Origin of the sequence: Pseudomonas rhizoryzae, from assembly GCF_005250615.1 — a bacterium.
Lineage (GTDB): Bacteria > Pseudomonadota > Gammaproteobacteria > Pseudomonadales > Pseudomonadaceae > Chryseomonas > Chryseomonas rhizoryzae.
Window position 1 is genome coordinate 164,526 of the sequence record NZ_SULM01000004.1, and the last position, 111,849, is coordinate 276,374.

The 111,849-nt window shown below is 64.9% G+C and carries 98 protein-coding genes, 3 tRNA genes and 10 pseudogenes (2 of these 111 running past the window's edge); 62 read left to right on the forward strand and 49 right to left on the reverse strand.

Annotated elements, in window-relative coordinates:
* Positions 1-757, reverse strand: partial view of a sigma-54 interaction domain-containing protein gene (locus tag FAZ11_RS07385; protein WP_137279492.1) — the 5' portion only. The gene continues 329 nt to the left of window position 1, outside the view; the window shows 757 of its 1,086 coding nt (coding positions 1-757); it begins with the start codon at positions 755-757; its stop codon lies beyond the left edge, outside the window.
* A 12-nt stretch (positions 758-769) separates the two neighbouring features.
* Positions 770-1,936 carry an acyl-CoA dehydrogenase family protein gene (locus FAZ11_RS07390; protein WP_058787236.1) on the reverse strand — a complete coding sequence of 389 codons (1,167 nt, stop codon included), beginning with the start codon at positions 1,934-1,936 and terminating at the stop codon, positions 770-772.
* Between the two features lie 200 nt (positions 1,937-2,136).
* Between FAZ11_RS07390 and FAZ11_RS25360 the strand changes: the two are divergent.
* Positions 2,137-2,913, forward strand: a pseudogene (locus FAZ11_RS25360) (PAS domain-containing protein); the annotation flags it as partial.
* Between the two features lie 129 nt (positions 2,914-3,042).
* Positions 3,043-3,453: a methyl-accepting chemotaxis protein gene (locus FAZ11_RS25365; RefSeq protein ID WP_421958169.1), complete on the forward strand. Its 411-nt coding sequence runs from the start codon at positions 3,043-3,045 to the stop codon at positions 3,451-3,453.
* 83 nt (positions 3,454-3,536) lie between these two features.
* On the opposite strand, the gene FAZ11_RS07400 is transcribed toward FAZ11_RS25365, so the two are convergent.
* Positions 3,537-4,781 (reverse strand): acyl-CoA dehydrogenase family protein, encoded by a 1,245-nt coding sequence (locus FAZ11_RS07400; protein ID WP_058778383.1) that lies wholly within the window; start codon positions 4,779-4,781, stop codon positions 3,537-3,539.
* A 186-nt stretch (positions 4,782-4,967) separates the two neighbouring features.
* Between FAZ11_RS07400 and FAZ11_RS07405 the strand changes: the two genes are divergently transcribed.
* From FAZ11_RS07405 to FAZ11_RS07415, 3 genes are all read left to right on the forward strand, one after another.
* Positions 4,968-5,927, forward strand: coding sequence for a ribonuclease Z (locus tag FAZ11_RS07405; RefSeq protein ID WP_058778384.1), 960 nt, complete (start codon positions 4,968-4,970; stop codon positions 5,925-5,927).
* Between the two features lie 146 nt (positions 5,928-6,073).
* Positions 6,074-7,195, forward strand: coding sequence for a YncE family protein (locus FAZ11_RS07410; RefSeq protein ID WP_058785181.1), 1,122 nt, complete (start codon positions 6,074-6,076; stop codon positions 7,193-7,195).
* A 122-nt stretch (positions 7,196-7,317) separates the two neighbouring features.
* Entirely contained in the window at positions 7,318-7,788 is a 471-nt protein-coding gene (locus tag FAZ11_RS07415) for an MEKHLA domain-containing protein (RefSeq protein WP_058785180.1), read from the forward strand.
* Positions 7,789-8,072: 284 nt separating this feature from the next.
* On the opposite strand, the gene FAZ11_RS07420 is transcribed toward FAZ11_RS07415, so the two are convergent.
* The 4 genes from FAZ11_RS07420 to FAZ11_RS07435 form a co-directional block, all read right to left on the reverse strand.
* The gene (locus FAZ11_RS07420) at positions 8,073-8,741 is read right to left on the reverse strand and encodes a LutC/YkgG family protein (protein WP_058785179.1); all 669 of its coding nucleotides are present in this window, start codon (positions 8,739-8,741) and stop codon (positions 8,073-8,075) included.
* Complete coding sequence (locus tag FAZ11_RS07425; protein ID WP_058785178.1) at positions 8,738-10,192, reverse strand: LutB/LldF family L-lactate oxidation iron-sulfur protein; 1,455 nt, start codon at positions 10,190-10,192, stop codon at positions 8,738-8,740. The genes FAZ11_RS07420 and FAZ11_RS07425 overlap by 4 nt, the downstream gene beginning before the upstream one ends.
* Complete coding sequence (locus tag FAZ11_RS07430) at positions 10,189-11,013, reverse strand: (Fe-S)-binding protein (RefSeq protein WP_058785177.1); 825 nt, start codon at positions 11,011-11,013, stop codon at positions 10,189-10,191. The genes FAZ11_RS07425 and FAZ11_RS07430 overlap by 4 nt, the downstream gene beginning before the upstream one ends.
* 73 nt (positions 11,014-11,086) lie before the next feature.
* Positions 11,087-12,784 (reverse strand): lactate permease LctP family transporter, encoded by a 1,698-nt coding sequence (locus tag FAZ11_RS07435; RefSeq protein ID WP_058785176.1) that lies wholly within the window; start codon positions 12,782-12,784, stop codon positions 11,087-11,089.
* A 218-nt stretch (positions 12,785-13,002) separates the two neighbouring features.
* Here FAZ11_RS07435 and FAZ11_RS07440 point away from each other — a divergent pair, with 218 nt between their 5' ends.
* The 18 genes and pseudogenes from FAZ11_RS07440 to FAZ11_RS07515 all read left to right on the forward strand — a co-directional run bounded on the left by FAZ11_RS07440 (position 13,003) and on the right by FAZ11_RS07515 (position 31,295).
* Complete coding sequence (locus FAZ11_RS07440) at positions 13,003-13,770, forward strand: FCD domain-containing protein (RefSeq protein ID WP_058769161.1); 768 nt, start codon at positions 13,003-13,005, stop codon at positions 13,768-13,770.
* Between the two features lie 166 nt (positions 13,771-13,936).
* A complete protein-coding gene (locus FAZ11_RS07445; RefSeq protein ID WP_240043624.1) occupies positions 13,937-15,109 on the forward strand; it encodes a methyl-accepting chemotaxis protein in 1,173 nt (390 codons plus the stop codon).
* Between the two features lie 13 nt (positions 15,110-15,122).
* Positions 15,123-15,494, forward strand: coding sequence for a response regulator (locus tag FAZ11_RS07450; RefSeq protein WP_058760926.1), 372 nt, complete (start codon positions 15,123-15,125; stop codon positions 15,492-15,494).
* Positions 15,495-15,513: 19 nt separating this feature from the next.
* Positions 15,514-15,822 carry an STAS domain-containing protein gene (locus FAZ11_RS07455; protein WP_058760925.1) on the forward strand — a complete coding sequence of 103 codons (309 nt, stop codon included), beginning with the start codon at positions 15,514-15,516 and terminating at the stop codon, positions 15,820-15,822.
* A complete protein-coding gene (locus tag FAZ11_RS07460) occupies positions 15,819-17,990 on the forward strand; it encodes a chemotaxis protein CheA (RefSeq protein WP_137279491.1) in 2,172 nt (723 codons plus the stop codon). Before FAZ11_RS07455 ends, FAZ11_RS07460 begins: the two co-directional genes overlap by 4 nt.
* 23 nt (positions 17,991-18,013) lie before the next feature.
* A pseudogene (locus FAZ11_RS25370) lies at positions 18,014-19,537 on the forward strand (MCP four helix bundle domain-containing protein); the annotation flags it as partial.
* A gap of 54 nt (positions 19,538-19,591) precedes the next feature.
* Positions 19,592-20,452: pseudogene (locus tag FAZ11_RS25375) on the forward strand (methyl-accepting chemotaxis protein); the annotation flags it as partial.
* 46 nt (positions 20,453-20,498) lie between these two features.
* Positions 20,499-22,670 carry a HAMP domain-containing methyl-accepting chemotaxis protein gene (locus tag FAZ11_RS07470; protein WP_137279490.1) on the forward strand — a complete coding sequence of 724 codons (2,172 nt, stop codon included), beginning with the start codon at positions 20,499-20,501 and terminating at the stop codon, positions 22,668-22,670.
* 57 nt (positions 22,671-22,727) lie between these two features.
* Positions 22,728-22,874 carry a chemotaxis protein CheW gene (locus FAZ11_RS07475; protein ID WP_137279489.1) on the forward strand — a complete coding sequence of 49 codons (147 nt, stop codon included), beginning with the start codon at positions 22,728-22,730 and terminating at the stop codon, positions 22,872-22,874.
* A gap of 546 nt (positions 22,875-23,420) precedes the next feature.
* A pseudogene (locus tag FAZ11_RS25380) lies at positions 23,421-23,924 on the forward strand (methyl-accepting chemotaxis protein); the annotation flags it as partial.
* Between the two features lie 105 nt (positions 23,925-24,029).
* Positions 24,030-25,523 (forward strand): annotated as a pseudogene (locus tag FAZ11_RS25385) (methyl-accepting chemotaxis protein); the annotation flags it as partial.
* A 7-nt stretch (positions 25,524-25,530) separates the two neighbouring features.
* Positions 25,531-26,034: a chemotaxis protein CheW gene (locus FAZ11_RS07485; RefSeq protein ID WP_058769167.1), complete on the forward strand. Its 504-nt coding sequence runs from the start codon at positions 25,531-25,533 to the stop codon at positions 26,032-26,034.
* Between the two features lie 87 nt (positions 26,035-26,121).
* Positions 26,122-27,786, forward strand: coding sequence for a methyl-accepting chemotaxis protein (locus tag FAZ11_RS07490; RefSeq protein WP_137279487.1), 1,665 nt, complete (start codon positions 26,122-26,124; stop codon positions 27,784-27,786).
* A complete protein-coding gene (locus tag FAZ11_RS07495; RefSeq protein ID WP_058769169.1) occupies positions 27,786-28,268 on the forward strand; it encodes a chemotaxis protein CheW in 483 nt (160 codons plus the stop codon). Before FAZ11_RS07490 ends, FAZ11_RS07495 begins: the two co-directional genes overlap by 1 nt.
* Positions 28,269-28,279: 11 nt before the next feature.
* On the forward strand, positions 28,280-29,083 hold the full coding sequence (locus FAZ11_RS07500; RefSeq protein WP_058760918.1) for a CheR family methyltransferase: 804 nt from the start codon (positions 28,280-28,282) through the stop codon (positions 29,081-29,083).
* 2 nt (positions 29,084-29,085) lie between these two features.
* Positions 29,086-29,598: a chemotaxis protein CheD gene (locus FAZ11_RS07505; protein ID WP_240043623.1), complete on the forward strand. Its 513-nt coding sequence runs from the start codon at positions 29,086-29,088 to the stop codon at positions 29,596-29,598.
* Positions 29,595-30,665, forward strand: coding sequence for a protein-glutamate methylesterase/protein-glutamine glutaminase (locus tag FAZ11_RS07510; RefSeq protein ID WP_058760917.1), 1,071 nt, complete (start codon positions 29,595-29,597; stop codon positions 30,663-30,665). Before FAZ11_RS07505 ends, FAZ11_RS07510 begins: the two co-directional genes overlap by 4 nt.
* A 54-nt stretch (positions 30,666-30,719) precedes the next feature.
* Entirely contained in the window at positions 30,720-31,295 is a 576-nt protein-coding gene (locus FAZ11_RS07515) for a DUF1349 domain-containing protein (RefSeq protein WP_058778395.1), read from the forward strand.
* Between the two features lie 16 nt (positions 31,296-31,311).
* Here the strand turns inward: FAZ11_RS07515 and FAZ11_RS07520 are convergent, their stop codons facing one another.
* Complete coding sequence (locus FAZ11_RS07520) at positions 31,312-31,782, reverse strand: MaoC family dehydratase (RefSeq protein WP_058761087.1); 471 nt, start codon at positions 31,780-31,782, stop codon at positions 31,312-31,314.
* Positions 31,783-32,039: 257 nt separating this feature from the next.
* Here FAZ11_RS07520 and FAZ11_RS07525 point away from each other — a divergent pair, with 257 nt between their 5' ends.
* The 5 genes and pseudogenes from FAZ11_RS07525 to FAZ11_RS25390 form a co-directional block, all read left to right on the forward strand.
* Positions 32,040-33,719, forward strand: a complete 1,680-nt coding sequence (locus FAZ11_RS07525; RefSeq protein WP_058769171.1) for a long-chain fatty acid--CoA ligase — start codon at positions 32,040-32,042, stop codon at positions 33,717-33,719.
* A gap of 152 nt (positions 33,720-33,871) precedes the next feature.
* Positions 33,872-34,651 carry an SGNH/GDSL hydrolase family protein gene (locus FAZ11_RS07530; protein ID WP_058760914.1) on the forward strand — a complete coding sequence of 260 codons (780 nt, stop codon included), beginning with the start codon at positions 33,872-33,874 and terminating at the stop codon, positions 34,649-34,651.
* A 141-nt stretch (positions 34,652-34,792) separates the two neighbouring features.
* Positions 34,793-38,812, forward strand: a complete 4,020-nt coding sequence (gene hrpA / locus FAZ11_RS07535) for an ATP-dependent RNA helicase HrpA (protein ID WP_137279486.1) — start codon at positions 34,793-34,795, stop codon at positions 38,810-38,812.
* 406 nt (positions 38,813-39,218) lie between these two features.
* Positions 39,219-40,691: a TIR domain-containing anti-phage reverse transcriptase gene (locus tag FAZ11_RS07540; RefSeq protein WP_081321824.1), complete on the forward strand. Its 1,473-nt coding sequence runs from the start codon at positions 39,219-39,221 to the stop codon at positions 40,689-40,691.
* Between the two features lie 280 nt (positions 40,692-40,971).
* Positions 40,972-41,052: pseudogene (locus FAZ11_RS25390) on the forward strand (Mut7-C RNAse domain-containing protein); the annotation flags it as partial.
* On the opposite strand, the gene FAZ11_RS07550 reads toward FAZ11_RS25390, so the two are convergent.
* Positions 41,049-41,882 carry a DUF1206 domain-containing protein gene (locus FAZ11_RS07550; RefSeq protein WP_137279485.1) on the reverse strand — a complete coding sequence of 278 codons (834 nt, stop codon included), beginning with the start codon at positions 41,880-41,882 and terminating at the stop codon, positions 41,049-41,051. The pseudogene FAZ11_RS25390 and the gene FAZ11_RS07550 sit on opposite strands and share 4 nt — an antisense overlap.
* A 141-nt stretch (positions 41,883-42,023) precedes the next feature.
* Between FAZ11_RS07550 and FAZ11_RS07555 the strand changes: the two genes are divergently transcribed.
* Positions 42,024-42,497 (forward strand): GreA/GreB family elongation factor, encoded by a 474-nt coding sequence (locus tag FAZ11_RS07555; RefSeq protein WP_137279484.1) that lies wholly within the window; start codon positions 42,024-42,026, stop codon positions 42,495-42,497.
* A 326-nt stretch (positions 42,498-42,823) separates the two neighbouring features.
* On the opposite strand, the gene FAZ11_RS07560 is transcribed toward FAZ11_RS07555, so the two are convergent.
* The 5 genes from FAZ11_RS07560 to FAZ11_RS07580 form a co-directional block, all read right to left on the reverse strand.
* Positions 42,824-43,108, reverse strand: a complete 285-nt coding sequence (locus tag FAZ11_RS07560) for a hypothetical protein (RefSeq protein ID WP_137279483.1) — start codon at positions 43,106-43,108, stop codon at positions 42,824-42,826.
* Between the two features lie 16 nt (positions 43,109-43,124).
* The gene (locus FAZ11_RS07565; RefSeq protein ID WP_058776871.1) at positions 43,125-44,150 is read right to left on the reverse strand and encodes a TerC family protein; all 1,026 of its coding nucleotides are present in this window, start codon (positions 44,148-44,150) and stop codon (positions 43,125-43,127) included.
* Between the two features lie 143 nt (positions 44,151-44,293).
* Positions 44,294-44,725, reverse strand: a complete 432-nt coding sequence (locus FAZ11_RS07570; protein ID WP_137279482.1) for a DUF4440 domain-containing protein — start codon at positions 44,723-44,725, stop codon at positions 44,294-44,296.
* Between the two features lie 140 nt (positions 44,726-44,865).
* The gene (locus FAZ11_RS07575; RefSeq protein ID WP_058765613.1) at positions 44,866-45,177 is read right to left on the reverse strand and encodes a DUF6482 family protein; all 312 of its coding nucleotides are present in this window, start codon (positions 45,175-45,177) and stop codon (positions 44,866-44,868) included.
* A gap of 91 nt (positions 45,178-45,268) precedes the next feature.
* Positions 45,269-46,171: a LysR substrate-binding domain-containing protein gene (locus tag FAZ11_RS07580; RefSeq protein WP_058785441.1), complete on the reverse strand. Its 903-nt coding sequence runs from the start codon at positions 46,169-46,171 to the stop codon at positions 45,269-45,271.
* A 197-nt stretch (positions 46,172-46,368) separates the two neighbouring features.
* Between FAZ11_RS07580 and FAZ11_RS07585 the strand changes: the two genes are divergently transcribed.
* The 5 genes from FAZ11_RS07585 to FAZ11_RS07605 are packed head-to-tail and all read left to right on the forward strand — an operon-like array spanning position 46,369 to position 50,799.
* Positions 46,369-47,196 carry a transporter substrate-binding domain-containing protein gene (locus FAZ11_RS07585; protein ID WP_240043622.1) on the forward strand — a complete coding sequence of 276 codons (828 nt, stop codon included), beginning with the start codon at positions 46,369-46,371 and terminating at the stop codon, positions 47,194-47,196.
* Positions 47,197-47,206: 10 nt separating this feature from the next.
* Positions 47,207-47,869 carry an amino acid ABC transporter permease gene (locus FAZ11_RS07590; protein WP_137279481.1) on the forward strand — a complete coding sequence of 221 codons (663 nt, stop codon included), beginning with the start codon at positions 47,207-47,209 and terminating at the stop codon, positions 47,867-47,869.
* A 7-nt stretch (positions 47,870-47,876) separates the two neighbouring features.
* Positions 47,877-48,554, forward strand: coding sequence for an amino acid ABC transporter permease (locus FAZ11_RS07595; RefSeq protein WP_137279480.1), 678 nt, complete (start codon positions 47,877-47,879; stop codon positions 48,552-48,554).
* 11 nt (positions 48,555-48,565) lie between these two features.
* Positions 48,566-50,065, forward strand: coding sequence for an argininosuccinate lyase (gene argH / locus FAZ11_RS07600; protein ID WP_137279479.1), 1,500 nt, complete (start codon positions 48,566-48,568; stop codon positions 50,063-50,065).
* Positions 50,062-50,799 (forward strand): amino acid ABC transporter ATP-binding protein, encoded by a 738-nt coding sequence (locus FAZ11_RS07605; protein WP_137279478.1) that lies wholly within the window; start codon positions 50,062-50,064, stop codon positions 50,797-50,799. The genes argH and FAZ11_RS07605 overlap by 4 nt, the downstream gene beginning before the upstream one ends.
* A gap of 153 nt (positions 50,800-50,952) precedes the next feature.
* Here the strand turns inward: FAZ11_RS07605 and FAZ11_RS07610 are convergent, their stop codons facing one another.
* From FAZ11_RS07610 to FAZ11_RS07625, 4 genes are all read right to left on the reverse strand, one after another.
* Positions 50,953-52,005: a lipocalin-like domain-containing protein gene (locus tag FAZ11_RS07610; protein WP_137279477.1), complete on the reverse strand. Its 1,053-nt coding sequence runs from the start codon at positions 52,003-52,005 to the stop codon at positions 50,953-50,955.
* A complete protein-coding gene (locus tag FAZ11_RS07615) occupies positions 51,995-54,454 on the reverse strand; it encodes an FtsX-like permease family protein (RefSeq protein WP_137279476.1) in 2,460 nt (819 codons plus the stop codon). The genes FAZ11_RS07610 and FAZ11_RS07615 overlap by 11 nt, the downstream gene beginning before the upstream one ends.
* A complete protein-coding gene (locus tag FAZ11_RS07620; protein WP_137279475.1) occupies positions 54,451-55,125 on the reverse strand; it encodes an ABC transporter ATP-binding protein in 675 nt (224 codons plus the stop codon). Before FAZ11_RS07620 ends, FAZ11_RS07615 begins: the two co-directional genes overlap by 4 nt.
* Positions 55,126-55,188: 63 nt before the next feature.
* Positions 55,189-55,479 carry a hypothetical protein gene (locus FAZ11_RS07625; protein WP_058765024.1) on the reverse strand — a complete coding sequence of 97 codons (291 nt, stop codon included), beginning with the start codon at positions 55,477-55,479 and terminating at the stop codon, positions 55,189-55,191.
* A 256-nt stretch (positions 55,480-55,735) separates the two neighbouring features.
* On the opposite strand from FAZ11_RS07625, the gene FAZ11_RS07630 reads away from it, so the two are divergent.
* The 3 genes from FAZ11_RS07630 to FAZ11_RS07640 all read left to right on the forward strand — a co-directional run bounded on the left by FAZ11_RS07630 (position 55,736) and on the right by FAZ11_RS07640 (position 57,504).
* Complete coding sequence (locus tag FAZ11_RS07630; RefSeq protein ID WP_058789804.1) at positions 55,736-56,512, forward strand: BamJ family beta-barrel-assembly machinery protein; 777 nt, start codon at positions 55,736-55,738, stop codon at positions 56,510-56,512.
* 149 nt (positions 56,513-56,661) lie between these two features.
* Positions 56,662-57,126 carry a YkvA family protein gene (locus FAZ11_RS07635; protein ID WP_058765028.1) on the forward strand — a complete coding sequence of 155 codons (465 nt, stop codon included), beginning with the start codon at positions 56,662-56,664 and terminating at the stop codon, positions 57,124-57,126.
* A gap of 6 nt (positions 57,127-57,132) precedes the next feature.
* Positions 57,133-57,504, forward strand: coding sequence for a hypothetical protein (locus tag FAZ11_RS07640; protein WP_058765030.1), 372 nt, complete (start codon positions 57,133-57,135; stop codon positions 57,502-57,504).
* A gap of 3 nt (positions 57,505-57,507) precedes the next feature.
* Here the strand turns inward: FAZ11_RS07640 and FAZ11_RS07645 are convergent, their stop codons facing one another.
* Complete coding sequence (locus FAZ11_RS07645; protein ID WP_058765032.1) at positions 57,508-59,253, reverse strand: bifunctional diguanylate cyclase/phosphodiesterase; 1,746 nt, start codon at positions 59,251-59,253, stop codon at positions 57,508-57,510.
* Positions 59,254-59,346: 93 nt separating this feature from the next.
* A complete protein-coding gene (locus FAZ11_RS07650; protein ID WP_058765033.1) occupies positions 59,347-61,428 on the reverse strand; it encodes a carboxy terminal-processing peptidase in 2,082 nt (693 codons plus the stop codon).
* Between the two features lie 236 nt (positions 61,429-61,664).
* Between FAZ11_RS07650 and FAZ11_RS07655 the strand changes: the two genes are divergently transcribed.
* The gene (locus FAZ11_RS07655) at positions 61,665-62,627 is read left to right on the forward strand and encodes an NAD(P)H-quinone oxidoreductase (protein WP_058765035.1); all 963 of its coding nucleotides are present in this window, start codon (positions 61,665-61,667) and stop codon (positions 62,625-62,627) included.
* Positions 62,628-62,811: 184 nt separating this feature from the next.
* On the opposite strand, the gene FAZ11_RS07660 is transcribed toward FAZ11_RS07655, so the two are convergent.
* The 6 genes from FAZ11_RS07660 to FAZ11_RS07685 are packed head-to-tail and all read right to left on the reverse strand — an operon-like array spanning position 62,812 to position 67,913.
* On the reverse strand, positions 62,812-63,465 hold the full coding sequence (locus FAZ11_RS07660; protein ID WP_058765037.1) for an HAD family hydrolase: 654 nt from the start codon (positions 63,463-63,465) through the stop codon (positions 62,812-62,814).
* Complete coding sequence (locus FAZ11_RS07665; protein WP_137279474.1) at positions 63,462-64,451, reverse strand: ABC transporter ATP-binding protein; 990 nt, start codon at positions 64,449-64,451, stop codon at positions 63,462-63,464. The genes FAZ11_RS07660 and FAZ11_RS07665 overlap by 4 nt, the downstream gene beginning before the upstream one ends.
* Entirely contained in the window at positions 64,448-65,233 is a 786-nt protein-coding gene (locus FAZ11_RS07670) for an ABC transporter permease (protein WP_058767234.1), read from the reverse strand. The genes FAZ11_RS07665 and FAZ11_RS07670 overlap by 4 nt, the downstream gene beginning before the upstream one ends.
* Entirely contained in the window at positions 65,220-66,053 is an 834-nt protein-coding gene (locus FAZ11_RS07675) for an ABC transporter permease (protein WP_137279473.1), read from the reverse strand. The genes FAZ11_RS07670 and FAZ11_RS07675 overlap by 14 nt, the downstream gene beginning before the upstream one ends.
* A complete protein-coding gene (locus FAZ11_RS07680; RefSeq protein WP_058772019.1) occupies positions 66,050-66,847 on the reverse strand; it encodes an alkaline phosphatase family protein in 798 nt (265 codons plus the stop codon). Before FAZ11_RS07680 ends, FAZ11_RS07675 begins: the two co-directional genes overlap by 4 nt.
* Positions 66,848-66,851: 4 nt before the next feature.
* The gene (locus tag FAZ11_RS07685) at positions 66,852-67,913 is read right to left on the reverse strand and encodes an ABC transporter substrate-binding protein (protein ID WP_058789809.1); all 1,062 of its coding nucleotides are present in this window, start codon (positions 67,911-67,913) and stop codon (positions 66,852-66,854) included.
* Between the two features lie 182 nt (positions 67,914-68,095).
* Between FAZ11_RS07685 and FAZ11_RS07690 the strand changes: the two genes are divergently transcribed.
* Positions 68,096-68,833 (forward strand): UTRA domain-containing protein, encoded by a 738-nt coding sequence (locus FAZ11_RS07690; protein ID WP_058789810.1) that lies wholly within the window; start codon positions 68,096-68,098, stop codon positions 68,831-68,833.
* Between the two features lie 7 nt (positions 68,834-68,840).
* Here the strand turns inward: FAZ11_RS07690 and FAZ11_RS07695 are convergent, their stop codons facing one another.
* From FAZ11_RS07695 to minC, 6 genes are all read right to left on the reverse strand, one after another.
* Positions 68,841-70,130: a M18 family aminopeptidase gene (locus FAZ11_RS07695; protein ID WP_137279472.1), complete on the reverse strand. Its 1,290-nt coding sequence runs from the start codon at positions 70,128-70,130 to the stop codon at positions 68,841-68,843.
* Between the two features lie 74 nt (positions 70,131-70,204).
* On the reverse strand, positions 70,205-70,783 hold the full coding sequence (locus FAZ11_RS07700; protein ID WP_058772018.1) for a class I SAM-dependent methyltransferase: 579 nt from the start codon (positions 70,781-70,783) through the stop codon (positions 70,205-70,207).
* A 49-nt stretch (positions 70,784-70,832) separates the two neighbouring features.
* Complete coding sequence (locus FAZ11_RS07705; RefSeq protein WP_058765056.1) at positions 70,833-71,468, reverse strand: RluA family pseudouridine synthase; 636 nt, start codon at positions 71,466-71,468, stop codon at positions 70,833-70,835.
* 57 nt (positions 71,469-71,525) lie between these two features.
* Entirely contained in the window at positions 71,526-71,780 is a 255-nt protein-coding gene (minE, locus tag FAZ11_RS07710) for a cell division topological specificity factor MinE (protein ID WP_058765058.1), read from the reverse strand.
* Complete coding sequence (gene minD, locus FAZ11_RS07715; protein ID WP_027597673.1) at positions 71,777-72,595, reverse strand: septum site-determining protein MinD; 819 nt, start codon at positions 72,593-72,595, stop codon at positions 71,777-71,779. The genes minE and minD overlap by 4 nt, the downstream gene beginning before the upstream one ends.
* Before the next feature lie 134 nt (positions 72,596-72,729).
* Positions 72,730-73,476, reverse strand: coding sequence for a septum site-determining protein MinC (minC, locus tag FAZ11_RS07720; RefSeq protein ID WP_058765060.1), 747 nt, complete (start codon positions 73,474-73,476; stop codon positions 72,730-72,732).
* A gap of 151 nt (positions 73,477-73,627) precedes the next feature.
* Between minC and FAZ11_RS07725 the strand changes: the two genes are divergently transcribed.
* Both FAZ11_RS07725 and FAZ11_RS07730 read left to right on the forward strand, forming a co-directional pair.
* Entirely contained in the window at positions 73,628-74,563 is a 936-nt protein-coding gene (locus tag FAZ11_RS07725; RefSeq protein WP_058765062.1) for a lipid A biosynthesis lauroyl acyltransferase, read from the forward strand.
* Positions 74,564-75,700, forward strand: a complete 1,137-nt coding sequence (locus FAZ11_RS07730; protein ID WP_058772017.1) for a patatin-like phospholipase family protein — start codon at positions 74,564-74,566, stop codon at positions 75,698-75,700.
* A 3-nt stretch (positions 75,701-75,703) separates the two neighbouring features.
* On the opposite strand, the gene FAZ11_RS07735 is transcribed toward FAZ11_RS07730, so the two are convergent.
* Both FAZ11_RS07735 and FAZ11_RS07740 read right to left on the reverse strand, forming a co-directional pair.
* Positions 75,704-76,420 (reverse strand): MlaA family lipoprotein, encoded by a 717-nt coding sequence (locus tag FAZ11_RS07735; RefSeq protein ID WP_240043627.1) that lies wholly within the window; start codon positions 76,418-76,420, stop codon positions 75,704-75,706.
* Positions 76,421-76,514: 94 nt separating this feature from the next.
* The gene (locus FAZ11_RS07740) at positions 76,515-77,822 is read right to left on the reverse strand and encodes an alpha/beta fold hydrolase family protein (RefSeq protein WP_058765068.1); all 1,308 of its coding nucleotides are present in this window, start codon (positions 77,820-77,822) and stop codon (positions 76,515-76,517) included.
* A 262-nt stretch (positions 77,823-78,084) separates the two neighbouring features.
* On the opposite strand from FAZ11_RS07740, the gene FAZ11_RS07745 reads away from it, so the two are divergent.
* On the forward strand, positions 78,085-78,939 hold the full coding sequence (locus FAZ11_RS07745; RefSeq protein ID WP_058772016.1) for a glycine betaine ABC transporter substrate-binding protein: 855 nt from the start codon (positions 78,085-78,087) through the stop codon (positions 78,937-78,939).
* 43 nt (positions 78,940-78,982) lie between these two features.
* Here the strand turns inward: FAZ11_RS07745 and folD are convergent, their stop codons facing one another.
* A complete protein-coding gene (gene folD, locus FAZ11_RS07750; RefSeq protein WP_058762801.1) occupies positions 78,983-79,837 on the reverse strand; it encodes a bifunctional methylenetetrahydrofolate dehydrogenase/methenyltetrahydrofolate cyclohydrolase FolD in 855 nt (284 codons plus the stop codon).
* Between the two features lie 248 nt (positions 79,838-80,085).
* Here folD and FAZ11_RS07755 point away from each other — a divergent pair.
* The 3 genes from FAZ11_RS07755 to FAZ11_RS07765 all read left to right on the forward strand — a co-directional run bounded on the left by FAZ11_RS07755 (position 80,086) and on the right by FAZ11_RS07765 (position 80,409).
* A tRNA-Arg gene (locus tag FAZ11_RS07755) sits at positions 80,086-80,162 on the forward strand.
* Between the two features lie 35 nt (positions 80,163-80,197).
* A tRNA-His gene (locus tag FAZ11_RS07760) sits at positions 80,198-80,273 on the forward strand.
* A gap of 51 nt (positions 80,274-80,324) precedes the next feature.
* Positions 80,325-80,409: transfer RNA gene (locus tag FAZ11_RS07765), tRNA-Leu, on the forward strand.
* Positions 80,410-80,529: 120 nt separating this feature from the next.
* Here FAZ11_RS07765 and FAZ11_RS07770 read toward each other — a convergent pair.
* Entirely contained in the window at positions 80,530-80,733 is a 204-nt protein-coding gene (locus FAZ11_RS07770; protein WP_137279471.1) for a hypothetical protein, read from the reverse strand.
* Between the two features lie 578 nt (positions 80,734-81,311).
* Between FAZ11_RS07770 and FAZ11_RS07775 the strand changes: the two genes are divergently transcribed.
* The 7 genes and pseudogenes from FAZ11_RS07775 to FAZ11_RS25405 all read left to right on the forward strand — a co-directional run.
* Positions 81,312-81,674 carry a hypothetical protein gene (locus FAZ11_RS07775; protein WP_058762802.1) on the forward strand — a complete coding sequence of 121 codons (363 nt, stop codon included), beginning with the start codon at positions 81,312-81,314 and terminating at the stop codon, positions 81,672-81,674.
* A 177-nt stretch (positions 81,675-81,851) separates the two neighbouring features.
* Positions 81,852-82,637: a sulfite exporter TauE/SafE family protein gene (locus FAZ11_RS07780; protein WP_058762803.1), complete on the forward strand. Its 786-nt coding sequence runs from the start codon at positions 81,852-81,854 to the stop codon at positions 82,635-82,637.
* Between the two features lie 127 nt (positions 82,638-82,764).
* Positions 82,765-84,630, forward strand: a pseudogene (locus FAZ11_RS07785) (PAS domain-containing protein); the annotation flags it as partial.
* Between the two features lie 165 nt (positions 84,631-84,795).
* Positions 84,796-85,242 (forward strand): annotated as a pseudogene (locus tag FAZ11_RS25395) (methyl-accepting chemotaxis protein); the annotation flags it as partial.
* Positions 85,239-86,708 (forward strand): chemotaxis protein CheW, encoded by a 1,470-nt coding sequence (locus tag FAZ11_RS07790; RefSeq protein WP_058787341.1) that lies wholly within the window; start codon positions 85,239-85,241, stop codon positions 86,706-86,708. The pseudogene FAZ11_RS25395 and the gene FAZ11_RS07790, both read left to right, overlap by 4 nt.
* Positions 86,709-86,958: 250 nt before the next feature.
* Positions 86,959-87,729 (forward strand): annotated as a pseudogene (locus tag FAZ11_RS25400) (PAS domain-containing protein); the annotation flags it as partial.
* 105 nt (positions 87,730-87,834) lie between these two features.
* Positions 87,835-88,272: pseudogene (locus tag FAZ11_RS25405) on the forward strand (methyl-accepting chemotaxis protein); the annotation flags it as partial.
* Here the strand turns inward: FAZ11_RS25405 and FAZ11_RS07800 are convergent.
* On the reverse strand, positions 88,265-88,900 hold the full coding sequence (locus FAZ11_RS07800; protein WP_058771762.1) for a histidine phosphatase family protein: 636 nt from the start codon (positions 88,898-88,900) through the stop codon (positions 88,265-88,267). The pseudogene FAZ11_RS25405 and the gene FAZ11_RS07800 overlap by 8 nt on opposite strands.
* Before the next feature lie 5 nt (positions 88,901-88,905).
* Positions 88,906-90,084 carry a sensor histidine kinase gene (locus FAZ11_RS07805; protein ID WP_137279470.1) on the reverse strand — a complete coding sequence of 393 codons (1,179 nt, stop codon included), beginning with the start codon at positions 90,082-90,084 and terminating at the stop codon, positions 88,906-88,908.
* 616 nt (positions 90,085-90,700) lie between these two features.
* On the opposite strand from FAZ11_RS07805, the gene tyrS reads away from it, so the two are divergent.
* The 8 genes from tyrS to FAZ11_RS07845 all read left to right on the forward strand — a co-directional run bounded on the left by tyrS (position 90,701) and on the right by FAZ11_RS07845 (position 99,062).
* The gene (gene tyrS / locus FAZ11_RS07810) at positions 90,701-91,942 is read left to right on the forward strand and encodes a tyrosine--tRNA ligase (RefSeq protein WP_058771764.1); all 1,242 of its coding nucleotides are present in this window, start codon (positions 90,701-90,703) and stop codon (positions 91,940-91,942) included.
* Positions 91,943-92,144: 202 nt separating this feature from the next.
* A complete protein-coding gene (locus FAZ11_RS07815; protein ID WP_058771765.1) occupies positions 92,145-92,912 on the forward strand; it encodes an SDR family NAD(P)-dependent oxidoreductase in 768 nt (255 codons plus the stop codon).
* A 10-nt stretch (positions 92,913-92,922) separates the two neighbouring features.
* Positions 92,923-94,107, forward strand: coding sequence for an acetyl-CoA C-acyltransferase (locus FAZ11_RS07820; protein ID WP_058771766.1), 1,185 nt, complete (start codon positions 92,923-92,925; stop codon positions 94,105-94,107).
* Between the two features lie 12 nt (positions 94,108-94,119).
* Complete coding sequence (locus tag FAZ11_RS07825) at positions 94,120-94,905, forward strand: enoyl-CoA hydratase (RefSeq protein ID WP_058771767.1); 786 nt, start codon at positions 94,120-94,122, stop codon at positions 94,903-94,905.
* Between the two features lie 63 nt (positions 94,906-94,968).
* Entirely contained in the window at positions 94,969-95,871 is a 903-nt protein-coding gene (locus tag FAZ11_RS07830) for a LysR substrate-binding domain-containing protein (RefSeq protein WP_058771768.1), read from the forward strand.
* Positions 95,872-96,049: 178 nt separating this feature from the next.
* Entirely contained in the window at positions 96,050-97,360 is a 1,311-nt protein-coding gene (locus tag FAZ11_RS07835) for an MFS transporter (RefSeq protein ID WP_137279469.1), read from the forward strand.
* A complete protein-coding gene (locus FAZ11_RS07840) occupies positions 97,357-98,610 on the forward strand; it encodes a metal-dependent hydrolase family protein (protein ID WP_058771770.1) in 1,254 nt (417 codons plus the stop codon). Before FAZ11_RS07835 ends, FAZ11_RS07840 begins: the two co-directional genes overlap by 4 nt.
* Positions 98,611-98,669: 59 nt before the next feature.
* On the forward strand, positions 98,670-99,062 hold the full coding sequence (locus FAZ11_RS07845) for an ester cyclase (protein WP_058771771.1): 393 nt from the start codon (positions 98,670-98,672) through the stop codon (positions 99,060-99,062).
* Positions 99,063-99,135: 73 nt separating this feature from the next.
* Here the strand turns inward: FAZ11_RS07845 and lpdA are convergent, their stop codons facing one another.
* Genes lpdA through FAZ11_RS07865 form a run of 4 tightly spaced genes read right to left on the reverse strand, consistent with a single transcriptional unit; the run spans position 99,136 to position 104,104 of the window.
* Positions 99,136-100,518 (reverse strand): dihydrolipoyl dehydrogenase, encoded by a 1,383-nt coding sequence (gene lpdA, locus FAZ11_RS07850; protein WP_137279468.1) that lies wholly within the window; start codon positions 100,516-100,518, stop codon positions 99,136-99,138.
* 2 nt (positions 100,519-100,520) lie between these two features.
* Positions 100,521-101,807: a dihydrolipoamide acetyltransferase family protein gene (locus tag FAZ11_RS07855; protein ID WP_058771773.1), complete on the reverse strand. Its 1,287-nt coding sequence runs from the start codon at positions 101,805-101,807 to the stop codon at positions 100,521-100,523.
* Position 101,808: 1 nt separating this feature from the next.
* The gene (locus FAZ11_RS07860; RefSeq protein WP_058771774.1) at positions 101,809-102,867 is read right to left on the reverse strand and encodes an alpha-ketoacid dehydrogenase subunit beta; all 1,059 of its coding nucleotides are present in this window, start codon (positions 102,865-102,867) and stop codon (positions 101,809-101,811) included.
* A 4-nt stretch (positions 102,868-102,871) separates the two neighbouring features.
* Entirely contained in the window at positions 102,872-104,104 is a 1,233-nt protein-coding gene (locus FAZ11_RS07865) for a thiamine pyrophosphate-dependent enzyme (protein ID WP_058771775.1), read from the reverse strand.
* A gap of 223 nt (positions 104,105-104,327) precedes the next feature.
* Here FAZ11_RS07865 and FAZ11_RS07870 point away from each other — a divergent pair, with 223 nt between their 5' ends.
* The gene (locus FAZ11_RS07870) at positions 104,328-104,789 is read left to right on the forward strand and encodes an Lrp/AsnC family transcriptional regulator (protein ID WP_058762821.1); all 462 of its coding nucleotides are present in this window, start codon (positions 104,328-104,330) and stop codon (positions 104,787-104,789) included.
* Between the two features lie 12 nt (positions 104,790-104,801).
* Here the strand turns inward: FAZ11_RS07870 and FAZ11_RS07875 are convergent, their stop codons facing one another.
* Positions 104,802-105,011 (reverse strand): hypothetical protein, encoded by a 210-nt coding sequence (locus tag FAZ11_RS07875; protein ID WP_058762822.1) that lies wholly within the window; start codon positions 105,009-105,011, stop codon positions 104,802-104,804.
* 65 nt (positions 105,012-105,076) lie between these two features.
* On the reverse strand, positions 105,077-105,484 hold the full coding sequence (locus FAZ11_RS07880) for a response regulator (RefSeq protein ID WP_058762823.1): 408 nt from the start codon (positions 105,482-105,484) through the stop codon (positions 105,077-105,079).
* 395 nt (positions 105,485-105,879) lie between these two features.
* Between FAZ11_RS07880 and FAZ11_RS07885 the strand changes: the two genes are divergently transcribed.
* Positions 105,880-107,652: a glycoside hydrolase family 5 protein gene (locus tag FAZ11_RS07885; protein WP_058771776.1), complete on the forward strand. Its 1,773-nt coding sequence runs from the start codon at positions 105,880-105,882 to the stop codon at positions 107,650-107,652.
* Positions 107,653-107,710: 58 nt separating this feature from the next.
* Here FAZ11_RS07885 and FAZ11_RS07890 read toward each other — a convergent pair whose 3' ends face one another.
* From FAZ11_RS07890 to FAZ11_RS07910, 5 genes are all read right to left on the reverse strand, one after another.
* Positions 107,711-108,262, reverse strand: a complete 552-nt coding sequence (locus tag FAZ11_RS07890) for an ATP-dependent Clp protease proteolytic subunit (protein WP_058762825.1) — start codon at positions 108,260-108,262, stop codon at positions 107,711-107,713.
* 133 nt (positions 108,263-108,395) lie between these two features.
* Entirely contained in the window at positions 108,396-109,196 is an 801-nt protein-coding gene (locus tag FAZ11_RS07895; protein ID WP_058771777.1) for a universal stress protein, read from the reverse strand.
* Between the two features lie 343 nt (positions 109,197-109,539).
* The gene (locus FAZ11_RS07900; protein ID WP_058771778.1) at positions 109,540-110,592 is read right to left on the reverse strand and encodes an enoyl-CoA hydratase/isomerase family protein; all 1,053 of its coding nucleotides are present in this window, start codon (positions 110,590-110,592) and stop codon (positions 109,540-109,542) included.
* Positions 110,589-111,485, reverse strand: a complete 897-nt coding sequence (mmsB, locus tag FAZ11_RS07905) for a 3-hydroxyisobutyrate dehydrogenase (protein ID WP_058771779.1) — start codon at positions 111,483-111,485, stop codon at positions 110,589-110,591. Before mmsB ends, FAZ11_RS07900 begins: the two co-directional genes overlap by 4 nt.
* A gap of 12 nt (positions 111,486-111,497) precedes the next feature.
* Positions 111,498-111,849 carry the final stretch of a CoA-acylating methylmalonate-semialdehyde dehydrogenase gene (locus FAZ11_RS07910; protein ID WP_058784922.1) on the reverse strand. 1,157 nt of this gene lie beyond the right edge of the window, so the window shows 352 of its 1,509 coding nt (coding positions 1,158-1,509); its start codon lies beyond the right edge, outside the window; the stop codon is at positions 111,498-111,500.

A 111,849-nucleotide genomic window follows, 5' to 3' on the forward strand; every position in this document is an offset into this window, starting at 1 on the left:
CCAGCACCCCCTGGGGCTTGAGCAGCAGGGCGTGCTGCAGGGTGTTTTCCAGCTCCCGGATATTGCCGGGCCAGGGGTGCTCCAGCAGCCGCTGCTCCGCCGCCGGACTCAGGGAAACCGGTGCCTGGGCGTAGGCGTGGAGGAAATGCCGGGCCAGCGGCAGGATATCGCCCGGACGCTGCCGCAGGGGTAGCAGCGGCAGGCTGACCACGTTGAGCCGATACCAGAGGTCTTCGCGGAAGGTCCCTGCGGCCACGGCCCGCTCCAATGCGACGTTGGTGGCGGCGACGATACGGACGTCCAGCGGGATGCTGCGTCGCGATCCGAGGCGCACCACCTCGCGTTCCTGCAGCACCCGCAGCAGCTTGACCTGCACCGGGAGCGGCAGGTCGCCGATCTCGTCGAGAAACAGAGTGCCGCCATTGGCCTCTTCGAACCAGCCGGCGCGGGCGCCCTGGGCGCCGGTGAAGGCGCCTTTCTCATGGCCGAACAGCTCGGCCTCGACCAGGCTTTCGGCGAAGGCGCCGCAGTTGACCGCGACGAAGGGCCCGGCATGGCGCTGGCTCAGCGCATGGATATGGCGGGCGATCAGCTCCTTGCCGGTGCCCGTCTCACCGATCACCAGGACGCTGGCCTCGCTGGGGGCGATCTTTTCCAGATGGGCCAGCAGCTCGCGCGAACGCGGGTCGGCGAAGACCTGGGCGGTGGCCCGGTAGCGGGGGACCGCGGGGGTGCGCGTCAGGGTCAGCAGGGTCATGCGGGGTCCTCGTCAGGAATAGAAGCTGGGCGTGGGCAGGGTGTCGTTCAGGGCCCAATCGCCCAGTTCGTGCAGCTTGTAGTCGACCGGATCGTGCAGGGTCTGGGTGCGCAGGTTGCGCCAGTAGCGATCCAGGCGCAGGGCCCCGGCGGTGGCGCGGGCGCCGCCGACTTCGAACAGCCGACTGGCCAGATCGAGGCCGTGCCGGCTGGCGGCGACCTTGGCGGTGGCGATGGCGATGGCCAACTCACCTCGCGCTTGTTCGCTGAGGGCCGTGCCCTGGCCCCAGGCCTGGGCGAAGGCGCCGTTGGCGCGCTCGACCAGCAGGCGCGTACTTTCCAGCGCCACCCAGAATTCACCGTAGTGCCGCAGGACGTAGGGGTCGCCGCTGGCGGTGCTGGCCGGCGACTTGAACCAGGGGCGGGCCTGGGTACTGGTATAGCGCCGTGCCTCGGCGAAGGCGCCTTCGGCCAGCCCCAGGAAGATGTTGGCGAAGATCAGTTGCGCCAGCAGCGGGCGCAGGCAGGCGAAGGGCGTACTCAGCGGACCGGGGTCGAGCAGCCATTCCTGCTGTTCGACACGCACGGCGTCGAAACGGGCGCTGCCGCTATCGGTCTGGCGTTGCCCGTTGTTGTCCCAGTCATCGAATAGCTGGATACCGGCGCGCCCGGTGGGCACCACGGCGATCAGCAGTCGGCCCTGGTCATCGTTCTCCAGCGCCGAGAGCAGCAGCAGGTCGGAGTCCAGGGCGCCGCTGCAGAAGCTCTTCTGGCCGTCCACCTGCCAGGCGTCGCCCTGGCGCCGCGCCACGGTCCGGCGATCCAGTGGGTTGAGGGCATTGCCCCAGAACAGCGCCTCCCGGGCGGTGCGTTCCAGCCAGGGCTGCCACTGCTCGGGACGACCGAACAACTGGGCGGTGGCGAGTAGCAGATGGTGGAAGCCGAAGACGTGGGCCACAGAGCTGTCGACACGGGCAAGTCGGCGTACCGCCTCCAAGGTTTCGTCCCAGGGCGCCCCCAGGCCACCCAGTTCCCGTGGAATGCTCAAGGCCAGCAGGCCGCTGTGGCGCAAGGCGTCTCGTTCTGCCTTGGGCGTTCCGCCTTTGCGGTCGCGCTCCGCAGCTGTGGCGGCCAACGTGGATAAGAGAGGGATAAGAGGATCCAATCGGGGATAGGGCATAGGGACTCTTCGAGTAGGCTGATTTGTTAGAACTTAATACCGCTAAAAAATCAGTAATAAATATTTATTGGTTATTAGCTAATGGCAATGTCCCGTTCGTCTCGATATTTAACCGGCTGGCCGGAAAATTGGTTATCGGACTGAAGAGCGGTTGGTGCCTGGCGCTATAGGTGTAATTCAACCGCCTGGCTGGAATAGTCATGTTCAATAAAGGGCTAAAACAAGAACTACAGCGCCTGCAAGAGCAGGTCGATTCCTTCAAGCGGCTGAAGGCCGAATTGGACGAAGAGATGATGGGCGTCGAAATGGACGGCAAGGGCTGCATCACTGCGGTGAACGCCAATTTCGAAAAGGAAATGGGCCTGCACGCAGCGGACCTGCTGGGCCGCTCCCTATCGGACCTCATCCCCGCGTATATCAGGGGTGAAGACTACAGTCGCCGGCTGCAGCAGAGTCTGAGTCGTGGCGAACACTTCAGCGGTGCCTTGCGCCTGGTACGCGGCGACGGGCGCGAAGCCTGGTTGCGCGGCATCCTCCATCCCTTCCACGACAGTCAGGGCCAGGTGAATCGCTTCCAGCTGTTCTGCAACAACCTGACCCGCACCATCGAAACGTCACGGGAGCATGAAAGCCTGCTCAAGGCGCTGCGCCGCTCCACGGCGGTCATCGAGTTCAATCTCGACGGCGAGGTGCTCGATGCCAACGACAGATTCCTGCAGGCCATGGGTTACTCCCTGGCGCAGATCAAGGGCAAGCATCATCGGTTGTTCTGTGATTCCGCCGAGGCCAGCTCCGAGGCCTATCAGCAATTCTGGGCACGACTGCGGCGTGGCGAATTCGTCGTCGATCGCTTCAAGCGGGTGGACGCCCACGGCCGGGATGTCTGGCTGGAGGCCTCCTACAACCCGGTGATCGATGCCCATGACCGGCTGTACAAGGTGGTGAAATTCGCCACCGTGATCACCGAGCAGGTCGAACAGGAGCGGGCGGTGTCCGAAGCCGCCAGCGTGGCCTTCGAGACCTCGCAACAGACCGACGACACGGCGCGCCGGGGGGCGGCGGTGGCGCAACAGACGGTGGATGTCATGCGCGCCCTGGCCAATCAGATGCAGGAGGCGGTGAAGGGTATCGAGGCGCTGGACAACCAGTCCCAGGTGATCGGCACCATCATCAAGACCATCAGCGGCATCGCCGCGCAGACCAACCTGCTGGCGCTCAACGCCGCCATCGAGGCGGCGCGGGCCGGTGAGCAAGGGCGGGGGTTCGCCGTGGTGGCCGACGAGGTCCGGCAACTGGCCTCGCGGACCAGTAAGGCGACCGAGGAGATCGTCGGAGTGGTGCAGCAGAACCAGCAACTGGCGAGCGAGGCGGTGACGGTGATCGAGAACGGTCGGCTCCAGGCCGAGCAGGGGCTGGAGTTGGCTGGCCAGGCCGGGCAGGTGATCGTTGAAATCCAGGACGGTGCCCAGCGGGTGGTCGGCGCGGTGGGGCGCTTCGCCCGGCAGCTGTCTACCTGATCCCCGTTTTTTCGGGCGGCGAACGACGAAACGGCAACCCTGGGGTTGCCGTTTCGCGTTTGGCGCTGCTGCGAAAGGCGCGACTAGCCTTGCTTGCTGCCGCCGCCGATCTGCCACACATAGGGCGGCTCGGTGCCCTCGATCTCCCAGGCGCCGACGATGCGCTCCTTGTAGATCAGCGGGTTGTGCGAGGCGGCGGTGCGGGCATTGCGCCAGTGCCGGTCGAGGCCCTTGGCCTGGCTGGTGCCCGAGGCGCCCAGGGCGTTGAACAGATCGCTGGTGGCGCGCAGCACCAGCTCGGCCACCGCCGCCTGTGCCTGGGCGGACTCCAGCTCCGCCGCCACGTTGGCCTGGTGCTCGGCGGCGTCATCCCCGGCATAGCGGGCCTCGAAGGCGGCCTGGGCCGCGGCGGCGGCACTCAGGCTGGCCGCCTCGGCGGCGTAGACGAAGGCCGAGGCCTTGCCCACCACCTGCTGCACCTGGGGATCGGCGCTGGCCGCGCTGGCGTTGCCGTGGCTGTAGACCCTTTTGCGCGCTCGTACTTCTTGGGAAAAGTCCCGTACCGCAGCCCGGCCACTACCCGTGACCACGGCAAGCAGCACCAGTTGGTAGAAGGCGGTCTGGTACTTGAAGCGGGTGGCGAAGTCGATGAGATTTTCCGGCTCTACGGTTACGTCTTCGAACACCGAGGTGCCACTGGCGGTGGTGCGCTGGCCGAAGCCGTCCCAGTCGTCCGATTGGCGTACGCCCGGCTGGTCGGTGCGGATGGCGGCGATGACATCGCCGCCGGTGTCGTCGCGCTGGGCATAGACATCGATCCAGTCGGCGAACAGGCTGCCGGTGCTGTAGTACTTGGTGCCGTTGAGGCGCCACTGGCCGTCACGCTGGCTGACGCGGGTGATGACCTCGCCGAGCTTGACGGCGCCGACCTCGGTCCAGGCATTGCCCACCAACTCCCCAGCGACAAAGCGCTCGAACCAGACCTGCTGGGAGGCACTGGCATGGGCGTTGAGACGATCCTCGACGAAGGCGAAATGGCCACGCAGGGCCTGGGGGAGGTTGCTGTCTGCCGCCGCCAGCTCGATCAGCAGCCGCACCAGTTGCGGCAGGCTGGCGCCGCTACCGCCGAACTCCACCGGCACTCGCACGGCGCCGAAGCCGGCCTCCTTGAGCCAGGCAACCGGGGCATAGGGCAGGGTGCGGGTACGTTCGCGCTCCAGGGCACCCTCGGCGATACGGGCGAAGATCGGCCGGAAGCGGGCGGCCAGTTGTTCGTAGTCGGGCGCTGCGGAATGGACGGTGGGCAGGTGGCGAGCGGGCAGATTCATGGCAATCCTCGGTGGCTGAAAGGTCGACGACGGAGCCATTGCAAGAGCGTTGCCAGCCCGCCAAAGCCCTGATTTGGCGGACTTTTGGTTCTTGTGCTGCCCGTGGCACAGCAGGGCTGCCCGATCAGTGTCGTGCCAGCAACACCTGGGCGGGGCGCGCTAGACTGGCGCTTTTGCGGAGCGCCCATGGACATTCTTTTTCTCGGCACCTCGGCCGGGGTGCCGACTCGGCGGCGCAACGTCGCGGCCCTCGCCTTGATCGAGGACCAGGGCAAGGGCTGGTTCCTGATCGATTGCGGCGAGGCCACCCAGCATCAGCTCCAGCGCACCCCGCTGTCGGCAGCGGATCTGCGGGGTATCTGCATCACCCATGTGCACGGCGATCATTGCTATGGCCTGCCCGGACTGCTGGCCAGCGCTGCCATGACCGGCCGTAGCGGGCCCTTGGCGCTGATCGCGCCGCGGGCCGTGCAGGATTGGCTCACCGCCACCCAGGCGCTGACGGCGCTGCACCTGCCATTCGAACTCCAGTTCCACGCCCTGGAAACCTTCACGGGCCTGTCGCTGGGCGCCTGGGATATCGACGTTTTCGCGCTGTCCCATCGGGTCCCCAGCCACGCCTTCCGCTTTCGCGAGACCCGCCGGCCGCAGCGCCTGGACGCTCTGGCCCTGGCCGCGGCCGGGGTGCCGCGCGGGCCGCTGTGGGGGCGCCTGCATGCCGGCGAAGACGTGCTACACGAGGGGCGGCTGCTGCGCAGTGCCGACTTCCTGCAGGCCGCCTATGGGGAGCGGCGGCTGGTGGTCGCGGGGGACAACGACCGTCCTGAACTCCTCGCCGAGGCCTGTCGTGGTGCCCAGGTGCTGGTCCATGAGGCGACCTATGCCCAGGCGCATATCGACAAGACCGGCCAGAGCTGGGGCCACAGCAGCGCCGCCGGCATCGCCCGTTTCGCCCAGGCGGAGCAGCTACCAGCCCTGCTGCTGACTCATTTCAGTCCGCGCTATCAGGCCGATCCAGGGCGCTCACCGTCCATCGAGGAGCTGCGTCAGGAGGCTGCGGCACTCTTCCACGGTGAATTGCACCTGGCCGAGGATTTTTCGCGTTTCCGCCTGGATCGCCAGGGCCAGCTCAAAGCCCTGGACTAGAGCGGCGGGTAGGGCGCGTGGCCAAATCCGGCCTGGAAGGGCCCGGTTTTTCGACCTTGTCTGACCTGTTCTCCTTGGGCATAGTGCGAACGTTTATCATTTCAGGATCACGTCGATCCCTCGCACCTCGACCCTAGGAGAAGCAAATGGCGGTGTCTTTCAACAAGGTCTCGACGCTGGGCGCCGTGGCGCTGCTGTCGCTGGCAGTGGCTGCCTGCTCCACCCACGCGGAGGCGCCACCGCCACCCCCTCCCGCGCCGGCGCCGGTCGCCGCCCAACCCGCGGCGCCCCAGGCACCCGCCGAACTCAAGCGCATCGACCTGGGCTACGGCGTCTACGAACTGGCCTACAGCCCGGCCAAGCAGTCGGTCTATGCGGCGACCGCCCAGTTGACCAAGGGCGTCACCGGCGGAGTCATCTACCAACTCGATCCGACTACCCTGGCCATCACCGGGCAGATCCATACCGATCTGAAGAACTTCGCCCTGACCACCGATGCCAGTGGCGAGACGCTGTTCGTCACCAACTCCCTGGACGGCGGCCTGAGCCGTATCGACCTGCGTACCGGCAAGGTCGAGAAGCGCCTCCTGTTCAACGAGATGGGCCGCGATGGCCATCCGGTCAATCCGCGTCAGGTGATCCTGCACGATGGTCTGCTGTACGTCGGCGGCGTCGGCGATCCGGGGGTGATCTGGGTGGTGGATGCCAAGACCCTGACCCTCAAGGCGCGCATCCCCAACGCCGGCAAGTGGGTGACCGGGCTGCTGTACTCCGAGGACACCGGTCGTCTCTATGCCGCCAATGGCAGCGGCGAGGTGCTGGTGATCAATCCCCGTACCCGCAAGATCGAGCACCGCTGGACCCCGGGCGACGGTGGCAAGTACCTGCTGCTGAACCTGGCCGAGGATCGCGCGAACCACCAGCTGTTCGTCACCGACAACTCCGAGGCCAAGACCGTGCTGGTCTTCGATATCCGCACCGGCAAGGTCATCAAGCGCCTGCCGGTGGGCGACGCCCTGGCCATCAAGCTCAATACCCAGCGCAACGAGCTGTACATCACCCAGCGTGAGACCGGCCGCCTGCTGATCCTCGATGCCACCACCTACGCCGAGAAGAAAGCCTACGACCTCAAGCCCAATCCCAACAGCCTGCTGGTCAGCCCCGACGGCCAGACGCTCTACGCGACGGTGAAGACGCCCTTCGACAAGGAATACATGAACACCGCGCCGGAAAGCGTGGTGCGCATCGACCTGACCGCGATCAAGTAAGACCTGCCTGGCGGCGGTCCGCCGCGCGCTGCGGACCGCCCGAGGGCGGACAGGGCTTCCCAAGCCCGCCGGCGTGCTCTTGAATGCGACGACGCCTGTCGCGGTCTTCGAGGAGAGCACGCTTGTCCGCCACCGATCTCACCCTGCTTCCCCTGTTGGAAGCCTCCTATCGCCACTGGCTCGGCCAGTGTCTGCCGCGTCCCGCCGGGTTACCCCAGGCTGAGGCCTTGACCTGGCTGCACGAGCGAGCGCCCTACGCCTTGCTGGCCCACGGCAACGAAAGCGATCCGCTGTTCTGTTACGCCAACGAGCAGGCCCTGCGCTGCTTTGGCTATCCACGCGCGGAATTTCTGGGCATGCCATCCCGGTTCAGCGCCTCACCGAAGGACCGGGCAGCGCGTCAGGTATTGATGGAGACGGTTGGGCGTCAGGGCTATGCCGGCGATTACGAGGGGTGGCGCGTGGACCGGGCGGGAAGGGCCTTCATGATCCACGCCGGGGTGGTGTGGAACCTGCTCGACAGCGAGGGCCAGCGTCTGGGACAGGCGGCGTTGTTCTGGCCGGATAAGGCGCGGATCGGGCAGGTGGAGTGAGGGTGGCCTGGGTTTGTTGGGCTTTGCTGCTCAGTCCGGTCTGGTGTGTCGTATGGGACCGCTCCCTGCTCTTGTAGCGCAAAGGGTGGCCTGGGTTTGTTGGGCTTCGCGTTGCTCAGCCCAACCTACGATGGAGTTAGGAGCCAGTATCTTTCCCTGCGAGATCCTGACGCCGAAGCGCTGTTGGGCTTCGCTGCGCTCAGCCCAACCTACGAAAGCTACGATCGTGCGGTTGACCGCCCCCTCTCCCTGAGGGAGAGGGCTGGGGTGAGGGGGCACAGCGCTCACTCATCCTCGACGATCAACACCACCAGGTCTTTCGGCCCATGGGCACCGTAGGCCAGGACCTGCTCGATATCAGCGGTCTTCGACGGCCCGGAGATCAGCAGCGCATTGGTCGGCATGCCGCTGCGCCAATCGTGCCGTTGCTGCAACTCGTAGAAGTTGTCGACCACGGTGCTGGCCCTGAGCAGGGCGATGTGCAGCGGTGGCACCAGGCTCATCAGTCGCGGCTCCTGGCGATCCGGCCAGAGCACCAGGCTGCCGGTGGAAGCCAGGGCGCCGAGGGTGCCGGTGAGACTGGCGGGGGTGTCGTCGAACAGCTCGGCTTTCCATTCTTCCACCGGGCGGTCATAGGCTTTCCAGCGCGGCTGGCCTTCGCCCTGCCAGCGCTCTACCAGCCGCGCGCCGTGGGGTGTGCCGGGGGCGATCAACAGCTGATCCAGGCCGCGCTCGGCAAGCAGGCGCTCTACCAATGCCGGCCAGTCCGCCGTGGTGGTCAGGTGGGTTTCGGTGTGCACCGTCTCCATCAGGGTGCGCAGGCGGGCGATGCGTTCCTCGGGCGGATAGCTCCAGGGCTCGGTCACCAGGGCTTCGTCGAAGTCGTCGGCCAATGGCTGGGTGCCTTGGAGACTGCCGCGCAGCTTGGCGAGGATGTTGTCGCGGGCGCTCATGGGCGTCTCTCCAGGTGTTCGCGGGCCAGTTCGTGCAGCGAGCGGCGCGCCGGTTTGGGCGCGCTGTGGTGCTCCGTCCAGGGGCCGAGCTGGCCAGGGGTGAAGCGGCCGAAGCGGGTGGCCAGGTAGCTGAAGCCGCGATAGAGCAGCGGCGAGGTATAGAGGTTCTGCCAGGCGTGCCAGGTCCAGCGTTCGCGGGCGGAAAACTTGCTGCCCTGGCCGCGCAGGAGGTGCGGCTCTGCCTCTGGCGCCTTGACGTTTTCCTCCCGCAGTCTGCGCAGGAGTGCCGGAATGGGAATCTTCACCGGGCAGACCTCGCCGCAGGCACCGCACAGCGACGAAGCGCTGGGATGATCGGGCGCCCGCTCCAGGCCGACCAGGTGCGGGGTGATGATGGCGCCGATGGGACCGGGATAGACCTCGCCATAGGCGTGGCCACCGATGCGGGTATAGACCGGGCAGTGGTTCATGCAGGCGCCGCAGCGGATGCAGTTGAGGGTCTGGCGCAATTCGCTGTCGGCGAAGGCTTGGCTGCGGCCGTTGTCCAGCAAGACCAGGTGCACCTCGCGCGGGCCGTCCAGTTCCTCGGCCTTGCGTGGCCCGGAGATCATATTGACGTAGGTGGTGATGGGCTGGCCCAGGGCCGAGCGGGTCAGCAGCGACAGCAGGGGCACCACGTCGCGCAGATTCTCCACCACCTTCTCGATGCCGGTCACGGCGATGTGCACCGGCGGTACCGTGGTGGACATCCGCCCGTTGCCCTCGTTTTCCACCAGCAGCAGGGTACCGGTCTCGGCCACCGCGAAGTTGACCCCGGAGATGCCGATGTCGGCCTCGAAGAATTTCCGCCGCAGCACCCGCCGGCCGGTCTGGATGAGTTCGTCGACGTCGGTGGTGTAGGGCTCGGCCAGGTGTTCGTGGAAGAGGGTGCCCACCTGCTGCCGGTTGAGGTGGATGGCCGGCATGATGATGTGCGACGGCTTCTCCCCGGCGAGCTGGATGATGTACTCGCCCATGTCCGATTCCAGGCAGTCGATGCCCTGGGCGCCGAGGACGTGGTTCATGTCCATCTCTTCGCTGACCATGGACTTGCCCTTGATCAGCAGTTTGGCCTCGTGGCGCTCGGCGATCCCCTGGACGATGGCGTTAGCCTCGGCCGTGGTCTCGGCCCAGTGCACCTGGACGCCATTGCGGGTCAGGTTCGCCTCCAGGCGCTCCAGCAGCTCGGGCAGCTTGGACAGCGCCCGGGCGCGGATGCGATTGCCCAGCTCGCGCAGCCGCTCACGCTCATCGGCATCGCTCATGCTGGCCAGGCGCTTGGTCATCAGCGAATCCATGGCGGTGCGGAAATTGCGCCGCAACTGGTCGTCGCCCAGGGCCTTGCGCGCCCGGATCTTGAACGGCGGGGCTTCGCTGACGTCGGTCAGGGGAATCTTCAGCATCTCGTTCATACGGCACCTCCGATACGGCGCCAGAGGAAGCTGGCCAGGTGTTCGCCACGCAGGGCGGCACGCTGCTTTTCCAGCGCGCCGTTGATGTTCATCAGGCACCCGCAGTCGGCGGTGAGCACCTGGGCCGCGCCACTGTCCTGCAGGGCACGGGTCTTGTCCGCCACCATGGCGCCGGAGATGTCCGGCATCCGTACCGAGAAGGTGCCGCCGAAGCCACAGCATTCGCTTTCGTGGTCGTGATCGACGCGCTCCACGGCCTGCAGCTGGCCGAGCAGGGCGCGGCCGTGCAGGTGGGTCTGCATCTCGCGGCGGGCGCTGCAGGAGGTGTGCAGCGCCACCTTGGTCGGGGCGCCGCGGTCCTGGTAGTCCACCTGGCAGACGTGCAGGAGGAATTCCGCCAGCTCGTAGGTGCGCGCGGCCAGGTCCTGCACCTGCCGCAAGGTCTCGGGCTCATCGGCGAACAGCTCGGCATAGTGATGGCGCAGCATCCCGGCGCAAGAGCCGGAGGGCACCACCACCGGCCAGGGCTCGGCGAACAGCGCCAGCTGGGTGCGGGCCACGGCGCGGGCTTCCTCGGTGTAGCCCGAGGTGTAGGCCGGCTGGCCGCAGCAACTCTGCGCCTGGGGAAAATGCACGCGGATGCCTTCGCGCTCCAGCAGACGGATGCTGTCCATGCCGGCTTCGGGATAGAAGAGGTCGACCACGCAGGTGCCGAACAGATAGACCTGTGCCGGCTTCTCGTGCGGATAGGTCCGCGGGGGTGCCAGCGGCGGCGCGGTACGGGTGGCGTTGGGGGCGGCGTTGTAGAAAAGATCGTTCATCAGGCGTCACTCCGGGTTAGCCCGGTAATAAGAAGACCGGCGACGGCCTGAGCCGCCGCCGGGAACCGCGCGATCAGTGCACCAGCATGCCGGTGAACACATAGGCCTGCGCCAGGGTGATCAACCCGACCAGCACGGCGAAGCCGATGCTGTGGCGCACGGTGAAGCGGAACAGGTCGGACTCCTTGCCCACCATGCCGGTGGCGGCGCAGGCCACGGCGATGGACTGCGGCGAGATCATCTTGCCGGTCACGCCGCCGGAGCTATTGGCGGCCACCAGCAGGGTGTCGGACACGCCGATCTGGTGCGCGGTGGTGGCCTGCAGCGAGCCGAACAGGGCGTTGGACGAGGTATCCGAACCGGTCAGGAACACCCCCAGCCAGCCCAGCAGCGGCGAGAAGAAGGGGAACAGCGCGCCGGTGCCGGCCAGCAGCAGCGCCAGGGTGGTGGACATCCCCGAGTAGTTGACGACGAAGGCGAAGGCCAACACCAGTCCGATGGACAGGATCGGCTTGCGCAGCTCCACCAGGGTTTCCTTGAACACGCCCAGGGCAGTCGAGGGCTTGATGCGGAAGATGGCCATGGAGATCAGCGCCGAGATCAGGATGGCGGTGCCCGAGGCCGACAGCAGGTCGAGCTTGTAGACCGCCGGCATGGGCGTGGGCGTAGCCACGATGGGCGCTACCTTGAGCACCAGCTTGTCCAGGTAGGGCACAGGTACGTTGATTACCAGGGCGTAGAGGGCGCCGCCGCTGGCGAACAGTGCCTTGAAGGCCTTGGTGGTCCAGATGGTGACGACCACGGTGAGGATCAGGAAGGGCGACCAGGCCTTGATCACGGTACCCAGCGAGTGCTCCGGCGGCAGCCGACCGCCTTGGCCAAAGCCGGCGCCGCCGCCCAGCATGGCGGCACCACCGCCGCTGCCGACCACGGTGGTGGCACCCGCGGTGGCGTGTTGTGGCTGGCGCAGCTTGAGGTAGCCGGTGAGGGCGATCATGGCGGCCAGCGACGAGGTGATGTCGGGCAGTTCCGGACCGATGAAGTTGGAGGTCAGGTACTGGAACACGGCAAAGGTGCCACCGCAGATCAGCGCCGGCTTCCAGGTTTCCCGCAGGCCACGCAGGCCGTCCATCATGAACATCAGCCACAGCGGTACCAGCAGCGACAGCAAGGGTAGCTGGCGACCGGTCATGGCGCCGATCTTGAAGGCGTCGATACCGGTCACCTGGCCGGCGACGATGGTCGGAATGCCCAACGCGCCAAAGGCTACCGGTGCGGTGTTGGCGATCAGGCAGAGACCGGCTGCTTTCAGTGGGTTATGGCCCAGGCCCACCAGCAGGGCGGCGGTGATGGCCACCGGGGCGCCGAAGCCGGCCGCGCCTTCCAGGAAGGCGCCGAAGCAGAAGCCGATCAGCAGCACCTGCAGGCGCTGGTCGTCGGTAATGGAGAGGACGGAGCTGCGGATGATGTCGAACTGACCGCACTTGACCGTCAGCTTGTAGAGAAACACCGCCGTCACGATGATCCAGGCAATGGGCCAAAGTCCGTAGAGGAAACCGTAGCCGGCCGCGGCCAATGCCTTGTCCACGGGCATGTGGTAGACGAACAGCGCGATGACCAGGGCGATCCCCAGGGTCAGGGCGCCCGCCACGTGCCCTTTCAGGCGCAGACCGGCGAGGGCGACGAAGAAAAACAGGATGGGCAGCGCGGCGACGAAGGCCGAAAGGCCCAGGCTGCCAAGGGGGAGGTATATTTGTTGCCAGGTTTCCATCGGGTGCTCCTTGATTGTTTTTGTAGGGAGGCGGCAGGACGGGGTTGCATCGCATCGCGGCTTGTGGCAAAAATTGGTAAGACCAATTTACAAGGGCGACTTCACGCACGGTAAGCGGGGTCTTTGCTGCTGTCAAACGCGTTGTTTTGCGACTTTAGTCTTTGACGTTTCTCGCTGGCCGGGTCCCAGGCTCTGCCATGCGTCATTTCAGGTGCCCCATGAGTTTCGAACCGGTCAAGCAACGTCGTCTGTCCGACGACATCGTCAAGCACCTGGAAGCGCTGATCGCCGAGGGTTCGCTGCGGCCCGGCGAGCGGCTGCCCGCCGAGCGTGCGCTGGCCGAACGCTTCGGCGTCTCCCGACCGTCGCTGCGCGAAGCGATCCAGAAATTGACCGCCCGGGGTCTGTTGCTCAGTCGTCAGGGGGGCGGGACCTACGTGACCGAAGCCCTCAACAGTGCCTTTACCGACCCCTTGCTGCCCTTGTTGGAAAGCCGCGAAGAAACCCGTCGCGATCTCCTGGAGTTTCGCCACACGTTGGAAGGCGCCTGCGCCTATTACGCCGCCCAACGCGCTACCCAGCCGGATCTGGCACGACTCACCTTGGCTTGGGAGCGGTTGGAAGATTGTTATCGGCGCCGCGAAACCATTAGTCGGGAAGAGGAGGGTGATGCCGACGCGGCCTTTCACATGGCCATCGCCGAGGCCAGTCATAACGCCGTTTATCTGCACAGTATTCGTAGTCTGTTTGAACTACTGCGGCACCATATGGTGACCAATATCGGGGGTATGCATGCTCATCGGGAGGAAACCCGTGATCGTCTGATCGAACAGCATCGTGCCCTCTACGAAGCCATCGTCGAGGGTCGCGCCGATGGCGCGCGGGAAGCCGCCAATCGGCACCTGGACTACGTTCAGGAGGTGTTGGCGGAGGCTGGGGCGGTGGCTCACCGATTGGCCCGTGCTAGACGCCGGGAAGAGTTCTGATCATCTAACAAGCAATATAAATTGATGATGCCTTTTTGCCATCATTTGTAATGGGTTTTTGAGATGCTCCGATTTTTTTGCCTAAGTAAATTAAAGTTTTTGCTGTTTTAAGCTGATAACCCGGTCACACTATCCCGCCTGAGGGCGTCTAGACCGGTATTCGACAGTGGCCAAACTTTCCTCTGAACTTTCCGTTTCCGCCTTTCCGCTGGCGCCCGTTCTGCTAGGTACGACCTCGGTCGTAGCGCTGTTCGGCATCGGCGGATTCACTACCCTCACGGCCGTCGCAGCGCTGGTGCAGGCTGGCCTCGCAACCGGGCTGGGTGTTTGGCAGGTCAAGCAGTCCCAGACGCTGCAGCGTGAAATCCACGCCTTGCAGACCGTTGAGGCGGACTCCATGGCCGGCCGCGACGAAGCCCTCGAAAACCTCTGCGTTGCCATATTGCCGGTCTGGTCCGAACAGATCGAGGCGGCGCGTTCCCACACCGAGCAGGAAATCGTCAGCCTGACCAGTCGCTTCGCCGAGCTGGCGGGGCGCATCGAAAGCGTGGCGGGCACCGATCAGGGCAGTGGCGATCGCCTGGTGAACCTGATGGCCACCAGCCAGAATCAACTGGATGGCATCCTGCAATCGCTGCGCGAAGCGCTGTCCAGCAAGGGGGCTCTGCTCAACGAGATCAATGGCCTCGCCGCGCTCACCGAAGAGCTCAAGAGCATGGCCAAGGATGTCGGCGATGTGGCTCGGCAGACCAACCTGCTGGCGCTCAACGCCGCTATCGAAGCGGCTCGCGCCGGTGAAGCCGGGCGTGGCTTCGCGGTGGTCGCCGACGAGGTCCGCAAGCTGTCCACGCTGTCCGGCAATACCGGGCAGAAGATCGGCGAAACCGTGGAAACGGTGAACGGCGCCATCGCCCGCACGCTGGAGCTGTCACACCTGCACGCCGAGCGCGATACCGGCACCCTCAACGATTCCGGCCAAACCATCGAGCAGGTCATCGGTGCCTTCGGTGGCACCACCCGGGACGTCGTCGAGCGCAGTGACGCTCTGGCCAATAACGCCTCCGCCGTGGGCGGTGCCATCGCCGAGGTACTGGTGGCGCTGCAGTTCCAAGACCGCGTCAGCCAGATGCTCGGGCATATCCGTGACGACCAGGGCCGGCTGGAGCGCCTGGTGGTGGAGCGTCGTACGCTTGCTGCCAGGGGTCAGCCGCTACCGCCACTCGACACCCAAGCCTGGCTCGCCGACCTGGCCCGTACCTACACCATGGCCGAGCAGGTCGCCGTGCATCACGGCAAACGACCCGCGGCGGCTGCCGAATCCGATATCACCTTCTTCTAGCAGGGAAGTTTTTATGAGCAACAAAACCATCATGATCGTCGACGACTCCATCTCCATTCGCCAGGTGGTGGCCATGACCCTCAAGGGCGCTGGCTACGACGTCATCGAGGGCTGCGACGGCCGCGATGCCCTCGCCAAGCTGGATGGTCGCAAGATTCACCTGATCATCAGCGACGTGAACATGCCCAACATGGATGGCATCACCTTCGTCGCGGCGGCCAAGAAGCTGCCGGCCTACAAATTCACTCCCGTGATCATGCTCACCACCGAATCCGATGCGGCCAAGAAGGCCGCCGGTCAGGCCGCGGGTGCCAAAGCCTGGATGGTGAAACCCTTCCAGCCGGCCCAGATGCTGGCTGCCGTTTCCAAGCTGATCATGCCCTGATAGCCCCTGGAGGCTAGCCATGAACGACGTCGTTCGCACCCGGTTGCCCTTCGCAGGGCCGCTGACCATCTACACCGCAGCGGACAGCAAGCCGCTGCTGATGGAACCCCTGAGCGCCGGTGTCACCGTAGCGCTGGAGCTGGCCGAGGTCGATGAATTCGACTCGGCTGGATTGCAGCTGTTGCTGTTGGCCCACCGGGAGGCACGACGTCTGGGTGGCGGCCTGGAGCTGGTCGATCCCAGCCCGGCAGTGACTGAGTTGCTGGAGTTGGCGGGACTGGCGAACTTCTTCCTGTCCACCCCCAATAGTGAGGAAGTCGCCGTATGAACATGGATGAGATCCTCAAGACGTTCATCGCCGAGAGCGAGGAGCTGTTGCAGCAGATGGAGGCCGCGCTGCTGCAGATCGAGCAGGCGCCGGAAGACTCCGAGCTGATCAACGCCATCTTCCGCGCCGCCCATACCATCAAGGGTTCGGCCGGACTGTTCGGTCTGGACCATATCGTGGCCTTCACCCACGTCGCCGAAAGCGTGCTCGATCGCATCCGTAGCGGTGAGCTGGCGTTCGACGAAACCCTTTCGGCGCTGTTTCTGGAGGTCTGCGATCACCTCAATGGCTTGATCGCTCAGGTGGCTTCCGGTAGCGCTCCCGATGCCGATTTCCAGGCAAACGGTGCCGCGCTGGTGCAGCGCCTGGAGCTTTATCTGCAGCCCCAAGCCAAGAAGGCGGCCGACGTGCTGGCCGCACCTGGCGCTACCAAGCTGCGCCTGGACGGCGTGGAAGCCAGCCATTGGCACCTGTCGCTGCGTTTCGGCCCCGACATGCTGCGCAACGGTATGGACCCGCTGGCCTTCGTGCGTTACTTGGGCAGCTTTGGGCGTATCGTCAAGATCGTCACCCTGACCGACGCCATTCCCGCGGTCGACGAGATGGATCCGGAAACCTGCTACCTGGGTTTCGAAGTGGCCTTCGACAGCGACGCCGACAAGGAAACCATCGAATCCGCCTTCGAGTTCGTCCGTGAAGACAGCCAGATCCGCATCCTGCCGCCGCACAGCCGCAGCAGCGATTACTGCCAACTGATCGAAGCGCTGCCCGAAGAAGACCTGCGTCTGGGCGAGATCCTGGTGCGTTGCGGTACCCTGACCGCCACCGAGCTGGAAGAGGTCCTGCGGCGCCAGTCCGATCCGGCACTGCCACGGCAGCCCATCGGCGAAGTGCTGGTGGAAGCGAATCTAGTGAATCCGCCGGTGGTGGATGCGGCGTTGAACAAGCAACGCCAGGTCAAGGAGCAGCGCGGCGCGCCAGCGGGTGACGGCCAACTGATCCGCATCGACGCGACCAAGCTCGACCAACTCATCGACCTGATCGGTGAACTCATCATCGCCGGTGCTGGCACCCAACTGATCGCCCAGCAGAGTGGCCTGGCCGCGCTGGTGGAGTCCACCGGCGTGCTCTCGCGCCTGGTGGAGGAGGTGCGCGATACCGCCCTGACCCTGCGCATGGTGCAGATCGGTACCACCTTCAACCGCTTCCAGCGGGTGGTGCGCGACGTGTCCAAGGAAATCGGCAAGGACATCGCCCTGCGCATCAGCGGCGGCGAGACCGAGCTGGACAAGACCGTGGTGGAAAAGATCGGCGATCCCTTGACCCATCTGATCCGCAACGCCATGGATCACGGCATCGAATCGGCGGAGTTGCGCCTCGCCCGTGGCAAGCCGGCGCAGGGCACCGTGAGCCTGAATGCCTATCACGAGTCCAGCAGCATCGTCATCCAGGTCACCGACGACGGCGGCGGCCTCTCCCGCGAGCGCATCCTGCGCAAGGCGACCGAGCGTGGCCTGATCGCCGAGGGCCAGGTGCTTCCGGACAAGGAGGTGTTCAACCTCATCTTCGAACCCGGCTTCTCCACCGCCGAGCAGATCAGCAACCTCTCCGGTCGCGGCGTCGGCATGGACGTGGTGAAGCGGAACATCACCGCCCTGCGCGGCAGCGTCGACCTCACCAGCGAGGAGGGCCGCGGTACCACGGTGACCATCCGCCTGCCGCTGACCCTGGCGATCATCGACGGCTTCCTCATCGGGGTCGGCAAGGCGACCTACGTCGTCCCGCTGGACACGGTGGAGGAGTGCATCGAACTCAGCGAATCGGCGAGCGCCGAGGTACGCGGCAACGATTACCTGGATCTGCGTGGCGAGGTACTGCCCGTGCTGCGGCTGCGCCAGCTGTTCGCCATCGAAGAGGCGCCGCCGCGGCGCCAGAACGTGGTGGTGGTGAGCTACGCGGGGCGGCGTGCCGGCCTGGTGGTCGACCAGCTGTTCGGCGAGTTCCAGACCGTGATCAAGCCGCTCGGTCCGCTGTTCGGCCATAACCGCAGCCTGGGTGGCTTCACCATCCTCGGCAGTGGCGCCGTGGCCTTGATCCTGAGCGTTGGAGGCCTGATCAGCGAGGCATCCCTGACCACACTGCCGGCGTCCGCGCCTGCCGTTGCCTGACCTCTTTCTGGAAGCCGATCGCTATGACCGTCACCAAACGCATGTCCCTGCTGGTTCTCTCCGCAATCCTGGGGATCCTTCTGCTCTCCGGCCTGGCCTACTACCAGCTCGGGGAGGTGTACAACCGGGCCAACTACGGCAACGACAATACCGTGCCGTCGATCCTCGGCATCGATGCCATCGATGCCCATTCGGCCGACATCATCACCGACCTCTATCGGCATCTGGCGGCGACCGGCGAGGTCGCTACCGCCGCCGTCGAGAAGGAACTGGCCGAGGACCAGCAGCTCACCGCGGAAGCGCTCAAGGCCTATGAACCCTTGATCTCCGATGACACCGACCGGCGCATGCTGGCGGACGATACCCAGGCCATCGCGGCGCTGAACCAACTCGCGGCCAAGGTGCTGCCCCTGTCGCGGGCGAGCCGGGACGAGGAGGTCAAGCAGCTCCTGGAAGAGAATCGCAACGTCATCGTCCATGTCGGCGACGTGCTCGATGCCCACCGGGCCTATAACCAGAAGCTCGGTGCCACCGAGGCTAATGTCGCTGCCCAGACCAGCCATCAGGCGACCGTGATGTCCATCGGCATTTCGCTGGCTACCCTGTTGGCGATCGGTCTGCTGGGCCTCTTCATCACCCGCAATCTACTACGCCAGCTTGGCGGAGAACCGGCGGCGGTCGCGACCGTGGCCAATCGGGTAGCAGCAGGCGATCTGCCCGACGACCTGCGCCTGCGCGAAGGGGACGACGCAAGCCTGATGGCCGCCATGCAGCGCATGGTACTGACCCTGCGCGGCCTGGTGGCGGACATGACCTCCATGGCGGCCGAGCATGATCGCGGCGAGACCGATGCCCGCATCCCGGCGGAGCGCTTCCAGGGCACCTTCCGCAACATGGCCGAAGGGGTCAATGGCATGGTGGCTGGCCACCTGGAGGATTCGCGCAAGGCCATGGCCTGCGTGAAGAGCTTCGGCGAAGGCGATCTGGATGCCACGCTGGAACGCTTCCCCGGCAAGAAGGCGGTGATCAACGACAACCTCGAACAGGTACGCGGCAACATCCAGACGCTGGTGGCCGAAATGAACCTCGTGTCGCAAGCCCATGATCGCGGCGAAACCGACGTGCGTATTCCGGCGGAACGCTTCCAGGGTACCTTCCGCAGCATGGCCGAGGGTGTCAACGCCATGGTGGCCGGTCACCTGGAGGATTCGCGCAAGGCCATGGCCTGTGTGAAAAGCTTCGGCGAGGGTGATCTGTCCGTCGCCCTGGAACGCTTCCCCGGCCAGAAGGCGGTGATCAACGACAACCTCGAGCAGGTGCGCGGCAACATCCAGCGCCTGGTCGAAGACGCCAACCAACTGAGCCAAGCTGCCATGGTCGGGCGCCTGGACGCCCGTGCCGATGCCTCCGCTCACCAGGGCGACTTCCGCCGCATCGTCGCCGGCATCAACGGCACCCTGGATGCCATCGTGGCGCCGCTGAGCGAAGCCATGGGCGTGATGGGCGGGCTGTCGCAAGGCGACCTGAGCCGCACCGTGCAGGGCGACTACCAGGGCCAACTGCTGGAGCTGAAGAACTCCATCAACGGTACCGTCGGCAAGCTGAACCAGATCATCGGTGATGTCCGCCTCTCGGCCGATGCTCTGGCCAGCGCTTCGGAGGAAATCTCCGCCACCGCCCAGAGCATGAGCCAGGCGAGCACCGAGCAGGCCGCTTCGGTGGAGGAAACCAGCGCCAGCGTCGAGCAGATGTCCGCTTCCATCGCCCAGAACACCGAGAACGCCAAGGTCACCGACGGCATGGCCGGCAAGGCTGCCCGTGAGGCGCATGAGGGCGGTCAGGCCGTGGGCGAGACCCTGGTGGCGATGAAGACCATCGCCGACAAGATCGGCATCGTCGACGACATCGCCTACCAGACCAACCTGCTGGCGCTCAACGCCGCCATCGAAGCCGCCCGTGCCGGTGAGCATGGCAAGGGCTTCGCCGTGGTCGCCGCTGAAGTGCGCAAGCTGGCCGAGCGCAGCCAGGTCGCGGCCCAGGAGATCGGCACCGTGGCCAAAGGCAGTGTGGCGCTGGCCGAGCGCGCCGGGACGCTGCTGGACCAGATCGTACCCTCCATCGGCAAGACCTCGGAGCTGGTCCAGGAAATCGCGGCGGCCAGCGAAGAGCAGAGCAGCGGGGCGGGCCAGATCAACGGCGCCATGATGCAACTGAGCCAGATCACCCAGCAGAACGCCTCGGCGTCCGAGGAACTGGCGGCCACTGCCGAGGAAATGAGCGGCCAGGCCGAGCAACTGCAGCGCCTGATGGGCTTCTTCCATACCGGGGAGGGCAGGGTGGTGAAGGACCTGGAGCGAGCACTGGAGGCCTCACGGCCCAAGGCGTCCCGCCTACCGGGCAAGCCGTTGCGTAGCGCCACTCATTCGAATGTCCCCGAAGGCTTCACCTCCTTCGACTCCTGATCCTTTATCCCGGCCGCCACCGAACGGCCTCTTCGAGAATGCCGATATGACTGTCGTAAAAAAAATGCTGTTGCTGGTGCTTTCCGCGTTACTGGGCATCCTGCTGCTGGCGGGCGTGGGCCAGTACGAAATAGACCAGGTCTTCGAGGCGGCCAACTACGGTAACGACAATACCGTGCCCAGCCTGAAGGCACTCGGTGAGATCAACGACAGCCGTTCCGATTACGTGGCCTCGCTCTATCGCCACGTGCTGTCGACCGATGCCCAGGGCATGACGGAGGTCGAGCAGGACCTGGCCGCGGCCAAACAGCGTGCCGATCAGAGTCTGAGCAAGTACGAAGGCCTGTTATCGGATAATCGCGACCGCGAACTGCTGGCCGCCGATCGCGCCGGCATCAGCGCGCTGTTCGCCCTGGGCGATCAGGTGGTGTCGCTGTCGCGCCAGAATCGCAATGAAGAGGCCCAGGCCTTGCTGCGCAACAAGGCCGATGTGCTCAATGCGGTCAACAAGGCACTGGATGAGCACGTTGCCTACAACCAGAGCCTGGCCCAGCAGGGTGTCCAGGTCGCCTTGAAGACCAAGGTCCAGGCCACCTGGTTGGCGATGAGCATCGCCCTGGCCACCCTCTTGGCCGTCGGTCTGCTGGGGTTCTTCATCACCCGCAACCTGCTGCGTCAGCTGGGCGGTGAACCCGCCGCGGTCGCCACCCTGGCCGGCCGCGTGGCCGCTGGCGACCTGCCCGACGACATCAAGCTGCGCGCCGACGACAAGACCAGCCTGATGGCGGCCATGCAGAACATGGTCACCACCCTGCGTGGCCTGATCAGCGAAATGAGCAGCATGTCCGCGGCCCATGACCGCGGCGAAACCGCGGTACGCATCCCGGCTGAGCGGTTCCAGGGTGCCTATCGCAACATGGCGGAAGGGGTCAATGGCATGGTTGCCGGGCACCTCAGCGATTCCAGCAAGGCCATGGCCTGCGTCAAGAGCTTCGGCGAGGGTGATCTGTCCGTCGCCCTGGAGCGTTTCCCCGGCCAGAAGGCAGTGATCAACGACAACCTCGAGCAGGTACGTGGCAACATCCAGCGCCTGGTCGAGGATGCCAACCAACTGAGCCAGGCCGCCATGGTCGGGCGCCTGGATGCCCGTGCCGATGCCTCCGCTCACCAGGGCGACTTCCGCCGCATCGTCGCCGGCATCAACGGCACCCTGGATGCCATCGTGGCGCCGCTGAGCGAAGCCATGGGCGTGATGGGCGGGCTGTCGCAAGGCGACCTGAGCCGCACCGTGCAGGGCGACTACCAGGGCCAACTGCTGGAGCTGAAGAACTCCATCAACGGTACCGTCGGCAAGCTGAACGAAATCATCGGGGAGGTACGGGTGTCGGCCGATGCCCTGGCCAGCGCCTCGGAGGAAATCTCCGCCACCGCCCAGAGCATGAGTCAGGCCAGCACCGAGCAGGCGGCTTCCGTCGAGGAAACCAGCGCCAGTATCGAAGAGATGTCGGCCTCCATCGCGCAGAACACCGAGAATGCCAAGGTCACCGATGGCATGGCCGGCAAGGCGGCGCGTGAAGCGGATGAAGGCGGTCAGGCCGTGGGTGAGACCCTAGTGGCGATGAAGACCATCGCCGACAAGATCGGCATCGTCGATGACATCGCCTACCAGACCAACCTGCTGGCGCTCAACGCCGCCATCGAAGCCGCCCGTGCCGGTGAGCACGGCAAAGGCTTCGCCGTGGTCGCCGCCGAGGTGCGCAAGCTGGCCGAGCGCAGCCAGGTAGCGGCCCAGGAGATCGGCACCGTGGCCAAGAGCAGCGTCGCCCTGGCCGAGCGTGCGGGTTCGCTGCTGGACGAGATGGTGCCCTCCATCGCCAAAACCTCCGATCTGGTGCAGGAGATCGCGTCCGCCTCGGAAGAGCAGAGCTCCGGTGTCGAGCAGATCAACGGCGCCATGATGCAACTGAGCCAGATCACCCAGCAGAACGCCTCGGCGTCCGAGGAACTGGCGGCCACTGCCGAGGAAATGAGCGGCCAGGCCGAGCAACTGCAGCGCCTGATGGGCTTCTTCCACACCGGCGAAGCGCGCGTCGTCCAGCATCTCGAGCGCGCCATCGAGCAGGCCCGTCCCGCTCGTGCGGAGCCTGCTGTGGCAGCACGACGGCCCAAGACCGCTGTTGGTGCCACGCCGGACGGCTACGTGCGCTTTTCGGAGTGACGAGGAGTGGCGGCTCGGCTGCTGAATGCAGGCGAGCTCTAGCCTCTGACCTCAAAGATGAAGGGTGAAACCCTGGTGGTGGATACCTACGCCGAGCGCGAGTTCATCGTGCTCGGCCAGTTGACCCGGGGCCCGCGTATGCCTGCCTGCATGCGCGGGGTGATCGAACTGAGCGGCGCCGTGGTGCCCGTCATCGATCTGTAGATGCGCTTCGGTGGTCCGCCGATTCCCCGGCGGGCTGCGTACCCACGTCGTCTTTCACGAGGTGGGCGACGCTGCGGATACCCAGGAAGTGGGTGTCGTGGTGATGCAGTAAATGAGGTGCTGGCAGTAAGGCCCGCTCCGGTTTTACCGGCGCGGGCTTTCGGCAGTCGTATGCCGCCTGGGTTCGTCGCCCGCAGGGTCGAGTCGATCGAGGGTTCCATAACACAGCTCTAGGTGGCGCGCGTGATGGAAGCCGGCGAATTCTCCTGCTCGGCGGATACCCGCAATTAAGAAATGCCAAGCCTCTACGCCTGGCACCAAACTACAACTCCGGAGATATGCATGGTTAGGTCTTTCAACAATTTCACTGCCGTTCGCATGCTCTTCATCGGCCTGGCCGTGGGCGTACTGCTCTTGCTGGGAATCTCCTGCTACCAACTCAGTATCCTGGGCAGTGGCGCCTTGGCGGCCGAAGGCGAGATAGGCGCGATCGGTGCCTTGGTGCTGGTCATGATAGCGGTGGGCGGCGTGCTGACCCTGCGCGGCATGCGCGCCACCCAGGACCAGAGTCTCGCCGATCAGGACAAGATCAGGGCTTGCCTGCACGCCTTCAGCCAGGGGGACTTCCAGCATCCGCTGGCGCCCTTGCCGGGCAGCATGGCGGCATTGGGCGATACGGTCGAGCGGCTGCGGACCACGGTCCTGACGCTGTCCAAAGAGCTGCAGCGGATGTCCCGCGAACACGATGCCGGCGACATCGATGTCACTATCGATGCCGAGCGCTTCGAGGGGCTCTTTCGCGAGCAGGCTACGGGCATCAATGCCCTGGTGGCGAGCCATATCGCAGTCAAGAAGAAGGTCATGGTTTGCGTCAAGGCCATCGGCGAGGGCGATCTGTCTGCACCCCTGGAGCGTTTCCCCGGCAAGAAGGCTTTCATCAATGACAACGTCGAACTCTTGCGCGGCAACATCCAGGCGCTGATCGACGAGATGCAACGCATGTCCCGCGAGCACGACGCCGGGGATATCGATGTCGTCATCGACGCGGCGCGCTTCCAAGGCTCTTACCAGGAGATCGCCCATGGCATCAATGCCATGGTGGCCGGCCATATCGCGGTCAAGAAAAAGGCCATGGCCTGTATCGAGGCCTTTGGCGCGGGCGACCTGTCCGCGCCGCTGGAGCGCTTCCCCGGCAAGAAAGCCTTCATCAATGACAACATCGAACGGCTGCGCAGCAACATCCAGGGGCTGATGAGCGAAATGCAGCACATGTCCCACGAACACGACGCCGGGGACATCGACGTCTTCATCGATGCGGCGCGCTTCCAAGGCTCCTACCAAGAGATCGCCCATGGCATCAACGCCATGGTAGCCGGCCATATCGCGGTCAAGAAAAAGGCCATGGCCTGCATCAAGGCGTTCGGCGAGGGTGACCTGTCCGCGCCGCTGGAGCGCTTCCCCGGCAAGAAAGCCTTCATCAACGACAACGTCGAGCAGGTGCGCGGCAACATCCAGCGACTGATCGACGATGCTCAGCAGTTGAGCGAGGCCGCCATTGCCGGTCGCCTGGATACGCGCGCCGATGCCAATGCCCATCAAGGCGACTTCCGCCGCATCGTCGCCGGCATCAATGGCACCCTGGACGCCATCGTGGCACCGCTGAGCGAAGCCATGGACGTCATGGCGGGTCTATCCCGGGGCGATCTCAGTCTCAAGGTGACGGGCGACTATCACGGCCAGTTGCTGGAGCTGAAAACCTCCATCAATGACACGGTCGACAAGCTGAGCCAGATCATCGGTGACGTACGGGAAGCGGCTGATGCCCTGGCCAGTGCCGCCGAAGAAGTCTCGGCCACCTCCCAGAGCATGAGCCAGGCGAGCACCGAGCAGGCGGCGTCCGTCGACGAGACCAGTGCCAGCATCGAGCAGATGTCGGCTTCCATCGCCCAGAACACCGAGAACGCCAAGATCACCGACGGCATGGCCGGCAAGGCCGCCCGCGAAGCGGACGAGGGCGGTCAGGCCGTGGGCGAGACCCTGGTGGCGATGAAGACCATCGCCGACAAGATCAGCATCGTCGACGACATCGCCTACCAGACCAACCTGCTGGCGCTCAACGCCGCCATCGAAGCCGCCCGTGCCGGCGAGCACGGCAAGGGCTTCGCCGTGGTGGCCGCCGAAGTGCGCAAGCTAGCCGAGCGCAGCCAGGTCGCGGCCCAGGAAATCGGCTCCGTGGCCAAGACCAGCGTGGCCTTGGCCGAGCGAGCCGGGTCATTGCTCGACGAAATAGTACCGTCCATCACTAAAACCTCCGATCTAGTGCAGGAAATCGCCGCTGCGTCCGAAGAACAGAGTAGTGGGGTCAACCAGATCAATAGCGCCATGACGCAACTCAACCAGATCACTCAGCAGAATGCCTCTGCCTCCGAGCAACTCGCGGCCACCGCGGAGGAAATGAGCGGCCAGGCCGAGCAGCTGCAGCGGCTGATGGGCTTCTTCAACAACGCCGAAGCTCGGGCCGTTCAGCATCTGGATCGCGCTTTCGAGCAGGTTAGACCCGCCACGGGGCGTGCGCCGCAGTCGTTTGCGCGGACCGGCCAGCTGAGCGTAGGCAATTTTCCGGACGGTTACGTCCGTTTCCCGGAGTGAGCAATTTATGACCGCCCTGACCCTTACCGACGCCTTCCAGGAATCCATCGGCCACCAGCACCTGACCTTCATTGTGGACGGTGAGACCTATGCGGTGGATACCCTGGCCGTCCGCGAAATCATCGAATTCGGCCAGTTGACCCAGGTGCCGCTGATGCCGGCCTGTATCCGTGGGGTGATCAATCTGCGTGGCGCCGTGGTGCCCGTGATCGACTTGGAGGCGCGCTTCGGCGGGACGCCGACCCGGGTCGGTCCGCGGACCTGCATCGTCATCCTCGAAGTGTTCGATGCCGAAGACACCCAGGTGCTGGGCGTCGTGGTGGATGCGGTGAGCGAGGTGCTGGAGATCGAGCCGGCGCAGATCCGTCCGGCGCCGGCCTTCGGCAGTCGCCTGGCACCGCATTTCATTGCCGGCATGGTCAAGTTTGACGAGGGATTCATCGTGGTACTGGATGTCGCCCGGGTACTGGACGTTAGTGAATTGGCGAGTCTGGCCCAGGCGACCGCCTAGCGCTTTAGCAATACGCAATGTCAGCGGCGTTTCCACAAGGCGACGTCATCAAAAAGAAGTAGTACTCGCGCCGGAGGCGTACCAGACATGCTCAATAATCTTCGAGTCTCGACCAAACTGGCGATCGGTTTCGGCATCGCCATTGTGATGCTCATGCTGACCATCGGCGTCGCCATCCTGAACATGGAAAAGATGAAGGAGGCCGCCGACGGCATGTCACAGCGTGACTTCCCGATGACGGTCCAGACCAATACGCTGGCCCGCAATACCCTCGATTCCGGTCGCCTGATGCGCAACCTGTTGCTGCTGGAGAACGCTGATGCGCTGGCCAAAACCCGCGACGCCATCGCGCGGGTTCGCACCGAGAACAGCGACATTTTGGCCGATCTGGGCAAGAAGGTGCGCAGCGACGAAGGCAAGCGTAAGCTCAACGCCGTACTGGAAAGCCGTCAGCGACTGCAGGACAAGTACACCGAATTCTTTCGTCTCGTGGATGTGGATCGCAATCAGGCACGTGACTACCTGCTCAACGTCTTCGCCCCGAACAACAACGAGTTGGTAGACGCTGCCAATGCGTTCAACGAGCATCAGGCGCAGCGCGTGGTCGAGTCGGGTGAGAGCGCAACCGCAGCCTATTTCGACGCTCGCAACCTAATGATCATCATCGGCGCAGCTGCACTGTTGATTTCCATCCTGCTGGGCTATCTCATTACCCGCAGCCTGATCCGGCAACTGGGCGGCGAGCCGGCCTATGCCGCCGAGGTGGTGCAGCGCGTCGCCAAAGGCGACCTGACCGTCGAGGTGGTGACCCGCGAGGGCGATACCACTAGCATGCTAGCGTCGGTACGCATCATGACCACGACCCTGGCCCAGATCATCAGTGATGTCCGCAGCTCGGCCGACGGCCTGGCCAGTGCCTCCGAAGAGGTATCGGCCACCGCCCAGAGCATGAGCCAGGCGAGCACCGAGCAGGCGGCTTCCGTCGAAGAGACCAGCGCCAGCATCGAAGAGATGTCGGCCTCCATCGCCCAGAACACCGAGAACGCCAAGGTCACCGACGGCATGGCCGGCAAGGCCGCCCGCGAAGCGGTGGAAGGCGGTCAAGCGGTGCGCGAGACCCTGGTGGCCATGAAGACCATCGCCGACAAGATCGGCATCGTCGACGACATCGCCTACCAGACCAACCTACTGGCGCTCAACGCCGCCATCGAAGCCGCCCGTGCCGGTGAGCACGGCAAGGGTTTCGCCGTAGTGGCCGCCGAGGTGCGCAAGCTGGCCGAACGCAGTCAGGTGGCGGCCCAGGAGATCGGCACCGTGGCCAAGAGCAGTGTCGCCCTGGCCGAGCGCGCCGGGACGTTGCTGGACGAAATGGTGCCCTCCATCAACAAGACGTCGGATCTGGTCCAGGAGATCACCGCCGCCTCCGAAGAGCAGACCGCCGGCGTCGAGCAGATCAACAGCGCCATGATGCAGCTGAGCCAGATCACCCAGCAGAATGCCTCGGCCTCCGAAGAGCTGGCCGCCACCTCCGAAGAGATGAGCGGCCAGGCCGAACAGCTGCAGCAACTGATGGAGTACTTCACCGTGAACGGCAGTGAGGGGGCCACCCAGGGCATTCCTCGCGCGACCGCCAGGAAGTCGGCTTCGGCTCTGGTCGAACGCGCCTCATCGCTGGTAGGGGCCACCTCGCATCGCAGATCGCGGACTAATAACGTACCGGAAGGGTTCGCCCGCTTCGAGGAGCAGGTGTGATGGGTAATGCAGAGCTGTCCCGGCAGTTCCTGACCTTCCAACTGGCGGGCGACCTCTACGGCGTGAACACCGGCTGCGTCCGCGAGATCATCGAATATGGTGCGGTCACGGCGGTACCCATGCTGCCGCCGATGCTGCTCGGCGTCATCAACCTGCGCGGCGCCGCCGTGCCGGTGATGGATCTCGGCATGAGATTTCGCAACCAACTGACCGAGACCTCCCGCCGCAGCTGCATCGTGGTGCTGGAGACCCAGGTCGGCGAGGGTGCCCAGGTCTTCGGCGTGGTGGTCGACGCCGTGTGCGAAGTCCTGGAGATCGCCGCCGAGGCCATCGAGCCGGCGCCGCGGTTTGGCGCCTCGGTTCGCACCGACTTCATCCTGGGCATGGCCAAGCAGGGCCAGGGTTTCGTCATCCTGCTCGATATGGATCGCGTCTTGGGCGAGGACGACCTCGCCCAGCTCGCCGACCTGTCGGCCGCCTGAGTGGGGACGTAATGGAGCTTCCCGCGCTGACCGACAGCGAATTCCGTCAATTTCGTAGCTTCATTTTCAAGGTCGCTGGCATCAGCATGTCCGATGCCAAGCGCCCCTTGGTGAGCGGTCGCCTGGCCAAGCGCGTGAGGCAGCGCGGAACGCCCAGCTACGAGGCCTACTTCCAGCTGATCCAGCGCGATCAGGCCGAGTGCCAGATGGCGGTGGATCTCTTGACCACCAACGAGACCTATTTCTTTCGCGAGCCCAAGCACTTCGATTTCCTGCGTGACAAGGTGCTACCGCAGTGGGACCGGCGACAGCCGTTACGACTCTGGAGTGGCGCCTGCTCCTCGGGCGAGGAGCCCTATACCTTGGCGATGACCCTCGCCGAAGGCCTCGGCGAGCGGCCCTGGGAAATGGTCGCGTCCGACCTCAGCACTCGGGTACTGGCCAAAGCCCGTCAGGGTCAGTATCCCTTGACGGAAGCCGAAGGCATCCCGACCGCCTTGTTGCGGCGCTATTGTTTCAAGGGCGTGGGCGATAACGAGGGCACCTTCCTGGTCGATCCGAAGCTGGCCGCACGGATTTCCTTCCGGCAGATCAACCTGAACAGCACCCTGCCGGATGTGGGGCTCTTCGACATCATCTTCCTGCGCAACGTGATGATCTACTTCGACCTGCCGACCAAGCGTCAGGTGGTGGAGCGGCTGGTTCGCCACTTGCGGCCAGGTGGCTATTTCTTCATCAGCCATTCGGAGAGCTTGAATGGTGTGACCGATGCTCTGAAGATGGTCAATCCTTCCATCTACCAGCGACCACTCTAATAATGATGTCTAGCCAGCCGGAGCTCTTCCTGCGTCCTGGCGACTGGTACTTCGGTCAGGGTGATCGGCGTATCCGTACCATCCTGGGCTCCTGCGTATCCTTCGTGTTCTGGCATCCGGGTCGACGCCTGGGTGGCATGACCCATGCCTTGCTGCCATCGCGGCAGCGTCCCGCGCCGGGCGCCCCGCTCGACGGTCACTACGTCGATGAAGCCTTGGAGCTGATGCTCAACGCCATCGCCCGCCATGGTGGCGATCTGTCGGGCTATCAGGTGCACCTCTATGGCGGTGGCAACATGTTTCCGCAGATCCTGCGTGGGCGGGTCAAGAACATCGGTGACGTCAACGTCGATACCGCGTTGGCACAACTCGCCCGCGCAGGTTTACGCTCCATTCGCACCCATGTCAGGGGCGAAGGCCATCGCAAACTTTCCTTCGACCTTGCCGATGGCCGGATACTCATACAACAGGTGGAGGTCACCCACACTCCGCCGCTTACGAGACGTACTCCATGAACAAGATCAAGGTCCTTATCGTCGACGACTCCGCGGTGGTGCGTCAGGTCCTCGCCCAGAGTCTCGCCGAGGACCCCGCCATCGAGGTCATGGGCGTCGCCGCCGATCCGGTATTCGCTCAGGAGAAGATGCGCAAGCAGTGGCCGGACGTGCTGGTCTTGGACGTGGAAATGCCGCGCATGGACGGCATTACCTTCCTCAAGAAGATCATGGCCGAACGGCCCACGCCGGTGGTGATCTGTTCGACGCTGACCGAGAAGGGCGCTGCGACGACCCTGCAGGCCATGGCGGCCGGCGCGGTCAGCATCGTCACCAAGCCCCAGGCCAACCTCAAGCAATTCCTCAAGGATGCCTCGGATGACCTGACCAGCGCGGTCAAGGCCGCCGCGCGAGCCAACCTCAAGCGCCTGGCGCCGCGCGCTGCACCTCTCGTCCCGCCGCCCAGGCTCAGTGCCGATGCCATCCTGCCCGCCGGGGGCGGCGGTGCCATGGCCCGCACCACGGAGCGAATCGTCGCCCTGGGTACCTCCACGGGTGGCACCCAGGCACTGGAAGCCGTCCTCACCATGCTGCCGCGGGTCTGTCCCGGTATCGTGGTGGTCCAGCACATGCCCGAGCGTTTCACCGCCGCCTTCGCCGAGCGCCTGGACCGGCTCTGCGAGTTGGAGGTGCGTGAAGCCCGCCATGGCGACCGCGTCCTGCCCGGACGGGTACTCATCGCGCCGGGCGGTCGCCACATGCTGCTCAAGCGCAATGGTGCTCAGTACCAGGTGGACGTCGTCGACGGTCCGCCGGTGAGTCGGCATCGCCCCTCGGTGGACGTGCTGTTCCGCTCGGTGGCTCGCGCGGCGGGCAGCAATGCCCTGGGCATCATCATGACCGGCATGGGCGACGATGGTGCCCGCGGTCTGAAGGAATTGCGCGACGCCGGTGGCCGTACCCTCGGCCAGGACGAGGACAGCTGCGTGGTCTACGGCATGCCCAAGGAAGCCATGAAGCTCGGCGCTGTGGAGCAGGAAATTGGCCTCGGCCAGATCGCTAAGGCGATCCTCAAGGCAGGCTACTAGACGAACTTGCGGGGCTCCCTAGACTCCAAGCGCCACCAGGCGAGGAGAGCCCCCATGTTCGACATCTGCCATTGGCTCAACGAGCCCGAGACTTGGCTGGCCGAGGCCGATCGGCTGAGAGTCATCACCGATCGCCACAGCGATTTCTGGTGCCATACCCACGACGGCACGGAACGTCACAGTGGGCATTTCTTCGGCGCCCGGGTCACCAGCGGTTTCACCGCCCAGGTCAGGGTAGTGGCGCGCTGCAAGAACCAGGGCGACCACGCCGGGCTCATGGTCCACCTCGACGGACAGCACTGGTTGCGCGCCGGTATCGGCTATTTCGACGACACGCCCCAGTTGCTGAGCGTCCTGACCCTGGGGCGTTCGGATCTCGCCGTGGGCCTGCCGCTGGGCGAGCGCGAGGACATCTGGCTGCGCGTCACCCTAAGCCAGGGGACCTTGCGGGTGCAGGCGTCCCTGGACGGTCAGCGCTGGCCGCTGCTGCGGCTGGCGAGTCTGCCCGTGGCCGCCGAGTATCGAGTGGGTCCGGTCTGCGGCACGCCCGAGCGTGGGGGCATGGAGGTGGCCTTCAGCGACTTCAGCCTGCAGCCCCCGCTGCTGCGAGGACTGGCCGATCTGAGCTGAGGCGGGGAGGGCGGTCTCAGCCGACGGTGACGGGGGGCAGCTCTACCTGCTGCACCTGTACGGTCTTGCGCGGCGCGACGACCTTGGCGACGCCATCCACCACCTTGTCGCCGTGCTGGTTGAAGACGCGGGTGGCCAGGTTCACGCGAAACTTCGGCAGCTTCTCCAGCACCTCGATTTCCACGGTAAGGGTATCGCCCAGCTTCACCGGCTTCTCGAAAGTCATGGTCTGGTCGACGTACAGGGTGCCCGGACCCGGCAGGTTGCAGGCCACCGCGGCGCTGATCAGGGCGCCACTGAGCATGCCGTGGGCGATGGGCTCGCGGAACAGCGTCTTGGCGGCGAAATCGGCGTCCAGATGCAGCGGATTGCAGTCGCCGGAGACGGCGGCGAACAGCAGGACATCGCGCTGCTCGATGGTGCGGGTGACCGTCACCTTCTGGCCGATCTCGAGGGCTTCATAAGGGATATTTTCGGTCAGGCTCATGACGCGCTCCGGCAACAGTGGCGAGGCGGCGAACGCCGCGAAGCGGGGCATTCTACGCATGCCGGGGCCCTGAGGCTAATCGCGACGGTGAAAAGTACCGGTTGCGTGACTGATAATGACTTATTGGTCATTAAGTGGCGTGAAGGGCGGATTTTGATGCTGTTGCGGCCTTGGCAAAGCTGCTAGGCTCGCAGGGCCGGTTCAGCGCTGATCACGGCACTCCAACGAACAATAACCATAGAGCGGGAGCGGGCTGCATGATGCCGAATTTCTGGAGTGACAAATATCCCGAGGGCATCCAGGCAGACATAGACCTGGGCCGTTATCGCAACGTCCTGGCGGTATTTCGCGAGGCCTGCCAGACCTATGCCGAGCGTCCGGCCTTCAGCAACCTGGGTCGTACCCTGAGCTATCGCGAGCTCTATGAACTGTCAGGCCAGTTCGCCGCCTACCTGCAGAAACACACCGACCTGCAACCGGGTGACCGCATCGCCGTGCAGATGCCCAACGTGCTGCAGTACCCCGTGGTGGTCTTTGGCGCCATGCGTGCCGGGCTGATGGTCGTGAACACCAATCCGCTGTACACCGCGCGCGAGATGCAGCATCAGTTCAAGGATTCCGGCGCCCGGGCGCTGGTGTGCCTCGCCAACATGGCCCACCTGGCCGAGCAGGTGCTGCCACAGACCGACATCCGTCACGTCATCATCACCGAGGTCGGTGACCTGCTGCCGACCTTCAAGCGGCTACTGGTCAACGCCGTGGTGCGCCATGTCAAGAAGATGGTGCCGGCCTACCGCATTCCCCAGGCCATCCGCTTCGTCGATGCCATGACCAAGGGCGAACACGTCGAATTCGTCGATGCCGATCCGGCCAGCGAGGACGTCGCCGTCCTGCAATACACCGGCGGTACCACCGGCATCGCCAAGGGCGCCATGCTGACCCACCGCAACCTGGTGGCCAACATGCTGCAATGCCAGATGCTGATGACCAAGTACCTGGGCGAGGGTGCCCAGGTGATGATCGCGCCGCTGCCGCTCTATCACATCTACGCCTTCACCATTCACTGCATGGCCATGCTGATCCAGGGCCATCACAACGTTCTGATCACCAATCCGCGCGATCTGCCGGCGCTGGTCAAGGAACTCAAGCAGTGGCGCTTCAATGGCTTCGTCGGGCTCAACACCCTGTTCGCCGCGCTGTGCAACAACGAAGACTTCCGCCAGCTGGATTTCTCGGGGCTGCGGGTAACCTTCTCCGGCGGTATGGCCCTGCAGCAATCCGTGGCTCAGCGTTGGCAAGAGGTGACCGGTTGCGGCATCTGCGAAGGCTACGGCATGACCGAGACCAGCCCGGTGGTGAGCTTCAATCCCCTGGAGCGCCTCCGCCTGGGCACCATCGGGATGCCGGTGCCGGGTACCGACTGCAAGGTGGTGGACGCCGATGGCGTGGCGCTGGGCTTCGATACCCCTGGCGAGCTGTGCGTCAAGGGCCCGCAGGTCATGAAGGGCTACTGGCAGCGGCCCGAGGCTACCGCCGAGGTGCTGGATGCGGAAGGATGGCTGCGTACCGGTGATATCGCCGTGATCGAGCCGGACGGCTACCTGCGCATCGTTGACCGCAAGAAAGACATGATTCTGGTGTCCGGCTTCAACGTCTATCCCAACGAACTGGAAGAGGTACTCTCCCAACTGCCGGGCGTATTGCAGTGCGCCGCCATCGGCATCCCCGACGAGGTGGCAGGGGAGAAGATCAAGGTGTTCGTGGTGCCCAAACCTGGTGCTTCCTTGACCACCGAGCAGGTACTCAAGCACATGCACGACCATGTCACCGGCTACAAGCGACCGAAGCTGGTGGAATTCCGCGACAGCCTGCCCACGACCAACGTCGGCAAGATCCTACGTCGTGAACTGCGTGACGCGGAGCTCAAGAAGGCGTAACCGCGCATCATCCGGCACCCGGTATCGCTACCTCTCGTCGACTGGTAGCGCTACACCGAGGGCGCGAGCATGGTTTTCGCAGGAGGTTCGGGTATAAACCGCAGGCGGCATTTTGCCGTCATTCATCCGACCTCTCTTGCTGAGGACACACCATGCGAATTCGCGTACGCCAGGCCTTGCTGGGTCTCTTGCTGCTGGGCTCCAGCGCGCTCGGCCAGGCCTGGGCCGGTGAGCCCATCCGCGTCCTGTTCGTGGGCAACAGCTACACCTTCGTCAACGATCTGCCGGCGATGGTTCGTCAAATGTCCGTCGATGCCGGTCAGCCGCGCCCGCTGGAGGTCAAGCACGTGACCTTCAGTGGTGCCAGTCTCGAAGAGCATTGGAAGCGCCACGATGTGCAGGACGAATTGGCCAAGGCCAATTACGACTACGTGGTGATCCAGGATCACAGCATGATGCCGGTGAAGAATCCGGATCTCACCCGCCAGTACGTGCGTCTCATCGCCGACCTCGCTCGTAAGGACGGCGCCCAGCCGATCCTCTACCTGACCTGGGCTCGGCAGAACAACCCGACCATGCAGGCGCAGCTGGACAGCGTCTACACCCCCCTTGCCAAGGAAACCGGTGCGCTGCTGGCACCGGTGGGCCAGGCCTGGCAGAAGGCCCTGGCCGAGCAGCCGCAACCCGGTCTGTTCCTGCCCGATGGCAGCCATCCGTCCTTTACCGGCACCTACCTGACCGCCTCGGTGTTCTATGCGCTGATCTATGGCAGCCGTCCGCCGCTGCCCGCCGATGCTGAAAAGATCAAGTTCGATCACGCCGATCCGGCCGATCTGCAACAGGATGCCTGGAAGGCCCTGCAGTCCCTGGACCTGGCCCTGCGCACGCCGCCGGCGGCCCTGAACATGGCCAGCGCTCAAGCCAAACGCTGATGCCCCCCAGCCCTGCGCGACGTCCGTCGCGCAGGGCCTCCTCCCGCGGTTCTTTTCCCCGCCGTCTTCTTGTAAAGCCCCGCCGCACCCCCCAACTCTTTTACACTTACCGGTCCAAGCGACCGCCGTCGAAAGAGTTTCATGACCGATACCCCCTCCGTTGCCCGTCTTGCCGCCAACCTGGATCAGGCCTTCAATGCCGATCGCCATCGCCTGAGACGCCAGCTCCAGGCCTTGCAGAAACAACCCGACCCGGCCCGCGAGGCCCAGTGGCTGGAGCGGTTCCAGGCCTCTTGCGCCAAGGTCGAGGCGCGGCGTGCCAGCGTGCCGACCATCCGCTACGACGACGCCCTGCCCATCGCCGCTAAGCGCGAGGAGATCAAGCGCGCCATCGCCGGGCACCAGGTGGTGGTGATCGCCGGCGAGACCGGTTCGGGCAAGACCACCCAGTTGCCCAAGATCTGTCTGGAATTGGGCAGAGGGGTACACGGCCTGATCGGCCATACCCAGCCGCGGCGACTGGCGGCACGTAGCGTGGCGGCGCGGGTGGCGGAGGAGCTGGCGTCGCCGCTGGGCGAGCTGGTGGGCTACCAGGTGCGCTTCGAAGACCAGAGCACCGACGCCAGCCTGATCAAGCTGATGACCGACGGTATCCTGCTGGCCGAGACCCAGCACGACCGCTTCCTCGAACGCTACGACACCATCATCGTCGACGAGGCCCACGAGCGCAGTCTCAACATCGATTTCCTGCTGGGTTTCCTCAAGACCCTGCTGCCGCGCCGGCCCGATCTCAAGCTGATCATCACCTCGGCGACCATCGACCTGGAGCGCTTCTCGAAGCACTTCGACGGTGCGCCCATCGTCGAGGTGTCCGGCCGCACCTATCCGGTGGAAACCTGGTATCGCCCCCTCAGCTCGGAGGTGGACGAAGACGGCGAGCGCCTGGTGGACGACCTCTCGGTGGACCAGGGCATTCTCCAGGCCCTGGACGAGATCGAGGCCCACGAGCGTAGCGTCGGCCAGCGCCCGGGCGATGTGCTGGTGTTCCTGCCCGGCGAGCGCGAGATCCGCGATTGCGCCGAGGTGCTGCGCAAGGCCCAGCTGAAATTCACCGAGGTCCTGCCGCTCTATGCGCGGCTGACCCCGGCCGAGCAGCAGAAGATCTTCCAGCCCCGCCCCGGGCGCAAGATCGTGCTGGCCACCAACGTCGCCGAGACCTCGCTGACCGTACCGGGTATCCGCTACGTGATCGACAGCGGCACGGCGCGCATCAGCCGCTACAGCTACAGGGCCAAGGTCCAGCGGCTGCCCATCGAAGCCATCTCCCAGGCCAGCGCCAACCAACGCAAGGGCCGCTGCGGCCGGGTCGAGCCGGGCATCTGCATCCGCCTGTACAGCGAAGAAGACTTCCTCGGTCGGCCGACCTTCACCGATCCGGAGATCCTGCGCACCAACCTGGCGGCGGTGATCCTGCAGATGCTGCATCTGCGCCTGGGCCGCATCGAGGATTTTCCCTTCATCGAGCCGCCGGATGGCAAGGCGATCAAGGACGGCTTCACCCTGTTGCAAGAGCTCTCGGCAGTGGACGTCGAGGGACGGCTGCTGCCCCTGGGTCGGCAACTGGCGCGGCTGCCCATCGATCCACGGCTGGGGCGCATGCTGCTGGAGGCCACCGAGCAGGGCAGTCTGGCCGAGGTGCTGATCGTCACCAGCGCCCTCTCGGTGCAGGACCCGCGCGAGCGGCCGGCGGATCGCCAGACCCAGGCCGATCAGGCCCACGCCCAGTGGAAGGACCCGGATTCGGACTTCGCCGCCCTGGTCAATCTCTGGCACGGTTTCGAAGAGCAGCGCCAGGCGCTGGGTTCCAATGCCTTGCGCAGCTGGTGTCGCAAGAACTTCCTCAACTACCTGCGGCTGCGTGAGTGGCGCGACGCCCACCGCCAACTCACCCTGCTGTGCCGCGAGCTCGGACTCAAGACGCGCAAGGCCGAGGCCGAACAGCCGGCGCCCGCCAGCGACAAGCCGGTGCTCACCACCGACAAGAGAGTCAATGCCAAGGCCCAGCAACAGGCCGAGGCCAGCGAGGCGGCGCTGCGTGCCCGGGGCTATGCGGCCTTGCACAAGGCGATTCTCGCCGGCCTGCTCAGCCAGATCGGCCAGAAGAGCGAAGACGGCGACTACCTTGGGGCTCGCCAGCGGCGCTTCTGGATTCATCCCAGCAGCGTCATCGGTCGCAAGAAGCCGACGTGGATCATGGCCGCCGAACTGGTGGAGACCACCAAGCTGTTCGCCCGCATGGTCGCCAAGATCGAACCGGACTGGATCGAGCCGGTGGCCGGGCACCTGGTCAAGAAGACCCATCTGGAACCCCACTGGGAGAAGAAGCGCGGTCAGGTGGTGGCTTACGAGCAGGTCACCCTCTATGGCCTGATCATCGTCGGCCGGCGGCCGGTGCACTTCGGTCCCATCGATCCGCCTGCCGCCCGCGAGCTGTTCATCCGCGAGGGCCTGGTGCGCAGTGAGATCAACAGCCGCGCCAAGTGCCTGGCGGCCAACCGCGCCCTGCTGGAACGCCTGGACGAGCTAGAGGCCAAGGCGCGTCGCCGCGACATCCTCGCTGACGAGGAGACGCTGTTCGACTACTACGCCGCACGGCTGCCAGCCGACGTCTACCAGACCGCCACCTTCGATAGCTGGTACCGCCGCGAAAGCGCCAAGCAGCCGGACCTGCTGATCATGCGCGAGGAAGACGTCCTCGCCCGTGAGGCCAGCGAGGTCACCGCCGCCCAGTACCCGGACACCCTGCGCCTGGGCGAGCTGACGCTGCCGCTGTCCTACGAATTCGACCCGACTCATCCGCGCGATGGCGTCACCCTGCGGGTGCCGGCGCCCCTGTTGCCGCAGTTGCCGCCGCAGCGGCTGGACTGGCTGGTACCGGGTCTGCTCTATGACCGCTGCGTGGCCCTGGTGCGCAACCTGCCCAAGGCGTTGCGCAAGAACTTCGTGCCGGTGCCGGATTTCGTCCGCGCGGCGTTGGACAAAATCCCCTTCGGCGAGGGCTCGCTGCACGAGGCCCTCGGGCGCGAGCTGCAACGCATGACCGGCGCGCGCATCCCCGAGGAAGTCTGGCCGGAAGCCGAGGCGGGGCTCGACCGCCACCTGCGCATGAATCTCGAAGTCGTCGATGCCCAAGGCAAGCCCCTGGGCGAGGGCCGCGATCTGGCCGAGGTGACGGCGCGTTTCGCCGAGGAAAGCCAGGCGGCGCTGGCCTTGCCAACGCAGAAACGCCAGGAGCAGCGCCCGGTGGAGGCCAAGGCCTTCGCCGAGGTGGCGGCCAAGACCCAGCAGCAGGTGGCAGGGCTGTCGATGACGGTCTATCCGGCGTTGGTGGACGAGCAGGGCACGGTGCGCGAAGGTCGTTTCGCCACCCAGGCCGAGGCCGCCTACCAGCACCGGCGGGCGCTGCAACGGTTGTTGTTGCAGCAACTGGCGGAGCAGGCCAAGTTCCTGCGCGGCAAGCTGCCCGGCCTCACCGAGCTGGGCCTGCTGCACCGCGAGCTGGGCCGACCGGAAGCCCTGGTGGAAGATATTCTGCTGGCCAGCCTGGACGCCGCCATCCTTGCCGATGAGTCCGAGCTGCCGCGGGATGGCGCTGGCCTGGCCTCCCTGGCCGAGCGGCGCAAGGGAGGCTGGACCGAACAGGCCGAACGGATAGCGCGCCTGACCCTGGATATCCTCAAGCTCTGGCATGGCCTGCAAAAGAAGTTCAAGGGCCGCATCGACCTGGCTCAGGCGGTAGCGCTGAACGACATCAAGGCGCAACTGGCCAGCCTGGTCTATCCCGGCTTCGTCCGAGCTACGCCACTGGAGTGGCTGAAGGAGTATCCGCGTTACCTCAAGGCCATCGAGCAACGCTTCGACAAGCTCGGCGGCCAGGTGCAGCGGGATCGCGTCTGGAGCGGCGAACTGGCCGGGCTCTGGGAGCAGTATCGCGCCCGCGCCGCCAAGCATGGCCAGGAGGGCAAGCGCGACGCCAACCTGGAACTCTATCGCTGGATGCTGGAGGAATACCGGGTCTCGCTCTGGGCCCAGCAACTGGGGACGCGGATGCCGGTATCGGACAAGCGCTTGAACAAGCAGTGGAGCCAGGTGGAGGCCTGACCAGGGTCATCCATCGGAAGCGGCGCCGGCCTGGGGCGGCCCCTGGCATAGTGAGGCCATGACCCAGGCCAGTTTTCGCTTCCATAGCAGGCTCGATTGCTTCATTGCCCCTGCCCATCGGGGAGGGGCAATAGAATCATTATTTATGCCTTTTAGTTTCCATACGGCATGATCTGAGCTTGTAGAATTCATCCAGTTCATAGGGCATACTCTGGGTAGGGGCTCCTCCCTACAGCTTTAACTATGCAGTGCTACCTACTGCAAAAATCTTTCATGTACACCCATACGCTGCACTCGCGGTATCGCTATGCGGCGGCCTTTCGATTGTAGTGGTCGACAAGGGCGTAAGGTAAAAGGCAAGGGAGGAGCCCCTTTTATCAGGAGCTCTATTGGCTAGGAGCTTATCTTGAGGCTAGTTGAATCCGACAAAAATCCTCTTGTCAAACTGTCATCCCTCGATGCGCTTTGTGCGTTGCTAAATGTAAAAAAGGGGCAGCTCTTATATATTTGTTATCAACGCTCCAATAAAGCCAAGTACGATTCTTTTGAAGTGAAAAAGAAACGGGGTGGGGTTAGGAAAATTGAGGTCCCGCAAAAGGGGCTTGCAGTTGTTCAAAAGCGATTGTGTAAGTTGCTTTCGGAGTGGATCGAATTCAAGCCTTGCGTCAAAGGTTTCGTGACTGGAGAAAGCATTTGCAGTAATGCATTGGTGCACAAGAAGTCTAAATGGGTTTTGAATGTCGATATTCAAGATTTCTTTGGGTCGATAAACTTTGGTCGAGTAAGGGCGGCTTTTCTTGCTAAACCTTTTGAGATGTCAAGTGAAGTCGCTTCAGTTGTCGCCCAAATATGTACATTCGAAAACCATTTGCCACAAGGTGCTCCGACGTCACCGGTAGTTGCAAACATCATTGCAAGTATGCTGGATAATAAAATTCTACGTCTAGCGCAAAAACACCGTTTGCGATATTCGAGGTATGCGGACGATATAACTCTCTCGTCTTTAAGAAGCTTTCCGGGCGAAGTGGCAAAATTGTTGGATGGGCGTACGTTCGTCGGGGAAGAATTGAGGTTGGTTTTCGAGAGGTCTCGTTTTTCTATTAACCCTCAGAAAAGTAGACTACAGGCAAAAAATAGCCGGCAAGAGATTACAGGGATTATAGTTAACAAAAAACTTAATGTTCCAATAGAATATAAACAAAAGCTGCGAGCGGCAATAAAGCAGTGGGCTCTAGATCCCGAAGCGGCTGAGCGAAATTTTTACATTGATATAAAGGGCGAAGATCCTGAGACATTTAAAGTGATTGAAGGCGGGCGTCGTCTTAGAGATAATATATATGGGCGTCTTTCTTTTGTTTCAATGGTTAAGGGTTGTGATGATCCGACTTATATAAACCTTGCGTTAAAAATGGCTAGACATGATACTCATCCCCCAAAGTTTATAAAAAAGATAGAAGGTGAGCATAATATGTATGACGTCTTTTTGTGTCACGCTTCTGAAGATAAGGATGCAATTGTCAAGCCTCTTTATGATGAGCTAAAAAGATTAGGCTTGAATGTGTTTCTTGATGACGAAGAGATAGGGTGGGGTGATTCTCTTGTTGATATTATTAATAAGGCTTTACATAGGTCGAAGTATGTAATAGCTGTTATGACTGAAAATTCTGTCGATAAGAAATGGCCTCAAAAGGAGATTAATGCTGTTTTGAGTAGTGAGATAAAGCATGATAAAAGTAAGTTGCTTCCGCTGATTCATGGTGATGCTGAGATCATCCTTGGGAAAAACTTTTTAATGAGTGACAAGCTTTATAAGAAGTGGGAGGGAAATCCTGAAAAAATTGCACAAGATGTCCTTGCTCTTTTGCGAAAGAAAACCTAGTTCCTTGCTGCAGTTGGATGGGTGTTCTTCTGACTAATTTATGGCTAGAAGAATTACACTGCTAGAATATAGGATCGTAAGCTGCTCAAGCGGCAGTTATTCTATGGCTGTGCGTCAGTGCCCTATACCCGGAGACGCTACTGCGCTAACTCTACGAGCGCCCTAATATACGCACCCGAGCCGCGTCGTTTTCTATTGCCTTGGCCGTATTCCGCCTTGTAGAAGGTGACCCTTGCTGAGATTGTTGATCGACTCCCAGAGGTAGCGTCATCGGCATTTTCTCTACTGCCCCCAGTGCGACAAGGTGTTCTGGGAGGGGAGCCATTGGCAGGCCATGCGCCAACGGCTGACGCTGGTCTAGCGCGGCAGCACCTGGCGCAACGACCCGCCAACGTCCGGCAGATCCATCTCGATGCGCCGCCAATAGGCCTCGGCGAAGCTGTAGAGGGCGAAGGCGATCAGGCCGAGACCGACCACCGACAGGATGAGGGTGCCGAAGGGCAGGTTCTGCAGGCCGTTCAGCGCATCCTTCATGCCCGGCGGATGCAGCGCCTGGTAGCGCGAGCCACTGACCATCAGCAGCACGGCGATCTCGACGAAGGCCACGCCGCGGGCGATCAGACCAAAACGGCCAATGGGGCGAATGACGCGGAGTTGTGCGGGGCTGGTTTCGAGATAACGCTCGAAGCTGGCTTTCCAGCCCTTCACGAAATGCGCCAGGCCCACCCCCAGGGGAATGAGCGCGGCGACGTACACCAGCAGGTTGGAATAGCGCCAGCTGAGCAGCAACTGCAGGAAGTCGTTGGTATTGCCGCCCGAGCCGCTGCTCTGGCGCAGGCCGCTGACCAGTAGGCCGAGGGCAAAGAAGGCGAGGGCACCATAGGTGATACCGCCCACCAGCAGGCCAGCGCGGATCACCAGACCCTTGGGCTTGCGGCCATGGTTGTCGACGTCGCGTAGCGCCTGCAGGATGCGCCAGGCCGCGAAGGCCACCAGGCCCACCACCACCAGGCCGACCAGGAAATGGCCGAAGGGCTGGGTGAGCAGGGCTTCCAGGCTGTCGTGGCTGTCTGCCGGTTGACCGGAGCCCCGGGCGGCGAGCAGGGCGAGCACCCCGATGATCAGGTAGACGAGGCCACGGGCGGCGTAGCCGCTCCGGGCGAGCAGGGTGAGTCCGGTACGGGTGCGCATCTGTTTGATCCTGTTACATCTTGCCTTGTACTGACCGGCGGCTCGCCTACGGGTTCTGATCAGCGGACGGACGCTTCGCGCAGGCTGGCGGGGCGAAGGTTTTGGGCTTAGGCTCGCACCCTTTGCCCCGGCGATGGCTTCATGGACAAAGCGCGACTGCTCTCTCTCATCCTCCAGGCCTTGGAAGGCGACCGCGACGTGATTCGCCAGCAACTGGCGGCTAGCCACGAAGCGGCCACCCACAGCGAAAGCAAGGCCGAGAACAAATACGACACCCGCGGCCTGGAAGCGGCCTATCTGGCCGACGGCCAGCGCCGCCGTCTGCATGAGATCGAGTTGGCCTTGGCTGCCTACCGGGCGTTGACGCCGGTAGCAATGGAAGAAGGCATCCGCGTCGGCGCCCTGATCGAGTTGGCCACGCCAACGGGTAGTCGCTGGTTGTTCCTCGGCCCGGATGCGGCGGGTCTGAAGGTCAGGTTTGATGACCAGGAAGTGCTGGTGATCTCGCCGCGGGCGCCCCTGGGGCAGGCACTGCTCGGACGGGAAGAGGGGGATGAAGTCGCAGTGACGGTGGAGGGCAAGGTGCACCGGCAGGAGATCGTGGCGGTGCTCTGATGGCGACTTCTCTGTTGGTAGGCTATCGCGGCCATGCCGGTACGCCGTGACGACCGCTCCTACGGGTGCAGGCCTGACAGTTTGTCGCGATCAGGCGAGGCCCAATGGGGCTGAACGCCTGCTCTGATAGCCCCCTCTCCCTTCGGGAGAGGGTTGGGGAGAGGGCACCCCTCGCCACGAAGCCCAGTGGAAAAGGCTGCGCCGTTTTCCACGCTACTCAAGGTATCGCTGTGGCGATAAGACAGGTGCTCCTACAGGCTCCGCGCTAACCGTAGGAGCGGTCGCTACGGCGCACCGCCATGGTCGCGATAATGGCGTTCAAGCCCTCACGTCTCCACACCCTCCACCGTCTTGCCCGCCCTGGCCGGTGACGCTTCTTTTTTCTCCTTCGGCCTCTGCTGTTCCAACCAAGCACGGCTCTGCTTCTGGGCTTCGTCGACCTTCTTGTTGAGTTCGTCGAGGGTGCCGCCCAGGGTTTCCCTGGCCTGTTCCCGGGCGGCCTGTTCCACCTTGGTGGCGAAGCTGTCCGCAGCTTTTTCGGCGCTGTCACAGCCGCCGATGCCGAGCAGCAGGAGGATGCTGGCGAGGCCGAGACTGGTCTTGAGCATCATGATCCTCTCCCGTCACTCACGAAGGTTTCTTCAGCGAGTCGTGCGCGGTATGACCCGCAGAGGCGTTCTTGGCCTCGCCGCGGGTCTTGTACAGCGACACCAGCACACCACCGGCTAGCAGGCCCAGGGTCACGCTCAGGGAGATCGCCGGCGGGATCTTGCCGATGATGCCCACCAGGAAGATCTTGCAGCCGATGAACACCAGCACCAGCGCCAGGGCGTACTTGAGGTAGGCGAAGCGGTGGATCATCGCCGCCAGGGCGAAGTACAGGGCGCGCAGGCCGAGGATGGCGAAGACGTTCGAGGTGTAGACGATGAAGGGGTCCTGGGTGATGGCGAAGATCGCCGGCACGCTGTCCACGGCGAACACCAGGTCGGCACATTCGATCACGATCAGTGTGAGGAACATCGGCGTCACCCAGAGCACCGCCTTGCCGCTGGCGTCGGGCTGGCGCACGAAGAAATGATCGCCATGCAGTTCGTCGGTGACGCGCAGTTTCTTGCGCAGGAATTTGATGAAGACGTTGTCGTCGAGGTTGGGCTCTTCATCCACCTTGGCGAACAGCATCTTGACCCCGGTGATCACCAGGAAGGCGCCGAAGATATAGAGGATCCAGTCGAACTGGTGGATCAGCGCAGCACCCAGGCCGATCATGATGGCGCGCAGCACGATCACCCCGAGGATGCCCCAGAACAGCACCCGGTGCTGGTATTCGCGGGGGATGGCGAAGAAGCCGAAGATCACCGCCATCAGGAAGACGTTGTCCATGGACAGCGACTTCTCGATGAGAAAGCCGGTGACGTAGTCGAGGCTGGCGTCGGCGCCCTTGAGCTGCCAGACGAAGAGGGCGAACAGCAGCCCCGCACTGATGTAGCCGGCGGAGAGCAACAGGCTCTCCTTCACCTCGATGGGTTTGTTCTCCTTGTGGAGCACACCCAGGTCGAAGGCCAGCAGGGCGATGACGACGGCGAAGAAGGTGAGCCACATCCAGGTGGCGGTGCCGAGGAAGTCGGCGAAGAAGAATGCATGCAGGGCGTTCATGAGCCCCTCCTTAGTCAAGTTTCAAGACTATGACTCGACATGGCGGCTTAAGCCGTCAGAGGGGCCCGGGTCACCCAGACAGGATTTAGAACTGACGCACATTCGGCAAGGGTTGCATCTTTACAAAATGCAACCGCTCTAGCTCAGGCCTCCCGGGAGGAGTGGTGGCCGGTGATCAGCCAGCGACCATCGATCTGCTCGAAGGTGAAAAGAAAGCGCGCGGGGACGCTGACGACGGCATCGCCCTCGCGATAATGAAAGACGTAGAGACCACCCACTACCACGGTGCTGAGCTTGCTGCTGACCCTCTTCTTGAAGATCTGCACGTCGCACACCAGGCCTTCGTTGGCGAGGAAGTTGCGGAAGTATTCGCGGCGACTGTCCTGGCAATCCCGCACCTCGTTGGACAGGGTCGGCACCAGGATGGCGTCCGGCGCATAGAGGGCGAGGATGGCTTCCACATTGCGGGTGGCGACGGTCGCGGCCCAGGTATGCAGGGCGGCCTTGGCACCCGCCAGGCAGGCGATTTCTTCGTTAGAGCGGGCGGGCGCCGGGGCGGGACTAGCGTCTGACATGCGATGATCCTCAAAAGATGATGGATTGTTATAATATAACGATCCATCATCTTTTAGTTCGTGGCAATCACCGCTCGATAGGCGCTAGTGGCAGGGGGAGCGATCGCCGTCGCGCGGCGTCCGCGGAGATAGGCAGCGGATCAGCGATTCTCCACCTTGGACCGCAGCGGGATCTCTTCGCGGGAATCGGTCTGGGTCTCGGGCTGACCGACCATCTCTTCGTAGACCGCCGGTTGGGCGATGAACAGGCGGACGTCCTTGACGCCGTCGAGGATCCGGCGCGCTTCTTCCACCGAGGCCACGTGCAGGGTCGCGCCCTTGTCGTCGGCGACCGGAACCGAGGTGCCCTCCACCAGCGCATGGATGACGTAGGAGCCGCCCTCCATGGACACCAGATTGACTTCCTTGACCGCACCGGCCTTGACCTGCTGATTCAGCTCTTTGACATTCATCGAGACACCTCGGTTATCACGCTAACGAGCCTTGCGCAGCGGCAAGGGAGACATTACCGATTCGAGGTGGGAGCGGCGCCTGGAGTTCCGGTCACTGCCATCGCCGTACCGCTTCTTGCAAAGTGGCGCGGATCTCGGCGGCGAAGGCGAGGGTGAGGTTGCCGGCGGGCTTGTGATCGGCCAGCAGCAGATAGCTGGTGAAGCGAATCGCCGGCCGGAACGGGCGCATTTCCAGTCCGGCGTGCAGGTAATCCAGCGCCACCAGCGGACTGACGATACTGACGCCCAGGCCCAGGCCGACCATGGCGCAAATGGTGGCGGCATAGGGCGTCTCCAGACTCAGCCGACGGCGCTCGGTCAGTTCCTGGAAATGGCGGTCGATGCGCGTGCGGGTGCTGTCGCCCTGCACCAGGGAGATGAATTCCTCGCCAGCCAGGTCCGCGGGCGTCACCTCTTCCAGCTCGCTCAGGCGATGTCCGCGGGGAAAGACGCAGACGCCGGGTACGTCGCTGAGCAGTTCCGCCGCTACGCCAGGCAGTTGCTCACCCACATAGGAGGCCAGGCCCAGGTCGCAGAACTGCGAGGCTGCCCAGTGCGCCACCGTGGGGGAGTCGCTGGTGTGAATGGTGATGGCCACCTGCGGATACCGCTCGCGAAAACGTTGCACCACCCGCGGCAGCAGGGTGAGCGACAACGAAGGCACCGCGGCGAGGCGCAGCCGTCCGGTGCCGCCCTGGGCGATGGCGCGGGCCGAGGCCTGCAGGCTGTCCAGGCCGACGAAGGCGCGTTCCACGTCGCGGAACAGCGCGGCCCCTTCCTCGGTGGGCAGCAGACGCCCGGCGATCCGCTCGAACAGCCGGAAACCGCAATTGCGCTCCAATTGGCCGATGAGTCGGCTGATGTTGGGCTGCGAGGTATGCAGGGCCTCGGCGGCTGCGGTCATGGAGCCAGACAGCATCGTCGCGCGAAAGGCTTCCACCTGCTTCATGTTCATCCGCTCACCCCATATCAGATCCGTATGGCTGCCTAGCGTATTGGCATTTGCCAGCATGACGCCATAAGTCTTACAAAAGACCCAAGGCGCCATGAACGCCAGCTATAGACGACCCCCGCTGCACCCTTCGATCTGCCCTCGTAGCCCTGCCGCCGGCCACCGGCCCGGCGGCTGTCACCGCTCTTCTAGGAGGCAACATGTCGTATCGCGCGTTTACCGGTGCCGTCCTGGCGCTGGGTCTGGCCAGCCTGGTGCAGGCTGCAGCCTTGCCCCCCGTCCCGCCCGCCCTCACCGAAGCCGGCATGCTGCGCGCCGGGGTGCGCTGCGACCAGCCACCCTATGGCTACCAGGACAGCAACGGCGATTTCGCCGGCGTGGAAGTGGAGATGTCCCGGCAGATCGCCAAGTGGGCCCTGGGCTCGCGGGACAAGGTGAGCTTTACCTGCGTCACCGCCGAGAATCGGGTGCCGCAACTGCTCGGCCGCAAAGTGGACATGCTGATCGCCACCCTCGGGGTGACGCCGGAGCGGCAGCGGGTGATCGACTTCACCACCCCCTATCGCTGGGGCGCGAGCGATGTGCTGGTGCGCAAGGACAGCGGCATCGATTCCATCGCCGCCCTGCGTGGCAAGACCCTGGCCACCCTCAAGGGTTCGGTACAGGCCAAGTGGTTCGAAGACCACGAGCCGGAGATCAAGACCCTGCGCATGAACAGCGCCGCCGATGCCCTGCAGACCTTTCGCCAGGGCAGGGTGGACGCCTATACCCATGACGCCGCCACCCTGGTGGTGGTGACCGCCCATGACGATGGCGTCCGGCTGGTGGGTGAGCCTTTCCAGATTTCCGATGCGGCCATTGGCGTGCGCAAGAACGAGGCGCAGTGGCGTGACTATCTCAGCGCCGCAGTGGCGCGGATGCACGAGGAGCATCTGTTTCGCCCCTGGGTGGAGCGCCTGGTGCCGGAAAACATTCGCAGCTACTACCTGAGCGTATTCGAAGAGCCGCGTCCCGCAGAAAGGCACTAGGAGCACGGTCATGGACTTCGACCTCGACTATCTAATCGCCCAGTGGCCGGCGCTGCTCGACGGCCTGCTGATGACGCTCAGGGTCTCGCTGCTGGCGATCGCACTGTCGCTGGTCATCGGCGTCGTCGGCGGCGCGGTTCGGCTGTTTCGCGTGCCGGTGCTGGCGCAACTGGCCGCCGTCTATGTCGAGGTGATCCGCAATACGCCGATCCTGGTGCAGCTGTTCTTCATCTTCTACGGCCTGCCGGCGGTGGGCCTGGGGCTGTCGCTGTTCTGGTCCGGGGTGGTCTGCCTGTCGCTGTGGGCGGGTGCCTACCAGATCGAGAATCTGCGCGGCGGCCTGGCGACGGTGGAGCGGGGCATGCGCGAGGCGAGCCTGGCGCTGAATCTCCAGCCCTGGCAATTCTTCTGCCTGATCGCCTTGCCCATCGCCGTGCGCACCGCCTTGCCGGCGGTGCTCAACACCGCCATCTCGCTGCTGAAGAACTCTTCCTACCTGCAGGCCATCGGCCTGGCCGAGCTGACCTTCGTCGCGGTGGATCGCATCGCCACGGATTTTCGCGCCCTGGAGATGTTCAGCGCCATCTGCGTGCTCTACCTGGGACTGGTGGCGGTGCTGGCCCTGGCGACGCAGCGCCTGTCCGCCCATCTGCAACGACCGTTTCGGCAGTGAGGCGAGCATGAGCCTGTTTCTGGAAAACTGGACTTTCGTGATCAAGGGCCTGCTGATGACCCTGCAGTTGGCGCTGGTGGTGCTGCTCTTCACCACCCTGGTCTCGGCGGTGTTCGGGGTGCTGGCCACCTTGCCGCAGCGTTGGCTGGGTTGGCTGATCCACGGCTACGTCGAGCTGTTCCGTTCCATCCCGCTGATCGTCAACGTCTTCTTCATCTTCTTCGGCGCCCCGCTGCTGGGGCTGGACCTGTCGCCCTTCGCCGCGGTCACCACCGGCCTGACCCTCTGGGGCAGCGCCAACGGCATCGAGATCGTCCGCGGCGGCTTGCAGGCGGTGCCCCGGCACCAGTGGAAGAGCGCCTGGGCGCTGGGCCTGCCGCGCTGGCGCATCTACCTGCACATCGTCGGGCCCCAGTCGCTCAAGGCCATCCTGCCGGCCTATACCGGACTGCTCACCCTGCTGGTCCAGGCCACCTCCCTGGGCGCCCTGGTCGGGGTGGGCGAATTCCTCAAGACCGGCCAGACCCTGATCGAGCGCACCACCATGATGACCGGCGCCAGTCCGGCCTTCGCCGTCTACGGCACGGTGCTGCTCGTCTACTTCGTCATCTGCTCGCTGCTCAGCTGGCTCAGCCGCTACCTCGAGCGGCGCCTGGGTCGTCCGCTGACCCGCAATCCGTCCTAGAGAGGCATCCCATGCAAGAATCCAAGGTCAGCCGTCGGCTCCGGGAGGCCACCGCGCCCGAAGTCTGCGACTTCATCTACGCCCCGCGCCTGGCCGGCTTCGCCGAGGGCTTTCCCTATCTGGGTGACGTCAACAAGGCCCATGTGGTGATGCTCGCCGAACAGGGCCTGATCGACCGCGCCCAGGCTGCCGCCCTGGCGCGCGGCATCCTCGACCTGGAAGCCGCCGGTCCTGGCGCGGTACCCCTCGACCCGCTGCGCGAGGATGCCTATTTCAACTACGAGGCGGCGCTGATCGAACGCCTGGGCACGGACGTCGGCGGGCGGCTGCACATCGGCCGCAGCCGCAACGACATCCTCGCCACCCTGGATCGCCTGCGCGCTCGGGATGTCCTCGCCGAGGTGCTGGAGACGCTGCAGCAGGTGCGCGCCACGGCCCTGGAAGGGGCCGAGCGGCATGCCGCCACGGTGATGCCGGGGCATACCCATCTGCAGCCGGCGCAGCCGATCACCTATGGCTTCTATCTCGCTGGCGTGGCCCAGGCCTTGGAGCGCGACAGCCTGCGCCTGGCTGCTACCCTCGACAGCATGAATCAGAGTCCGCTTGGGGCAGCGGCCTTCGCCGGCACGCCCTTCGCCATCGACCGGGCGCGTACCGCCGAGCTGCTCGGCTTCGACGGCTACCTGGACAATGCCCTGGACGCCGTGGCCTCCCGCGACTTCATTCTCGAAGGCCTGTCGCACCTGAGCCTGCTGGCGGTGTTCTGGAGCCGGGTGGCCCAGGACTATTTCGTCTGGGCCACCCATGAATTCGGCCTGGTGGAGTTTCCCGACAGCGTCGCCGGCACCTCCAGCATCATGCCGCAGAAGAAGAATCCGGTGGTGCTGGAGTACCTCAAGGGCCGCAGCGGCCACATCGCCGGATTGCTGATGGCCGCCACCATGACGGTCAAGGGTACCCACTTCAGCCACAGTGGCGATGCCAATCGCGAAGGCACCCGCGGCTTCTGGGAGGCCGCGGAGGAAAGCCTGCGCTGCCTGCGGCTGCTGGACCTGGTGCTGCGTACGGCAGAGCCCGAGGCCGCGCGCGGGCTGGAGCGCAGCGCCCGGGATTTCTCCACCGCCACGGGCCTGGCCGATCTCATCGTGCGCGAGGGCGGGCTGTCGTTCCGCGAGGCGCACCATGTGGTGGGCGCCGTGGTGCGCCAGGCGTTGGACGCGGGGCTGCCCGCTCACGCCATCGACAGCGCCATGCTCGACCAGGCCGCCCAGGCGGTGATCGGTCGCCCCCTGGGGCTGGACGCCGCGCGCGTCGGCGAAAGCCTGGACCCCACCGCCAACGTTGCCTCACGGCGCTCGCCCGGCGGACCCGCTGCCCCAGCCCTGGCCCGGACCCTGGCGGCCGCCCGGGCGCGTCTCACCCTGGAGCGGCAGCGCCAGGAGGCAAGGCGCGAACGGCAGGTGCAGAGCCAGGCGCGCCTGGATGCCAATCTCAGGGCGTTGATCCAATGAGCGCACTGCTGAAGGTGCGCGGCCTGAGCAAGAGCTTCGGCGAACAGCAGATCGTCCGCGGCGTGGACCTGGACGTCGCTGCCGGTGAGGTGGTGGTGGTGATAGGACCCAGCGGCTCGGGCAAGTCGACCCTCATCCGCTGCCTCAACAGCCTGGAAGAGCCGTCGGCCGGCACCGTGGAGCTGGACGGCGTCCCGGTGCATGCCGGCGACCGCCGCGCCCTGGCGACGCTGCGGCAGAAGGTCGGCATGGTGTTTCAGGACTACACCCTGTTCCCGCACCTCTCGGTGCTGCGCAACCTGACCCTGGCGCCGGTCAAGCTCGGGCGGCTGAGCGCCACCGAGGCCGAGCGCCAGGCGCGGGCGCTGCTGGCGCGGGTCGGGCTGGCGCACAAGGCCGATGCCTATCCGGCCGAGCTTTCAGGCGGCCAGCAGCAGCGGGTGGCCATCGTCCGGGCGCTGGCCCTGCAACCGCAACTGCTGTTGTTCGACGAGCCGACCTCCGCACTGGACCCGGAGACGGTCAACGAGGTGCTGGCGATCATGAAGGACCTGGCCCGCGAGGGCATGACCATGATCGTCGTAACTCACGAGATGGGCTTCGCCCGCGAGGTGGCGGACCGGGTGCTGTTCTTCGACGCGGGCCGCATCCTCGAAAGCGGCCCGCCGGCGCAACTGTTCGGGACCCCGCAGCAAGATCGCACCCGACAGTTTCTCGCCAATGTGTTGCACTAGGCTCTGTACGAAAAGTCGCCGAGCGAAGGTTAGGCGAGGCCTAGGCGGCCCCACGAAAAAAGCTGAGGAAGCGGAGTTTACAAATGGTAAATGAGCATTCCGAAGCCTTTTTCAACGAAGCATCACCGAGCGCAGGCATTTTTCGGACAGAGCCTAGTAGCCCGTCATCTCCAAATAGCCCACCCCCTTGGCGCTACCCTCCACGCTGACCGGACCCTCCCAGTAGGGTGTGCCCAAGGCCATCCAGGCGTTGGGGTTGAGCGCACTGATGCGCAGGTCGACGTCTCGTCCCGGCAGGGCGATGGACCAGCGCACCGGCACCTCACGGCCGGCTACCGGGTGCGTGGCCAGGGGCGCGAGGCGGATGTCGCCGGGATGCAGGGGCTGGTTGTGGCCATCGGCGGCGATCAGGTTACCGAACAGGTAATGCTGGCCGTCGGCCTGGCGCAGGCGATAGAGCATCAACTGGCGACCGTCGTCCAGGTGCAGGGAAAACCAATCCCAGCCCAGTTGATCCGCCGCCAAGTGCTGGCTGCTCCATTCGCGATCCAGCCAGGCCAGCCCCTTGACCGGGATACGCCGGCCCTCGATCTCCAGTTCGCCCTGGGCCTGGAAGAACGGCTGGCTGTAGTAGTAGGACGCCTGGCCGCTGGCGGATTTTCGACTGACGCCGCCTTCGCCCTGGAGTACCAGCGGGCCGGTAGCGGCGAGGTCCAGCCGATAGGCGAAGCCCGGGCCCTGGGCCTGGACCTCGGCCTGGCTCGCCAGATCACCTTGCAGACGCCACGCGTCGATCCAGGCGGAGAAGGGGCTGGCCGTCACCCCGGCCTGGCCGACGCCGCCACGACCCTGGGTCTGGGCGGAGAATTGCCGGGTTTCGGTGGTGAGTCCGGCATGGCCCAACCAGAGATTGCCATTGCTCCAACCGGGCTGGTCGGCGCCAGGGCGCAGGGCGCTACGGAACAGCGTCCACTGGACACCGTAGCGATGGCCTTCGGCATCACTGAGATTGGCCGTGACGTACCACCACTCGATGCGGAAATCCGGGTGGGCACCGTGATCCGCCGGAAAGCTGAACACCTTGCCGGGCACCACCGCCGCGAAGTTCTCGCTGCCTTGGCCCAGTCCGGCGAAGCCTTCCGGGGCCGGTTTTTCATCGCAGCCGGTCAGCAGCAGAAGTGCGACCAACAGCGCCCTAGCGTTCATTGCCGAGCTCCCGTAGCAGGTCCAGCGGTTGACTGCGCCTGAGCCGCAGCAGGGGCCAGGCGGCGGCCAGCAGGGTCGCCAGCAGGGCGATCCCGGCCAGCGCCAGCAACTGACCGGGGAAGACTTGCAGGGGTAGACGCCAGCCAAAGGCCTGGACGTTCACCACGGCCACCAGGCACCAGGCGAGCAGGATACCGAGCGGCATGGCCAGTGCGAGGGTGAGGAGGGCAAGGCCCAGTAGTTGCCCAAGGCTGAGCAGGATCAGCCGCGGCCGTTCGATCCCCAGCGCCCACAGCGGCGCGAGTTGGCCGAGACGGCGCTGCGCCTGACCGAGCAGCGCGATGAACAGCGCCAGTCCGGCCACTGCCAGGGTCAGGGCGTTGAGGGCGGCGGTGGCGCTGAAGGTGCGCTCGAAGACCTGGTCGGCATAGCGGCGCAGCTGACCCTGGTCGATGGAGCGACTGGCGTCCAGGCCGAACTGCTGCTGCAGCCTGTCACGCAGGGCATCCACCTGGGCCGGTGCCAGGCGCACCACGATGCGGACCGGAATCGCGTCCGGCCACAAGGTGCGTAGCCGCGCCTGGGACAGCAGCAGATGACCGCGCGGATTGCCGTAGTCGGCGTAGGTGGCGAGGATGGGCGCGGACCAGGCGCCTTGGCTACCCCGCAAGTCGATCCGTTGGCCGGTGGTCACCCGCAGGCGCCGTGCCAGCTGTTCGCTGAGCATCACCCCCTCACCGGCGAAGAAGGGCGTCCAGGCAGCGGCCCCGGCATCGAGCAGCGGCCAGTGCTCGCGATAGAGTTCAGCGTCCACTACGCCGCTCAGGGTCGTCGGTTGTCCCTGCAAGGTGACCTCCTGCTCGTACACGGGCAAGACCGCCCGGACGGTGGGCTGACTCGGTAGCCAGGCTTGCAGGTCAGCCGCCTGGTTGGCGTCGGTCGGGCGCAGGTAGAGTTCGGCCGCCAGGCGCTGATCGAGCCAGCCGTCGAAGGTGCGGCGAAATCCTTCGGTCATGCTGCCGGCGCCGACATTGGCCGCCAGGGCCAGCAGCAGCGCCATCAGGGCCTGGGACAGCCCAGGCAACTGCTGCCGTGCATCGGCGAGGAACCAGCGGGCGAGTGGCCGCTGCGCCCGTTGCAGTAGCAGGTCCAGCACGGCGCTCAGCAGCGGCGGCAGGGCCAGGGCCGCGGCCAGGAGCAGACAGCCGAGCAGGGCGAGCCCGCTGGCCAGGCTGTTGCCGCCCAGCAACAGGCCCAGCCCCAGCAGCGCCACCAGCAACGCGGCCAGCGCCTGGCGCCTGAGCCAGCGGCCATGGGCGGCGCGCCAGGCTTCGCCCTGGGCCAGGGCCAGCACGGGCAGCCGTGCCGCGCGCCAGAGGCCGTCAGCTCCGGCCAGTAGGGCGCCGCCCAGACTCAGCCCGAGTCCGGCCAGCCACCAAGCCGGGCTCAGGGTCAGGCTGCCGGCCACCTCTGCGCCATAGAGCCCGCGCAGGCTGGCCGCCACGTCCGGCAATAGCACGGCCGCCAGGCCATAGCCACTCGCTACGCCCAAGGCACCCGCCAGCAGGGCGATAAGGGCCAATTCCAGCGCCAGCGCCGTGACCAGGGTCGCCGCCGCGAGGCCACAGGCGCGCAGGGTGCGCAGTAGTGGGCGACGCTGCTCCAGGGCCAGGCCAATGGCGGCATGGACGATGAACAGACCCACGGCGAAGGCCAGCAGGCCGAGCGCCAGCAGATTGAGGTGGAAGCTGTCGGTCAGGCGCCCCAGTTCGGCACCCTGGTCGTTCTCCACCCGGTGCAGGCGGGTACCGTCCAGGGGCGGCAGTTTGCGTTGGAAGGCCTTGGGCAGGATCAGCCGTGACAGCTGGCCGGGTGCATCCAGCAGGCGCTGCGCCTGACCGATGTCCACCACCAGCGTTCCAGGTGCCAGGCCTGGGCGGCGCTGGAGTGGCGGCAAGACCATGCCGTCCGTACGCCGCAGTACCTCGCCTTCCCGCAGCTGCCATTCACGCAGGGTTTCCGGGGCGATCCAGGTGGTACCCGCTGGGCTGAGGAAGTCGAACAGGGCCGCGGGCGCTGCGCTGGCCGCAACGCCGCCATCGCTGGGCAGGCTGACCGGCTCGATACCCAGCAGGGGCACCGGACGCTCGCGTCCCGCCAGGGCCAGCCGTCCTTGCAGCACGGGCGAGACCGGCCAGCCTTGGCGGCGCAGGTCGACGAACACCTGCTGCGGGAAGCGACCGCCGTCGCGCACCTCCAGGGCAGCCTGATTGGCGCCGAACAGGGCACTGGCCTGGGCATAGCTCTGCCGCGCCTGGGCGTTGAGCGCCAGCACGCCGATGAGCAGGGTAGTGGCCAGCCAGAGTCCCGCCACCAGCCCGGCGAGTTGCAGCGGATGGCGCCGCCAATGACTGGCGAGGCTGTGCAGGCTCCAATAGAGCAGCCTCATGGGAAGAGGGAGGCCGCGCCGCTCAGGCGGCCCCGTTCCAACTGCAGGGTACGGTCGAGCTGACTGGCGATACGAGCGCTGTGGGTGACCATCAGCAGACTGCTACCGGTCTCCGCCACCAGTTCCAGCAGCAGGGCCAGGGCCTGGTCGCCGCTGGCTTCGTCGAGGTTGCCGGTGGGTTCGTCCGCCAGCAGCAGCGGTGGGCGCGAGGCGAGGGCCCGTCCCAGGGCCACACGCTGTTGCTGACCGCCCGACAATTGCTCGGGATAGCGATCCAGCAGGGCGGCGAGCCCCAGCCGGGTGGCCAGTTCGGTCTGCCAGTGCGGATCGTGGCGGCCAGCCAGACGCGCCTGGAAGGCGAGGTTGTCCTGCACCGTGAGGCTGGCGATCAGATTGAATTGCTGGAAGATCAGCCCGATGCCCTCGCGCCGCCAGGCAGCCAGGGCGCCTTCGTTCAGGCGGGACAGCTCACGACCTGCCACCTCGATACGGCCACCATCGGGGCGGTCGAGACCGGCGACCAGATGCAGCAGGGTACTCTTGCCACTACCGGATTCGCCCATCAGGGCCAGGCTGGTTCCCTGGGCGAGGGTGAGATCGACGCCACGCAGCACCGGCAGCGGGCCCTGGGGCGTCGGATAACTCTTGTGCAGATCGGTGATGGTCAGCATCGCGCCTCCCGCGCCGGTCGTCATGGACAGTCGACCGGGCGCCGGCAGCGTCGTTCGGTCCGGCTAGCGGCGTTTCGAGTTGGCCTTGCCGGCTTTCTCGTCCGCCTCGCGCTGCAGGCGCTCGCATTTACGGACCATGGCGAGGTAATACACGGCACTGCCGGCGAACAGGATGACGGGTAGGGCCATGGACATCTGCAGCAGGTCGCCAGGGAAGGCGGAGGGTACCCAATGGTGGTAGAGCAGGATGCCGATACCCAGGAGCACCGAGTAGAGCAGGCCGTAGCCGCCGGCCTTGCGCGATTCGCGGGCGAGGTCGAGGGGCGGGCGGTTCAAATCGTTGGGCTCGAACATGAAGGTCTCTATCAAGCGCTGAGGAAGGCGCTAGTTTAGCGCCTGCAGCCGCGCCGGTCGCCTGCTGCCGGGAGGGCGGGCGCCATCCGGCGTGGCACCCGCCTGCACTCCGTTCACCCGATGTTCAGGTAGACCTAGGCTTGAAATCTTATCCTTTGCAGCCATTTAGAGGCCTGGCGATGGCAAGCGAGCAGGTCTCCTTGTAAGCTCGATCAGTTATTTGAACGCGCACGATGCGCACGGATAAGGAATCAACATGAAACAGTATCGGTTGGCAGCAGCGGTGGCCCTGGTGGGTCTGGTTCTGAGCGGCTGCGACTCCAAGCCCAAGGTCGAGCTGGAAAGCCCGGCCCAGAAGGCGTCCTACGGTATCGGCCTGAACATGGGCAAGAGCCTGGCCCAGGAAGGTATCGATGACCTGGATCCCAAGGCCGTGGCCCTCGGTATCGAAGACGCCGTCGGCAAGAAGGACCAGAAGCTGACCGATCAGCAACTGACCGAAGCCTTCGCCGCCCTGCAGAAGCGTGCCGAAGAGAAGATGGCCAAGGTCAGCGAAGACAATGCCAAGGCCGGCAAGAAATTCCTCGAAGAGAACGGCAAGAAGCCTGGTGTGATCACCACCGCTTCCGGCCTGCAGTACGAAGTGGTCAAGAAGGGTGACGGCCCGCAGCCCAAGCCCACAGACGTGGTCACCGTGAACTACGAAGGCAAGCTGGTCGACGGTACCGTGTTCGACAGCTCCATCAAGCGCGGTACCCCGATCGACCTGCCGGTCAACGGCGTGATTCCGGGTTGGGTCGAGGCGCTGCAACTGATGCACGTCGGCGAGAAGATCAAGCTGTACATCCCCGCCGACCTGGCCTACGGCGCCCAGAGCCCGAGCCCGGCGATTCCGGCCAACTCCGTACTGGTGTTCGACCTGGAACTGCTCGGCATCAAGGATCATGGCGCCGCGGACGCCGAAGACGCCCCGGCTGCACCGGCCACCGATGCGGCACCGGCTACGACCGAGAAGGCGCCGGCCAAGAAGTAACTGGCTGCACCAAGCCCGCGAACGCCCTGCTTGCAGGGCGTTTTCCATTGGGGCACTGGAAACCCTCGCGGCCCTTTGCGATCAGAGTTCTAGCGTGCCGTGCTGCCTGAGTTCGCGCACCGCTCGTGTCCCTAACCTTCGAGGTGCCCATGAAGCCGCCGAAGAATTTTGATCGCTATCTCGGTATCGCCCAACGCCTGCTGATTCGTGGACGCCTGCCCGCCTTGCTGCTGGGGGTGGCGCGCAAGACCCGCCAGCGTGGTCTCAAGCTGGGTGATGCGCGCGATACCCTGAACCTGTTCCATCAATTGCTGCTGGCCTGGTGGCGCGGCCAGTACCGTGGCATCAGCCGCAAGACCCTGCTGACGGTGGCCGGTGGTCTGGTCTATTTCCTGCTGCCCATCGATCTCATTCCCGACTGGGTGCCCATGTTCGGTCTGCTCGACGACCTCGCCGTATTGGCCTGGATCGGCAAGGCCTGCAGTGGCGAGCTCGACGCCTTCCGCACCTGGCGCGACAATAGATCCGCCACCCAGCAGGCCGCCTTGGCCGCGCTGCCGGACAAGCACGAGCGCCCCGCACCGGGAGTCGCGCTCGACCAATTGCGGGATTGAGTTCTCTTGAGTGTACGTATCAGCCGCCAGCATTGGTTGGCCCTGCTGGACGAGTTGGAAAGCGCCCGACGCAGCCGCAGCCTCTTGACCTACCGCTCGGTGATCGAGCGGCTGGGGCTACCCCAGCCCGCCATGGTGACCCTGACCACCGCTCTGGAGTACCTGGCCGCCCTCGACCGTCGCGAGGGTAGGCCGCTGCGCAGTGCTTTGGTCGTGAGCCAGAGTGGCACCCGCATTCCCCGTGAGGGTTTCTTCGACTGCGCCCTTCGGCTGGGCGCCCTGGACGGCTCGCCGCAGGTGACGGATGCGGTTGCCTGGCATGCGGCCGAGGTGACCCGGGTGTTCGAACATAGCTATCCCGATCACCGTCAGGCATAGACCTCAGGCGCGCATCAGGTGCAGGCTGTAGCCAGGCACCATCTTGGCATTGCGCTTGGCTTCCGACGCCAGACCTGCCAAGGCGCTGGCATCCACCCGCTTGCCGGCATCCCGGTCGAGTTCCACCACTCCGAGCGACAGTGACAACAGCGGATACTCCCGCCGGCGGCCGTCTCGGTCGTAGGCCAGGAAGCAACCGGCCTCCAGATGCTCGCTGCGATAGAAATACCGGCAGCGCTCCTGAAAGGCCGCCATCAGGCCGTTGAGGCGTTGCCGCCAGTCTGCGGAGCCCAGCACCACCAGGAAGTCGTCACCACCGATGTGGCCAACGAAGTCCTGATGCGGGTCCAGGCGCTCGGACAGCGTCTGCGCCAGGCAGAGCAACACCTCGTCGCCCTTGGCGTAGCCGTATAGGTCGTTGAAGGGCTTGAAGCCATCGATGTCGACGTAGCACACCACGGCTTCACGTCGTTGATCCAGCAACCGGGTCAGGCACTGCTGGATGGGCACGTTGCCCGGCAGCTGGGTGAGCGGGTTGGCATGCTTGGCCTGCTGGATGCGCTGTTCGGTGATCAACCGCAACAGGTCCATGACCCGGCCGACCCCGACGTAGCGACCGCCTTCGGTGATGATGAAGTCTTCCTCGATACGCTGGCGCGCACGGGCGGTGAGCAGGCGGCTGACCTGTTGCAGGGACTGGGTGGTTTCGGTGGCCAGGAAGTCCTGGCTCATCAGTCGCGCGATGGGCTTGCGGGCGAACACCTCGTGGGCGAAGGGCTTGAGCAATGCCGAACTCAGCTCATGGTGATGGATGATGCCTACCGGTCGATCATCGTCGTCCACCACGGCCAGGGTATTCAGGCTGGGTTGCAGGCGAAAGCGTTCCAGTACTTCAGGGATGAGCATGTCCTGGCCGACCGCCACCTGTTCGATCCTGAGGCTGGCGATGGTGGTCGACTCCTCGGCGAGCTCGGGGCTGCGGGTCACGATGACCGGCAACAGGGTCTGGATCTCCCGCGGCGGCGTCGCGCTCGGTCGACTCAGCAAGTAGCCCTGAACCAGATCGACGCCCATGTTCGCCAGCGTGGACAGTTCTTCATGGGTCTCGATGCCTTCGGCGATCACCCGTGCCCGGGAGGCGTCAGCCATCTTCAGGATGGAGCCGACGAATTCGCGCTTCACCTGGTCGCGGTGGATGGACTCGATGAAATGGCGGTCGATCTTGACGAAATCGGGGCGCAGTTCCGACCAGCGCCTGAGGCTGGAATAGCCGGCGCCCAGGTCGTCCAGGGCAATGGAAAAGCCCATGGCGCGATAGTGGTGCAGGGCGGTGGCCAACAGTGCGAAGTCGTCGATGGGGGCCTGTTCGGTCAGCTCGATCACCACCTGGGCCGGCGAGAGCCCCAGCCGCTGCAGCAGCTTGAGGGTCTGACCGGACTGGTGCGCGGGCTCCAGCAGGGTTTCCGGGCAGACATTGAGAAACAGCAGCCCTTCCAGCCCCAGTTCACGAAAGCTCTGGCAGGACTGCTGGCGGGCGGCGATCTCCAATTCGGAGAGGCGCCCCGTCTGGCGTGCCGTGGCGTAAAGCGGCAGGGGCGAGTGCAAGGGGGTGTTGGAGGCGCCACGGATGAGCGCCTCGTAACCCAGGATACGGCGCTCGCTCAAGGACACTATGGGTTGGAAGAGCGAATGCAGCTCCCGATTGGCAAGAATGCGCTCCAACACTCCAGCCTGGTCGTTCAGTGTCATGGTTAAGCCTGCGAGAACCCTATAACGAAAATGCCCGGGGGCCACTTGTGGCGGCCCCCGGGCATTTCACGACAGTCTTGTGACGTTTTGATGTCAGCGCTTGGGCGGGGTATGGCTCAAGTCCAGGTAATCCAGCAGTACATGGCCGGACTCCATCAGATAGGCATCGTCCTGGGGCTTGGTCTTGTCGTCATCGATTGCCGGATTGTCTTCGTCGATCTTCTTCAGCTCCTTGAGCGGTGCCTCGCCCTTGGCTTTGCGACGCTCGTTTTCCATGGCCAGTTGGCGATTGTCCAATGTGGTCTGCTCGGCGCGCCGCTTCTGCTCGTCGAGACTCACCGTGGTGTCCGCCGCCAATTCCTCGGCCAGCTTCAACCGCTCGCGAGCGAAGATGAAGTCGGGATCCTTCTGCGCCCGGGCATCATGGCGCTTGATCAGCTCGGGTAGATAGTTGGCGAAGGGATTGCTCAGCCCGGTGACCGCCGGGGCGATGGTGTCCCAGGGCATGGAGTCGGGCAGGGCGCTTTCGCCGATCTGCTTGGTATCCACCACCGCCGGGTAGTCGATGTCCGGCAGCACGCCCTGGTGCTGGGTGCTTTGGCCGGAGACGCGGTAGAACTTGGCGATAGTCAGCTTGAGCTCACCATGATTGAGCGGCTGGATGGTTTGCACCGTGCCCTTGCCGAAGGTCTGGCCGCCGACGATGAGCGCGCGGTGATAGTCCTGCATGGCACCGGCGAAGATCTCCGAGGCCGACGCCGAGAGGCGGTTGACCAGGACGGCCAGCGGCCCCTTGTAGAAGGCACCGCCTTCGTCGTCGGCCAGCACCTCGACCTTGCCGTCGCCATTGCGCACCAGCACGGTGGGACCCTGGTCGATGAACAGGCCAGTCAGCTCGGTGGCTTCCTGCAGGGAGCCGCCGCCGTTGTTGCGCAGGTCCATGACGATGCCATCGACCTTGTCCTTCTGTAGCTCGCCGATGAGCTTCTTCACGTCGCGCGTGGTGCTCTTGTAGTTCGGGTCGCCGGCGCGATAGGCCTTGAAGTCCAGGTAAAAGGCCGGGACGGTGATCACGCCCAGCTTGTAGTGCTTGCCTTCGTGGAGTACGTCGATCACGTGCTTCTGGGCGGCTTGCTCCTCGAGCTTGACCGCTTCACGGGTGATGGTGACGATCTTGGTCTTCTGGTCGTTCGGTGCGTTGTTCGCCGGGATGATCTCCAGGCGCACCTTGGAGCCCTTGGGCCCGCGGATCAACTTGACCACCTCGTCCAGGCGCCAGCCGACCACATCGACCATCTCGCCGTCGCCCTGGGCCACGCCGACGATCTTGTCGCCGGGGGCGACCTGCTTGGACTTGTCCGCCGGACCAGCCGGCACCAGGCGCAGGATCTGCACGTAGTCGTTGTCGTTCTGCAGCACCGCACCTATGCCTTCCAGCGACAAGCTCATGTTGATGTCGAAGTTCTCCGCGCTTTCCGGCGAGAGATACTGGGTGTGCGGGTCGTAGGATTCGGCGAAGGCATTGATGTAGGTCTGGAAGACGTCTTCGCTGCGGATCTGGTTGAGGCGTGCCAGCTGATTCTTGTATCTCTTGGTCAACTGCTGCTGGATCTGGGCGTCGGTCTTGCCGGACAGGCGCAGCCGCAGCACCTCGTCCTTGAGCTTGCGCCGCCAGAGATCGTCCAGGGCCGCGGTGTCCGCTGCCCACGGCGCCTTCTCGCGATTGGTGTTGAAGGACTCGTCGACCTTGAAGTCGAGCTTGCCGATGCCGGCGTCGAGCAGCCCCAGGCCATAGTTGAGTCGCTCGGCCACACGCTGGGCATAGCGGCGGTAGATGGCGAAGCCCGGTTCGAGGTTGCCCTGCTTGAGGTAATCATCGAAGCGGGTGCGGGACGCATCGAATTCGCGGATGTCGGCGGCGGTGAAATACAGCCGCGCGGGATCAAGCATCTTCAGATAGCTGTCGTAGATCTTGATCGACTGGGCATCGTTGAGCGGCGGCTTGCTGTAATGATGACGCTTGAGCAGCTCGACGATGTTGAGGCTGGCGATGACCTGGTCGCGGTCGGGTTGCAGCTTGTCGACGCTAACCGGTGAGTTGGACTTGGCGAAAAGAGGGGTTGCGCTGATGCCAAGCATTACAACGAGGGCGGTACGGGACAAGAGCTGCTTCATGTGTATTCGACTAATGCACGGAAAGGAATAGGCTATAGGCCGTCCCGGGCCCGGGCGGTTCCGCGGCCAAGGGAAGTATGACGGGCGCTGACGAAAGTCGTCTGGAGGCGGTCTGAGGGTGGGAGCGACAAGCAGACGCGGCTGTGACAGCCCTCCGTCTTCAGGTCCGCTCGACTCCCGCAGAACCCGCCGGCGCAGGCGCTTTTCGTCAAAGCCTGAGCCACTATGGAGGCACCGTGAACGCATTGCAAGGTATCGAAGGGCAACTGGAATGGCAGTCATTGAGCGCTCGCGCTCTGGCGCCTGGGGAAATCCGCATCCGCGTGGCGGCTGCCGGTCTCAATCGCGCCGATCTGCTGCAATTGGCGGGAAACTACCCGCCGCCGCCCGGCGCACCGGCCACCCTGGGCCTGGAGTGTTCGGGCGTGGTCAGCGAAACCACCGCGGATTCGCGCTGGCAGGTCGGTGATCGCGTCTGTGCGCTGCTCGCCGGGGGTGGCATGGCCAGCGAGGTGGTGGTGGACGGCCGTCAGGCCGCTGCCGTACCGGAGGGCGTGTCGCTGATCGAGGCCGCCGCGCTGCCCGAGGTCTGGGCGACCGCCTGGAGCAACCTCTTCGACTTGGCCGCTCTGCAGCCGGGCGAGAAGGTCTTGCTGCACGCTGGAGCCAGTGGGGTTGGCTCGGCGGCCATCCAGTTGTGCAAGGCCTTCGGCAATCCCTGCTGGGTCAGCGTGGGTTCCCAGGAGCGCCTGGCCCACTGTGAGCGTCTCGGCGCCGAGGGCGGGGTATTGCGCAAGACCGATCTGGAAGGTCTGCGCGACTTCGCCCCCTTCGATGTGATCCTCGATCCGGTCGGTGCGGGTTATGCGCCACTCAATCTGGACCTGCTGGGCCGGGATGGTCGCTGGGTGCTGATCGGACTCATGGGCGGACGCGAAGCCGAACTGGATCTGGCCAAGGTCCTCGGCAAACGCATCCGCCTGATTGGCTCGACGCTGCGCAACAGGTCCGTCGAGTTCAAGGCCAAGACCATGCTGGCGCTGGAGGAAAAGGTGTGGCCGCTGTTCGCCAAGGGGCAACTGAATGTCAACCTCGAACGGCGCTTCTCTGCCCAGAACGCCGAAGCCGCCTTCGCCGCTCTGGAAAGCAACGAAGTGAACGGTAAGGTGGTGTTGGTGCTGGACGAAGGGCTCGAATAGGGCGAGTCATCCCCCATCGATCGCTGCCAGAGCGGTCCGCCGTAGGTTGGGCTTAGGTTGGGTTGAGCGTAGCGAAGCCCAACAGGTCCTGCTCGCATCCGCCAATGTTGGGCTTCGACGATAGAGGCGTCTCAACCCAACCTCCGAAAACAGCGGCAACCCGTAGGGGCGGCCATGAGGCGACTTACCGCCAGCTGAGAATCGGCCAGCCCGCCTGTTCGGCGTGTTCACGCAGCACGGGGTCGGGGTTGACCACATGGGGTTTGCCTACGGCTTTCAGCAGCGGGAGGTCGTTACGTGAGTCGGAATAGAAGCTGGCGCTGGCGAGCAGGCTCTGGTCGCCGTCGAGCAGTTCCAGCAGCCGGGTCAGCTTGCCCTCGCGATAGGTCAGCACCCCTTCCACCTGGCCGTTGTAGACGCCATGGCTGACCTGCAGGTCGATGGCCAATACCTCTTCCACGCCCAGCCGCTCGGCAATGGGCTGCACCAGGTGCACGCCGGAGGCCGAGATGATGATCACCCGGTCGCCAGCGGCGCGGTGGGCGGCGATGCACTTCATGGCGTCGCTGAAAATTATCGGTTCGATGACGTCCTCGACCCAGGGACCGACCTCGAAGTCCACTTCCTCCGGCGTGCGGCCTACCAGGGGTTCGAGGTGGAAGGCCATGTAGTCTTCCATGGCCAGTTGGCCCTTGGCGTAGGCGGCCATGAGTTCGGTGTCGCGCTGGATGAAGGATTCGGGGTCGACCCAGCCGAGGACGCCCATCTGGCGGCTCCAGAGGCTGGCACAGTCACCGTCGATGAGGGTTTCGTCGAGATCGAAAATCGCCAGGGTCATGCTACTTCTCTCAGGCTGTCGGAATTGACGGTTAGGGTGACGGCCGTGCCGTTCGCGTGCAAGGCTTCCGGCCCGTGGTTGAGCACGTCGACGTTGAGCTCGCAGGCTTCGGTGGCGATCCGGTAGCGGATCACATTGCCCAGCAGGCTGTGGCCGACGATCCGGCCCGGGATACCCCCGGTACCGCCGAGGCGAATGGCCTCGGGACGAATCGCCACCTGGCTCTTGAAGGTCTGGCCGAACAACCGGCTGGCCTGGTCGGCATCGAGCAGGTTGTAGTTGCCGATGAAGCCGGCGGCGAAGACGTCCACCGGAGCGGTGTAGAGCGTCTCGGCGTCACCGCTCTGGACGATGCGGCCATCGCGCATCAGCACGATGCGGTCGGACAGGGTGAGGGCTTCTTCCTGGTCGTGGGTGACGAACACCGTGGTCAGGCCCAGTTCCTGCTGGATGGCGCGGATCTGCTCGCGCAGGTGCCGGCGGATGCGCGCATCCAGCGCCGAGAGCGGCTCGTCCAGCAGCAGCAGGCGAGGGCGGACGATCAGTGAGCGCGCCAGGGCCACGCGCTGGCACTGACCGCCGGAGAGTTGGTGCGGGTAGCGCTCGGCGTAGCCTTCGAGTTCCACCAGCGTCAGCGCCTCGACGACCCGCTGGCGGACCTCGTCCCGCGCCAGGCGCTGCATGCGCAGGCCGAAGGCGACGTTCTGCTCCACGGTCATGTTGGGGAACAGGGCGTAGCTCTGGAACACCATGGCAATGCCGCGGCGCTGGGGGGACAGGGCGGTGATGTCCTGGCCCGCCAGCACTATGCTGCCGCGGTCGACCTCGGTGAGACCGGCCAGGCAGCGCAGCAGAGTGGACTTACCGCAACCCGAAGGGCCAAGCAGCGTAACCAGTTCGCCTTGTTCGGCATGGAAGTCGATGTCGGTGAACAAAGTGTCGGCGCCGTAGCGCTTGTGCAGTCCCTTGACCGCGAGATAGCTCATGTCCGCTCCCGATTCAGGCAATTGGCGATCCAGGTCATCAGCAGGACCGCGACGAAGTACGAGATGACCAGGGCACTGGTGAGGTGGCCGCTGCCGTTGCGCAGGTTGTAGAGATAGACCTGCAGCGTTTCGTAGCGGGTGCCCACCAGCAGGTTGGCGAACACGAATTCGCCGATGAGGAAGGAGAAGGACAGGAACAGTGCCACCATCAGTCCGGTTCTCAGGTTGGGCAGCACCACCAGCAGGGCGGCGCGCCAGGAGCTGGCGCCGAGCAGATGAGCCGCGTCCATCAGGTCGCGCAGATTGAGCGCTTGCAGATTGTTGCTGATGGCCCGGTACATGAAGGGCAGGGCGATGGTGAAGTAGCAGAACACCAGGATCCAGGGGGTGCCGGTCAGCGGCAGCGGTCCGCTGGCGTAGAGCTGCAGCAGGCCGACCGCCGAGACCACCGGGGGCACGGCGAAGGGCAGCAGGATCAGCACGTTCATCAGCGCATCCAGCCGCGGGAAGTGATAGGCGATGGCGAACATGGCCGGCAGGATCAGCACGCAGGAGAGCGCCAGGGCGCCGAAGCAGATCGCCAGGGAGCGGCCGAAGGCGGCGAGAAAGCGCGGATCGCTCCACAGCTGCAGGTACCACTTGAAGGTGAAGCCGGCCGGCAGCAGGGTCGCCGACCACTGGGTGGCGAGGGAATAGACCAGGGTCGCGGCCAGGGGCGCGAACAGGATCAGGAACAGCAGCCAGACCACCAGGCGATGGTAGAGACGCTCAGTTCTGGACATGGCGACTCCGCCTTAGCATCCACTGGTGGACGAGGGTGATCAGGGTCATGAAGGCCACCAGTAGCATGGCCAGCGCTGCGGCCAGGTTGGGCTCCAGGTCGATGTCACCGGACACCAGGGCGGCGATGCGCACCGGCACCACGTTGAAGTTGCCGCTGGTGAGGGCGTAGACCGTGGCATAGGCGCCCAGGGCGTTGGCCAGCAGGATGATGAAGGTACCGATCAGCGCCGGGCTGAGCACCGGTAGCCCGATATGCCGCCAGTATTGCCAGGTACCGGCGCCTAGTAGCGCCGCTGCCTCGCGCCAGTCCTGCTTGAGGGCTTCGAAGGCGGGGAGCAGCAGCAGGACGCCCAGGGGAATCTGGAAATAGGTGTAGATGAGGATCAGCCCACCTCTGTTATAGAGATTGAAGCTTTCCAGCAGACCCAGCCGCTGCAGCGCCAGGGTCAGGCAGCCGTTGATCCCCAGCAGGATGATGAAGGCGAAGGCCAGGGGGACCCCGGCGAAGTTGCTGGTCATGTTGGTGAAGGCCACCACGAAGCCGCGCAGGCGCGACTCCACCCGCGTCAGCGAATAGGCGCCGATCAGTGAAATGACCAGGCCCAAGACGCTGGACCAGAGCGAGATCTCCAAAGAAAGGCGGATGGCCTGGAGATAGAAGGGCGAGCCGAGGATTTCACCGTAGTTGGCCAGGCCCCAGCTACCGTCGCTGGCCTGGAAGCTGTTGAGGGCGATCCAGGCCAGGGGTGCCAGTTGGAAGGCGCCGAACACCAGCAGGAAGGGCAGCAACAACAACAGGGCGAGCCAGGAGCGCTTCATGCCAGCAACTCCCGGCAGCAGGGCTTGTCGTGGGCAAGGCCGAGCAGGGTGCAGACCGTGCCGCAGATTTCCACTTGGCGAGGTGTGGCCTCACCCAGGGAAAAGCCAGCGCCAAAGACGAACAGCGGGACCTCGCGCTCTTCGGCCAGGGTGCCGCCATGGCTACGGTCGTCGTTCATGCCGTGGTCGGCGGTCACCAGCACCTGGTAGCCGGCGTCCAGCCAGGTGGGCAGGTAGTGGGACAGCAGGCCATCGGCGCGCCGCGCGGCATTGCGGTATTCGGGGCTGGAGAGACCGTGCCGGTGGCCGGCGTCATCGATGTTCATCGGATGCACCAGCAGGAGGTCCGGGGCATGGGCCAGGCGCAGGTGCTCGGCGTCGTCGAACAGATGGGAATCCGGGTAGTGATCGGCGTAGTAGAAGTGCCCGTGCTGGATCGGCAGGCTGGTGTCGCTGACGTGCCTGTCCCGTGCCGGCTCGAAGGGGGTGCGGTTGTAGAGTTCACTGACCCAGTGATAGGCCGCGGCGGCGGTGGTGAGCCCGGCGGCCTGGGCCAGATGGAAGAGACTCGTCTGGTTGGAGAGGCGATTCACGCCGTTGTGGACGATGCCGCTGCGCACCGGCGGTACGCCGGTGAGCAGGCATTCGTAGAGCGGGCGGGAGAGCGAGGGCAACTCGCACTCCAGCCGATAGAGGCGACCCTGGCCGGCCAGGCAGAGGGCCTGGAGGAAGCCGAGTCCGTGTTCGGCGACTCGCAGGGCGAGTCCGTCCAGCACGACCAAGATGACCTTCATGACGTCACTGCTGCATGTTGATCAGAACGTGCTCCTGCCAGAGCCGCGGCAGGCGCTTGGCGGTCTCTTCCCAGGCCTTGGCGTCGGCGATGGGCCGGGCTTTGGCGTATTCCGCCTGGGGCAGCAACTTGGCCTGGACGTCGGCCGGCAGCGTCAGGTGCTCGGCGCGGATCGGGCGGGCATAGCCCTCGGCCAGGTTGATCTGGCCGGCGTCGGAGAAGATGAACTCACGGGTCAGCTTGGCGGCGTTGGGGTGCTTGGCGTACTTGTTGATGATGGTGGTGTAGCCGGAGGTCACCGAGCCATCGGAGGGAATCAAGACGTCGAAGCGACTACGGTCGATCTGATCGCGATAGTTCAGGGCGTTGAAGTCCCAGACTACGCCGACCTCCACTTCGCCCTTCTCGATGTTGGCCACCACCGGGTTGGTGAAGGATAGGCGGCCCTGCTTGGCCAGCTTGGCGAAGAAGTCCAGCGCCGGCTTGATGTTCTTCTCGTCGCCGCCGTTGGCATAGGCTGCCGCCAGGACGCCGCTGACGGCCTGGGAAGAGGCGCTGACGTCGCCGATGGTGACCTTGTACTTGCCCTTGAGCAGATCGGCCCAGGAATGGGGCACGTCCTTGACGGTCTGCTTGTTGACGATGAAGGCGATGGTGCCGGTGTAGGCCAGCGCCCAGTTGCCGTCCTTGTCCTTGGCCCAAGCCGGTACCTGGTCCCAGGTAGTGGGTTTGTAGGGCTGGGTAACACCCTTCTGTACGGCGATGGGGCCGAAGGAAGCGCCCACGTCACCGATATCGGCGGAGGCGTTCTCGCCTTCGGCGGCGAACTTGGCGATCTCCTGGGCCGAGCTCATGTCGGTATCCTGGTGCTTGAGCCCGTACTTCTGCTCGAGATCGCGCCAGGTGGCTTTCCAGTTCGCCCAGGAGTCGGGCATGCCGACGCTGTTCACTTCGCCTTCCTTGCGGGCGGCGGCTTCGAGGGCTTTGAGATCGACGGTATCGGCGAAGGCGGTACCGGCTTGTACCGCAATGGCAGTGGCCAACAAGGAAGCAAGCAGACGGGTCATACGGGTGCTCCAGGGTCGAGGGCTTGGTCTAGGTCAGCAAGACACAGGCCAATTTAGGAGCCAGGTGTGACGTTTTGATGGCAATGTGCCGTGGACAAGCGGTGGCACGGGCTCTGCAGTCGTCACCTGACGGTCATCTGGCCGTCTTAGTCTCAAGCAAAACCCTAGCCGAGGAGCTCCGGGTGCACCAATCCGAAACTGGTCTAGTCCAAAGAAGTGCACTCGGCGCCGGGGCGATCCGCCAGGCGCTTCAGGAGCAGATCGCTCATGGTTTGCTGCCGGCCATGGGCAAGTTGCCGTCCGAGCGGCAACTGAGCGAATTGTTCGCCACCACCCGCATCACCCTGCGTGAAGCCCTGCTGCAGCTGGAAGCTCTGGGCCTGATCTATCGCGAGGAGCGTCGCGGCTGGTTCGTCGCCCCGCCACGGCTGGCCTACAACCCGCTCGCGCGGACCCACTTCCATGCCATGGTGGAAGCTCAGGGACGTCGCCCGGCGACCGAGGTGCTGGCGGCGCGGCAGATGTTGGCTTCAGCCGAGATCTGCCGACTGCTGGAGTTGCCGGCTCTCTCCAGCGTCTACCAGATCAGGCGCGTGCGCCGCATCGATGGCCGCCTGGTGCTCTATGTCGAGCACTACCTCAATGCGGCCTATTTTCCCGGTCTGCTGGAGCATGACCTCCAGCGCTCCCTCACCGAGCTGTATCGCGACCGTTATGACATCCGCTACGGCGAGGTGCGTTTCGAGATCCTGCCCACGGCACTATTGCCGGAGGCAGCCCAAGCCCTGCGGGTGGCCCAGGGCAGTCCGGCCCTGCACATCACCCGCATCAACCATGACCAGCAGGGTCGGCTGATCGACTGCGACCTGGAATTCTGGCGGCATGACGCCATCCAGGTGAGGGTCGAGGTGCCTGACTAGCCGGGACTCAGAGCGGTAGCTCGGAGCTGGCGTAGAAGGCCGTCAACACCTTGATCAGATAGCCCAGGTCACGACTGCCGGCCAGTTCGCGGATGGAGTGCATGGCGAAGGTGGGCAGGCCGATGTCCACGGTGCGCACGCCCAGTTGCCCGGCGGTGATGGGGCCGATGGTGGAGCCGCAACCCATGTCGCTGCGCACCACGAAGCTCTGCACCGGTACCCCTTCGCGCTGGCAGAGGTCGCGGAAGAAGGCGGCGGTCTCGCTGCTGGTGGCATAACGCTGGTTGGCATTCACCTTGATGACCGGTCCGGCGTTCAGTTTCGGGCCGTGGTTGCCATCGTGCTTGTCGGCGTAGTTGGGGTGCACGCCATGGGCGTTGTCGGCCGAGATCAGCAGCGAGCGTTGCAGGGTGCGGGTAAAGGCATCCCCGGTGGGCAGCAGCCGCTGCAGCACCTGTTCGAGGAAGGGGCCGTCGGCGCCGCAGCAGGAGGTGGAGCCCACTTCCTCATGATCAGTGCAGACCAGCACGGCGTTTTCGTCACCCTCGCTTGCCAGCAGGGCTTCCAGGCCGGCATAGCAGGACAGCAGATTGTCCAGGCGCGCCGCGGCGATGAAGTCGTCTTCCAGGCCGACCAGGGCGGCCGGCTGGACATCGTAGAAGCTCAGCTCGAAATCCAGTACCTCGGCGTCGCCGATGCCGTGCTCCTGTTGCAGGCGGGTGGCCAGCAGGGCGCGGAAGTCGCGCCGCTCGCCGGCAGGTACCTGGGCCAGGATCGGTGGCAATTCGTTCTGGGCATTGATGGCCCAGCCCTGGTTGGCTTCGCGATTGAGGTGGATCGCCAGGTTGGGAATGATCGCCAGCGGTTTGCGGAAATCGACCAGGCGGCTCTGTACGCGCCCTTCGGCGCGGAAGGTTACCCGCCCGGCCAGCGACAGGTCACGATCGAACCAGGGGGCCATGAGCATACCGCCGTAGACCTCGACGCCGAGTTGCCAGAAGCCCTGCCGATGGAGTTCTGGCTGCGGCTTGACCTTGAGGCAGGGGCTGTCGGTGTGGGCGCCGACCAGGCGCAGACCGCGCTCCAGCGGTTGGCCGCCCAGGCGCACGGCGATCAGCGAGGAATCGTTGCGGGTGACGTAGTAGCGGCCGCCGGGCTGAATGGACCAGGTCTCACGCTCATCCAGCCGCTGGTAGCCGGCCGCGTCCAGGCGGGGGGCGAGGCTGGCAGTGGCGTGGAAGGGGGTGGGGGAGCTGGAGAGGAAATCGACGAGGCCTTGGATCTGATCGGTACTCATGAATGACTCCGGACGACGAGGCGTCCAGTCTAGGTTCTAAGGCCCGGAGGAGTCGAGCGTGGTGCCCTGGCTGCTCAGCGTCGGCGCAGCACCAGGTGGTGGATATGCCAGTGCTTGGGCCGGCCGACGGGGGTGTGGCCATCCTCTTCTTCTTCCCGATGATGCAGGACGTCCCAGGCCTCGAGCAGCCGCTGCAGCCCGACCTCGCTCACGACCGTCACGCCCTTGCGGGCCCAGCTATCCCGCTCACCGAACAGTTGTCCGCAGAAGAGCCCTCCCGAACGGGTTGCCGAGGTGATCCGTGCCCACAGCTCGGTAAAGCAGGCCGGTTCGCAGAAGGGCAGGGCGAAGCTGGAATTGACGAGCGCGTAGCGATCCAGTTCCAACGTCTCGAAGCGTGCCTGGCGGGTGTCCAGTCGGTCGCTCAGGGCGTTGGGCACCCGTTGGCGCAATTCGGCGAGCGCCGCGGCCTCTGCATCCACCGCCAGCACCTGCCAGCCCCGTTCGAGCAGCACCAGGGTATCGCGGCCGGTGCCACAACCCAGGTCCAGCGCCCTCGCCGGCGTCTCCTCCCACAGCGACAGTCCCCGCAACAGGGTATCGCGCGGAGCGCCGCCCGCCGTGGCGGCGTAATAGGACGTCCAGTTCGACAAGACACGCTCCTCGAGGGTAGGTGCCGCCAGTATGCCAGCGCCGCAGGCGTCAGAAGGGCGCGGAGCTCTCGAATCTCAGCCGTTCGCCCGAGGTGGGGTGGGTGAGCACCAGCAGGCTGGCGTGCAGGCACAGCCGCGAATGAGCAGCCAACGCTGCGGGATGGGCATAGAGCTGATCGCCCAGCAGCGGATGGCCGATGCTCAACATATGGACCCGCAGCTGATGGGAGCGGCCGGTGATGGGTGTGAGCTCCACCCGGCTGTAATGACCATGACGTTCCAGCACCTGCCAGAAGGTCAGGGCATGGCGGCCCAGTTCGTGATCCACCACATGACGAGGTTTGGTCGGCGGATCGTAGCGCAGCGGCAATTCGATCCGGCCGCTGTTGGCTTCCGGCTCGCCCCAGCACAGGGCGGTGTAGGCCTTTTCCGTCTCCCGGTCATGGAATTGCCGCGACAGCTCGCGATGGCTGTCGGCATCCCGCGCCAGCACTATGACCCCGGAGGTCTCCCAGTCCAGGCGATGGACGATGCGCGCTTCGGGATAGCCGTTCTCCTGCAGGCGGGTCACCAGGCAGTCGCGATTGTCTTCGGCGCGGCCAGGTACCGAAAGCAGCAGGGTGGGCTTGTCCACCACCAGCAGGGCGTCGTCCTGATGAATGATGCGGATGTTGGAGAGGGGCATGGTTTTCCTAAACGCCAACGGCGGCCCTGGGGCCGCCGCTGTCCTGCACCTCGCGCCTCAGCGGTCGGGCAGGGTGATATTGAGTTCCAGGATGGAGCAACTGCCCTGGTTTTCCAGTTCCACCTGGATCTGGTCCTGCTCGATGGGCACGTACTTGCGGATCACTTCCAGCAAGTCCTTCTGCAACTGCGGCAGGTAATCCGGTTGGGCATGACGACCGCGCTCGTGGGCGACGATGATCTGTAGCCGTTCCTTGGCTATCGAAGCGCTGTTCTGCTTCTTCCGATCGCGAAAGAAGTCGAAGATGCTCATTCGCCACCACCCCCGAACAGACGTTGCAGGAAGCCTTTCTTCTTCACGTCGAGGAAGCGGTAGGCCACTTCCTTGCCGAGCAGTCGCTCCACGGTATCACTGTACGCCTGGCCGGCATCGCTCTGTTCGTCGAGAATCACCGGAATACCCTGGTTCGACGCCTTGAGCACCGCCTGGGATTCCGGGATCACGCCGAGCAGACGGATGGACAGGATCTCTTCCACGTCTTCGACGCCGAGCATTTCGCCCTTGGTGACGCGCTCGGGGTTGTAGCGGGTCAGCAGCAGGTGCTCCTTGATGGCTTCCTCGCCCTTTTCGGCGCGGCGCGACTTGCTGGCCAGCAGGCCGAGCATGCGGTCGGAGTCACGCACCGAGGAGACTTCGGGGTTGGTCACCACGATGGCCTCGTCGGCGAAATACATCGCCAGGTGGGCACCCTTCTCGATACCGGCCGGGGAGTCGCAGACGATGAAGTCGAAGGTCTGCTTGAGTTCGTTGATCACGCGCTCGACGCCGTCCTGGGTTAGGGCGTCCTTGTCACGGGTCTGGCTGGCGGCGAGCACGAAAAGGTTCTCGAGACGCTTGTCCTTGATCAGGGCCTGGGTCAGGGTCGCCTCGTTGTTGATCACGTTGACGAAGTCGTACACCACCCGGCGCTCGCAACCCATGATCAGGTCGAGGTTACGCAGGCCGACGTCGAAGTCGACGATGACGGTCTTGTGCCCACGCAGGGCGAGGCCGGTGCCGATGGCAGCGCTGCTGGTGGTCTTGCCGACGCCGCCTTTGCCGGAGGTGACTACGAGTACTTTGGCCAAACTGATTCACCTTGATCGAAAGTAATAACTGAAACGACTCGACGCCCTCGATGACGAGATTGCAGGCGTGTTCGCGCTTCGTTCGAGCGTTGGCGGCACGGCCGCCAAGTGCGAAAAATTCGCGGAAGTATCCGTTAAAGGCGGGTGATGTTCAACACATCTCCCACCAAACTGACCTGTACCGGATTACCCCATTGTGGATGGCGTCGCAGGTCTTCGGCGACCTTGTACTGGCCGGCGATGGAGAGCAGTTCCGCGGTCAACTGCTGGCAGAAGATCCGCGCTTTAGTATCACCTTTGACGCCGGCCAGGGCACGGCCGCGCATGGGGCCGTAGACATGGATGTTGCCATCGGCGAGTAATTCGGCGCCCGGGCTGACCGGTGCCAGCACCACCAGATCGCCCGCCGGGGCGTAGAGTTGCACGCCGCCGCGCACCGGCGCGGTGATGATCTTGGTCGGGTTGATCAAGGGCGCGGCTGGCTTGGGCGGCTCCACCGGCTTGGCCGGCTCGCGGTCGCGGACTTCGAGCTGGCGTTCGCGCCCCCCGGAGCTGGGCGGCAGGATCGGCAGGTCGTAATCGTTGGCCGCGGCCAGGTCCTCGTCGCGACTGGCGCGCAAGGCGAGGGTACGCAGGCCGTGGCGTCGGCAGAGGTCGAGCAGGGCGCCGAGATCGAGTCGGCCGGCATCCTCGCCCAGCTTGTCCAGGGCCAGGACCAGCGGGGTTTCCTGGAAGAAGTTCGGTGCCTGGGCAACCTTCTGTGCCAGTTGCCGGTCCAGGCGACCCAGGTCGTTGCGGAGAAGCTCCAGGACGGTCACGGCGAGCATGTTGCCCTTGAGCTGGAAGACGGAGTCGCTTTCGGAGGGGTCGGCTGCGGTCATGGTGGGTACTTGTGCTTGGATGGCGGGACTTATAGCGGGATGCCCGGCGTGTCGCAACCCTCGCCGGGCGATCCGGGTCGTGACTGTGAAGGCTACGGGAAATCTGTGCGAGGCCTGTAGAATGGCGTGACTTTTTCATGCAGGAGTTCCGATGGAGCGGCCGTCTTTCCGCCTCGCCTTTCTCAATCCACGTTACTGGCCGCTCTGGCTGGGGCTGGGCCTGCTCTGGCTGCTGGTGCAACTACCCTATGGAGTGCTGCTGCGGATCGCCGATGGCCTCGGCTGGGTGTTCTATCAAGTGGCTGGTCAGCGCCGGGCCATTGCCCGTCGTAACCTCGAATTGTGTTTTCCCCAATTGGACGAGCGGGCTCGTGAGCTCCTGCTCAGGCGCAATTTCGCCAGCAGTGCCATGGCGCTGCTGGAAATGGCCATGAGCTGGTGGTGGCCGCGCCAGCGGCTGGCCCGGTTGGCCCACATCGAAGGACTGGAACACCTGCAGGCCGCCCAGCGCGACGGGCAGGGCGTGATTCTCATGGCGCTGCATTTCACCACCCTGGAAATCGGTGCCGCGCTGCTCGGCCAGCGGCACACCATCGATGGCATGTACCGCCAGCACAAGAATCCGGTCTTCGATTTCGTCCAGCGCCAGGGACGCGAGCGGCACAACGGGGACGCGACCGCCATCGAGCGTGAGGACGTGCGCGCCATGCTCAAGGTACTGCGCGCCGGGCGGGCTATCTGGTATGCGCCGGATCAGGACTATGGCGCCAAGCAGAGTCTGTTCGTCCCGCTGTTCGGCATTCCCGCGGCCACCGTGACCGCGACGACCAAGTTCGCCCGGCTGGGACGGGCACGGGTATTGCCCTTCACCCAGGAGCGCCTGGCCGACGGCTCCGGCTACCGGCTCGTCATCCATCCGCCGTTGGCCGATTTCCCCGGCGAGAGCGAGGAAGCCGATTGCCGGCGGATCAATCAGTGGGTGGAGCACTGCGTCAGCGAGTTGCCGGAGCAATACCTGTGGGCGCATCGCCGCTTCAAGACGCGGCCGCCGGGAGAGCCCAAGCTGTATCCGAAGAAGAGGCGCTAGATGAGCGAAGCGCCCGAGCAACGTACCGGACTCATCCTGGCGGGCGGCGGCGCCCGGGCGGCCTATCAGGTCGGGGTGCTGCAAACCGTGGCAGCGGCCCTGGATCGGCGGGCGGACAATCCCTTTCCCATTCTTGTCGGGACTTCGGCGGGCGCGCTCAATGCGGCGGTGCTCGCCTGTGGCGCCCTGGATTTCAGCCGCGCGGTCGAGCGCCTGGCCGCGGTGTGGTCTGGTCTCGAAACCGGGATGATCTATCGCAGCGATTGGCTCGGAGCGACCCGGCAAGCCGGTCGTTTCGGCTTGCAGACCTTGTTTGGCGCCTGGCGCCAGGAGCCGCTGGCACTGCTGGACAACGCTCCGCTAAGGGCGCTGCTGACCCGCGAGCTGGACTTCTCCGGTATCACCGCCGCGTTGCGCGCCCGGGCACTGCGGGCGGTGGCGGTCACGGCCTTCGGTTATGCGTCCGGGCAGGCGATGACCTTTTATCAAAGCCATGGCGCGCTCGACCCCTGGTTTCGCCATCGGCGGGTTGGCGTGCCGGCACGGCTGGCGGTCGACCACCTGATGGCCAGTACGGCCATTCCGCTGTTCTTCCCGCCGGTAAAGGTGGGCCGAGAGTTTCTCGGCGACGGCTCGGTGCGGCAGACGGCGCCCATCAGCCCAGCGCTGCATCTGGGTGCGGATCGAGTACTGGTGATAGGTCTAGGTGCCCCAGGAGGCAATGAACACGCCTTGCTGGGACGCCCCCCCAGCGTCGCGCAGATTGGCGGTCATCTGCTCAACAGCACCTTCGTCGATGCCTTGGACAGCGATACCGAGGCATTGCGGCGGCTCAATCTACTGAGCAGTGCCCTGCCGGCGGGCGATCCGGTCACGGGAAGATTGTGCCGCCCGGTCGAGATGCTGGTCATCTCGCCGAGCCAGCCGCTGGCGGACATAGCTACAAGGCACCGCAAGCGCCTGCCGCCAGCCCTGCGGCAATTGTTGCGGGGCGTCGGCGTCAACCGACCCTCGGGTAGTGCCCTGCTCAGCTATCTGCTGTTCGAGTCCGCGTATTGCCAGGAGCTAATGGCCCTTGGGCGAGCCGATGCGCAACTCCGGCTGGCGGAGTTGCGCACCTTCCTCAGGCCGTCCTGAGCCTCATTCGGCGATTTGCAGTTCGCGCGCCTTGGTATAGAAGTAGCGCAGCTTTTCGTACTCGAAGGGCGAGTCGAATTGGCCGTAGCGGAACTTGTTTACATACCTGAGGTTGACGGCACGCAGCAGGATGATCTCCGGATGGCGACCGCTTTCCTGGCTGACGTTGAGGAAGTTGATCTGGCTCTCGGCGGTGAAGTCGAAGGCCAGGCCCGTGGTGTCGCGCAGGTTGGACGGGCCGAGCACTGGCAGCATCAGGTAGGGGCCAGCGCCGATGCCATAGAAGCCAAGGGTTTCGCCGAAATCCTCGGGCTGCCGCACCAGACCCATGCGGGTGGCCGGGTCCCACAGGCCGAAGACACCGAGGGTGGTGTTGATCAGCAGGCGGCCGGAGGTATCCAGGGCGCGCCGGCCCTTGAACTGCAGCAGGCTGTTGACCAGGTTGGTCACGTCGCCCAGGTTGGCGAAGAAGTTGCTCACGCCAGAGCGGACGAAGCCGGGGGTGATGTAGCGATAGCCGTTGACTACCGGCAACAGCACCCACTGGTCCAGCCGGTAGTTGAAGTGATAGACGCGCCGGTTCCAGGGTTCCAGCGGGTCGTAGATATCCAACGCCTCAAGGGACGCGCGCTCGAATTCACGCTGGTCGAGACCTGGGTTGTACTTCAGGGTCGACAGCGGATTGGTGAAGCCGTCCGCGCCCACCGGTGCCGGCGGCATGGTGGTGGAGGATTCGGTCAGGGAGGAGGACGCGGCATTCGGCTCGGCGGCGAAGGCGGAGGCACTAGCCAGTAGCAGCAGGGCGAGAAGGGATCTAACCACGGGCGAAGAACTCCAGCATGGCGTTCGCATTGACGCGGTAGTTGAGGTTGCCGCAGTGACCGCCGTAGGGATAGACGGTCAGGCGATCGCCGAAGGTCCTGCGCAGGAAGCCGAGGTCGCCGGGGCCGAGGATGATGTCGTCGGCATTGTGCATGACGCCGATCTTAGTGCTGGTGCGTAGATAGTCTTCCAGGGCCGGAAGACTGGACTGGTACGCCAGCTGGCTGACGGCATTACCCTTGAAGTTCTTCTGCCAGAAGGGTAGTACCTGCTCGGTCATGTAGCAGTCGAAGTCGCACTGCAGCGAGCGGGCTAAGAAGGGCGTCAGGCTGGTGCCTTCGGTGATGGGGTAGTTCGGGGGAGTGATCAGGCCGCGACGGTTGATCAGATCCGCGGTGAAGGAGATATCGGCTGCCGAGAAGCGGAAGACCGAGCCGATCAGCATGGCCATCTCCTCGTTGCTCAGACGCTCCGGGGAGTCCTGCAGGTCCTGGACCACGGCATCGTTGAAGTCGACATAGCCCTTTTCGCGGAAATAGCGCGTCAGCTTGGCGAGGATCAGCTCGTAGAAGGTGCGGGTGTTGGTCACGCCCTTCACCTCGGTCTGCACCAGGCGGTCGAGGTTGCGTACCGAGGTCAGCAGGTTGACCGGCGGATTGACCATCAGCACCCGCTTGAAGTTGAAGCTGCGCATGCTTTCGTCGAGGTGGGCGACGAAGGCGGCATCCAGGCCGCCAAGGCTGTAACCGGTGAGAAAGTATTCGGTCACCGGCAGCTTGGGATGCTGGGCGCGGATCGCCTGCATGGCCCGGTAGAGATCCTCGGCGTCCTGCGGCGTATAGCCCGGAGTGGCGGTACGCGAGGCGGAGGCCATGAAGTCCCAACTGGTCGGTGAGGACACCTGTACCACGTGGTAGCCGGCGGAGTAGTAGAGACGCTTGAGGTAGTCCACCGTACTGGCGGCGTAATTGGCACCGGTACCGGCGATGATGAAGATCAGCGGCGCCGGGTGCGACTGACGGGCCAGGATGTAATGGAATTTCTTCACCGGCCAGAAGTTATCCGGCAACTGGTACTGGCGCTCGGGCCGCAGATTGATGGTGTATTCGTCCTGGTCGATGCTGCTGTTCTTGGGCAGCTCCGGGCGCAGGGCTTCGGGCGTGGTGGTGATGGTCGCTTCGAAGGGATTGATCAGCGGGTAGCCGTACGTAGCGGCATCCACATCCGCCGCCTGGGCGACGCCGAGCAAACCAGGTAAGAGCGCGCCCAGCAGGGCGACGACGCGCAACGGATGACGCATGGACAGAGTCCTTTCAGGGGGCTGAGAGCGTTAGTAAGACAACGGTCCGTGGATAGGTTGCATCGACAGCCGGAGCTTTTCGCGAGGCGTCGATTACAGAGGGCTCCGTGCCTGCCGTCAAGCGACAGTCATTGTCGCGATAAGAGCGGTTCCTGTCGCTAAGGGTTCGCTACACGTCGCGGGGATGGCAGTGCCGATCTTCCGGAATCCGAATGATTGAGGTAGGGCAACCGCCCGAATTCCACTGCGAGAGGACTGCTGCATGAGCATGGTGAAGAAACTGTTAGGGATTGGACTCGGTGTTGCGCTCACCACGGCCGTGGGTATTGCCCAGGCGGCGGCCAAGCCCGAGATCACCATCGGCTATGTCGACGGCTGGGCGGACAGCGTGGCTACCACGTTCACCGCGGCTACTGTGATTCGCGAGAAGCTGGGCTATGAAGTCAAGCTGATGCCGGTCGCGGCCGGCATCATGTGGCAGGGCGTCGCTCGCGGCAAGCTGGATGCCATGCTGTCCGCCTGGCTGCCGGTCACCCATGGCGCTTACTACGACAAGATGAAGGATCAGGTGGTCGACCTGAACGTCAACACGCCTGACGCAAAGATCGGTCTGATCGTGCCCGACTACGTCAAGATCAACAGCATCGCCGATCTGGAAGCTCAGAAAGCTGAGTTCGGCGGTCGCATTATCGGTATCGATGCCGGTGCCGGGGTCATGCTCAAGGCCGATCAGGCGATCAAGGACTACGGTCTGGACTACAAGCTGGTCGCCAGTTCGGGTAGCGGCATGATCGCCGAACTGACCCGTGCCGAGAAAGATCAGAAGCCGGTCGTGGTCACCGGCTGGATTCCGCACTGGATGTTCGCCAAGTGGAAGCTCAAGTTCCTTGAAGATCCCAAGGGTGTCTTCGGTGGTTCCGAGCATGTGGATACCGTCGCCAACCCTGCCCTGGAAGCCAAGGCCAAGCCGGTCTGGGACTTCCTGAAGAAATTCGCCTGGAAGCCGGGTCAGGTCAACGAGGTGATGCTGGCGATCGAAGAAGGCCAGACGCCTGAAGCCGCCGCCAAGGCCTGGGTCGCTGCCCATCCGGAAGAGGTCAAGTCCTGGGTGCAGTAACAGTCAAGGCAATAAATAACGGGCCCTAGGGCCCGTTTTTGCGTCAGCTGTGCAATTGCTCCGCAGCGTACAGAGTGTTTTCCAGCAGGCAGGCCCGCGTCATGGGGCCCACACCACCGGGCACCGGCGTGATCCAGCTGGCGCGTTCGCGGGCGCTCTCGTACTCCACGTCGCCGACCAGGCGGCCGTCGGCTTGGCGGTTGATGCCCACGTCAATGACGATGGCGCCTGGCTTGATCCATTCACCCTTGACCAGATCCGGCTTGCCCACGGCGACCACGACCAGATCGGCTTGGCGTACGTGGTGCTCCAGTGAGCGGGTGAAGCGGTGGGTGACCGTTGCGGTGCAGCCCGCCAGCAACAGTTCCAAGGCCATCGGGCGTCCGACGATATTGGAGGCGCCGACGACGACGGCATCCAGGCCGTAGAGATCGACACCGGTGCTGTGCAGCAGGGTCATGATGCCCTTGGGGGTGCAGGGGCGCAGCAGAGGGTTGCGTTGCGCCAGGCGTCCCAGGTTGTAGGGGTGGAAACCATCCACGTCCTTGTCGGTGCGGATGCGTTCAAGCAGTTGGGTGGCATCCAGGTGCGCGGGGAGGGGTAGCTGCAGCAGGATGCCGTCGACGCTGGAGTCTTCGTTCAGGCGATCGATCAGGGCTTCCAACTCATCCTGGCTGGTGGTGGCCGGTAGGTCATGGGCATAGGAGTCGAAGCCGACCTCCTCGCAGTCCTTGCGCTTGTGCGCTACATACACCCGTGAAGCGGGATCGTCGCCGACCAGGATGACGGCGAGGCCGGGGGCGCGCAGTCCGGCGCTACGACGTTGGGAGACTCGCTGGGCAATATCCTGGCGCAGGCGGGCGGCAATGGACTTGCCGTCGATCAGTTGAGCGGTCATGGGCGATTTCTGGTGGTGACAGGAAAAAGGTCGCGTATTTTCGCACGGACGGGCCCGCTGGCAACAGCGACCGCTCAGCAAGGGCTAACTCATTCTTCTGCTTAAAATTTTTTAAGAAATTTGTTGACGGGCAGGCAGGAGCTTTATAACATGCGCCCCGCTTGCCGAGCACAGCCCAAGTCACTGACGAAGGGCAAAGCCAGAGGCTTCACACCAAAGAAGTCTCGGCAAGGGCAGCTGCCGAACAGGCGCCCGTAGCTCAGCTGGATAGAGCATCCGCCTTCTAAGCGGATGGTCGCAGGTTCGAGTCCTGCCGGGCGCGCCATTGGCGGTTCGGCGACGGCAAGCATGAAAGATATGGTGGGCGTAGCTCAGTTGGTAGAGCACAGGATTGTGGCTCCTGGTGTCGTGGGTTCGATTCCCATCGTCCACCCCATATTCTGCGAACGCCAGACCTCGTGTCTGGCGTTCGTATTTCAAGCGTCTCGCGGACGTGGTGGAATTGGTAGACACACCAGATTTAGGTTCTGGCGCCGCAAGGTGTGAGAGTTCGAGTCTCTCCGTCCGCACCAATCAAAGTTGTACGCTAAAAAGACCGGCCAAGTGCCGGTTTTTTCGTTTCTGCGATCCCTGCGATCAACCAATCCGGGCTGTCTGGCTGAGTCGAGTGCTAGGGCGTTGGCCGCGCGATGCTAAAGCCAATAACGAATTGGAAAAAGCGGGATGGCACCCAGCACGGTGACGCAGACCGACAGGCCAAGCAGCAACGTGGTCAAAGTACGCCCCGCACCGCTTCGATTAGACGACTTTTCGGTAGCGCTGTTGGGATCGCTGCCAGGAGCGGAGGCCGCATCAGGCTCGAACAGCGTGATTGAACGGGCCAGTTGAGTTCGCATGAACGTACCTCAACATCTGCACTGATGGATGTTCGATTGGCAGTCGCGGACCGCAGTCGAGCGTTTCGCTTAGTCACTTGCTTCGGTATAGCTCGCAACAGAGCGTTGTCAAGCCTGGGCCCGCGTTTCGCTTTGGTTGGCCGTGCTCAATGCAAGTGATCATTTCGATCAGCAGAAACAGGGCGCCACCCAGAATTTCGCCGTTGTGCGAGCGGTCCGGCGTCGTCAACTACCTGTACTCAGATCGCCGAAGTAACGGCTCCTGGCGGAGGCGTCCGCTTTGACCCGGGGCGCTATCGCTACCCCACGAACCCGACGTTGGTTCATTCCAGTCAACCGGATTCCACGAGGCCGTTGGCGCGTAAAAGGTTCGCTACGAGTTGGCATAGCGCCGAATCACCGAGCTCTACTGCCTGGAAGGCTCTCGTTCCTGTGCGAGGAAGTCGGGTGGGGCGCCTCAACTCCAGATATGGCTGGAGAAAATATTGTACGACCTCACTGAAAAAACGCGATCACTCAAGGTCTCAGATGACTTAGGTAGTCTTTGAGGGCTATCGGTTGTAAGGAAGAAAGGTTAAATGAGCAGGAATTCGACGCGTAAGTTACTGGTGCTCAGTGCAGGGTTCGCGCTGTTGGTGGTGGCGGCTCTGCTGACCACGCACAAGACCGATTCCGAGAGTAGCGAGCCTGCCGTGGTCGCCACGACCACGCCTCCGGTAGCGGCCCACGCTCCGACTACGGGAACGCATGCAGTCGCCGAGGCACACAAGCAGGATCTGGACAGTTTTATCACCCAATCGAGTTTGACGCCCTGTCCTACGCCCATGCCCAAGACCATCACGGACGTGGCCTGCCGGGATGCGGTCGAGGCCCATGCACGACGCGCAGGCTATAGCCCGGAAGAGGTGAGCGCTTATCTGGAGGCACACCGTGCTCCTTGAGCCGGGTGCGGGCAGTAGCCGGTGTAGCAGAAAAGAGCAGGTGTTTTCGTGCCAGGTTGTAAGCTGAAGGCTTGTGTTTAGGTTATAAGCAAAGAGCTTTTAGGTATATCCCGACATAAACAGAGCCGCTATGCTGTTCCGCCTCTGAATGAGCCGGCAACGGCAATTGGGACGGTAATGGAAGTAGGGGCGGCAGGCTTCGTCATCGCGGGGCTGGTGGTAGGTTTCATCGTTGGCATGACTGGCGTGGGCGGCGGATCGCTCATGACTCCCATCCTGCTCTGGTTCGGTATCAATCCCGCTGCCGCCGTTGGCACCGATCTGCTCTATGCGGCCATCACCAAGGCCGGGGGTGTCTGGGTTCACCAGCGCAATCGCAACATCGACTGGAAGGTGACCGGTTGGCTAGCTGCGGGTAGCGTACCGGCAGCTGCCCTGACGCTGCTGGCGCTGGCCCTGTTGCCCGGTGATCAGCATGCCACCAATGCGCTGATCAAGCAGGCGCTTGGCATTGTGCTGTTGCTGACGGCAGCGGCCATTCTGTTCAAGAAGCAGATCTTCGCCTTCGCCAGTCAGCATGCCGGGGATGGCTTTCATCTGAGCGCTGGCCGCCTCAACGCCCTGACGGTACTGACCGGGGCGATCCTGGGCTTCATGGTCACCCTGACCTCCATCGGTGCCGGTGCCCTGGGTACGGTGGCGCTGTTTCTGCTTTATCCGTTGATGGCGACGCGTCGCCTGGTAGGGACCGAAATCGCTCATGCGGTGCCGCTGACCTTGGTCGCGGGGTTGGGCCATGCCGGCCTGGGTAACCTGGATTGGCAGGTGCTGGGCTTTCTGCTGCTGGGCTCGCTACCGGGTATCTTCGTCGGTAGTCATCTCTCCGGCCGGGTGCCGGATACGGTGCTCCGGCCCTGTCTCGCCATCATGTTGATGCTCATCGGCGCCAAGCTGGTGGCCTGACCGGCGTCCCAATAGGGCTCGCTCTAGCTCGGTGCAAAAAAATTTACGGCTCTAGGATGGCGAAGTGCTCAATTTGTTATCGCGATTGCCGATAACGGGAGGACAAGACCTATCTCTGGAGCTGCCCATGCTTTCCGCCCCCGCCGAGCCCGCTGCCGTCGATGTAGCTTCCGCTTACCACGCCTTGCGCCAGGCGTTGGACAAATCGCTCGCGATCATCGAATTCGATCTCGCAGGCACGGTGCTACAGGCCAACGACAACTTCCTGCAGACCTTCGGCTACAGCCTGGACGAGGTGCGCGGTCGGCACCACCGGCTGTTCTGCCCGGCAGAGGTCGTGGAGAGCGGCGACTACCAGAGCTTCTGGGAAACGCTGGGACGCGGCGAATTCCATAGTGGCGTCTATCGTCGGCAGCGCAAGGACGGCGGCGTGGTGTGGATCCGCGCCACCTACAATCCGCTGCTCGATGCCGAGGGGCAACCGGTACGCATCATCAAGTTCGCCACCGACGTCACCGAGAGTCGTCTAAAGGCGGTTGAGTACGAGGGCAAGATCGCGGCTATCCATAGGTCGCAATCGGTGATCGAGTTCGATCTGCAGGGCAATGTGCTCTGGGCCAACGATAACTTCCTCGACATGACGGGTTATGCGCTGGAAGAGCTGCGCGGTCGCCATCACAGCCTGATGTGCCCGGCCGACTATGCACGGTCGGCAGATTACGCCTTGTTGTGGAATCGGCTGGGACAGGGGAAATTCGACTCCGGCGTGTACAAGCGCATCCGCCGCGATGGTCGACCGATCTGGATTCAGGCCACCTACAACCCCATCCTGGATGCTGACGGCCGACCCTACAAGGTGGTCAAGTTCGCTACCGACGTGACCGCCGCGCAAATACAGGCGGCCGAGTTCCAAGGCAAGATGGCGGCCATCGACCGTGCCCAGGCGGTGATCGAGTTCGATCTGCACGGCAATATTCTCGATGCCAACGAGAATTTCCTGTCCGCGCTTGGCTACAGTCTGGAAGAGGTGCGTGGCAAGCATCACCGGATCTTTTGCGAGCCGGACTATGCGCGCTCGCCGGCCTATCGGCTGTTCTGGGAGAAGCTCGGACGTGGCGACTTCGATACCGGGCTGTACAAGCGCCGCGCCAGTGATGGTCGCCAGGTGTGGATCCAGGCGACCTACAATCCGATCCTCAATGCCGAGGGGCATCCCTACAAGGTGGTGAAGTTCGCCAGCGACGTGACCGAAAGCCAGCTGCGCAACAGCGATTACGAGGGCAAGGTCGCCGCCATCGACCGTTCCCAGGCCATCGCCGAGTTTTCCGTCGACGGCACGGTGCTCACCGCCAACCGCAATTTCCTCCTGGCGCTGGGCTACCAGGCCGACGAGGTAGTGGGCAAGCACCACCGCATCTTCTGCCCCGACGACTACGCGCGCTCGGCCGAATACCGGTTGTTCTGGGACAAACTGGCACGGGGCGAATTCGATGCCGGGGTGTACAAGAGGCGTAACAGCCGGGGTGAGGAGATCTGGATCCAGGCCACCTATAACCCGATCTTCGATGCCGACGGCAAGCCGTGCAAGGTGGTGAAGTTCGCGGTGGACATCACTGAAAGCCAGATCCGCAACAGTGACTATGCCGGGAAGGTGGCAGCCATCGATCGCGGCCAGGCGGTGATCGAATTCGATCTCACCGGCAAGATCCTCGATGCCAATCGCAACTTCCTGGCGACCCTGGGCTATCGCCTGGAGGAAATCCGTCATCAGCATCACCGTATCTTCTGCGAGGACGAGTACGTGGCCTCGAGCGAGTACCGCGAGTTCTGGGCGCGGCTGGCCCAGGGCGAGGTGTTCGGTGGGCGGTTCATGCGGTTGAGTAAATTCGGCCAGCGGATCTGGATCCAGGCCACCTACAACCCGATCTTCGATGCCGACGGCCAGGTGCACAAGGTGGTGAAGTTCGCCACCGACATCACCCGCCAGGTGGAAATGGAGCAACGTGTGCGGCAGAAGATCGAGCAGATGAATCTGTCGTTGCAGGCGCTGACCCAGTCCATCAATCAGATCGCCGAGACCACCGACGATGCCAACCGCATCGCCCGGCGTACGTTGGAGGAAGCGGAGCGCGGCTCTCTGACGCTTACTCGTTCGCTCGACGCCATGGAGACCATAGGCACTACCGCGGGAGGCATCCAGGATATCGTTCAGGTGATCAGCGATATCGCCAACCAGACCAACATGCTGGCCTTCAACGCCGCCATCGAGGCGGCTCGTGCCGGTGAGCACGGGTTGGGCTTCTCGGTGGTAGCCGACGAGGTACGCAAGTTGGCCGAGAAGTCGTCCCAGGCGACCAAAGAGATCAACAAGCTGATTTTGGAGTCGGTCAAGAGCATTGCCCAGGGCAGCGAGATTTCCCGCAGCGTGGGCGAGGCGTTCGGTCTGATCGCGGAAGGGATGGGTAAGACCCAGAGATCCATCGAGGCCATCAATGGCTCTACCGCGCAGCAGCTCGACGATGCGGCGCGAGTCAACCAACTGATCCAGGAGCTGGATGCGGTGACCAATGCGGCCAGCCCGCTTCCGGTCGGAGCGCGTTCGTGAGCCTGGCTCAGGGCGTGGTGCGGATTGGCACCCTGGAGGTCGCCATTCCCGCCGAGGCCCTGGAGCGGGTGGTGTCCTGGCCGGAGCGCCTGGTCTCACATCCCAGCGCTGCGCCCTGGCTGCTGGGATTGTTCGAGTTGAGCGGGCGACCGCTGCCCTTGGTAGACGGCCATGCCTTGCTCGGCCTGCCCGTGCCTGATACACCGCGCAGTGTCGCGGTGATCCATCACGGCGGCGGTCGCTTCGGCCTGGGCATCGATGGCGTGGTGGATATCCTCACACTGGCGGACGAGGTGATCGACCGCTTGCAGGGCACTGCCGACCGGCTGTTGGGGCGGATCCATCTGGAGCCGCGCACGGGGCGGCTGGTGCATCTGCTCGACCTGGAGCTGTTGGTGAGGCTGCCGGGCTTCGAACTCAGCGCCGACTCGCCCAGGGATAGACGCGAACTGGTTGGCGCGGGTAATGGCCAGGAGCGCCTTTACCTGCTGTTCGAGTGCGACGGCCAGCGCCTGTGCCTGGATGCGGCGGTGGTACAGGAGTTGGTAGACCGGCCACAGTTGACGGCCAGCGAGTTCGCCAGCGATGCCTGCCGTCACGAGGTGCAGTTGCGTGGGCAGACGCTGCCGGTGCTGGAGTTGTCCGGGCTGTTGGGTCTTGCCGCGCCGGTGAGCGAGGGGCGCCAGCATCTGCTGGTGCTGGCCGCGGGGACCCAGGGCGAGTATCGCGTGGCTTTCGGCTTCGAGCGGCTGCTCGGCATGTGGCGACGCGATCCGGCGCACTGCACGCCGCTGCTCGGGTTCGGCCTTGCGCAGCCGGAGTTGCTGCACGGAGTGTTCGCCGATCCCGCGGGCGAGTCGGCCGTGGTGATCGATCATCGGGCGCTCGGCTGTCTGGAGGCGACGGTGGCCTATGCGCGCATCTATCGAACCGATCGCAATCTGCTGGTCGAGCAGCACCGCCAAGGGCAGCGCCAGCCTTGTCTGACCTTCCTGGCAGGACTGCTGTTTGCCGTACCCCTGGAGCAGGTGGCCGAGGTATTGCCGCTTCCGGCGCGCTATCTGCGCCTCGGACAGGCCGATCCACGGTTGCTCGGTCTGATGGAAGTACGTGGCCAGCAGATCACGCTGATATGCCTGCGGACTCTGGCGGGCGAGCGGAGCGTCGAGTCTGCCACCAGCGATCAGGTCATCGTGGTGCAGGGGCAGCAACGACGCCTGGGCTTCGTCGTGCAGCAGGTAGAGGCCATCGATACCTTCACCGGTTTGCGTGAGGATGCCCTGGCCCGTAGTTGGAAACCGCCGCTGGACGGCGGAGGGTTGCCGGCGCAACGGGCACAGAGCTGGGTGGGCGTCGGTACGCCGGGGAACAGCCGGCAGGCTACGCTGGTCGATCTCGCTGGTCTGGTTCGCCGCCTCGAAGAGGGGATTCGGCAGCCGGTGGCGGGTCTGGCCATAGCCGATTAGGTAAAGCCGTTCGTCGGATCGCTGAACGGTTGTGTGGCAGGCGAAGCGGCGCCGCCGGAATAGCCGTGGCTTCGGCCAAGCGAAGCCACGGGCGCAGACTAGAGCCGACGCGGTTTCGACCCGGGCAGCTCCTGGCGGCGGCGGCATGGCCTGGATCCGAGGATATGGTCAGACAACTCGTCCGGAGCTACGTCAAGAAATTTCCTGGCGCGTCGAACCAGAGAAAGACACAACTTTCCTGGGTGATCCCATGTTCAACTCTTCGCTCAAACGCCGTATTGCCGAACTGGAAGCTGAGCTCGCCGAGCACCGGCAGGTCTCAGCGGCCTTCCATCAGGATTCGCTGCACGTGCTGTTGGACGCTCAGGGACGGATCGAGGATTTCAACGAGAATTTCGCGCTCTGCCTGGGCTACGCGCCGGGCAGCCTGACCGGGCGCACCCTCGATGACATCATTCCCGACTACGTGAAGTGCATGGACTGCTACCGCGATCTCAAGCGCAGTTTCAGCGAAGGGCGCCAGGCCAGCGGTATCTACCGCCTGCTGCGGGGCGCCGGTGGCGTGGCCTGGCTCTATGCGATCTGGACGCCGGTACGGGATACCCAGGGTCAGATCCGGCAGATCCGTTGCTATGCCTATGACCGTACCGAGCAGGTGGAAACCTCCACCGAGCACTCGGGGATCATCAATGCCTTGCTGAGATCCACCGCGGTCATCGAATTCAACCTGGCTGGCGAGGTGTTGACCGCCAACGAGCGCTTCCTGCAGGGGATGGGCTACTCTCTGAGCCAGATCGTCGGCAAGCATCATCGGCTGTTCTGCACCCGCGACGAAGCGGAGTCGGCCGACTACCGCGCCTTCTGGGAGCGCTTGAATCGCGGCGACTACGTAGCCGGACGTTTCAAGCGGATCGACAGCCAGGGTCGCACCGTCTGGCTGGAAGCCTCCTATAACCCGGTGCTCAATACCCGCGGCGAGTTGTACAAGGTCATCAAGTTCGCCACCGTCATCACCGATCAGGTGGAGCAGGAGCTGGCCGTGGCCGAGGCGGCGCGGGTGGCCTTCGACATTTCCCAGACCACCGACGAAAGCGCTCGTCAGGGAGCGGCGGTGGTGCAGGACACGGTGGCGGTCATGACCCGCATCGCCGACGAGATCCAGGTCGCCGCCAATGGCATCGAGGATCTGGGCAAGCAGTCCCTGGTGATCAGCGCCATCGTCAAGACCATCAGCGGCATCGCCGAGCAGACCAATCTGCTGGCGCTCAATGCCGCCATCGAGGCGGCGCGGGCCGGCGAGCAGGGGCGCGGTTTCGCCGTGGTGGCCGACGAGGTGCGCCAGTTGGCCGGGCGTACCAGCAAGGCGACCGAGGAGATCGTCGGCGTGGTGCAGCAGAACCAGCAATTGGCGCAGACCGCGGTGGCCAACATGGCGGCGAGTCGGCAGCAGGCGGAGCAGGGGTTGCAACTGGCGAACGATGCCGGGGTGCGCATCACCGAGATCCAGGACGGCGCCCGCCAGGTGGTCGGTGCTGTCAGCCAGTTCGCCCGGCGCCTTAACTGAGGCGGGCTTCCGGATCCTTGGCGTCGTCGGCCCAGTCCGCGGCGCTGTACCAGCGGTAGCCGCTCTCATCGAGTTCCAGCCAGCGACCCTGGTGGATGACGAGCTGGGTGGCTACGCTCGGTGCGGCTAGCCCGGTTGCCACCAGCAGGCTGCGGATCAGCCCGCCATGGGCGACCAGCAGGGTCGGTCCCGCGAGGCTGGCCAGCAGCGGGCGCACGCGTTCAGCGGCATCCGCGTAGCTTTCGCCGCCGGGCGCGCGGAAGTCATAGGGCGCGCGGGCCCGCTGGGCATGTTCCTGGGGATAGCGCGCGGCGATGGTCTGGGCATCCAGGCCTTCCCATTCGCCAAAGGCTTTTTCCGCCAGGCGGGCGTCGGTTCCCCGGGAGCGGGGGCTGCTTGGGTGTTGCGCCAGGATCAGGTCCAGCGTCTCGCTCGCCCGTATCAGAGGACTGCTCAGGCAGGCGAAGGTAGTGAGGTCGAAACGCTCGCGCAGGGCAAGGCCGACGGCCTGCGCCTGGGCGCGTCCGCGGGCGTTGAGCGGAATGTCCTGGCGACCCTGCAGGCGGCCGCTGGCGTTCCAGTCGGTTTCGCCGTGACGGATCACCAGCAAGGGGAAGGGTAGTGACAAGGGCGTCAGTCCAGAGCGGTGGGAAGGGTCAGGGTGAAGTGCTGGCGACCGTCCAGCGTGCGGGCGGTGAGGCTGCCGCCGTGGCCCCGAACGATCTCCCGGGCCAGATACAACCCGAGGGCGAGACCTGCCGGACTGCCCGTAGCGGACGGGACCAGCACAGGCCGGAAGCTCTGGGCGGGTGCGTCAGGTTGCATTGGCGTACCTGGGCCTTCCACTTTGAGGAGATAGGCGCGCTCCCTGATTTCGCCGCTCAGGTGAATGATCTGGCCCGACGCCGTCTGGTTCGCAGTGTAATCCAGAAGCGCTTCCAACGCCTGCAGCAGGCGCGGCAGATCCAGGCGCACGGTGGCGGGCAAGGTCGGTAGGGCGGTGTGGAAAACCGGGTCGGGATAGCGTCCTCGCAGGCTGGCGACCAGGGCTTCGATATGGCCGTTCATCCCTTCGACCGCCGTCGGCTTCAACAGCGGGCCATGGCCCAGCCGTGCGCGAACGAAATCGGCCGCCTCGGCGCTGCGTCGTGCCAGGCGCCGGGCCTCGGCCTGCCAGCGTTGCGCGGCGGGAAGCTGCTCGATGCCCTCGGTCGCCGCCGACGCCAGGGCGTGCAGCGGTCGTTGAAGGTCCTGTTCGAATAGCACCAGCAACTGGTCATGCAAGGCCTGCAGGTCGGTCTCGCCACGCGGACCTGGGGCTTCGTCGCGCCGCTGTTCCTCGCGGGCGATCAACTCGCCCAGCAGCCGGGCGAAACCCTCCAGGCTGCCGATCACCGCGGGTTGCTCGAGCAGGGGAGCAGGCTGCCGATCGAATCCGCACAGGGTGCCGAAGAAGGTCCCGTTGGGGCGGAACACCGGTAGCGACAGATAGCTCTTCCAGCCGTAGCGTTGGGGCAGCGGATGGTCACAGTAGGTGGCGTCCTGGGCCACGTCGGCGATGATCACGGCATCGTGGGAGGAGCGCACGTGGTCGCAGAAGGTGGCTTCGAGTTCGAGCTCGGTGCCCACGGTCAGGCCGTAGTCCAACCGGTCGTGTACGGCGCAGGCGATCCAGCGCTCTGCGGAGACTTCCGCCACGGCGGCGAACTTCAGGCCGCTGAGATCGCAGGCGACCTTGAGCAGCGTAGCGACGGCGTCGAGCGAATTCAGCAAGTCGATGCTCTCGACGGCGCTGGAATGTTGATCAGGCATAGCAGTGCGGCTCTGCAGCGGTTCGAGCCCTGAACGCTAGGCCACGCCGCGTCGGAGGGCAACCTTCATTCGCGCCTGGGCGAGTCGCCGGTGAAGGCGTCGGCTAACCGATGAGATCGGTGGCGTACGCGAGAACGGTGAGGCAGAGCAGGATGAACAGCAAGCTGCCTGGGGTGATTCTTTTCATCAGCGAGATCCTCTCACTCAAGGCCTGTTCCTTGTCCAGGCACGCCTGGCGTGATGAAAACGGTGCGGTACACCTCGATGGTCGAAGTGGATAGGTTCATCTCTGCGTCTCGATACTGCTGGCAAAGGACAGCTGTCGGAACGTCACTGTCGCCGTTCGTTCAGCGGGTACCAGGGGAGGTGCGACGTCTGGTCGAAGCGGCGGCGCGAACGGTTTGCCCGGCTGGCGCGCCTTGCGGTTGCCAAGCGATGGACGACCCGGTAGCGTGGCGACCCATGCGAACCTTCCTTTGCCCCATCAGCGCCTATTACTACTACCTGACCGACATCGGGTGGTAGGGACTGCGCTGCATGACCGAACCGCCTAGGGCGGCTCGGTCAAGGCAAGTCCTCCCGGTCTCCCTGGCACCGTCCAGCTACAGGAGACCCCATGGACAGCACCACCCAAGACCTGCTCGCCACCCTCGAAGCCCGCGGCTTCGTCCATCAGACCACCGACCGTGACGGTCTCGCGCGCGCCTTCGCCGCCGGGCCGGTGACCGGTTACCTCGGATTCGACGCCACGGCCGACAGCCTGCACGTCGGCCACCTGCAGGGCCTGATGCTGATGCGCTGGCTGCAGCGCGCCGGCCATCCCATCCTGCTGTTGATCGGCGGCGCCACCACCCGCATCGGCGACCCGAGCTTTCGCGACAGCAGCCGACCGGTGCTGACCCAGGGCCAGATCGCCCTGAACATGGCCGGCATCGCCAAGGCCTTCCACCGCTATCTCGAGGTCGGCGATGGTCACGGTCGCGCCCAGGTAGTGGATAACGCCGAATGGCTCGACGGCCTCGGCTACCTGGACTTCCTCGGCGCCGTGGGCCGGCACTTTTCCATCAATCGACTGCTGACCTTCGATGCGATCAGGAGTCGCCTCGACCGCGAGCATTCGCTGTCCTTCGAAGAATTCGGCTACACCCTCTTGCAGGCCTACGACTTCGTCGAGCTGTCGCGGCGCTATGGCTGCACCTTGCAGCTGGGTGGCGCCGACCAGTGGGCCAACATCATCAATGGGGTGGAGTTGTCGCGGCGCCAGGGCGGCCCTCAGCTGTATGGCCTGACCATACCGCTGCTGGCCACCCGCGACGGACGCAAGATGGGCAAGTCGGCCCAGGGGGCGGTCTGGCTGAACGCGGAGCGGTTGCCGGCCTTCGATTTCTGGCAGTTCTGGCGCAATTGCGACGATGGGGACGTCGAGCGGTTCCTGGCGCTGTTCACCGAGCTGCCACTGGACGAGGTGCGCCGGCTCGGCGCCCTGGGCGGCGCGGAAATCAATCTGGCCAAGACGGTGCTGGCCAACGAGGCGACCCGGCTCGCCCATGGCGAGGCTGCGCAGCGCGAAGCCGCAGCGGCAGCCGCCGCGGTGTTCGCCGAGCGGGACGGCACCGGCCAGCTGCCGGAGCTCATCCTGAGCCGCGCACGGCTGGCGGCGGGCGTCAGCCTGGTCGAGTTGCTGGTGGACGCTGGCTTGCAGCCCTCACGCGGTGCGGTGCGTCGCCTGGCGGAAGGTGGCGGCCTGCGGCTGGACGAACAGCCGGTGGACCCGGATGTTCGCTTGGCGGCGACGGACGCCGGGCGGCGGGTGAGCCTGGGCAAGAAAAGACATCTACGTATCGCGCTGGTGGATTGAAGAGGAGGTAACGGGTCGGGAGGCGTAGGTGACCACCTCCGAGTCCCGTGTGGCCAGGCGGGCGGTGCCTTTCTCGACCAACGGGGCAGGTCGTTGCCCTGGTGACAGTGGGCCGAATCGCTCAGCGCAGGTGAGCGATTCGGCCCTTGTCCGACCTCTGCTCGGGTCCGAAGATGCCGGCATCATCTCGGGGAGCTAGCCCATGCGCATCGACGATCGAATCTTCCTGGTCACCGGCGCCGGTTCCGGCCTCGGCGCCGCTACCGCACAGCTGTTGATCGAGTCAGGCGCCCGGGTGGCCCTGCTGGATCTGCAGGCCGAGGCGGTGCAGGCCCAGGCCGAATGCCTCGGCAGCCAGGCGCTGGCGCTCCCGGTGGACGTGACCGATGCCGAGGCCCTGACCGTTGCCGTCGACGCCCTCCTGGAGCGCTGGGGCGGCTTGCACGGCGCGATCAATTGCGCCGGTATCGTCGGCGGGGCGCGCATCCTCGGGCGTAACGGTCCCCATGACCTGGCCGCCTTCGCGCGCATCGTCACCGTCAATCTGGTGGGCAGTTTCAATGTGCTGCGGCTGGCGGCGGCGGCCATGGCGCGGGGTGCGGCCGACGCCGGCGGAGAGCGCGGCGTGATCGTCAACACCGCGTCCATCGCCGCCTTCGATGGCCAGATCGGCCAGGCTGCCTATGCCGCCTCCAAGGGCGGGGTCGCGGCCCTTACCCTGCCTGCCGCCCGTGAATTGGCGGGGCAGGGCATTCGCGTCATGACCATAGCACCGGGGGTGTTCGAGACGCCCATGATGGCCGGCATGACCCCCGAGGTGCGCGAGGCTCTGTCCGCCAACGTGCCCTTTCCGCCGCGCCTTGGCCGCGGCGAGGAATTCGCCGCCCTGGTCCGCCACATCATCGAGAATCCCATGCTCAATGGCGAGGTGATCCGTCTCGACGGCGCCCTGCGCATGGCCCCGCGCTAGGAGAGAAATCATGAACGATCCGGTCGTCATCGTCGCCGCCGCCCGCACGCCCATGGGTGCCCTGGGGGGCGAACTGGCCGCGCTCGCGGCGCCGCAACTGGGCAGCGCCGTGGTCCGCGCGGTGCTGGAGCGGGGTAGCTGGTCGCCGGAACGGGTCGACGAGGTGCTGCTCGGTTGCGTCCTGCCCGCTGGTCTCGGCCAGGCGCCAGCGCGCCAGGCCGCCTTGGGGGCTGGCCTGGCCCAGAGCACCCGTTGCACCACCCTGAACAAGATGTGCGGCTCGGGTATGCAGGCGGTCATCCTTGGCCATGACCTGTTGCGCGCCGACAGTGCCGAGGTGGTGCTGGCCGGGGGCATGGAGAGCATGAGCCGGGCACCCTATCTATTGGAGAAGGCGCGCAGTGGCTATCGCCTCGGCCATGGTGCCCTGATCGACAGTATGTTCCTCGACGGCCTGGAAGATGCCTACGAACCCGGCCGGCTGATGGGCACCTTCGCCGAGGATTGCGCGGCGCGGTTGGGGATAGGTCGCGAGCACCAGGATGCCTATGCGCTGAGTTCCCTGGAGCGGGCGCGCGAGGCTCAGGCCAGTGGTGCCTTCGCCGCCGAGATCGTCCCGGTCGAGGTGGTGGGGCGCAAGGACAGCCAGCGCATCGACAGCGACGAGCAACCCCGGCGCGCCGATCCCGCCCGTATTCCTACCCTCAGGCCGGCTTTTCGCGAAGGCGGCAGCGTGACGGCGGCCAACTCCAGCTCCATTTCCGACGGGGCCGCGGCATTGCTGCTGATGCGCGCCAGCACGGCGGCGCGCGAGGGCCTGACCCCGCTGGCGACCATCCGTGGCCACGCCGCCCATGCCGGCGCACCGGGCGACTTCCCTACCGCGCCCATAGGTGCCATCCGTACGCTGCTGGACCGCATCGACTGGCAATTGGCGGATGTCGACCTGTTCGAGATCAACGAGGCCTTCGCCGTGGTGGCCCTGGCCGCCCAGGATGCCCTGGGGCTGGACCCGCAGCGCCTGAACGTGCACGGTGGGGCCTGCGCCCTCGGCCATCCCATCGGCGCCTCCGGGGCGCGCATCCTGGTGACCCTGATCCATGCCCTGCGGCAGCGCCAGCTGCGTAGGGGCGTGGCAGCCATCTGCATCGGCGGCGGCGAAGCCACCGCCCTGGCGCTGGAACTCAACGATTAGAAGGACAAGACCATGAGCGAAGCCGCTGCCGAACCGACCCTGCTGCTGGACATCCAGGATCGCGTCGCCCTCATCACCCTCAATCGGCCCAAGGCGCTCAACGCCCTCAACGCCCAGTTGCTCGCTGATCTGGATGCACTGCTGGCGCGCCTGGACGCCGATCCCGCGGTGGGTTGCGTGGTGCTCACCGGGTCGGCCAAGGCCTTCGCCGCGGGCGCCGACATCAAGGAGATGGCCGGGCAGGGCTATCCGCAGATCTATCTGGACGACTACTTCCGCGTCGCCGACCGCCTCGCCGAACGACGCAAGCCGTTGATCGCCGCGGTGGCGGGCTACGCCCTGGGCGGCGGCTGCGAATTGGCGCTGCTGTGCGACTTCATCTACGCCGCGGACACGGCGCGCTTCGGCCTGCCGGAGATCACCCTCGGCGTCATCCCCGGCATCGGCGGTACCCAGCGCCTGACCCGCGCCCTGGGCAAGGCCAAGGCCATGGAGCTGTGCCTCACCGGTCGGCAGCTGGACGCCGCCGAGGCCGAGCGCGCCGGCCTGGTCGCCCAGGTCTTTCCCGCGGCCGAGCTGCTGGAGCGTACGCTGGACACCGCTCGCGGCATCGCCAGCCGTTCCCTGCCGGCGACCCTGCTGCTCAAGGAAAGCGTCAACCGCGCCTTCGAGACCAGCCTGGCCGAGGGCATTCGCTTCGAGCGCCGGGTCTTCCATTCGCTGTTCGCCGGCGCCGACCAGAAGGAAGGCATGGCCGCCTTCGTCGAGAAGCGTCCGGCGAAATTCGAGCATCGTTGAGAGCGCCTGGCACCTGCCAGAGGCGCTAGACTGGCCGTTCCAGCTAGCGCCCAGAGCCTTCGGATGCGTATCGATCCCTTACCGCCGCTGACCAACCTGATCGCCTTCGAGGCGACGGTGCGGCTCGGCAGCTTCACCCGTGCCGCGCTGGAGCTCAATCTCACGCAAAGCGCCATCAGCCGCCAGGTGGCGCAGTTGGAGGCCTTTCTCGGTCGCGCGCTGTTCCGCCGGGAACACAAGCGTCTGCACCTGACGGTGTCCGGGCAGCGCTACGCCGAGCGGGTCCAGCAGTTGCTGGCGGGGCTCGCGGAATCCACCGCCGAGGTCATGGACCACAGCGGCGAGCAGCAACTGGTGCTGGCTTGCTCGTCAGGGGTCGCGGCGCTCTGGCTGGGGCCGCTGATCGGCCAGTTCATCAAGGCCTTTCCCTCCATCGACGTACGCCTGCGGGTGCTCGATAACCTCGATACCCTGCTCAAGCCGGAATTCGATCTGGCGCTCTACTTCCTGCGTGAACTGCCGCCGCCGGGGCTGGCCGGACGCCAGCTGTTTCCCGAGTGGGTCGGTGCCTATTGTGCGCCCGACTATCTAGGTGGTCGTCAGCTGGCTCCTGCGGCATTGCTCGACCAGCGCCTGCTGATGATCGAGGACGGGCAGCGCCGCTGGCTGTCCTGGGAGGAATGGTTTTCCCGCCTGGGCCACCCCGCAACTCGGATCCGCCAGCGGTTGACGGTGAGCCAGTATCCCATCCTGGTCGACCTGGCCGTGGCCGGCCATGGCGTGGTGCTGGGCTGGCGACCCATGATCGACGGTCATCTGCGCGCGGGCACCCTGGTGCCGGCCTGCGCGGAATACGTGCAGGGGCAGGGCGGCTACTACCTGCTGTGGCCCGGCGATCGTCTGCCAGGCCTGGCGGCACGCCGCTTCGAAGCCTGGCTGAACGAAAACTTGGCGGCGCCGGGCTAGCGCCTTTTGCATGCGCCTGGCGCATGCAAACCCCTGCAATCAGCGTTTTCACCGCTCGTGATGGCCTCTTAAGCTCGGCAGCAGAGGGCAGAGATCCTCGTCCTGTTTCCCATTGAAACTGCCGTCGCCGTAGTAGGAGGCCTGGGCTTCCTGCGCCAGCAGCATTCAGGAGCCAACAATGCAGAGCAGCACGACTCTCCCGGGGCAACCGTCCCTCGTCCAGCGCCGCCAGGCCAACAAGGCGGTCATCGCCACCGTGATCGGCAACGGTCTGGAGTGGTTCGATTTCACCGTCTACAGCTTCTTTTCGGTCATCATCGCCAAGGTGTTCTTTCCGAGCGCCAGCGAACTCACCTCCTATCTCTTGGCGCTGGCTACCTTCGGCGTTGGTTTCTTCATGCGTCCGGTGGGGGGCATCCTGCTCGGTATCTATTCCGACCGCCGGGGTCGCAAGGCCGCGCTGTCGCTGACCATCCTGCTGATGGCCGTCGGCACCCTGCTCATCGCCGTGACCCCTGGCTACGCCCAGTGGGGCTTGTTCGCACCGGCGCTGATCGTCTTCGCCCGCTTGCTGCAGGGCTTTTCCGCCGGCGGTGAAATGGGCAGTGCCACCGCCTTTCTCACCGAGCACGCGCCCGCCGGGCAAAAGGCCTACTACTCGAGCTGGATCCAGGCCAGCATCGGGGTGGCGGTGGCCCTGGGCGCGGGTTTCGGCGCGCTGCTCTCGGCGCTGCTGACCCCGGAGCAACTGGAGAGCTGGGGCTGGCGCCTGCCGTTCCTGTTCGGCTCCCTGATCGGCCCCATCGGTTTCTACATCCGCAGCCGCATCGACGAGACCCCGGCCTATGCCACCGTCGAGCGCGCCCAGTCGCCGCTGCGCGAGGTGCTGCGTATCTATCCGCGCCAGACGACGATCAGCTTTTCCATGATCGTGCTCTGGACGGTGTGCACCTATGCCGTGCTGTTCTACCTGCCGTCCTATTCCACCCGGGTGCTGGGCCTGCCCAGTGGGATGGGTTTTAGCGCCGGCGTGCTCGGTGGCCTGGTGCTGCTGGTCGCGACGCCCCTGGTGGGACGCCTGGCGGATCGCTACGGCAAGCGCCGCTGGCTGCTGGGTTCAGCCCTCGCCATCTTCTGCGTCGCCTGGCCGCTGTTCTGGATGCTCAATCGCTGGCCGGGTCTGACGTCCCTGCTGGTATTCCAGCTGGTGCTGGGGCTGCTGATCTCCGGCTATCTCGGCGGGCTGCTGGCGGCCTTCGGCGAGTTGTTGCCGACGCGGGTGCTCTCCACCGGGCTATCGGTGGCCTACAACTTCGCGGTGACCCTGTTCGGCGGCTTCGCCACCTTCACCGTGACCTGGCTGATCGCCGCCACCGGCAGCCATCTGGCGCCGGCCTTCTACATCATGTTCGCCGCGGCCATCAGTGCCGGGGGCGCCGCGCTGTTCCGCGACGCATCCAGCGGCCATCAATCGGAAGCCTCCGCATGACTAACAGTACCCCCCTGCTGCTGCGCAACGGCAAGCTGCTCGACCTCGAAAACGGCACCCTGATCACCGGTAAGGAAGTCCTGGTGGAGGGTGAACGCATCAGCGCCGTGCGCGACCAGAGCGCCCTCTCGCCGGAAGGCGTCACCGTCATCGACCTGGGCGGTCGCACCCTGATGCCGGGGCTGATCGACTGCCATGTGCATGTGCTGGCCTCCAGCGCCAATCTGGGCTTCAACGCCCTGCAGCCCAATGCCATCATCATGTATCGCGCGCTGCCCATCCTCGAAGGCATGCTCGCCCGCGGCTTCACCACCGTACGGGATGCCGGCGGGGCGGATTGGGCCCTGGCGCGCTCCATCGCCCTCGGCCTGGTGCCGGGGCCGCGTATCTTCGCCTCCGGCAAGGCGCTGTCGCAGACCGGCGGCCATGGTGACATGCGCGCCCGCGGCGAATTGCTGCTGAACGAACCCTGCAGTTGCTGCTTCCGCGCCGGCGCCATCGCCCGGGTGGTGGACGGCGTGGACAACGTGCGCAAGGCAGTGCGCGAAGAGCTGCAGCAGGGTGCCACCCAGATAAAGATCATGGCGTCCGGCGGGGTGTCCTCGCCCACCGATCCCATCGCCAATACCCAGTACAGCGAGGCCGAGATCCGCGCCATCGTCGAGGAAGCGGAGGCGGCCAATACCTATGTGATGGCCCATGCCTATACCGCCCGGGCCATCCGCCGTGCGGTGGAGTGCGGGGTGCGCACCATCGAGCACGGCAACCTGGTGGACCGGGAAACGGCGCAACTGATGCACGAGCAGGGGGCCTTCGCGGTGCCGACCCAGGTGACCTACGAGATGCTCGCCGAACATGGCGCCCGCTATGGCCTGCCGGCGGACTCCGTGGCCAAGATCGAGGACGTGCGCCTGGCCGGTCGCCGCGCCCTCGAATACTTCGCCGAGGCGGGCGTCCCCATGGGCTACGGCTCCGATCTGTTGGGCGAGATGCACGAGTACCAGACCCAGGAATTGCGCATCCGCGCCGAGGTGCTGGGTAATCTGGAAGCCCTGCGCAGCGCCACCAGCGTGGCCGCGCGCATCCTGCAACGCGAGGGCGAGCTGGGTTGCATCGCGAGCGGCGCCCTGGCGGATCTGCTGGTGGTGGACGGCGATCCGCTGGCCGACATCGGCTGCCTGGTGGGGCAGGGCGAGCGACTGGACGTCATCCTCCAGGGCGGCCGCCTGGTGAAGAATCGCCTGGGTTGAGGGAGCCTTGGCGGCTGGACGAGGTCCCCTTAGCAGTCACTGCCAACGGAGACCTCGCCATGCCTCTCGCACCTGCCGCGCTCGCTACCCACTACCAGGCCTATCTCGACTGCCTCAACCGCCAAGCCTGGGCTGAACTAGGCCGCTATGTCGACGATGCGGTCGAGCATAACGGCCGTCCCCTCGGCCTGGCCGGCTACCGGGCCATGCTCGAAGGCGATCACGCCGCCATCCCGGATCTGCAGTTCGTCGCCCGGTTACTGGTGGTGGAGCCGCCTTGGCTGGCGGCGCAGCTGGATTTCGACTGCACCCCGCATGGGGAGTTGTTCTGTCTGCCGGTGAACGGCCGTCGGGTGCGCTTCAGTGAGCATGTGTTCTATCGCTTTGCCAAGGGGCGCATCTGCGAGGTGCGGTCGGTGATAGACAGGGCGGCGATAGCCGCGCAGTTGTAATGGGGCACGGCGATCGCTTGGCTAATAAGAGGCTAACGCCTGGCCGCGATGTCGTTGCGGCCAGGCTCACACGTTACAGATGCAACGCCCGACCCAGCGCCTTCAACGCCGCCTCCTGCACCGCCTCACCCAGGGTGGGGTGTGGATGCAGAGTGGCCGCCACGTCTTCCAGCTGCATGCCCATCTCCAGGCTATGGGCAAAGGCCGTGGCCAATTCCGCCACCTGTTGCCCGGTGGCCTGCCAGCCGAGGATGCGATGGTCGTCGACACGGGCCACTACCCGCACGAAGCCTTCCGGTGCTTCCAGGGTCAGGGCGCGGCCATTGGCGGCGAAGGGAAAACTGGCAACCTTGATCTCCAGCCCCTGGGCCTTGGCCTGCTCGGGGGTGAGGCCGACCACCACGATCTCCGGATCGGTGTAGCAGACCGCTGGGATGGCCACTGGGGCGAAGCGGCGCCGCTTGCCGGCGATCAGCTCGGCCACCACCTCGCCCTGGGCCATGGCGCGATGGGCCAGCAGCGGCTCGCCGGTGAGATCACCGATGGCCCAGACGTCGGTCATGCTGGTACGGCACCCGTCGTCGACGCGGATAAAGCGGCCGTCGTAGTCCAGCGGTAGGTGCTCCAGGCCTTCGGTGCGCGGGCGGCGCCCCGCAGCCACCAGGATGCGTTGGGCGGGCAGCACCTGCTCCTGGCCATCGCCAGTGGTAATTCGCAGTCCGGCGCCATCCTCCGTCAAGCCAGCGACCCGGCAATTCAGGTGCAATTCGATGCCCAGCCGCTCCAGGCGCTGGCGCAGCGGCGCGGTGAGTTCGGCGTCGTAGCCTGGCAGCAGCCGCGACTGGGCCTCGACCACGGCGACCTTGGCACCCAGCTTGCGATAGGCGATGCCCAATTCCAGGCCGATATAGCCGGCGCCCACCACCACCAGGTGCTGCGGGATTTCCGTGGGCGACAGTGCCTCGGTGGCCGAGATCACAGTGCCGCCAAAGGGCAGGTTGGGCAATTCCACCGAGGTGGAGCCCATGGCCAGCAGCAGGTGCTCGGTGCGGATACGCAGCCGTTCGCCTCCCGCGCGCTGCACCTCGACGGTCTTGCCGTCGAGGATCTCGGCCCAACCCTCGATCACCGTCACCCCCTGCTTCTTCAGCAGGCCGGCGACGCCGGTGGTGAGGCGATCGACGATGCCGTTCTTCCAGGCCATGGCCTGGCCGAGGTCCAGCTCCGGGCGGCCGTGGCGGATGCCCAGGCTGCCCTGGTCGGCGCGCCCGCAGGCGCGATGGTATTCCTCGGCGACATGGATCATGGCCTTGGAAGGAATGCAGCCGACGTTGAGGCAGGTTCCGCCCAGGGCGGCACCCTCCACTAGGGTGGTGGCGATGCCCAACTGGGCGGCACGCAGGGCGGCGACGTAACCGCCGGGGCCGCCGCCGATGATGAGGAGTCGGGTGTCCATGGCTACTCCAGGAAGAGGGTGGCGGGTTGTTCGAGCAGCTGGCGCATGGCCTGGATGAAACTGGCGGCGTCTTGGCCATCGATCAGCCGGTGGTCGAAGGAGGCGGAGAGATTCATCAGCTTGCGCGGCACCACCAGGCCATTACGGAAGGCCGGGCGCTCGACGATGCGGTTGACGCCGATAATGGCCACTTCCGGATGGTTGATGATCGGCGTGGAGGCGATACCGCCCAGCGGGCCGAGGCTGCTGATGGTCAGGGTGGAACCGCCCAGCTCGTCGCGACTGGCCTTGCCGGCGCGCACCGCGGTGGCCAGGCGCGCCACCTCCTGGGCGCAGCCCCAGAGATCCAGCGCCTCGGCGTGGCGGACCACCGGCACCGCCAGGCCCTGGTCGCCCTGGGTGGCGATGCCCAGGTGCACCGCGCCATAGCGCGTTACCGTGCTGCTTTCCTCGTCGAAGCGCGCGTTCATCTGCGGGAAGTCCCGCACCGCCACCACCAGAGCGCGGGCCAGGAAGGGCAGCAGGGTGAGGTGGGCACGACGCCCTTGCCAGCGCTGGTTGAGGCTGGCTCTCAAGGCTTCCAGCTCGGTGACATCCAGCTCTTCCACATAGGTGAAGTGGGGAATGTGGCGCTTGGCCGTCTGCATCTTCTCGGCGATCTTGCGCCTCAGGCCGATCAGCGGAATGCGTTCCTCGCCACTGCGCTTGGCCAGCCCATTACCGCCGGTAGCCGGCGGCAATCCGGCGTCACGCTGCTGCACATAGGCGTCCAGATCGCCATGCAGGATACGGCCGCCCTGGCCGCTGCCGGTGACGAATCGCAACTCAATGCCCAGGTCCCAGGCGTGCTGGCGTACCGCCGGGGAGGCCAGCGGTGGGCTACCGGGGGCCGGGCGCGGTGTGGGTCGGTCGTCGTCGCGCTGGGCTGCGGGCGCAGGGTGCGACGGGACGGCGGACGGTATCGGCTCAGGCTTGGGGGCTTCCGCATTGGGTGCCGGAGCGGATTCCACCGGTGCGGGGCGACTGGCCTCACGCTGGTTGCCGTCGCCGGCCACTTCCAGGCGGATCAACTCGGCGCCGACCGCCAGCACCTGGCCGGGCTCGCCGCCGAGGGCCAGCACCCGGCCCACCACCGGCGAGGGAATCTCCACCATGGCCTTGTCGGTCATGACGTCGGCGAGGGTCTGGTCTTCGCTGACCTCGTCGCCCACCGCCACGTACCACTTGACCAGTTCCACCTCGGCGATGCCTTCACCGATGTCGGGCATCTTGATGACATGGGTACCCATCTCAGACCTCCATCACGCGCTTGAGCGCGGCGCCGACCCGCGCCGGACCAGGGAAGTAGTCCCACTCCTGGGCGTGGGGATAGGGCGTATCCCAGCCGGTGACCCGCTCGATGGGCGCCTCCAGGCGATGGAAGCAGTGCTCCTGCATCAGGGACACCAGCTCGGCGCCATAGCCGCAGGTGCGGGTGGCCTCGTGGACCACCACGCAGCGGCCGGTCTTGTTCACCGAATCGGTGAGAGTCTGCAGGTCCAGCGGCCAGAGACTGCGGATGTCGATCACCTCGGCGTCGATGCCGGTCTCGGCGGCCGCTGCCAGAGCCACCCAGACGGTGGTGCCATAGGTCAGCACCGTGACCTGCTTGCCGGGGCGCACCACCGCTGCACGCTCCAGCTCGACCCGGTAGTAGCCGTCCGGCACGGCGCTGGCGGGGTGACCCGACCAGGGCGTTACCGGGCGGTCGTGGTGGCCGTCGAAGGGGCCGTTATAGAGGCGCTTGGGTTCGAGAAAGATCACCGGATCGTCGCTCTCGATGGAGGCGATCAGCAGGCCCTTGGCGTCATAGGGGTTGGAGGGCATCACGGTGCGCAGGCCGCAGACCTGGGTGAACATGGCCTCGGGACTCTGGCTGTGGGTCTGGCCGCCGTAGATGCCGCCGCCGCAGGGCATGCGGAACACCAGCGGCGCGGTGAACTGGCCTACCGAGCGATAGCGCAGGCGTGCCGCCTCGGAGACGATCTGGTCGATGGCCGGATAGACGTAGTCGGCGAACTGGATCTCCGCCACCGGCCGCAATCCATAGGCGCCCATGCCCACCGCGGCACCGGCGATGCCGTTTTCCGAGATGGGCGCATCGAACACCCGCGAGGCGCCGTACTTGGCCTGCAGGCCCTCGGTGCAACGGAAGACGCCGCCGAAGTAACCCACGTCCTCGCCGAATACCACCACGTTGCTGTCGCGTTCGAGCATCACGTCCAGCCCTGAGCGAATGGCCTGGATCATGGTCAGGGTGCTGCGGCTGCCGGCCTGGGTCGGCAGGTCGGTTTCCTGTTGTATGGTCATGGCATCACTTCCCGAGCTGTTGGCGTTGGCGACGCAGGTGCGGCGGCAGGTCCCGGTAGACCTCCTCGAACATGTCGGCGGCGCTGGGGGCGAGATCGCTGGCGAAGGTGCCATGGGCCTCGGCAGCCTTCTGGGCAGCAGCCACCTCGGCTTCCAGCTCGGCGGTCAGCGCCTGGTGCTGCTCGTCCGACCAAAGACCCCGGCCGACCAGATGCGCCTTGAGGCGGTCGATGGGGTCGCCCAGGGGGAAGTGCATCCAGTCGTCGGCAGGCCGGTACTTGGACGGATCGTCCGAGGTGGAGTGGGGGCCGGCGCGATAGGTGACCCACTCGATCAGGGTCGGGCCCAGGTTGCGCCGGGCGCGTTCGGCGGCCCAGCGCGAAGCGGCCAGTACGGCGAGGAAGTCATTGCCATCCACCCGCAGCGCGGCGATGCCATAGCCGAGGCCACGGGTGGCCAGGGTGATGCCTTCACCCCCGGCGATGGCCTGGAAGGTGGAGATGGCCCACTGGTTGTTGACGATATTGAGGATCACCGGCGCCCGGTAGACGTAGGCGAAGGTGAGGGCGGCGTGGAAGTCGCCTTCGGCGGTGGCGCCGTCACCAATCCAGCCGGCGGCGATGCGCGTATCGCCCTTGATTGCCGACGCCATGGCCCAGCCCACCGCCTGGATGTACTGGGTGCCCAGGTTGCCGGAGATGGAGAAGAAGCCGAGGTCGCGGTAGGAATACATCACCGGCAACTGGCGACCCTTGAGGGGATCGCGGGCGTTGGACAGCAACTGGCAGATCATCTCCTCCAGCGGCGCCTCGCGGGCGATGAGGATGCCCTGCTGGCGGTAGGTTGGGAAATGCATGTCGTCCGGGCGCAGGGCCAGGGTCTGGCCCACGGCGATGGCTTCCTCGCCCAGGCATTGCATATAGAAGGAGAGCTTCTTCTGCCGCTGCGCCTTGAGCATCCGCGCATCGAACAGCCGCGTCTTGAGCATGGCGCGCAGTCCACGCAGCAGCAACTCGGGCGCTTCTTCCGTGGCCCAGGGGCCGACCGCCTTGCCGTCGTCGTCGAGGATACGGATCAACTGGGTAGCCAGCTCGCGGGTATCTACTGGCGCTACGTCCACCGGCGGTTTCTCGGCGCGGCCGGCCGGGCAGAGTTGCAGGTAGCTGAAGTCGGTGGCGCGTCCCGGTCGGCCGCTGGGTTCGGGGACGTGCAACTGCAGGGGAGGGTAGTCGCTCATGACCGTGCCTCCGGAAGGTAGGGGGTACGGACGGGTCGCGGGACGGGTTGGCCGTCCGGGTGCGATGCAGGGTGCCACATGGTGGAGGCCTCGGCATTCTTGTTATGGGTGACTTGAGTATAGGCCGGCATCGCTAGCCGTTTTGCCGCAATTTCGGGGTGGGCAAGGCCAGCCTTTGGTGCTATTGAACCTCTCACAAGAACAACAGTGGAGGTTTTGCACCATGGCTGGTCTGGACCGTATCGACCTACGTATCCTCAATGCCCTGTCCGCCGACGGCCGTCTGAGCTGGCGCGATCTGGCCCAGAAGATCGGGCTGTCGCTGACCCCCACGCTACGGCGGGTCAAGCGGCTGGAAGACGAGAAATACATCCAGGGCTATCACGCCCAACTCGACGAAACGCGCCTGGCCGGCAGCGTCAGTGTCTTCGTCTCGGTGCGGTTGGAGAAGCAGTCCACCGACTACCTGCAGGCCTTCGAGCGTGAGATCGTCAAGGCGCCCCAGGTGATGAGCTGTTTCCAGATGACCGGGGACGCGGACTACGTATTGCGGGTGGTGGTGCAGGATCTGACGGCTTATCAGCATTTCCTGGCGGAAACCCTGACCTGTATTCCGGGGGTGGCCAGCGTGACCTCGGCATTTTCACTCAAGGCCGTGTTGCTCAGGCCGGCACCGCCGCTGTAGCAAAGTAAGCTGCTAGCGCTTGAGTAACCGGCGGATCTGGGCCACCTGGCTCTCGCAATAGCTGGGATCGCGCAGTTGGCCGCTGTCCAGCATGAGGGTCAAGCGCGGTCCGCCAGAGTAGTCGCCGAATTGAATGGGCAAGGCGCCATCAGGCGCCAGGGGACCGAATAGATAGCTGATGTTCTGTAGGCGGGATTCGAGTTGATGGGTAAGCGCGAGCATGACGGTAAACGCAGCGGCCGAGGTGGCAATGTGACATCAGTCACATTGCCCGAGTTCCTCGTCCGTCAGGCGCTTGGCGTCACCGAATAGGCCACGCCGTTGACGGTATCGATCAGCTGACCAATCGACCAGGGCTTGGGCAGGAAGCGCACCTTGCACTTGATGCTCGCCGTCGAAGGCGTTTCATAGCCGGACATGACGATAATGGGCATATCCGGCCAGCGTTGACACACCGTATTCGCCAGTTGAGCGCCATCCATGGACCCCGGCATACGGATGTCCGTCAGCAGGATGTCGATATTGGCCTCTTCCTTTTCCAACAGCGGCAAGGCGGTGTCGGCGGAGTCAGCGGCGATGATGTTGAAGCCTTCCGGTTCGAGGATCTCGCGGACGAAATCCGCGACCAGTGGCTCGTCGTCCACCACCAGGAGAGTGGGTCGGAAGACAGGGGTTTCCGGCTGTTCTGCGCGCATGACTGGACCTTATATACAAGACGTTGCTGTGCCTTGGAAAACGGTGGCAACAGAAAATTCCCCGTGCCAGACAATGCCAATCACTGGCGTCAGATTTCCGTCTTCAGGCATTAATCCTTTGGTCAGAGCTAGCTTTCCACCCCTGCGACTTCATGTCACGCACATTTGGTTACGTTTCCTGCAACACCTCTAGCCTGGTGGTTTGGGAGCCGCCTGCGCGCGAGGGGTAGGGAATTAAGCCTGACTAATAATTTGGCTGGCATATGACTTGTATTGCAAAGGTCACTGCAGGACGCAGCGCGTTTTTTGTCACGTCCTCGTGGCCTTACCTAAACCCAGGCTTTGCTCGTACACAAAGGATATCGACGCCACGCCTCCCAAAGCAGTACCTGTCCATGACTCCGATCCGTCTCTCCCTCGCCGCCCTCCGTCGTCCGCTCGCTGCAGCCGCCGCCGTTCTCGCCCTGTCCGCAGGGGCCGCCCAGGCCGAACCCGTCAGTCTGGTGGGTCTGAACCTTTCCGGCGCGGGCTTCGCACCCCAGGTGCTGCCCGGCATCAACGGCACCAACTACATCTTCCCGGTGGAAGCCTACTTCCAGCAGTGGAGCGCCCGGGGCGTCAAGCTGATCCGTTTCCCCATCATCTGGGAGCGCCTGCAACCCAAGCTCGGCGGCCCGCTGGACAGCGCCTACGTGGCCTTGGTGAACCAGACCTTCGGCTACGCGCAGAAGCATGGCATCAAGATCATCCTCGATCTGCACAACTATGCGCGCTATCGCGGCCAGGTGATCGGTACCAGCGGCGTCTCCTATGCCCGCTATCAGGAGATCATGACCCACATCGCGCGGCAGTGGAGCGGTCAGTCATCGCTGTACGCCTACGACATCATGAACGAGCCCCATGACGCCATGGCCTACTGGCCCACCGCGGCCCAGTACGGCATCAATGGCGTCCGCGCGGTGGACAGCACCCGCCCGGTCATCGTCGAGGGCAACGGCTGGTCGAGCGCGACCCGCTGGGCCGAATTCAACGACGCCCTGCTGGGCCTGAAGGACCCGGCGAACAACATCATCTTCTCGGCGCATTCCTACTTCGACGAGAACGCCGGCGGCAGCTACGACAAGACCGACGTCAACAAGCTCGACGCCAATTACGGCGTGACCCGCGTCAAGCCCTTCGTCGACTGGCTGAAGAAGAACGGCAAGCGCGGCTACATCGGCGAATTCGGCGTACCGGACAACAATCCGCGCTGGAACCTGCTGATGGACAACATGCTGGCCTATCTCAAGCAGAACTGCATTCCGGCGTCCTACTGGGCGGCGGGGCCGGGCTGGGGCAGCTACTTCATGTCGGTGGAGCCGATCAATGGCCAGGAGCGTCCGCAGTGGCCGACCCTGCGCAAGTACCTGGATGACAGCAGCTGCACCGCCATCGGCCCGATCGCCAGTGGCAGCACCACGCCGTCGACCGGTAACAGTGGTACCGGCAGCAGTGGCTCCACCGGTGGCAATGCCGGGGCCGTGGGCAACACCGGCAGCAGCAACGGTGGCAGCTCCAGCAATACCGGCAGCAGCGGCAGCAACGCCGGGGTAGAGGTACCGGCCACCGGTGGCGCGACTGCCGGGACCGTGACCTCGGTGCTCAACGACTTCACCAATGCGGACTGGCTCAAGGGCGTCTACCGTAACAAGGCCGCCGTGTCGGTACCCGGAACCGCCGTTAACCGAGCGGCTTTCAAGGCTGGTGCCTACCTGACTACCGCGGACGGCCAGGTACGGCGGATTTCCTTCGTACAGGCGGGCAACAATCTCGGCGTCTTCACCGAGGGTGCCGCCCTGAACGGCAACGCCATGGGCTATCCGAAGACCGTCACCGTATCGCCCACCGGCGTGAGCAGCGCCGCCAGCGTGAGCAGTGCCATCAACGACTTCACCAACGCCGATTGGAATCGAGGCGTCTACCGCCGCGCGGCGGCCATCTCGATCCCGGCCACCGATGCCAATCGTTCGGCCTTCAAGCTGGGCGGCTCGGTTCGCCTCGCCAACGGCCAGGTCGCCAAGATCAGCTACGTGCAGGACGGTGCGAAAAACCTGGGCGTGTTCCTCGACGCCAGCCGCCTGGATGCCAGTGTCGGCTATCCCAACACCCTGGTGTCCTTCAGCCGCTGATCGCGGCTGGTGCTGGAACGGGACGACCCGGTGGCTCATGGCCACCGGGTTTTTTCGTTTAGAGGTGGATGAAGCTGACGGTCTCGCCCGGTTGCACCAGGCACTCGTCCACGGCGTGGATCACCCCGGTGGTCAGGGCCGCTTCCGGGCTCAGCAGGCGGGCGTTGGCCTTCAGGCAGCTATGGATGTCCAGCGCCTCGGCGGCGCCAGCGGTGCGCTCGGCGACGATGCGGGCATAGAGATCCAGGTCGTAGTCCAGGCACATGGCGTATTCCGCCATCCGGGCATGGTCGACCGAGTTGTTCAGGTTCCAGTAGAAGGAATGATAAAGGAACTTGCTGTGCCGGCTGGCCGTGCGGTGCTGGCCGGCCAGGAAGAGGATGTTGCCCATGGATTCGACGGTGCCCAGGTTGTGGGTGTGCACCGGCAGCGGCAGGGACAGCAGGAAGTTGTACAGGGTGAAGCCATAGCTGCAATCGCCGCCCATGGTGGCGATCTTGAGCAGGATGCGCGAGGCGTCCTGCTGCACCGCCTGGGAACACTGGGCGATCAGCTGGCCGCAGCTGTTGGAGTTGATGGGACTGGTGAAATGGATGACATGGGTGCTCATGGGGCCTACCGACGCGCCGGGGAGCCCGGCGGATGACCAGGCTCTATGTATCTTGCTTCGGCGTCTTTTGGATCGGCTTGAGCCCCATCGACGAATCGCCGACGAAGCGTGCCTGGTAGGGATGGGCTGCGTGCTAGCGCAACAACAGCAGCGGCACCTCGGTCTTGTGCAGCAACTGGGTGGTCCGACTGCCGCGCAGGAAGCGCCAGACCGAGGAGTGGCTGTAGGCGCCCATGATCAGCAGGTCGGCGCGGCGTTCGTCGAGATGGCGGGGGACGATACGCTCCACGTCGCCATGGGCCACCGTGGTATCCACCCGGCAACCGGCGCTGCGCAGCAGCAGGGCCAGATCTTCCAGGCGTTTGCGCAGGGTGGGATCGTCTTCACCGACGCGCAGCAGCGTACCGCTCATGCCCGCCAGCAGCGGACTGCGGGCCAGCGCCAGCACGCCTTGGTGAGTGGCTTCCCGGCCGTCGTAGGCGATGGTGAATTGCCGCGGCTGCTTGAAGGGGCCGGAGCACACCAGGATCGGCCGATGCACGGCGCGCACCACGTCTTCCAGCTGGCTACCGATGCCGCTGTCGCCGGAGCGCTCACCGCGTTTGCCGATCACCAGCAGCCGGGTGTCCGCTTCCAGCGTCTTCAGGGTATCGACCAGGCCCTCCGGCCGCCGCAGGATCTGCGTGGGCAGGGTCAGGCCCTGTTGCAGCAATCGCTGGCGGGCGTTGAGCAGCAACGCCTTGGCCATCCCGGCGCCTTCGTCGTCCTCGACGAAGACCGGCGCGCCGTTGGCAACCTTTTTTCCGCTAGCTGCCGACTCCTGCACATGCAGCAAGGTGACCGGGGCGTCCAGCCGCCGGGATAGCCAGGCGGTGTGATCGCAGACGCTCTCGGCGTGGGGGGAACCATCGATGCAGGCGAGCAGGGAAGCCATAGCGGTAGTCCTTGGCGAGGCGGGGCTTCGGATGACCCCAGCCCTGAGCGTAGCACCCGTGTGGCGACGATCAGGTGACGTGGAGATGTCATCTTTGGCTTTTGCTGGGCAGGTCACGGCAAGCATCCCGGACGTCCTCACATTTCTCGGTGATCGAGTGTCCCGGTGACCAGCGGCAGCTGAATGTCAGGGGATTCTTCGTCGGTTCGAAGGACGCGTAGAGCGGTGGTAGCGTTCTACCGGAGGGTTCTGTGAATAGTCGCAACCACTAGGGATCTGCATAGATCGGGAGCCCAGTCGTTCGCCGATTTCGATAGCCGACGACTCGCCTGGGCGGCTTCGCTCAGGCATGGCGAAAATCGGTGAAAAAGGCCGCGACGCGACGCGGGTCCAGCTCCTGCCAGCGGGCTGGATTCCAGTGCGGCGTACGGTCCTTGTCCACCAGCATGGCGCGTACCCCTTCGACGATCTCGCCCTTCTCGAACCAGCGGCGATCCAGATGCAGCTCCAGGGCGAAGCACTGTTCCAGCGACAGGCCGCTGCCCTGGCGCAGCAGTTCCAGTGCCGTGGCCACGGCCAAGGGCGAGCGGGCATCCAGGGTGGCCAGGGTTGTCTGCGCCCAGTCGCGATAGGCGGGACGATCCTCCCGCTCGAGACCGGCCCGCAGCTCGGCTACCGTAGCGGCAGCGAAGTGCTGGTCGATGGCCGGGCGCAGCTCGGTCAGTTGGGCGGCATCGCCTGGTGCCGTGGCGAATTCCTGGAGCAGGGCGGCCAGGTCGGTCGGACCCTGGGCCGTGGTCTCTTCCAAGCGTCGTTCCAGCGCCTCGGTGACTGCTTCGGGAATGAAGGCATCGGCGAGGCCGGCAGCCAGGGCATCGGCCGGGCCGATCTGCACCCCGGTCAGCCCCAGGTAGAACCCCAGGTGATCGGGCAGGCGCGGCAGGAAGTGACTGGCGCCGACATCGGGAAAGTAGCCGATGGCGGTCTCCGGCATGGCCATGCGCGTACGCTCGCTGACGATCCGCAGCCGCGCCGCCTGCACCAGGCCCATGCCGCCGCCCAATACCAGGCCATGGGCCAGCGCCAGCACCGGCTTGGGATAGCGGTGCAAGGCGAGGTCCAGGGCGTATTCCTCGGCGAAGAAGGTCTGGTGCAGGTCGTCGCCGCGCTGGTAACTCTCGTACAGCGCGCGCACGTCACCGCCGGCGCAGAAGGCCTTGGGGCCGTTGCCGCGCAGCACCACCACCCGCACGCCGGGGTCTTGCTCCCAGTCGCGCAGGGCGCCGTGCAGGCTGCGCACCATCTCCAGGTCCAGGGCATTGAGCCCGGCCGGGCGATTGAGGGTCAGGTAGCCGACCCCGCCGCGTCTTTCCAACAGCACCTTGGCGTCGCTCATGCACCGTCCTCGTCCAGGTAGTCCTGGATGATGGCCGAGAAATCCAGTCCACCGCCACCGGTCTGGCTGAACCTCTGGTAGAGCTGCTGCGCCACGGCGCCGAGGATCACCGGCTGGCGCACGGCGCGGGCCGCCTCGGTGGCCAGGCCCAGGTCCTTGAGCATCAGGTCGGCGGCAAAACCGCCCTGATAGCCGCGCGAGGCGGGCGCCTGGGGCAGCACGTCCGGGTAGGGGTTGTTGACCTCCGAGCTCCAGCAACGGCCGCTGCTGGTATTGATCACCCCGGCCAGGGTCTTGGCATCCATGCCCAGCCTGGTGCCGAGGGCCATGGCCTCGGCCACCCCGATCATGGAGATGCCGAGCAGCAGGTTGTTGGCCACCTTGGCCACCTGGCCGTTGCCGCTGGCGCCACAGTGCACCAGGTTGCGACCCATGGCGGCCAGCAGTGGCTGGGCGCGCTGGAAACCCGCCGTGCTCCCCCCGACCATGAAGGTGAGGGTGCCGGCCGCGGCGCCGCCGGTGCCACCCGAAACCGGTGCGTCCAGCAATTCCAACCCGCGCTCGGCGGCAGCCGTGGCCACGGCGCGGGCGCTGAGCGGGTCTATGGTGGAGGAATCGATCAGCAGGGTACCCGGCCGGGCGTGGGCGATCAGACCGTCGTCGCCCAGATAGACCGTCTTCACATGAGCGGCCGCCGGCAGCATGGTGATGATCACCTCGGCACCCCCGTCCGCCACCGCGGCAGGGGAAGCGGCCACCTCGGCACCCTCGGCCTGCAGCGCCGCGAGGGCGGCGGCGGAGACGTCATAGACGGTCAGCCGATGGCCGGCCTTGAGCAGATTGCGGGCCATGGGCGCGCCCATGTTGCCCAGTCCCAGAAATCCCAGATGCATGCTGGCGTCCCCTTATTTGAGCGTAATGGTGGTGTTCACCGCGCCGCCGACATCCTGCTCGTCCGGCCAGCGCGTGGTGATGGTCTTGGTCTGGGTATAGAACAGCACCGCCTGCTTGCCGTAGGGGCCGAGGTCCCCGAGCTTGGAGGCGCGCGAGCCGCTGAAGGAGAACAGCGGCACTGGCACCGGGATGGGCACGTTGATGCCCACCTGGCCGACGTCGATGTCTTCCTGGAAACGCCGCGCCGCCGCGCCGGAACGGGTGAAGAGGGCGACGCCGTTGCCATTGGGATTGGCGTTGATCAGGGCGATGGCCTCGTCCAGGGTGGCCGCCTGCATCACGCAGAGCACCGGGCCGAACAGC

What these genes read in the sequence shown, in the direction of transcription:
- FAZ11_RS07390 (WP_058787236.1), bottom strand. Translation starts at nt 1,936, where the DNA reads ATGCCCTATCCCCGATTGGATCCTCTTATCCCTCTCTTATCCACGTTG.
- FAZ11_RS25365 (WP_421958169.1), top strand. Translation starts at nt 3,043, where the DNA reads ATGCAGGAGGCGGTGAAGGGTATCGAGGCGCTGGACAACCAGTCCCAG.
- FAZ11_RS07400 (WP_058778383.1), bottom strand. Translation starts at nt 4,781, where the DNA reads ATGAATCTGCCCGCTCGCCACCTGCCCACCGTCCATTCCGCAGCGCCC.
- FAZ11_RS07405 (WP_058778384.1), top strand. Translation starts at nt 4,968, where the DNA reads ATGGACATTCTTTTTCTCGGCACCTCGGCCGGGGTGCCGACTCGGCGG.
- FAZ11_RS07410 (WP_058785181.1), top strand. Translation starts at nt 6,074, where the DNA reads ATGGCGGTGTCTTTCAACAAGGTCTCGACGCTGGGCGCCGTGGCGCTG.
- FAZ11_RS07420 (WP_058785179.1), bottom strand. Translation starts at nt 8,741, where the DNA reads ATGAGCGCCCGCGACAACATCCTCGCCAAGCTGCGCGGCAGTCTCCAA.
- FAZ11_RS07425 (WP_058785178.1), bottom strand. Translation starts at nt 10,192, where the DNA reads ATGAACGAGATGCTGAAGATTCCCCTGACCGACGTCAGCGAAGCCCCG.
- FAZ11_RS07430 (WP_058785177.1), bottom strand. Translation starts at nt 11,013, where the DNA reads ATGAACGATCTTTTCTACAACGCCGCCCCCAACGCCACCCGTACCGCG.
- FAZ11_RS07435 (WP_058785176.1), bottom strand. Translation starts at nt 12,784, where the DNA reads ATGGAAACCTGGCAACAAATATACCTCCCCCTTGGCAGCCTGGGCCTT.
- FAZ11_RS07440 (WP_058769161.1), top strand. Translation starts at nt 13,003, where the DNA reads ATGAGTTTCGAACCGGTCAAGCAACGTCGTCTGTCCGACGACATCGTC.
- FAZ11_RS07450 (WP_058760926.1), top strand. Translation starts at nt 15,123, where the DNA reads ATGAGCAACAAAACCATCATGATCGTCGACGACTCCATCTCCATTCGC.
- FAZ11_RS07455 (WP_058760925.1), top strand. Translation starts at nt 15,514, where the DNA reads ATGAACGACGTCGTTCGCACCCGGTTGCCCTTCGCAGGGCCGCTGACC.
- FAZ11_RS07460 (WP_137279491.1), top strand. Translation starts at nt 15,819, where the DNA reads ATGAACATGGATGAGATCCTCAAGACGTTCATCGCCGAGAGCGAGGAG.
- FAZ11_RS07470 (WP_137279490.1), top strand. Translation starts at nt 20,499, where the DNA reads ATGACTGTCGTAAAAAAAATGCTGTTGCTGGTGCTTTCCGCGTTACTG.
- FAZ11_RS07475 (WP_137279489.1), top strand. Translation starts at nt 22,728, where the DNA reads ATGAAGGGTGAAACCCTGGTGGTGGATACCTACGCCGAGCGCGAGTTC.
- FAZ11_RS07485 (WP_058769167.1), top strand. Translation starts at nt 25,531, where the DNA reads ATGACCGCCCTGACCCTTACCGACGCCTTCCAGGAATCCATCGGCCAC.
- FAZ11_RS07490 (WP_137279487.1), top strand. Translation starts at nt 26,122, where the DNA reads ATGCTCAATAATCTTCGAGTCTCGACCAAACTGGCGATCGGTTTCGGC.
- FAZ11_RS07495 (WP_058769169.1), top strand. Translation starts at nt 27,786, where the DNA reads ATGGGTAATGCAGAGCTGTCCCGGCAGTTCCTGACCTTCCAACTGGCG.
- FAZ11_RS07500 (WP_058760918.1), top strand. Translation starts at nt 28,280, where the DNA reads ATGGAGCTTCCCGCGCTGACCGACAGCGAATTCCGTCAATTTCGTAGC.
- FAZ11_RS07505 (WP_240043623.1), top strand. Translation starts at nt 29,086, where the DNA reads ATGATGTCTAGCCAGCCGGAGCTCTTCCTGCGTCCTGGCGACTGGTAC.
- FAZ11_RS07510 (WP_058760917.1), top strand. Translation starts at nt 29,595, where the DNA reads ATGAACAAGATCAAGGTCCTTATCGTCGACGACTCCGCGGTGGTGCGT.
- FAZ11_RS07515 (WP_058778395.1), top strand. Translation starts at nt 30,720, where the DNA reads ATGTTCGACATCTGCCATTGGCTCAACGAGCCCGAGACTTGGCTGGCC.
- FAZ11_RS07520 (WP_058761087.1), bottom strand. Translation starts at nt 31,782, where the DNA reads ATGAGCCTGACCGAAAATATCCCTTATGAAGCCCTCGAGATCGGCCAG.
- FAZ11_RS07525 (WP_058769171.1), top strand. Translation starts at nt 32,040, where the DNA reads ATGATGCCGAATTTCTGGAGTGACAAATATCCCGAGGGCATCCAGGCA.
- FAZ11_RS07530 (WP_058760914.1), top strand. Translation starts at nt 33,872, where the DNA reads ATGCGAATTCGCGTACGCCAGGCCTTGCTGGGTCTCTTGCTGCTGGGC.
- hrpA (WP_137279486.1), top strand. Translation starts at nt 34,793, where the DNA reads ATGACCGATACCCCCTCCGTTGCCCGTCTTGCCGCCAACCTGGATCAG.
- FAZ11_RS07550 (WP_137279485.1), bottom strand. Translation starts at nt 41,882, where the DNA reads ATGCGCACCCGTACCGGACTCACCCTGCTCGCCCGGAGCGGCTACGCC.
- FAZ11_RS07555 (WP_137279484.1), top strand. Translation starts at nt 42,024, where the DNA reads ATGGACAAAGCGCGACTGCTCTCTCTCATCCTCCAGGCCTTGGAAGGC.
- FAZ11_RS07560 (WP_137279483.1), bottom strand. Translation starts at nt 43,108, where the DNA reads ATGATGCTCAAGACCAGTCTCGGCCTCGCCAGCATCCTCCTGCTGCTC.
- FAZ11_RS07565 (WP_058776871.1), bottom strand. Translation starts at nt 44,150, where the DNA reads ATGAACGCCCTGCATGCATTCTTCTTCGCCGACTTCCTCGGCACCGCC.
- FAZ11_RS07570 (WP_137279482.1), bottom strand. Translation starts at nt 44,725, where the DNA reads ATGTCAGACGCTAGTCCCGCCCCGGCGCCCGCCCGCTCTAACGAAGAA.
- FAZ11_RS07575 (WP_058765613.1), bottom strand. Translation starts at nt 45,177, where the DNA reads ATGAATGTCAAAGAGCTGAATCAGCAGGTCAAGGCCGGTGCGGTCAAG.
- FAZ11_RS07580 (WP_058785441.1), bottom strand. Translation starts at nt 46,171, where the DNA reads ATGAACATGAAGCAGGTGGAAGCCTTTCGCGCGACGATGCTGTCTGGC.
- FAZ11_RS07585 (WP_240043622.1), top strand. Translation starts at nt 46,369, where the DNA reads ATGTCGTATCGCGCGTTTACCGGTGCCGTCCTGGCGCTGGGTCTGGCC.
- FAZ11_RS07590 (WP_137279481.1), top strand. Translation starts at nt 47,207, where the DNA reads ATGGACTTCGACCTCGACTATCTAATCGCCCAGTGGCCGGCGCTGCTC.
- FAZ11_RS07595 (WP_137279480.1), top strand. Translation starts at nt 47,877, where the DNA reads ATGAGCCTGTTTCTGGAAAACTGGACTTTCGTGATCAAGGGCCTGCTG.
- argH (WP_137279479.1), top strand. Translation starts at nt 48,566, where the DNA reads ATGCAAGAATCCAAGGTCAGCCGTCGGCTCCGGGAGGCCACCGCGCCC.
- FAZ11_RS07605 (WP_137279478.1), top strand. Translation starts at nt 50,062, where the DNA reads ATGAGCGCACTGCTGAAGGTGCGCGGCCTGAGCAAGAGCTTCGGCGAA.
- FAZ11_RS07610 (WP_137279477.1), bottom strand. Translation starts at nt 52,005, where the DNA reads ATGAACGCTAGGGCGCTGTTGGTCGCACTTCTGCTGCTGACCGGCTGC.
- FAZ11_RS07615 (WP_137279476.1), bottom strand. Translation starts at nt 54,454, where the DNA reads ATGAGGCTGCTCTATTGGAGCCTGCACAGCCTCGCCAGTCATTGGCGG.
- FAZ11_RS07620 (WP_137279475.1), bottom strand. Translation starts at nt 55,125, where the DNA reads ATGCTGACCATCACCGATCTGCACAAGAGTTATCCGACGCCCCAGGGC.
- FAZ11_RS07625 (WP_058765024.1), bottom strand. Translation starts at nt 55,479, where the DNA reads ATGTTCGAGCCCAACGATTTGAACCGCCCGCCCCTCGACCTCGCCCGC.
- FAZ11_RS07630 (WP_058789804.1), top strand. Translation starts at nt 55,736, where the DNA reads ATGAAACAGTATCGGTTGGCAGCAGCGGTGGCCCTGGTGGGTCTGGTT.
- FAZ11_RS07635 (WP_058765028.1), top strand. Translation starts at nt 56,662, where the DNA reads ATGAAGCCGCCGAAGAATTTTGATCGCTATCTCGGTATCGCCCAACGC.
- FAZ11_RS07645 (WP_058765032.1), bottom strand. Translation starts at nt 59,253, where the DNA reads ATGACACTGAACGACCAGGCTGGAGTGTTGGAGCGCATTCTTGCCAAT.
- FAZ11_RS07650 (WP_058765033.1), bottom strand. Translation starts at nt 61,428, where the DNA reads ATGAAGCAGCTCTTGTCCCGTACCGCCCTCGTTGTAATGCTTGGCATC.
- FAZ11_RS07660 (WP_058765037.1), bottom strand. Translation starts at nt 63,465, where the DNA reads ATGACCCTGGCGATTTTCGATCTCGACGAAACCCTCATCGACGGTGAC.
- FAZ11_RS07665 (WP_137279474.1), bottom strand. Translation starts at nt 64,451, where the DNA reads ATGAGCTATCTCGCGGTCAAGGGACTGCACAAGCGCTACGGCGCCGAC.
- FAZ11_RS07670 (WP_058767234.1), bottom strand. Translation starts at nt 65,233, where the DNA reads ATGTCCAGAACTGAGCGTCTCTACCATCGCCTGGTGGTCTGGCTGCTG.
- FAZ11_RS07675 (WP_137279473.1), bottom strand. Translation starts at nt 66,053, where the DNA reads ATGAAGCGCTCCTGGCTCGCCCTGTTGTTGTTGCTGCCCTTCCTGCTG.
- FAZ11_RS07680 (WP_058772019.1), bottom strand. Translation starts at nt 66,847, where the DNA reads ATGAAGGTCATCTTGGTCGTGCTGGACGGACTCGCCCTGCGAGTCGCC.
- FAZ11_RS07685 (WP_058789809.1), bottom strand. Translation starts at nt 67,913, where the DNA reads ATGACCCGTCTGCTTGCTTCCTTGTTGGCCACTGCCATTGCGGTACAA.
- FAZ11_RS07695 (WP_137279472.1), bottom strand. Translation starts at nt 70,130, where the DNA reads ATGAGTACCGATCAGATCCAAGGCCTCGTCGATTTCCTCTCCAGCTCC.
- FAZ11_RS07705 (WP_058765056.1), bottom strand. Translation starts at nt 71,468, where the DNA reads ATGCCCCTCTCCAACATCCGCATCATTCATCAGGACGACGCCCTGCTG.
- minE (WP_058765058.1), bottom strand. Translation starts at nt 71,780, where the DNA reads ATGAGCATCTTCGACTTCTTTCGCGATCGGAAGAAGCAGAACAGCGCT.
- minC (WP_058765060.1), bottom strand. Translation starts at nt 73,476, where the DNA reads ATGACCGCAGCCGACCCCTCCGAAAGCGACTCCGTCTTCCAGCTCAAG.
- FAZ11_RS07725 (WP_058765062.1), top strand. Translation starts at nt 73,628, where the DNA reads ATGGAGCGGCCGTCTTTCCGCCTCGCCTTTCTCAATCCACGTTACTGG.
- FAZ11_RS07730 (WP_058772017.1), top strand. Translation starts at nt 74,564, where the DNA reads ATGAGCGAAGCGCCCGAGCAACGTACCGGACTCATCCTGGCGGGCGGC.
- FAZ11_RS07735 (WP_240043627.1), bottom strand. Translation starts at nt 76,420, where the DNA reads ATGCCGCCGGCACCGGTGGGCGCGGACGGCTTCACCAATCCGCTGTCG.
- FAZ11_RS07740 (WP_058765068.1), bottom strand. Translation starts at nt 77,822, where the DNA reads ATGCGTCATCCGTTGCGCGTCGTCGCCCTGCTGGGCGCGCTCTTACCT.
- FAZ11_RS07745 (WP_058772016.1), top strand. Translation starts at nt 78,085, where the DNA reads ATGAGCATGGTGAAGAAACTGTTAGGGATTGGACTCGGTGTTGCGCTC.
- folD (WP_058762801.1), bottom strand. Translation starts at nt 79,837, where the DNA reads ATGACCGCTCAACTGATCGACGGCAAGTCCATTGCCGCCCGCCTGCGC.
- FAZ11_RS07770 (WP_137279471.1), bottom strand. Translation starts at nt 80,733, where the DNA reads ATGCGAACTCAACTGGCCCGTTCAATCACGCTGTTCGAGCCTGATGCG.
- FAZ11_RS07775 (WP_058762802.1), top strand. Translation starts at nt 81,312, where the DNA reads ATGAGCAGGAATTCGACGCGTAAGTTACTGGTGCTCAGTGCAGGGTTC.
- FAZ11_RS07780 (WP_058762803.1), top strand. Translation starts at nt 81,852, where the DNA reads ATGGAAGTAGGGGCGGCAGGCTTCGTCATCGCGGGGCTGGTGGTAGGT.
- FAZ11_RS07805 (WP_137279470.1), bottom strand. Translation starts at nt 90,084, where the DNA reads ATGCCTGATCAACATTCCAGCGCCGTCGAGAGCATCGACTTGCTGAAT.
- tyrS (WP_058771764.1), top strand. Translation starts at nt 90,701, where the DNA reads ATGGACAGCACCACCCAAGACCTGCTCGCCACCCTCGAAGCCCGCGGC.
- FAZ11_RS07815 (WP_058771765.1), top strand. Translation starts at nt 92,145, where the DNA reads ATGCGCATCGACGATCGAATCTTCCTGGTCACCGGCGCCGGTTCCGGC.
- FAZ11_RS07820 (WP_058771766.1), top strand. Translation starts at nt 92,923, where the DNA reads ATGAACGATCCGGTCGTCATCGTCGCCGCCGCCCGCACGCCCATGGGT.
- FAZ11_RS07825 (WP_058771767.1), top strand. Translation starts at nt 94,120, where the DNA reads ATGAGCGAAGCCGCTGCCGAACCGACCCTGCTGCTGGACATCCAGGAT.
- FAZ11_RS07830 (WP_058771768.1), top strand. Translation starts at nt 94,969, where the DNA reads ATGCGTATCGATCCCTTACCGCCGCTGACCAACCTGATCGCCTTCGAG.
- FAZ11_RS07835 (WP_137279469.1), top strand. Translation starts at nt 96,050, where the DNA reads ATGCAGAGCAGCACGACTCTCCCGGGGCAACCGTCCCTCGTCCAGCGC.
- FAZ11_RS07840 (WP_058771770.1), top strand. Translation starts at nt 97,357, where the DNA reads ATGACTAACAGTACCCCCCTGCTGCTGCGCAACGGCAAGCTGCTCGAC.
- FAZ11_RS07845 (WP_058771771.1), top strand. Translation starts at nt 98,670, where the DNA reads ATGCCTCTCGCACCTGCCGCGCTCGCTACCCACTACCAGGCCTATCTC.
- lpdA (WP_137279468.1), bottom strand. Translation starts at nt 100,518, where the DNA reads ATGGACACCCGACTCCTCATCATCGGCGGCGGCCCCGGCGGTTACGTC.
- FAZ11_RS07855 (WP_058771773.1), bottom strand. Translation starts at nt 101,807, where the DNA reads ATGGGTACCCATGTCATCAAGATGCCCGACATCGGTGAAGGCATCGCC.
- FAZ11_RS07860 (WP_058771774.1), bottom strand. Translation starts at nt 102,867, where the DNA reads ATGACCATACAACAGGAAACCGACCTGCCGACCCAGGCCGGCAGCCGC.
- FAZ11_RS07865 (WP_058771775.1), bottom strand. Translation starts at nt 104,104, where the DNA reads ATGAGCGACTACCCTCCCCTGCAGTTGCACGTCCCCGAACCCAGCGGC.
- FAZ11_RS07870 (WP_058762821.1), top strand. Translation starts at nt 104,328, where the DNA reads ATGGCTGGTCTGGACCGTATCGACCTACGTATCCTCAATGCCCTGTCC.
- FAZ11_RS07875 (WP_058762822.1), bottom strand. Translation starts at nt 105,011, where the DNA reads ATGCTCGCGCTTACCCATCAACTCGAATCCCGCCTACAGAACATCAGC.
- FAZ11_RS07880 (WP_058762823.1), bottom strand. Translation starts at nt 105,484, where the DNA reads ATGCGCGCAGAACAGCCGGAAACCCCTGTCTTCCGACCCACTCTCCTG.
- FAZ11_RS07885 (WP_058771776.1), top strand. Translation starts at nt 105,880, where the DNA reads ATGACTCCGATCCGTCTCTCCCTCGCCGCCCTCCGTCGTCCGCTCGCT.
- FAZ11_RS07890 (WP_058762825.1), bottom strand. Translation starts at nt 108,262, where the DNA reads ATGAGCACCCATGTCATCCATTTCACCAGTCCCATCAACTCCAACAGC.
- FAZ11_RS07895 (WP_058771777.1), bottom strand. Translation starts at nt 109,196, where the DNA reads ATGGCTTCCCTGCTCGCCTGCATCGATGGTTCCCCCCACGCCGAGAGC.
- FAZ11_RS07900 (WP_058771778.1), bottom strand. Translation starts at nt 110,592, where the DNA reads ATGAGCGACGCCAAGGTGCTGTTGGAAAGACGCGGCGGGGTCGGCTAC.
- mmsB (WP_058771779.1), bottom strand. Translation starts at nt 111,485, where the DNA reads ATGCATCTGGGATTTCTGGGACTGGGCAACATGGGCGCGCCCATGGCC.